77 protein-coding genes, 1 tRNA gene and 1 pseudogene are annotated in these 83,069 nt (G+C 72.6%); 33 read left to right on the forward strand and 46 right to left on the reverse strand.

The annotated features are described in order from the left end of the window. Positions 1-95: 95 nt before the first annotated feature. The 5 genes from ftsL to dinB all read right to left on the reverse strand — a co-directional run bounded on the left by ftsL (position 96) and on the right by dinB (position 4,718). The gene (ftsL, locus tag BV907_RS09740; RefSeq protein ID WP_077489537.1) at positions 96-773 is read right to left on the reverse strand and encodes a cell division protein FtsL; all 678 of its coding nucleotides are present in this window, start codon (positions 771-773) and stop codon (positions 96-98) included. Beyond that, positions 770-1,771 (reverse strand): 16S rRNA (cytosine(1402)-N(4))-methyltransferase RsmH, encoded by a 1,002-nt coding sequence (rsmH, locus tag BV907_RS09745; protein ID WP_077489538.1) that lies wholly within the window; start codon positions 1,769-1,771, stop codon positions 770-772. The genes ftsL and rsmH overlap by 4 nt, the downstream gene beginning before the upstream one ends. Positions 1,772-1,955: 184 nt before the next feature. Continuing rightward, positions 1,956-2,387 (reverse strand): division/cell wall cluster transcriptional repressor MraZ, encoded by a 432-nt coding sequence (mraZ, locus tag BV907_RS09750; RefSeq protein WP_077489605.1) that lies wholly within the window; start codon positions 2,385-2,387, stop codon positions 1,956-1,958. Between the two features lie 520 nt (positions 2,388-2,907). Then, complete coding sequence (locus BV907_RS09755) at positions 2,908-3,273, reverse strand: DUF3040 domain-containing protein (protein ID WP_077489539.1); 366 nt, start codon at positions 3,271-3,273, stop codon at positions 2,908-2,910. 215 nt (positions 3,274-3,488) lie between these two features. Further along, entirely contained in the window at positions 3,489-4,718 is a 1,230-nt protein-coding gene (gene dinB, locus BV907_RS09760) for a DNA polymerase IV (protein ID WP_077489606.1), read from the reverse strand. Positions 4,719-4,840: 122 nt separating this feature from the next. Between dinB and BV907_RS09765 the strand changes: the two genes are divergently transcribed. Together BV907_RS09765 and BV907_RS09770 are read left to right on the forward strand one after the other, a co-directional pair. Continuing rightward, complete coding sequence (locus BV907_RS09765; protein WP_077489540.1) at positions 4,841-5,383, forward strand: hypothetical protein; 543 nt, start codon at positions 4,841-4,843, stop codon at positions 5,381-5,383. A 6-nt stretch (positions 5,384-5,389) separates the two neighbouring features. Further along, a complete protein-coding gene (locus BV907_RS09770) occupies positions 5,390-6,496 on the forward strand; it encodes a polyprenyl synthetase family protein (protein ID WP_245827893.1) in 1,107 nt (368 codons plus the stop codon). A gap of 9 nt (positions 6,497-6,505) precedes the next feature. Here the strand turns inward: BV907_RS09770 and BV907_RS09775 are convergent, their stop codons facing one another. Beyond that, positions 6,506-6,859, reverse strand: a complete 354-nt coding sequence (locus BV907_RS09775; protein ID WP_077489541.1) for an Rv2175c family DNA-binding protein — start codon at positions 6,857-6,859, stop codon at positions 6,506-6,508. A 308-nt stretch (positions 6,860-7,167) separates the two neighbouring features. Here BV907_RS09775 and BV907_RS09780 point away from each other — a divergent pair, with 308 nt between their 5' ends. Then, entirely contained in the window at positions 7,168-8,517 is a 1,350-nt protein-coding gene (locus BV907_RS09780) for a lytic transglycosylase domain-containing protein (protein WP_077489542.1), read from the forward strand. A 55-nt stretch (positions 8,518-8,572) separates the two neighbouring features. Beyond that, positions 8,573-10,645 (forward strand): protein kinase domain-containing protein, encoded by a 2,073-nt coding sequence (locus BV907_RS09785; RefSeq protein ID WP_077489543.1) that lies wholly within the window; start codon positions 8,573-8,575, stop codon positions 10,643-10,645. Positions 10,646-10,731: 86 nt separating this feature from the next. On the opposite strand, the gene BV907_RS09790 is transcribed toward BV907_RS09785, so the two are convergent. Both BV907_RS09790 and BV907_RS09795 read right to left on the reverse strand, forming a co-directional pair. After that, the gene (locus BV907_RS09790; RefSeq protein WP_077489544.1) at positions 10,732-12,129 is read right to left on the reverse strand and encodes a class II 3-deoxy-7-phosphoheptulonate synthase; all 1,398 of its coding nucleotides are present in this window, start codon (positions 12,127-12,129) and stop codon (positions 10,732-10,734) included. 31 nt (positions 12,130-12,160) lie between these two features. Further along, positions 12,161-12,919 carry a lysophospholipid acyltransferase family protein gene (locus BV907_RS09795; protein WP_077489545.1) on the reverse strand — a complete coding sequence of 253 codons (759 nt, stop codon included), beginning with the start codon at positions 12,917-12,919 and terminating at the stop codon, positions 12,161-12,163. 106 nt (positions 12,920-13,025) lie between these two features. On the opposite strand from BV907_RS09795, the gene BV907_RS09800 reads away from it, so the two are divergent. Genes BV907_RS09800 through BV907_RS18345 form a run of 3 tightly spaced genes read left to right on the forward strand, consistent with a single transcriptional unit; the run spans position 13,026 to position 15,102 of the window. After that, positions 13,026-13,787: an alpha/beta hydrolase gene (locus BV907_RS09800; protein WP_077489546.1), complete on the forward strand. Its 762-nt coding sequence runs from the start codon at positions 13,026-13,028 to the stop codon at positions 13,785-13,787. A gap of 8 nt (positions 13,788-13,795) precedes the next feature. Further along, on the forward strand, positions 13,796-14,548 hold the full coding sequence (locus BV907_RS09805; protein WP_245827894.1) for an alpha/beta hydrolase: 753 nt from the start codon (positions 13,796-13,798) through the stop codon (positions 14,546-14,548). Next, a complete protein-coding gene (locus BV907_RS18345) occupies positions 14,545-15,102 on the forward strand; it encodes a hypothetical protein (protein ID WP_139346695.1) in 558 nt (185 codons plus the stop codon). Before BV907_RS09805 ends, BV907_RS18345 begins: the two co-directional genes overlap by 4 nt. A gap of 148 nt (positions 15,103-15,250) precedes the next feature. Here BV907_RS18345 and BV907_RS09815 read toward each other — a convergent pair whose 3' ends face one another. Next, positions 15,251-16,276: an ROK family glucokinase gene (locus BV907_RS09815; protein WP_245827895.1), complete on the reverse strand. Its 1,026-nt coding sequence runs from the start codon at positions 16,274-16,276 to the stop codon at positions 15,251-15,253. 147 nt (positions 16,277-16,423) lie between these two features. Between BV907_RS09815 and BV907_RS09820 the strand changes: the two genes are divergently transcribed. Beyond that, on the forward strand, positions 16,424-18,247 hold the full coding sequence (locus BV907_RS09820; RefSeq protein WP_077489548.1) for an AMP-dependent synthetase/ligase: 1,824 nt from the start codon (positions 16,424-16,426) through the stop codon (positions 18,245-18,247). A 61-nt stretch (positions 18,248-18,308) separates the two neighbouring features. On the opposite strand, the gene BV907_RS09825 is transcribed toward BV907_RS09820, so the two are convergent. Together BV907_RS09825 and BV907_RS09830 are read right to left on the reverse strand one after the other, a co-directional pair. Beyond that, positions 18,309-19,757, reverse strand: a complete 1,449-nt coding sequence (locus BV907_RS09825; protein ID WP_077489549.1) for a MinD/ParA family ATP-binding protein — start codon at positions 19,755-19,757, stop codon at positions 18,309-18,311. A gap of 118 nt (positions 19,758-19,875) precedes the next feature. Then, complete coding sequence (locus tag BV907_RS09830) at positions 19,876-23,277, reverse strand: pyruvate carboxylase (RefSeq protein WP_077489550.1); 3,402 nt, start codon at positions 23,275-23,277, stop codon at positions 19,876-19,878. A 218-nt stretch (positions 23,278-23,495) separates the two neighbouring features. Between BV907_RS09830 and BV907_RS09835 the strand changes: the two genes are divergently transcribed. Next, complete coding sequence (locus BV907_RS09835) at positions 23,496-24,323, forward strand: ParA family protein (RefSeq protein ID WP_077489551.1); 828 nt, start codon at positions 23,496-23,498, stop codon at positions 24,321-24,323. A gap of 113 nt (positions 24,324-24,436) precedes the next feature. Here BV907_RS09835 and BV907_RS09840 read toward each other — a convergent pair whose 3' ends face one another. From BV907_RS09840 to gcvH, 5 genes are all read right to left on the reverse strand, one after another. Then, the gene (locus tag BV907_RS09840; RefSeq protein WP_077489552.1) at positions 24,437-25,030 is read right to left on the reverse strand and encodes a MerR family transcriptional regulator; all 594 of its coding nucleotides are present in this window, start codon (positions 25,028-25,030) and stop codon (positions 24,437-24,439) included. Positions 25,031-25,264: 234 nt separating this feature from the next. After that, the gene (locus BV907_RS09845; protein ID WP_077489553.1) at positions 25,265-25,768 is read right to left on the reverse strand and encodes a bifunctional nuclease family protein; all 504 of its coding nucleotides are present in this window, start codon (positions 25,766-25,768) and stop codon (positions 25,265-25,267) included. Then, positions 25,768-26,493 (reverse strand): transcriptional regulator FtsR, encoded by a 726-nt coding sequence (gene ftsR / locus BV907_RS09850; protein WP_077489554.1) that lies wholly within the window; start codon positions 26,491-26,493, stop codon positions 25,768-25,770. The genes BV907_RS09845 and ftsR overlap by 1 nt, the downstream gene beginning before the upstream one ends. A gap of 9 nt (positions 26,494-26,502) precedes the next feature. Beyond that, positions 26,503-26,988 carry an FHA domain-containing protein gene (locus tag BV907_RS09855; RefSeq protein ID WP_077489555.1) on the reverse strand — a complete coding sequence of 162 codons (486 nt, stop codon included), beginning with the start codon at positions 26,986-26,988 and terminating at the stop codon, positions 26,503-26,505. 34 nt (positions 26,989-27,022) lie between these two features. Then, on the reverse strand, positions 27,023-27,409 hold the full coding sequence (gene gcvH / locus BV907_RS09860; protein ID WP_077489556.1) for a glycine cleavage system protein GcvH: 387 nt from the start codon (positions 27,407-27,409) through the stop codon (positions 27,023-27,025). 229 nt (positions 27,410-27,638) lie between these two features. Between gcvH and BV907_RS09865 the strand changes: the two genes are divergently transcribed. Continuing rightward, a complete protein-coding gene (locus BV907_RS09865; protein WP_077489557.1) occupies positions 27,639-28,553 on the forward strand; it encodes an Fpg/Nei family DNA glycosylase in 915 nt (304 codons plus the stop codon). 46 nt (positions 28,554-28,599) lie between these two features. After that, the gene (locus BV907_RS09870; RefSeq protein WP_139346696.1) at positions 28,600-29,346 is read left to right on the forward strand and encodes a hypothetical protein; all 747 of its coding nucleotides are present in this window, start codon (positions 28,600-28,602) and stop codon (positions 29,344-29,346) included. 35 nt (positions 29,347-29,381) lie between these two features. Here BV907_RS09870 and BV907_RS09875 read toward each other — a convergent pair whose 3' ends face one another. Further along, entirely contained in the window at positions 29,382-30,428 is a 1,047-nt protein-coding gene (locus tag BV907_RS09875) for an LLM class flavin-dependent oxidoreductase (protein WP_077489559.1), read from the reverse strand. An 89-nt stretch (positions 30,429-30,517) separates the two neighbouring features. Between BV907_RS09875 and BV907_RS09880 the strand changes: the two genes are divergently transcribed. From BV907_RS09880 to BV907_RS09905, 7 genes and pseudogenes are all read left to right on the forward strand, one after another. Beyond that, on the forward strand, positions 30,518-31,837 hold the full coding sequence (locus BV907_RS09880; RefSeq protein WP_077489560.1) for an SWIM zinc finger family protein: 1,320 nt from the start codon (positions 30,518-30,520) through the stop codon (positions 31,835-31,837). Further along, the gene (locus tag BV907_RS09885) at positions 31,834-33,315 is read left to right on the forward strand and encodes a DUF5691 domain-containing protein (RefSeq protein ID WP_077489561.1); all 1,482 of its coding nucleotides are present in this window, start codon (positions 31,834-31,836) and stop codon (positions 33,313-33,315) included. The genes BV907_RS09880 and BV907_RS09885 overlap by 4 nt, the downstream gene beginning before the upstream one ends. Positions 33,316-33,335: 20 nt before the next feature. After that, on the forward strand, positions 33,336-34,442 hold the full coding sequence (locus tag BV907_RS09890) for an ATP-binding protein (RefSeq protein WP_077489562.1): 1,107 nt from the start codon (positions 33,336-33,338) through the stop codon (positions 34,440-34,442). A 105-nt stretch (positions 34,443-34,547) separates the two neighbouring features. Continuing rightward, positions 34,548-34,742 (forward strand): annotated as a pseudogene (locus BV907_RS19585) (DUF5682 family protein); the annotation flags it as partial. Between the two features lie 106 nt (positions 34,743-34,848). Further along, positions 34,849-36,771: a DUF5682 family protein gene (locus tag BV907_RS09895; RefSeq protein WP_281250859.1), complete on the forward strand. Its 1,923-nt coding sequence runs from the start codon at positions 34,849-34,851 to the stop codon at positions 36,769-36,771. Beyond that, on the forward strand, positions 36,768-38,018 hold the full coding sequence (locus BV907_RS09900) for a VWA domain-containing protein (RefSeq protein ID WP_077489563.1): 1,251 nt from the start codon (positions 36,768-36,770) through the stop codon (positions 38,016-38,018). Before BV907_RS09895 ends, BV907_RS09900 begins: the two co-directional genes overlap by 4 nt. 47 nt (positions 38,019-38,065) lie before the next feature. Further along, a complete protein-coding gene (locus BV907_RS09905; protein WP_217697911.1) occupies positions 38,066-39,046 on the forward strand; it encodes an NAD(P)-dependent alcohol dehydrogenase in 981 nt (326 codons plus the stop codon). A 78-nt stretch (positions 39,047-39,124) separates the two neighbouring features. Here BV907_RS09905 and BV907_RS09910 read toward each other — a convergent pair. The 9 genes from BV907_RS09910 to BV907_RS09950 all read right to left on the reverse strand — a co-directional run bounded on the left by BV907_RS09910 (position 39,125) and on the right by BV907_RS09950 (position 47,928). Then, a tRNA-Pro gene (locus BV907_RS09910) sits at positions 39,125-39,198 on the reverse strand. Between the two features lie 111 nt (positions 39,199-39,309). Further along, positions 39,310-40,857, reverse strand: a complete 1,548-nt coding sequence (der, locus tag BV907_RS09915; protein ID WP_077489564.1) for a ribosome biogenesis GTPase Der — start codon at positions 40,855-40,857, stop codon at positions 39,310-39,312. A 38-nt stretch (positions 40,858-40,895) separates the two neighbouring features. Beyond that, the gene (cmk, locus tag BV907_RS09920) at positions 40,896-41,687 is read right to left on the reverse strand and encodes a (d)CMP kinase (RefSeq protein WP_245827897.1); all 792 of its coding nucleotides are present in this window, start codon (positions 41,685-41,687) and stop codon (positions 40,896-40,898) included. After that, positions 41,669-42,781: a prephenate dehydrogenase gene (locus tag BV907_RS09925; protein WP_077489566.1), complete on the reverse strand. Its 1,113-nt coding sequence runs from the start codon at positions 42,779-42,781 to the stop codon at positions 41,669-41,671. The genes cmk and BV907_RS09925 overlap by 19 nt, the downstream gene beginning before the upstream one ends. A 15-nt stretch (positions 42,782-42,796) precedes the next feature. After that, positions 42,797-43,849: a pseudouridine synthase gene (locus tag BV907_RS09930; RefSeq protein ID WP_077489567.1), complete on the reverse strand. Its 1,053-nt coding sequence runs from the start codon at positions 43,847-43,849 to the stop codon at positions 42,797-42,799. 93 nt (positions 43,850-43,942) lie between these two features. After that, complete coding sequence (gene scpB, locus BV907_RS09935; RefSeq protein WP_077489568.1) at positions 43,943-44,509, reverse strand: SMC-Scp complex subunit ScpB; 567 nt, start codon at positions 44,507-44,509, stop codon at positions 43,943-43,945. After that, positions 44,499-45,383 (reverse strand): segregation and condensation protein A, encoded by an 885-nt coding sequence (locus BV907_RS09940; RefSeq protein ID WP_217697912.1) that lies wholly within the window; start codon positions 45,381-45,383, stop codon positions 44,499-44,501. The genes scpB and BV907_RS09940 overlap by 11 nt, the downstream gene beginning before the upstream one ends. Continuing rightward, a complete protein-coding gene (locus BV907_RS09945) occupies positions 45,370-46,248 on the reverse strand; it encodes a ParA family protein (RefSeq protein ID WP_425441622.1) in 879 nt (292 codons plus the stop codon). Before BV907_RS09945 ends, BV907_RS09940 begins: the two co-directional genes overlap by 14 nt. A gap of 279 nt (positions 46,249-46,527) precedes the next feature. Beyond that, on the reverse strand, positions 46,528-47,928 hold the full coding sequence (locus BV907_RS09950) for a cation:dicarboxylate symporter family transporter (protein ID WP_077489571.1): 1,401 nt from the start codon (positions 47,926-47,928) through the stop codon (positions 46,528-46,530). A 137-nt stretch (positions 47,929-48,065) separates the two neighbouring features. Here BV907_RS09950 and BV907_RS09955 point away from each other — a divergent pair, with 137 nt between their 5' ends. The 8 genes from BV907_RS09955 (at position 48,066) to aztD (ending at position 55,102) form a co-directional block, all read left to right on the forward strand. Continuing rightward, positions 48,066-49,691 (forward strand): sensor histidine kinase, encoded by a 1,626-nt coding sequence (locus tag BV907_RS09955; RefSeq protein ID WP_077489572.1) that lies wholly within the window; start codon positions 48,066-48,068, stop codon positions 49,689-49,691. After that, entirely contained in the window at positions 49,688-50,383 is a 696-nt protein-coding gene (locus BV907_RS09960; RefSeq protein WP_077489573.1) for a response regulator, read from the forward strand. The genes BV907_RS09955 and BV907_RS09960 overlap by 4 nt, the downstream gene beginning before the upstream one ends. Before the next feature lie 145 nt (positions 50,384-50,528). Next, positions 50,529-50,666, forward strand: a complete 138-nt coding sequence (locus BV907_RS18845; protein WP_175637427.1) for a hypothetical protein — start codon at positions 50,529-50,531, stop codon at positions 50,664-50,666. 68 nt (positions 50,667-50,734) lie between these two features. After that, positions 50,735-50,971 carry a hypothetical protein gene (locus tag BV907_RS09965; RefSeq protein ID WP_077489574.1) on the forward strand — a complete coding sequence of 79 codons (237 nt, stop codon included), beginning with the start codon at positions 50,735-50,737 and terminating at the stop codon, positions 50,969-50,971. Between the two features lie 557 nt (positions 50,972-51,528). Then, positions 51,529-52,659, forward strand: coding sequence for a hypothetical protein (locus BV907_RS09970; protein WP_139346697.1), 1,131 nt, complete (start codon positions 51,529-51,531; stop codon positions 52,657-52,659). A gap of 187 nt (positions 52,660-52,846) precedes the next feature. Then, positions 52,847-53,050, forward strand: a complete 204-nt coding sequence (locus BV907_RS09975) for a cold-shock protein (protein ID WP_077489576.1) — start codon at positions 52,847-52,849, stop codon at positions 53,048-53,050. A 149-nt stretch (positions 53,051-53,199) separates the two neighbouring features. Then, on the forward strand, positions 53,200-53,790 hold the full coding sequence (locus BV907_RS09980) for a nucleotidyltransferase family protein (protein ID WP_245827898.1): 591 nt from the start codon (positions 53,200-53,202) through the stop codon (positions 53,788-53,790). Positions 53,791-53,818: 28 nt separating this feature from the next. Continuing rightward, complete coding sequence (aztD, locus tag BV907_RS09985; protein ID WP_077489577.1) at positions 53,819-55,102, forward strand: zinc metallochaperone AztD; 1,284 nt, start codon at positions 53,819-53,821, stop codon at positions 55,100-55,102. Between the two features lie 78 nt (positions 55,103-55,180). On the opposite strand, the gene BV907_RS09990 is transcribed toward aztD, so the two are convergent. From BV907_RS09990 to BV907_RS10030, 9 genes are all read right to left on the reverse strand, one after another. Further along, positions 55,181-55,903 (reverse strand): maleate cis-trans isomerase family protein, encoded by a 723-nt coding sequence (locus tag BV907_RS09990; RefSeq protein ID WP_245827899.1) that lies wholly within the window; start codon positions 55,901-55,903, stop codon positions 55,181-55,183. A 5-nt stretch (positions 55,904-55,908) separates the two neighbouring features. Next, entirely contained in the window at positions 55,909-57,480 is a 1,572-nt protein-coding gene (locus tag BV907_RS09995) for an amidohydrolase family protein (protein WP_217697913.1), read from the reverse strand. After that, entirely contained in the window at positions 57,477-58,304 is an 828-nt protein-coding gene (locus BV907_RS10000; protein WP_077489578.1) for an aspartate/glutamate racemase family protein, read from the reverse strand. The genes BV907_RS09995 and BV907_RS10000 overlap by 4 nt, the downstream gene beginning before the upstream one ends. Positions 58,305-58,356: 52 nt before the next feature. Next, complete coding sequence (locus BV907_RS10005) at positions 58,357-59,004, reverse strand: GntR family transcriptional regulator (RefSeq protein WP_077489579.1); 648 nt, start codon at positions 59,002-59,004, stop codon at positions 58,357-58,359. A 106-nt stretch (positions 59,005-59,110) separates the two neighbouring features. Continuing rightward, positions 59,111-60,451 (reverse strand): MFS transporter, encoded by a 1,341-nt coding sequence (locus BV907_RS10010; RefSeq protein ID WP_077489580.1) that lies wholly within the window; start codon positions 60,449-60,451, stop codon positions 59,111-59,113. A gap of 317 nt (positions 60,452-60,768) precedes the next feature. Further along, entirely contained in the window at positions 60,769-61,503 is a 735-nt protein-coding gene (locus BV907_RS10015; RefSeq protein ID WP_077489581.1) for an aspartate/glutamate racemase family protein, read from the reverse strand. Further along, positions 61,493-62,986 (reverse strand): MFS transporter, encoded by a 1,494-nt coding sequence (locus BV907_RS10020; RefSeq protein ID WP_077489582.1) that lies wholly within the window; start codon positions 62,984-62,986, stop codon positions 61,493-61,495. Before BV907_RS10020 ends, BV907_RS10015 begins: the two co-directional genes overlap by 11 nt. Positions 62,987-63,126: 140 nt before the next feature. Then, positions 63,127-63,972 (reverse strand): NAD-dependent epimerase/dehydratase family protein, encoded by an 846-nt coding sequence (locus BV907_RS10025; RefSeq protein ID WP_077489583.1) that lies wholly within the window; start codon positions 63,970-63,972, stop codon positions 63,127-63,129. Positions 63,973-64,092: 120 nt separating this feature from the next. Further along, positions 64,093-64,668, reverse strand: coding sequence for an NADPH-dependent FMN reductase (locus BV907_RS10030; RefSeq protein ID WP_077489584.1), 576 nt, complete (start codon positions 64,666-64,668; stop codon positions 64,093-64,095). A 99-nt stretch (positions 64,669-64,767) separates the two neighbouring features. Here BV907_RS10030 and BV907_RS10035 point away from each other — a divergent pair, with 99 nt between their 5' ends. Both BV907_RS10035 and BV907_RS10040 read left to right on the forward strand, forming a co-directional pair. Next, a complete protein-coding gene (locus BV907_RS10035; RefSeq protein ID WP_175637428.1) occupies positions 64,768-65,301 on the forward strand; it encodes a MarR family winged helix-turn-helix transcriptional regulator in 534 nt (177 codons plus the stop codon). Positions 65,302-65,398: 97 nt separating this feature from the next. Beyond that, on the forward strand, positions 65,399-66,811 hold the full coding sequence (locus BV907_RS10040) for a DUF1731 domain-containing protein (RefSeq protein WP_077489586.1): 1,413 nt from the start codon (positions 65,399-65,401) through the stop codon (positions 66,809-66,811). 32 nt (positions 66,812-66,843) lie between these two features. On the opposite strand, the gene BV907_RS10045 is transcribed toward BV907_RS10040, so the two are convergent. After that, entirely contained in the window at positions 66,844-67,386 is a 543-nt protein-coding gene (locus BV907_RS10045; protein WP_077489613.1) for an acyl-CoA thioesterase, read from the reverse strand. A 134-nt stretch (positions 67,387-67,520) separates the two neighbouring features. On the opposite strand from BV907_RS10045, the gene BV907_RS10050 reads away from it, so the two are divergent. The 4 genes from BV907_RS10050 (at position 67,521) to BV907_RS10065 (ending at position 71,853) form a co-directional block, all read left to right on the forward strand. Continuing rightward, positions 67,521-68,192: a GntR family transcriptional regulator gene (locus tag BV907_RS10050; protein ID WP_077489587.1), complete on the forward strand. Its 672-nt coding sequence runs from the start codon at positions 67,521-67,523 to the stop codon at positions 68,190-68,192. After that, positions 68,185-69,705 carry an MmgE/PrpD family protein gene (locus BV907_RS10055; RefSeq protein WP_077489588.1) on the forward strand — a complete coding sequence of 507 codons (1,521 nt, stop codon included), beginning with the start codon at positions 68,185-68,187 and terminating at the stop codon, positions 69,703-69,705. Before BV907_RS10050 ends, BV907_RS10055 begins: the two co-directional genes overlap by 8 nt. A 16-nt stretch (positions 69,706-69,721) precedes the next feature. Next, positions 69,722-70,639, forward strand: coding sequence for a methylisocitrate lyase (gene prpB / locus BV907_RS10060; RefSeq protein WP_077489589.1), 918 nt, complete (start codon positions 69,722-69,724; stop codon positions 70,637-70,639). A gap of 62 nt (positions 70,640-70,701) precedes the next feature. Then, positions 70,702-71,853, forward strand: a complete 1,152-nt coding sequence (locus tag BV907_RS10065) for a bifunctional 2-methylcitrate synthase/citrate synthase (RefSeq protein WP_077489590.1) — start codon at positions 70,702-70,704, stop codon at positions 71,851-71,853. 36 nt (positions 71,854-71,889) lie between these two features. On the opposite strand, the gene BV907_RS10070 is transcribed toward BV907_RS10065, so the two are convergent. The 10 genes from BV907_RS10070 to BV907_RS10110 are packed head-to-tail and all read right to left on the reverse strand — an operon-like array spanning position 71,890 to position 81,655. Continuing rightward, positions 71,890-72,381, reverse strand: coding sequence for an NUDIX domain-containing protein (locus BV907_RS10070; RefSeq protein WP_077489591.1), 492 nt, complete (start codon positions 72,379-72,381; stop codon positions 71,890-71,892). A 34-nt stretch (positions 72,382-72,415) separates the two neighbouring features. After that, positions 72,416-73,384: a site-specific tyrosine recombinase XerD gene (xerD, locus tag BV907_RS10075; RefSeq protein ID WP_077489592.1), complete on the reverse strand. Its 969-nt coding sequence runs from the start codon at positions 73,382-73,384 to the stop codon at positions 72,416-72,418. A gap of 11 nt (positions 73,385-73,395) precedes the next feature. Beyond that, a complete protein-coding gene (locus BV907_RS10080; protein WP_077489593.1) occupies positions 73,396-74,061 on the reverse strand; it encodes an NUDIX domain-containing protein in 666 nt (221 codons plus the stop codon). An 8-nt stretch (positions 74,062-74,069) separates the two neighbouring features. After that, on the reverse strand, positions 74,070-75,863 hold the full coding sequence (locus BV907_RS10085; RefSeq protein ID WP_077489614.1) for a CTP synthase: 1,794 nt from the start codon (positions 75,861-75,863) through the stop codon (positions 74,070-74,072). Further along, positions 75,860-77,662, reverse strand: a complete 1,803-nt coding sequence (recN, locus tag BV907_RS10090; protein WP_077489594.1) for a DNA repair protein RecN — start codon at positions 77,660-77,662, stop codon at positions 75,860-75,862. Before recN ends, BV907_RS10085 begins: the two co-directional genes overlap by 4 nt. Positions 77,663-77,676: 14 nt before the next feature. Beyond that, positions 77,677-78,669, reverse strand: coding sequence for an NAD kinase (locus tag BV907_RS10095; RefSeq protein WP_077489595.1), 993 nt, complete (start codon positions 78,667-78,669; stop codon positions 77,677-77,679). Further along, positions 78,666-79,547, reverse strand: coding sequence for a TlyA family RNA methyltransferase (locus tag BV907_RS10100; protein WP_077489596.1), 882 nt, complete (start codon positions 79,545-79,547; stop codon positions 78,666-78,668). Before BV907_RS10100 ends, BV907_RS10095 begins: the two co-directional genes overlap by 4 nt. A gap of 2 nt (positions 79,548-79,549) precedes the next feature. After that, positions 79,550-79,774, reverse strand: a complete 225-nt coding sequence (locus BV907_RS18350; protein WP_139346701.1) for a hypothetical protein — start codon at positions 79,772-79,774, stop codon at positions 79,550-79,552. A gap of 44 nt (positions 79,775-79,818) precedes the next feature. Beyond that, a complete protein-coding gene (locus BV907_RS10105) occupies positions 79,819-80,799 on the reverse strand; it encodes an HAD-IIA family hydrolase (protein ID WP_077489597.1) in 981 nt (326 codons plus the stop codon). Position 80,800: 1 nt separating this feature from the next. Then, the gene (locus BV907_RS10110) at positions 80,801-81,655 is read right to left on the reverse strand and encodes an ICP22 family protein (protein ID WP_077489598.1); all 855 of its coding nucleotides are present in this window, start codon (positions 81,653-81,655) and stop codon (positions 80,801-80,803) included. A 66-nt stretch (positions 81,656-81,721) separates the two neighbouring features. On the opposite strand from BV907_RS10110, the gene BV907_RS10115 reads away from it, so the two are divergent. Beyond that, positions 81,722-83,069: hypothetical protein (locus BV907_RS10115; protein ID WP_139346702.1), on the forward strand; the 1,348-nt coding region annotated here is incomplete at its 3' end.

Below are 83,069 nucleotides of genomic sequence, written 5' to 3' on the forward strand. Positions count from 1 at the left end.
GCACGCCCCATGCTGCTCACTCCCACATCCGTGTCCTCAGGTTCACTCGTTCCCGCCTGCACGCCGCGCCCGCAGGGATGGGGCGCGGGCGCCGGCTAGTTCCCCGGCGTCCGCTGGGCGGGCGCCGGAATGGAGCCTCCGTGGAGCTCAGCCGGGGCGGGCGGGGCCTGCCCTGCCGCCGGGGCCTGGGCCGCCGCGGCGGTCTCCTGCCCATCAGGCTTGCGGCCAGCCGCCTCCTGAGCGGCCTCGGCCCGCTGCTCGAGCGGATCCTTGGTGGCCGCGGCAGGGACGGCCGCAAGCTGGCCGGGCACAGCCGGCGGAGCGATCGCGACGCCCTGCGAGGCGCCCTTCTCCGCCGCCTTGGCCTTGCCGGTCACCAGGAGCGTCCCCAGATCGATCTGGCCCTTGGACGTCGAGGCGACCATGCCCAATTCTGCCGCGCGCGCGGCGAGATTCTGTGGAGCCTCGTAGTTCTGGGCGCGCTGCGTGAGGTCCTGGTTCTGCTTCTGCAGGCTCAGCTGCTCGTTGCGCAGCTGCACGAGCTCATACTGGCCGGTCGAGACGGAGATGTTGAGTACGAGCACGCCCAGGAGCGCGGCGCCGAGGACCCCGAGGCAGAAGATCGCGAAGGGAGCGCGCCGGCGCGCCGGCAGGGCACGGACCAAGGCCAGTGGCGCCCGGCGCGAGCGCTCGGGCGCCTGCGAGGGTACAGGGGCCGCGACGGCCAAGGCAGAGGTCCCCGCGATGGCGGTGGTGGTCTGTGCTCGGCTCATCGCTGGCTCCTTACCCTGATGCGTTCTGCTGCGCGGAGTCGCGCCGAGGCAGCACGGGGGTTCTCGTCGATCTCCTCGGCCGTGGGGACCTCCGTCCCCTTCGTCAGGACCTTCAGCTCGGGCTTGTGCTCCTCGAGCTCCACCGGGAAGCCCGGCGGCGCCGACGAGCGGCTGCGCTCCTGGAGGGCCCCCTTGACGATCCGGTCCTCGAGTGAGTGGTAGCTCATGACGACGATCCGCCCGCCGAGGCGGAGCGCGTCGACGGCCGCCGGGACGGCGCGCTCGAGGACGTCGAGCTCCTCGTTGACCTCGATCCGCAGGGCCTGGAACGTGCGCTTGGCCGGGTGCCCGCCCGTGCGGGCCGCCGCCGCGGGCACGACCCCGCGGATCACCTCGACGAGGCGGCCCGTGGTCGCGAAGGGCTCCGCCTCGCGGGCCTCGACGATCGCTCGGGCGATCCGGCCGGCGAACTTCTCCTCGCCCCAGGCCCGGATGATCCGCGTGAGGTCCTCGGCGCTGTAGGTGTTCACAACGTCCGCCGCCGTCTGGCCGCGGCTGACGTCCATACGCATGTCGAGCGGCGCGTCGTATGAGTACGCGAAGCCCCGCTCGCGCTCGTCGAGCTGGAGGGAGGAGACGCCGAGGTCCATGAGGATGCCGTCGGCGCCGTCGAGCCCGAGGTCCTCCAGGACGTCGGGGATCTCGTCGTAGACGGCGTGGACGAGGCGTGCGCGGTCGCCGAAGGGCGCGAGCCGTGCGCCGGCGAGGGCGAGCGCCTGTTCGTCGCGGTCGATCCCGACGAGCGTCACGTCCTCGAACCGCTCGAGGACGGCCTCGCTGTGGCCGCCCATGCCGAGGGTCGCGTCGACGACGACCGGCGCCCGGCCCGCGGCCCGCGCGGCTTCGACGCCGCCGCCCAGGAGGGCGACGCAGCGCTCGCGCAGCACGGGGACGTGGCGCTCGGAGGTGGGGCGTGCCTCGTCGTCGTCCTGCGGCATCTCGTCTCCTCCTTCCACTTCCCTGGCTGTAACGTCGGTGCGCCTCTGCAGGCGTGCGCCTTGGGTGGCGCGGATCCGGCGGTGCCCAGATCCCCCTCCGCACCGCGTCTCCGCCTGGCTCCGGGGAAGGTGAGCCAGGTGAGGTCCGCCGGGCGGCTGGAGATCTCGGCCAGCCGGTGTGGGATCAGAGGATCCCGGGGATGGCGTCGTCGTCGGTTTCCGAGAAGGAGGTTTCCTTCTCGGCGAGGTAGTCCTCCCAGGCCTGGGCGTCCCAGATCTCCGCCCGGGTCCCCACGCCGATCACGGCCAGGTCCCGGTCCAGCCCCGCATACTTGCGGAGGTTCTGGGGAATCGTGACGCGCCCCTGCTTGTCAGGCACCTCGTCGGAGGCCCCAGACAGGAAGACCCGGAGGTAGTCACGCGCCTGACGCGAGGAGATTGGGGCCTCCCGCATCTGCTCGTGGACTCTCTCGAACTCCTTCTGGCTGAAGACGTAGAGGCAGCGTTCCTGGCCACGTGTCAGAACCAGCCCTTCGGCCAGTTCGTCGCGGTACTTGGCCGGGAGGATGAGCCGCCCCTTCTCGTCGAGACGCGGTGAGTACGTACCGAGCAGCACCGGCACCACCACCTGTCCCGTTCGAAGAGCCGCACGTCCCCATACCGCCACTTCCCTCCAACTCCCACCACTTTACTCCACTACCCTCCCCCGTCAATGCGACACGGCGTGCCGCGGGCCTCGCCCAAGGGACGGGATCCCCGTTGTTGCGGGGATCTCGCGGTGGGGCCGGCGGTGGAGGGATGCGAGCCGCCCAGGCGGCCGCGGCCTCCAATGGGGCGCGCTGAACGCCCTCCCGCGCGAGCCGCCGGGGCCATCAGGGAGGAAAGTGGAGCACAGGGAGGAAAGTGGAGGAGGAGGTCCACTGCGGAGGCGGCGGAACGACGGGGGGCGGAGCGTGCGCGGGGTGGGGAGCCGGCCTGCAGGGAGGCCGAGCGGAGACGTACGAGAGCCCCGGAACCATGGGTTCCGGGGCTCTCGTCAGGCGGTCAGGTCGCCGTGCTGATGCACGCCAAGGCGGATGGGCTGTCCCAGCGGGTGCCGGCGGGAGCCGTGCGTCCTACCGTCGAGTGCGGGCGGCTCAGTGGTCGTCGCGTCGGCGTTCTTCCCATTGCGCCTCGAGGCGGCTCAGAAACCCGCCACGGGAGCGGTTGGCTGCGCCGGGGCCCGAGGACCGACGACGCCCGGGACGGCGGAGTGTGCCGTAGTAGACGCTCGCCCCCATGGCCAGGAAGCCGAGGACTCCCACGAAGATGTTCTGGATCCCGACTCCGACCAGGAGGATCAGGACGCCGGCGATTACTCCGAGGACGCCCAGGACGATGTGCTTGGTCGAAAAGGTGCGGAGCGCGTCGGCGCCCATGGAGTCCGCGAACTTCGGGTCCTCGTCATGGAGCTGCTTCTCAAGCTGCTCCAGCATCTTCTGTTCATGCTCGGAGAGAGGCATGGCGACTCCTTCATGCGTGCACGTGATGGCTGTCCCATCACACACATCAACGCACTGAACCAGCCCCTGGTTCCCCGGCGCCGGACGAGCCAAGCGGACCCGACCGCACACCGGGAACTTTCAGCCGACTCACTGCACTCAATGTTCGAGGTGTCTTAAGAATAGGCGGTTGGGGATGGTTCCAAAAGGGACTCCCACAACGCCTGAGGCTCGCCTCAGGGCGCCTCGGGCCGCCCCTCGGCGGGCCCCCGCCACTCCCGGAGGAGGCGCGCCGGGCGCAGCGTTCCGGGGCCGAACCGGGCGGCGACCCGGTCGAGTGCCTCCTCGGCCGTTCGCCAGTTGTCGTCGGCCCGGTCCAGGCTCAGCTGTCGGGGCGCCCCATCCGAGCGCTCGAGCCGTTCCCCGCGCAGCCCGATGAGCCTCACGCTGAGCGGCCTCGTGCCCACCGAAGCCAGGAGGCTCTTCGCCGCCGTGTACAGCTGCTGGGCGCTGTCCGTCGGGACGGAGAGGGCGTGCGAGCGGCTCAGGGTCGAGAAGTCCGAGTAGCGGAGCTTGAGCGCGACGGTGCCTGCTGCGAGCTGGGCGGCCCGCAGCCTGCCCGCCACGCGGTGGGCGAGCCGGAGCAGCTCGCGGTGCAGCACGGCGTCGTCCGCCACGTCCACAGGGAAGGTCTCCTCCGCGCCGAGGCTCTTCTCCTCGCGCACGGGGGTGACTGGCCTCGGGTCGATTCCCCAGGCCAGCTGCTTGGCATGGACACCCGAGGAACCCAGGACGCGGCGCAGCGTGGAGTCGGGCGTGTGGGCGAGGTCGGCCACGGTATGGATGCCCAGCCGGGCCAGCGACTCCCGCGCCTTCTGCCCGACGCCCCACAGGGCTCCCACGGGGAGCGCATGGAGGAACGCCACGGTGTCCTCCGGACGCACCACGAGGAGGCCGTCCGGCTTGGACCGGGCGGAGGCGATCTTCGCGACGAACTTGGTGGCCGCGACGCCGACCGAGGCCGTGATCCCGAGCTCTCGGCGGATCCGTGCCTTGGTCTGTGCCGCGATGGCCTCGGGCGGTCCGAGCCGGCGGACGGCACCGGAGACGTCAAGGAACGCCTCGTCGACGCTCAGCGGCTCGACGAGGTGGGTGAAGTCGGCGAAGATCCGCATGAGCTCGCGGGACACCTCGTAGTACAGGCCGTGCCGCGGCGGGACGATGACCGCCCCCGGACACTGGCGCATCGCGACGGCCATGGGCATCGCGCTGCGGATCCCGTACGCCCGCGCCTCGTAGCTCGCCGAGAGCACGACGGAGCGCTCGGCGGGGAAGCCGACGATCACGAGCTGCCCGCGCAGCTCGGGCCGCTCCCGCTGCTCGACGGCGACGAAGAAGGCGTCCATGTCCACGTGCAGGATCCCGCGGGCCCGCAGGGACTGCAGGGACTCGCCGCGCCCGGCCATCCCCGGATGCTCGGTCTCCACCGCTCCATCGTAGGCGCCGGGAGAGAGGCGCGGGCGGGCGCCCCCGCGCCGCCCACTACACTGGACGGGACCTCGACGGGAAGGAAGGGACCACGGTGGGCATGAGCACCGCAGGGATTCGACGGGCGGGTTGGGCCGCACTCTGGGCGGCGGCGGCGCTCGCCGCCGCAGGATGCGGGGGCTCTCCGTCCGCGCCCGCCACGGCCACGACGGCGGCCGCCTCGCCGTCGCCCTCCTCCCCCAGCGCCACGCCAAGCGGGACGGCGAGTGCGGCCGCGACGTCCACCGTGAGCGGCATCGCCCAGGGCTTCCCGAGCACGCTCATCCCCCTGATGCCCGGCGCGACGGCGAAGGCGACAAGCTTCGACGCGTCGACGACGCCCGCGGGGGCGGTCCTCGTCGCGACCACGAATGCCCCGGTGGCGGAGGCGCTCGCCTTCTACTCGGCGTCGTTCACGGGCCAAGGGTTCACCGCTGTCCCCGCCGCGAGCCCGTCCGCTGCACCCGGGACCGGGGCGCCGGCCCAGACGCTTGACTTCGTCCGCGCCGACGGGCAGGAGACGGCGAACGTCTCCGCCGTCACGGCCAACGGCGTGACGACGGTGACGGTGGGCGCCTCCGTGGCCCCCGCGAACTTCAAGTAGGGCCCGGTGCGCGAGCAGCTCACGCCGCCGGCGGTGCACGAGCCGGAGCAGGCCGCCTACCGGGACGCGCTCTCGGGCGAGCTCGAGGCCTTCCTGGCCAAGCAGCGCTCGGCCATGGCGGCCGTCTCGGCCGACGTCGGGCCGCTCATGGATGCCATCTCGGGCCTCGTCGCGGGCGGCAAGCGGCTCCGCGCGCTCCTGTGCTACTGGGGCTGGCGCGGCGCCGGAGGCGCGGCGATGGCCTCCGAGCCGGTCGCGGCGGGCGTGGCGCTCGAGCTGTTCCAGGCCGCCGCTCTCATCCACGACGACATCATCGACCGCTCGGACACGCGCCGTGGGGCACCGAGCGTCCACCGCCGATTCGCGCAGCTGCACGAGGGCTCCGGGTGGGTCCTCGACCGCGAGCGGTTCGGCCACGCCGCGGCGATCCTCACGGGGGACCTGTGCCTGTCCTTCAGCGAGGAGGCATTCACGGCCATCGGCCCGGCCGCGGCGTCTCCCACGCCGGCCCGCCGGATCTTCAACACGATGCGCGCCGAGGTCATGGCCGGGCAGTACCTGGACATCCTCGAGGAGGTCGCGGGCCCGGTCCGCAACTCCGAGTCGGCCGTTGCGCGCGCCCGGAACGTGATCCGCTACAAGTCCGCGAAGTACTCGACCGAGCACCCTCTGGGGATCGGCGGCGCGCTGGCCGGGGCCGACGACGGCCTCCTGCGCGCGTACGCCGAGTTCTCCCTGCCGCTCGGCGAGGCCTTCCAGTTGCGGGACGACGTCCTCGGCGTGTTCGGTGACCCGCAGACCACGGGGAAGCCTGCCGGAGACGACCTGCGCGAGGGCAAGCGCACCGTGCTCGTCGCCCTCGCCCTCGAGACAGCGGACGCCGCGGGGCGCGCGGAGCTCGAGCGCGGGCTCGGCCGCCAGGACCTCGGGATGGACGACGTCGACCGGCTGCGGGCGGTGATCAGCGGCACCGGCGCGCTCGAGCGAACGGAGCGGCTGATCGACGGGCTCGCGTCCGAGTCGTCCGCGGCCCTCGCCCGGCTCGGACTCGACCCGGTGGTCGGGACGGCCCTCGAGTCGCTCGCCGACGCGGCGGTCCGCAGGACGGCCTGAGCCCCCCGCCTACCAGGCGAGGATCTGCGCCCGGCGGCGGATCTCCGTCTTGCGCCCCTCGTGCAGCGCGTCGATCGGGCGGCCCCGCAGCGAGTCGTCCGGGGTGAAGAGCCATGCGACGATCTCGTCGTCGCTGAACCCCGCGTCGCCGAGGACCGCGATCGTGCCCTTGAGGCTGTCCAGGACATGGTCGCCGTCGAGGAAGAGGGCTGGGACGCTCCGGACCTTGCGCTCCCCGATGCGCACTGCCACGAGGGCCCGCTCGTCGAGGAGTCCGTGCACCTTGGTGATCGGGCAGCCGAGCCGCTCCGCGACGTCCGGAAGGGGCAGCCACTCTGACACAAGGTTCTCGATATCGCTCACACGACAAGGTTGCCACGCGGACTGCGCAGCCTCATAGTCGGCCCGCAGCATCGTCTGTTCAGGCTCGGCCGTCGATTTCCCCCGAGCAGATTCCCCGCCCGCCTCCAGCCCCGGCCCCATGCGCCGCGGGCGGCATTCCGTCCGGCGCCTCGCCGGCTCTCCGCCTTGTGTGCTCCGCCGATTCGTGAGAGATTCACATTTGTCACTCGAGTAACAGTGATTAAAGAATTTATCGGGGGCCTCTTGAATAACACTGGTCCCTTCCGTCACGGGAGTGCAGCCACTTTCGTCATCAAGGAGGTCGACCGATGAGCCCGTCCGGCACCACAGGGTCCGCTGCCGCCAAGGCCAGCCTTCCCCTCGTCGCCGCCACCACTGCCGTGCTGCCCGCCGTCGCCCTGTCCTCGCTGGCCCTCGCGGTACCCGCCGAGGCGGCGCCCTCGGCACCGCAGCAGCTTCCCGGGACCCTCGCGGCCGCCATGGAGCGGACGGGGCATCAGGCTGCGGTCGTGCCGGCCTCGGAAATCGCCTCGCTCGTGCCGAGCCGTCTCGCCCCGCTCGAGAACGGCGCGCCGAGCGAGTACACGATCGTCGCCGGCGACACCGTCTGGGCCATCGCGCACCGCTTCGGCCTCAGCGTCTCGGACGTGCTCCGGCTCAATGACCTCCGGCCCGACTCGCTCATCTTCCCCGGCAAGAAGCTCCGCCTCACGGCCGACGGCGCGCCCGCGCCCGCCGCGCCGGCACCCGCCGCCCCGGCGCCGTCGTCCGGCGGGGAGTACGCCATCAAGGCCGGCGACACGCTCTACGGCATCAGCGCGAAGCTCGGTGTGTCCATCGGGGACCTGCTCTCGGCCAACGGGCTGCGCCTCGACAGCGTCATCTACGCTGGCCGCTCCCTCAAGGTGCCCGGCTCCGGGCCCGCGCCCGCGCCGGCGCTCGCTTCCACCTCGGCCCCGGCCCCCTCTGCCCCTGGGGGAACCTATGCGATCAAGCCGGGCGACACGCTGTACGGCATCAGCGCGAAGCTCGGCGTGCCCATGGGCGACCTGCTCGCGGCGAACGGGCTCAGCCTCACGAGTGTCATCTACGCGGGCCGGACCCTCAAGCTCCCGGGCGCACCCGCCCCGGCCTCGGCAGTCTCGCCGGCGACCTCGTCTCCCGTGCAGCCCCTTGTCCCCGACACGTTCCTCGGCTTCACCTACCCCGAGGCCGTCGTGGCCTCGGCGAACGAGAACAAGCAGCGGCTCAATGCCTCGCCGGTGCCGAGCCGGGAGGAGATGAAGCAGATCGTTGCCGACACCGCGCGGAGCATGGGGGTCGACCCCTCGCTCGCCCTCGCCGTCGCCTACCAGGAGTCGGGCTTCAGCCAGCGCGCCGTCTCGCCCGCGAACGCGATCGGCACGATGCAGGTCATCCCCACCTCCGGGCAGTGGGCCTCGGACCTCGTGGGCCGGAAGCTCAATGTCCTGGATCCCTACGACAACGCCACGGCCGGCGTCGCCATCCTCCGGGCGCTCCTGCGCACGAGCAAGGACGAGGACCACGCGATCGCCGGGTACTACCAAGGCCAGTACTCCGTGGACAAGAACGGCATGTACGACGACACGAAGGACTACGTCGCCGCCATCAACGCCCACCGCGCCACCTTCCGCTGACGGCCCGGCTGCGGCGCTCCGCCAGGAACGTCCCAGCCCGAGCCCTTAAGATCGAATGGTGAACACCATGCAGGGCGACGCGCTCGTCGGCTCGCTCGTCGACGGGCGCTACCTTGTGCGGTCGCGCCTCGCGAGCGGTGGGATGGCGACCGTCTACGTCGCCACCGACACCAAGCTCGAGCGGGACGTGGCCCTCAAGGTCCTGCACCCCCACCTGAGCCTCGATCCCAGCTTCACGGAGCGGCTAGAGCGCGAGGCCAAGGCCGCGGCCCGGCTCTCGCACCCGCACGTCGTCTCCGTCCTGGACCGCGGGCACGACGGCTCAGTGTTCTACCTCGTCATGGAGTACGTCCCAGGCCGCAGTCTGCGCCGCCTGCTCGACGAGCACGGCGCGCTCGCGCCGCGGCAGGCCCTCGCCCTCACGGACGCGATCGTCGACGGGCTTGCGGCCGCCCACACGGCGGGGCTGATCCACCGAGACGTCAAGCCGGAGAACGTGCTCCTCGGCGATGCGGGGCAGATCAAGGTCGCCGACTTCGGGCTCGCCCGGGCCGTCACGGCGGCGACGAGCACGGGCGCACTCATAGGGACCGTCGCCTACATCGCGCCCGAGCTCGTCGAGGGACGAGGGGCGGACGCGCGCAGCGACCTCTACGCCGTGGGCATCATGCTGTACGAGCTGCTCACCGGGCTCCAGCCGTTCCGCGGGGACACGCCCATCCAGGTCGCGTACCGCCACGTCACCGGCGATGTCCCGGCCCCGTCGGAAGCCGTCCCCGGCCTCTCCCCCGAGCTCGACGAGCTCGTCCAGTGGGCCTGCGCCCGGGATCCCGAGGCCCGTCCCGTGGACGCCGCCGCCTTCCTCGACGAGCTGCGGCACATCCGCACGCACCTCTCCGACGCCCAGCTCGACCATGGCCTCGCCCTTCGCCCCGACGCCGCCCACCAGGGGCCTCCCGCGGCCGTGCTGGCGGCTGACGTGTCGGACTCCCCCACCGAAGCCCTGCCGGTGGGGGCAGGGGCATTCGGCGGGCAGCACGCGCCCGGGTGGGACCCGCCGTCCTCCGCCCCGACCGAGGTGATCGGTGCCGGCATGTCCCACACCTCCGTCATGCCCCGCCACGACCAGGGCGCCCGGCCCCCCTCGGCACGCGAACTCCGCCGGCGCGGGCGCGAGGCCGCGCGGGCCGCGGCGACGGCGGCCGCGACCCCCACGCGCTCCCTCACCCCCGGACGACGCCGGGCGCGCGGCGCGGTCTGGGCAGTGGTCATCGCGGTGCTCGCCCTCATCGCAGCGGTGGCGGGCTGGTTCTTCGGCGTCGGGCCCGGGGCGGCGGCGACGGTCCCGGACGTCAAAGAGCTCACGGTCGCGCAGGCGACGCCGCTCTTCGAGGAGGCAGGCTTGGCCTTCTCGACCCGGGACGTCTTCGACGACGCCGTGGCCCAGGGGCTCATCGTGGGCAGCACGCCGTCGGGCGGCACGCAGATCCGCCGCTTCCAGGGCGTCGACGTGCTGGTCTCGAAGGGTCCGCAGCTGTTCCCCCTCGTCGATGTGCGGACCAAGATGCTCGAGGCGGCGAAGGCCGAGCTCATGGAGGCCGAGATGGCCGTCGGGACGGTCACGGAGGCCTTCGACGACACCGCAGCGGCGGGGACTGTACTGCGCTCGGACCCCGCTCCTGGCACTCCCCTGCGCCGCGGCAGCGCCGTCGCGCTCACGGTCTCGAAGGGTCCGCGGCCGATCCCTGTCCCCTCCGTCGTGGGGCGCAGCCAGTCCGAGGCGCTCTCCACCCTGAGGGCCGCCGGCCTGAACCCAGTCGTGAGCTCGGAGGAGGTCAACGACCGGACCGTGCCGAAGGGCTCGGTGGCGGCCCAGTCGCCCGCGCCCGGCACGGCACTGACCAAGGGCGGCGAGGTCACCCTGACCATCTCCAAGGGCCCGCGGCTCGTCAAGGTCCCCGACTTCGTGGGGAAGCAAGCGCGCGAGGCCGAGCGGGAGCTGCGCAGGCTCGGCTTCGAGGTGCGGATCGAGAACGTGCTCGGGGGCTTCTTCGGCACGGTGCGCGCCCAGGACCCCGTGGACGAGGAAGTCCCGGAGGGCAGCGTCGTGACGCTCACAGTGGTCTGACCCGCGCCGAGCGACGGAGCCGTCCCTGGAACGCGAAAGCGACCCCGGGAGAGCTGTGGCGCCCGGGGTCGCTCTGGAACGCGGGACTACGAGTGCTTGGAGAGCGCGCCCGCGACGAGGAACGCCATCTCGAGCGACTGCATGTGGTTCAGGCGCGGGTCGCACACCGACTCGTAGCGGTCCGCGAACGCCGCCTCGTCAATCGGGTCGGAGCCGCCGAGGCACTCGGCCACGTCGTCGCCCGTCATTTCCATGTGCAGGCCGCCGGGCACGGTGCCGAGGGCATCGTGGACCTCGAAGAAGCCCCGGACCTCGTCCACGACGTCGTCGAAGCGGCGCGTCTTGTAGCCGTTCTGGCTCGTGACGGTGTTCCCGTGCATGGGGTCGGTGACCCACAGGACCTGGGCGCCCGAGGCCGTGACCTTCTCGATGACCGGCGGGAGCTTCTCGCGGATGTTCTTCGCGCCCATCCGCGAGATGAACGTCAGGCGGCCCGGCTCGCGCTCGGGGTCGAGACGGTCGATGAGCCGCAGCGCGTCGTCGCCCGTCGTGCTCGGGCCGAGCTTGACGCCGATGGGGTTGCGCACCCGCGAGAGGAAGTCGACGTGGGCGTGGTCGATCTCGCGTGTGCGCTCCCCGATCCAGAGGAAGTGGCTCGAGGTGTCGTACGGGAGGCCCGTGCGCGAGTCGATCCGGGTCAGGGCCCGCTCGTAGTCGAGCAGGAGCGCCTCGTGGCTCGAGAAGAACTCGACCCGCTTGAGCGCGTCGAAGTCCGCTCCGCACGAGTCCATGAACTTGATCGCGCGGTCGATCTCGCGCGCGAGGGACTCGTAGCGGGCGTGGGCGGGGTTCTCGGTGAAGCCCTTGTTCCACATGTGCACGAGGCGCAGGTCCGCGAACCCTCCCTGGGTGAAGGCGCGGATGAGGTTCAGGGTCGACGCCGACGTGTGGTAGGCGCGGAGCATGCGCCGCGCGTCGTGGGCGCGGGACTCGGGGGTGAAGTCGTAGCCGTTGACGATGTCGCCCCGGTAGGCCGGGAGCGTGACGCCGTCGCGCGTCTCCTCGTTCGAGGAGCGCGGCTTGGCGAACTGGCCGGCCATGCGACCCATCTTGATGACGGGGAGCTGGGCGCCGTAGGTGAGCACGACAGCCATCTGGAGGATCGTGCGCACGCGGGCGCTGATCCGGTCCGCCGTGGCGGCCTCGAAGGTCTCGGCGCAGTCGCCGCCCTGCAGCAGGAAGGCCTTGCCCTGGGCCGCTGCGGCGAGCCGATCGCGCAGCAGGTCCACCTCTCCGGCGAAGACGAGCGGGGGGAGGATCGAGAGTTCGGAGACGGCGCTCGCGAAGGCCTCCTGGTCGGCCCACGTGGGCTGCTGCGAGGCCGGAAGGGACCGCCAGTTGTCCAATCCCGGGTAGTCCGCGGCGCCGCTCTGGGCGGTGCTCGTGAAGGGGGACGCTGGCGATACGGAGAGTTCAGTCACCATCCAAGGCTAAGCCCTCTCGCACCGGCCGCGCTCATACCCCGTCGCCGGCCCCGTCCCGGCCCGTCGCGGGGCGGTCCTTCTCCGGCCTGCCGGAAGGCGCCGGCAGGACCGCGCCGGCCTGCTGCGCCTTGACCAGGGCAGCGTAGGCGTCCACGTACTCCTGTCCCGAGAGGAGCTGGATCTGGCGCATGACGGCGTTGGTCACCTCGCGCTGGACGTCGCGGTCCTCGGCGCGGTCGTAGTACTCGGAGAAGTCGAGGGGCCGGCCGATGATCATGCCGACGCGGCGGATCGTCGGGAAGCGCTTGCCGATCGGCTGGACCTTGTCCGTGCCGATCATCGCGACGGGGAGGATGGGGACTCTCGTCTCGAGGGCCAGCCGGGCCACGCCGACCTTGCCCCGGTAGAGGCTCCCGTCGGGGCTGCGGGTCCCCTCCGGGTAGATGCCGAGGAGGTCGCCGTGGCGGAGGATCTGCGCCCCGGCCTCAAGGGAAGCGGCGGACGCCTCGCCACCCGAACGGTCCATGGGCAGCTGGTTCGTGTAGCGGAAGAACGCGGCCGTGAGCCGGCCCTTGAGCCCCTTGCCCGTGAAGTACTCCTGCTTGGCCAGGAACACGACGGGCCTGCGGAGCAGGATCGGCAGGAAGATCGAATCGGAGAAGGAGAGGTGGTTCGAGGCCAAGATCGCCGGACCCGACTCGGGGACGTGGGCTCGGCCCTTGACCCATGGCCTGAAGAGGAGCTTGACGATCGGACCGATGAAGATCCGCTTGAGGATCCAGTAGACCACGGCAGGGCCTTCCGCTGAGCGAGCGTGCATGCACGCCCCACTCTAGTGAGCGTGGCCTGGGCAGGGGGTGCGTGCGTCCGGTGCGTCGCGGTGCCACGATAGTCGCATGGACCCGCGGATTCCCGCAGAAGGCATGCGTCTGGGAGTCGCCATGTGCCACGGCTTCTCGGGCACGCGGTCCTCCGTCATGCCCTGGGCCGACGGGCTCGCCGAGGCGGGCTTCGACGTCGAGGTCCCCCTCCTGCCCGGGCACGGGACCGACTGGCGCGACCTCGAGGGCCGCCGCTGGCGCGAGTGGGCCGGCGCCTACGAGGAGGCCTGCGAGCGCCTCGCGGCACGCACCGACCTGCTCTTCGCCGCGGGCCTGTCGATGGGCGGGGCGATCGCCCTGCATGCCGCGGCCCGCCGGCCCGTGGCGGGGATCGCCGTCGTCAATCCCGGGCTCGGGTTCTACGACTGGCGGGTGCGCTACATCGGCGCGTTCCGGCTCGTGCAGCGCACGACGGGCCCGATCGAGGAGGAGGGCGCCCCCGAGCCCGTCGGCGACGAGGGCGACTACTCGCTGACCCCGCTCGCCGCCGTCCACGAGCTCAAGCGGCTCTTCCGCGCGGTGGACAGGTCGCTCCCTCGCGTCACCGCGCCGCTGCTCGCGTTCCGCTCCGACGCCGATCCGGTCGTGCCTCCGTCGTCCCTCGAGCGCATCCTCGCGCGCGTGAGGAGCACCCACGTCGAGGTGGTGCGGCTGCACCGCAGCGCGCACGTCGCAACACGCGGCGCCGAGGGCCCGCTCATCGTCGAGCGCACCGCGGCGTTCTTCGCCCGCTGCGCACAGGATCCTTCGGCCCGCCGCAACGCCATCGGGGCATAATGCATGCCATGGACACCCCATCGCCGAGCATCGGTGTTGTGCTCAGCCACGGATTCACGGGATCGCCGACGGCCGTGGAGCCCTGGGCCGAGGCCCTGCGCGCCGAGGGCTTCACGGTCGTCACGCCCCTCCTGCCGGGCCATGGGACGAGCTGGGAGGACCTTGCCACGCGCTCGTGGCACGAGTGGTACGACGCATACGAGGCGGCGTACCGCGAGCTGTCCCGGGAATGCGGCGCGATCGTGGCGGCGGGGCTGTCGATGGGTGGGACGCTCGCGCTGCGGCTCGCGTCCCGGGAGCCCGTCGTCGGCGTGACTGTCGTCAACCCCCCGCTCGTGGTGGACGACCCCCGCTCGCACGTCTCCGGCGTCCTGCGCCGGGCCGTGCGGACGGTGCCCGGGATCCTCAACGACATCAAGCGCCCCGGCCAGGACGAGAACGCCTACGAGCGTGTCCCCGTCGCGGCCGGGCATGAGCTCAAGCTCCTCACGCGCGACGCCGCCGCGTCCCTGCCCCGGGCCACCGCGCCCCTGCAGGTCTTCCGCTCGACGGTCGACCACGTCGTGACGAGCGGCCGGAGCCTCGCCGCGATCGTGCGCCGCTACGGCGGCACCGACATCCGCATCGTGCGCCTGCCGAACAGCTACCACGTCGCGACGCTCGACTACGACGCAGAGACGATCTTCGCCGAGTCGGCCGCGTTCATCCACGGGCTCAGCCAGGGCGCGGCGGGCCGCGCCGACGCGAGGAGCGGGGCATGAACGCCCGGCCGGATCCGGACCGTCCCGACCACGCGGCAGAGGACGACGCGTGGCGGGACCTCGTCGCCCGCCTCCGCGGCGGAGTCGCGGAACCCGGGGAGGACGGGCCCGCCCCCGCCGAGCCCTCGGCGGCCGAGCGCTCAGCGGGAGTCCAGCGCGGAACCGCCCCCGAGGGCGGCGCCGCGCCGCCGTTCGACGCCTTCGACCCGCTCGGCGTCTCCCGCCGAGACCCCGCGGGGAATGCCGAGCACACCGGCCGCACGGGCCGCGGCGCTGCTTCGGACGACTCTGACGCGGCTGGCGACATGCTCCCGGGGGACTTCGTGCCCGAGGAGCCCGAGCCCGTCCTCGCCGGCGCGGACCCCGCTGTCGTGCTCGCATGGTGCGGCGCGCTCGGCGGGCCCGTCGCGCTCCTGCTGTGCGCGCTCCTGTGGCGGGGCGTGCCCGGCTACGTCGTTGCCTTGCTCATCGCGGCGTTCCTGGCCGGAGTAGGGGTGCTCATCATGCGTTTGCCGCGACACAAGGACGACGGCGACGACGGCGCGCGCGTGTAGGGGCCCGACGGCGACGAACGGCGCACGCTTGTAGGGGCCCGACGGCGACGAACGGCGCACGCTTGTAGGGGCCCGACGGCGACGACGGCGCGCGCGTGTAGCCGCGACTCGCGCCGGGGCGGCACGTGAGGGGCAGCACAGAGGGGACTCAGCGCACGGCGCCGTGGGCGCGCAGGCTCACGCGGGAGAGGTCCGCCGCCCCGATGAGCCCGGCTTCGGGGCCGAGGTGGGCGCGCTCGATCCCGGCCGGCGGGCGGAAGCCGCGGCCGGTGAGGTTGCGCGCGAACGCCCGGCGGGCCGGCTCGAGCAGGAGTTCCCCGGCATCGCACAGGCCGCCTCCGATCACGAAGGTGCCCGGATCGAGGGCGGCGGCGAGGTTGGCGAGGCCGAGGCCGAGCCACTCGCCGACGTCCTCGAGCAGCTCTCTCGAGGCGGCGTCGCCCTCGCGCGCGAGCTCGGTCACGACGGCGCCGGTGATCGCCTCCGGATCGCCGCCCACGGCCCGCAGGAGCTCCTGCGCGACCGGGGAGTTGGCGCGGGCGAGCTCACGGGCCTCGCGGCCGAGCGCGTTCCCGGACGCGTACTGCTCCCAGCACCCGCGGTTGCCGCACTCGCAGCGATGGCCCCCGGGCACGATGATCTGGTGGCCGAACTCCCCGGCCACCCCGTAGCGGCCACGTTCGAGCCGGCCCGAGAGGACCATAGCGCCGCCGATCCCCGTGCCGAGCGTGATGCAGACGAGGCGCGGCTCGCTGCGGCCCGCCCCGAAGCGCCACTCGGCCCATGCGGCGGCGTCGGCGTCGTTCGCGAGGTGCACGCGCCGGCGCAGGAGCCGCTCGAGGTTCTCGCGGAGGGGCTCGTTGCGCCACGCGAGGTGGGGGCTGAAGAGCACCGTGCCGCCGTCGAGGTCCATCCAGCCCGCGGCGCCGATGCCCACGGAGGAGATGCGGTGGTCTGCGCTGAGCTCGTCGACAAGCTCGGCGATGACCCGCTCGACCTCGCGGGGCTGGGTGCCCGGCGTCGCGCGGCGCGCCCGGCGCAGCACGTGGCCCTCGGCGTCGACGACGCCGGCGGCCACCTTGGTGCCGCCGATGTCGATCCCGATGGCGAGGCCTCGGCGCCGCAGGCGGGGCCCTTGGGCACGGAAGGTCGGAGCGAAGCGGGGTCTCGGCACGCAGGCCAGTCTATGGCGCCGCCGAGCCGCCGGCGGTAAAGTTACCGGCCAGTAGAAACATGCTGTGACGTTCAGCACAGCATCCGCAGCTGCTTGGATATGGTTAAGCCATCTCCCGCGCACCCGGGAGATACCGAAGGAGATGCCGTGCGCGAAATCGTTGTCCCGCCCCTCGTCCCCCAGCCCGTCGCCAGGAACATCACCGACTTCGTCATCGAGCAGGCAGAGAAGCCCTCGAACCCGCCGCTCTTCGCCACCCGCGACGCCTCCGGAACGTGGCAGGACGTTTCCGCGAAGGACTTCCTCGCCGACGTCCGGGACATCGCCAAGGGGCTCATCGCCGAGGGGATCGCCCTCGGCGACAGGGTCGGCATCATGGCCCGGACCTGCTACGAATGGACCCTCGTCGACTTCGCGATCTGGTTTGCCGGCGGGGTCAGCGTCCCGATCTACGAGACGTCCTCACCCACGCAGATCGCATGGAACCTCGGCGACTCCAGCGCCGTCGCCGCCTTCGGCGAGGCCGCGCACCACGAGGACGCCATCCGCCAGGCCGTCGACGCCGAGGGACTCGGCTCCGTGCGCCACGTCTGGCAGATGAGCCCGGCCGGGCTGCAGGCCCTTCGGGCCGCCGGCGCCCGCGTGACGGACGAGGAGCTCGAGGCCCGCCGCTCGGCCGCGACCCTCGAGACCCTCGCGACGATCATCTACACGTCCGGCACGCTCGGACGGCCGAAGGGGTGCGAGCTCACCCACGGGAACTTCGTGGCCCTGTCGGAGAACGCGACGGCGGCCCTCTCCGGGGTCGTCCAGCACGGCGCCAAGACGATCATGTTCCTGCCGCTGGCCCACGTCTTCGCGCGGTTCATCTCAGTGCTCGCCGTCGCCGCAGGCTGCCAGGTCGCGCACACGCCAGACGTCAAGAACCTGCTCAAGGACCTCCAGAGCTTCTCGCCGACCTTCATCCTGGCCGTGCCGCGCGTGTTCGAGAAGGTCTACAACTCGGCCCTGACCAAGGCCGAGGACGCCGGCAAGGGCAGGATCTTCCAGGCCGCCGCGGACACGGCCATCGCCTGGTCGACGGCGCACGACGACGGCGGCTCGCCCTCGCTGGGCCTGCGGCTCAAGCACGGCCTCTTCGACGTCCTCGTGTACAAGAAGCTGCGCCATGCGATGGGCGGACAGGTCCGGTATGCGGTCTCGGGCGGCGGACCGCTCGGCACGCGCCTCGGGCACTTCTTCCATGGGATCGGCCTGACGGTCCTCGAGGGCTACGGCCTCACCGAGACCACCGCTCCCATCTCCGTCAACACGCCCTCGCTCATCAAGATCGGCACCGTGGGCGCACCGCTCCCGGGCAACGGCGTCCGGATCGCGGACGACGGCGAGATTCTCGCCAAGGGCCTGTGCGTCATGCGCGGCTACTACAACCTCCCGCAGCTCCAGGCCGAGACGTTCACAGACGGCTGGTTCCACACCGGCGACATCGGCGAACTCGACCCGGACGGCTACCTGCGCATCACGGGCCGCAAGAAGGATCTCATCGTCACGGCAAGCGGCAAGAACGTCGCCCCGGCCCAGCTCGAGGACCAGATCCGCTCGGACGCCCTCGTCTCCCAGGTCGTCGTCGTGGGCGACAACCGTCCGTTCATCGCCGCGCTCGTGACGCTCGACGAGGAGGCTCTCCCCGGCTGGCTCGAGCGGCACGGCCTCAGCTCCGCCCTCACGCCAGCCCAGGCTGCGGCAGAGCACGAGGTCATCGCGCACGTCCAGGGCGTCATCGACCGCGCCAACGCGAGCGTGTCCAAGGCGGAATCGATACGGGCGTTCCGGATCGTGCCGACCGACTTCACCGAGGCCTCGGGGCACCTCACGCCGTCGATGAAGGTCAAGCGCGCCCAGGTGATCGCTGACTTCGGCTCGTACGTCGAGGACATCTACTCCGCGAAGAAGGACGCCGCGCCCGCCTGATCCGAAGGGTGCCGCGCGACCGGCTCGGCGGAAGTACTCCCCCGAGCCGGTCGTGCGGAGACTACTGCGCTGCCAGCTGGTCCACCACGAGGGCCGCGAGCTCGACCGCGGCCTCGCGGGTGGCCGGGCGAAGCTTCCGGAAGTCGATCTGCGAGCCCTCGGCGAGGTGCCGGTCGTGCGGGATGCGGACCACGTGCTGCACTCGGGTGAGGAAGTGGTCCTCGATCTCGTCCACGTCCACGCGGGTCCTTCCGCCTGCCGAGACGTTGATGACGACGATGGCCTTGCGCACGAGATCCTCGCGCCCGTGGGCCTCGAGCCACGACAGCGTCTCGGAGGCGAGCCGCGCCTCGTCGACGCTCCCGCCCGAGACCAGCACGACGGCGTCGGCCTTCTCGAGGGTCCCCTGCATGACCGAATGGACCATCCCCGTGCCCGAGTCGGTCAGCACGATCGAGCAGTAGCGGCCCAGGATGTCCGTGACCGCGCGATAGTCGGAGTCGTCGAACGCGTGCGCGACCATCGGGTCGGCGTCGGAGGCGAGCACGTCGAGGCGCGATCCCTCGCGGGCCGTGTAGGTCGAGAGCTGGGCGAAGGAGCTGACCTCGAACCGGTCTTTGACCAGCTGGCGCGCCGTGTGCGCGGCGCGGCCGGGGTTGCGGTCGGAGAGGGTGCCCCGGTCAGGGTTCGCGTCCATCGCGATGACCCGGTCCTCGCGGAGTTCGGCGAGGGCCATGCCCAGGAGGGTCGTCACAGTCGTCTTCCCGACGCCGCCTTTGCGGGAGAGGATCGGCACGTAGCGGGTCCGCTCGCCGAGGCGCGTCGCAATGCGGTGCTCGAGGGCGCGCTGGAACCGCACGGCGTCCGAGTCCCCGAGGTTCACGTAGCCCAACGTCGCGTAGTAGACGAGACGGCGCCATCCTCCCACGGGCGGGGCCGAGGTCAAGGCCACGAGCCGGTCCGAGGTCAGCGAGGCCGGGAGCTCGGGCCCCTCGGGGCGGGAGCGCCGCTCGCTCGCGGCGGGCGGTGCGGACGCCGCCGAACCCTCCGCATCTGCGGGCTCGTCCTGGGCGCCCGCAGTCGGCGACGGCCCCTCGACGGGCTCTGGGCGCAGCGAATCAGGCCCCGAGGTCACGAGCGGGTGGGAGGCCAGCCAGGCAGCCGACGGCTCGGGGACGGTCTGCGGCCCAGACTGGGGCGGGGCGTCCGAGGCGGGGGTCGACGGGGGCTGCAGCGGCAGGGGCGGCACCACGGCGGGCTCGATCGGGCCCGCGGACATGGCCGCGAGCGGCTCGGCGCCCGTGTGGTCGTCGGCATCCGCGAGGGCTCCCTCCTCGGGGGCCTCCGCATCTGCTCCGGGAGCGTCGCCCTGGGCCGGGTCCCGCTCGTCGGTGGGCTCGGCGTCGTCCCTCAGCTCGGCGTCGTCCCTCAGCTCGGCGGTGCCCTTCGGCCCGGCGTCGTCCCTCGGCCCGGCGCCGTCCTTCGGCTTGGGCGTCGTGTGCTGGCTCATGGGCTCCCGTCCGTCGAGTGTCCAGTCGCGGGCTGTGGCGGCGGCTGAGCCGCCGCCACCGGTCCTGGTCGGGCCCCAGTCTAGCCGCGGGCTGGGGCCCGGCGGGGATCGCTGCGCGCTATTCGGCGCCCACGACGAGCAGGAGGTCGCCGCCCTGGACCTGCTCGACGCCGCTCACGACGACGCGCGCGACCTTGCCAGCGACGGGGCTCGTGATCGAGGCCTCCATCTTCATGGCCTCGATCGTCGCGACGGAATCGCCGGCCTGGATGACGTCGCCCTCCCTGGCCGTGACCGTGACGGCGCCAGCGAACGGGGCGGCGACGTGGCCCGGATTCGTCGCGTCGGCCTTCTCGGCCTGCTTGACGTTGCTCTGGACCGAGCGGTCGCGCACGGCGACGGGGCGGGACTGGCCGTTGAGCGTCGCGATGACCGTGCGCATGCCCTTCTCGTCCGGCTCGGAGACGGCCTCGAGCTGCGCGATGAGGCGCACGCCCTTCTCGAGCTCGATGACGTGCTCGTGGCCGCGCTGGAGGCCGTAGAGGTAGTCGCGCGTGTCGAGGACGGCGAGGTTGCCGTATGTGTCGCGCGTCGTCTGGTAGTCCTTCGTCGGCCCGGGGAAGAGCAGCCGGTTGAGCGTGCCCCGGCGGGTCGCCGAGTCGCCGCGCAGCGCCTGGGAGTCCTCGGCGCTCAGGGCCTCCTCGCGAAGCCTGACGGTGCGGCCCTGGAGCGCCTTCGAGCGGAAGGGCTCGGGCCAGCCGCCGGGCGGGTCGCCGAGCTCGCCGCCCAGGAAGCCGACGACGGAGTCCGGGATGTCGTACTTCTGCGGGTTCTCCTGGAAGTCCGCCGGATCCGCGTTGAGGCCCACAAGGTGCAGGGCGAGGTCGCCGACGACCTTCGAGGACGGCGTGACCTTGACGAGGCGGCCGAGGATGCGGTCGGCGGCCGTGTACATGTCCTCGATCGCCTCGAAGCGCTCGCCGAGGCCGAGGGCCATCGCCTGCTGGCGCAGGTTGGACAGCTGCCCGCCCGGGATCTCGTGCTGGTACACGCGGCCCGTGGGGCCCGGGAGCCCGGACTCGAACGGCGCGTACACGCGGCGCACGGCCTCCCAGTACGGCTCGAGGGCCCCGACGTTGGCGAGCGAGATGCCCGTATCGCGCGGGGTGTGGGCGAGGGCGGCGACGAGCGCGGACGCGCTCGGCTGGCTCGTCGTGCCCGCGAGGGCCGCGGAGGCGACGTCGACGGCGTCGACCCCAGCCTCGACGGCGGCGAGCAGCGTCGCGAGCTGGCCGCCCGCGGTGTCGTGCGTGTGCAGGTGGACCGGGAGGTCGAACCGCTCGCGCAGGGCCGAGACGAGCGTCGCCGCCGCGGCCGGGCGCAGGAGGCCGGCCATGTCCTTGATCGCTAGGATGTGCGCGCCGGCGTCGACGATCTTCTGGGCGAGCTCGAGGTAGTAGTCGAGCGTGTAGAGGTCCTCGTCCGGGTCGAGGAGGTCGCCCGTGTAGCACAGGGCCACCTCGGCCACGGCGGTGCCGGTCTCGCGGACGGCGCGGATGGCCGGGGCCATCTGGTTCACGTCGTTGAGCGCGTCGAAGATGCGGAAGATGTCGATGCCCGTCGCGGCCGCCTCGCGCACGAACGCGTCGGTGACCTCCTCCGGGTACGGGGTGTAGCCGACCGTGTTGCGGCCGCGCAGGAGCATCTGGAGGCACACGTTGGGGATCGCGGCGCGCAGCGACGCGAGGCGCTGCCACGGGTCCTCGCCGAGGAACCGCAGGGCGACGTCGTAGGTCGCTCCGCCCCAGGCCTCGACCGAGAGCAGCTGCGGCGTCAGGACCGAGACGGCCGGGCCCGCCGCCACGAGGTCGCGGGTGCGGACTCGGGTGGCCAGGAGCGACTGGTGTGCGTCGCGGAACGTCGTGTCCGTGACCGCGACGGCGTTCTGCTCGCGCAGCGCCTTGGCGAAGCCCTCGGGCCCGAGCTCGAGGAGCCGCTGCCGGGAGCCTGCCGGGGCGTCGGAGAGGTCGACGGCGGGCAGCTTGGCCCGGGGGTCGGCCTGGACCGTGGGCTCGCCGTTGGGCTTGTTGACGGTGACGTCCGCGAGCCACGTGAGCAGCTTCGTGCCGCGGTCGGCCGAGGAGCGGGCACGGAGCAGCTCGGGGCGCTCGTCGATGAACGAGGTCGCGACGTTGCCGGCGACGAAGTCGTCGTCGTCGAGCACGGCCTGCAGGAAGGGGATGTTGGTCGAGACGCCGCGGATGCGGAACTCGGCCAGGGCGCGGCGGGCGCGCTTGACCGCCGTCGCGTAGTCGCGGCCGCGGCACGTGAGCTTGACGAGCATCGAGTCGAAGTGCGGGCTGATCTCGGCGCCCTGGTAGACCGTGCCGCCGTCGAGGCGCACGCCGGCGCCGCCCGCGGAGCGGTAGCCGGTGATCTTCCCGACGTCGGGGCGGAAGCCGTTGGCCGGGTCCTCGGTCGTGATGCGGCACTGAAGCGCGGCGCCCTTGAGGTGGATCGACTCCTGCGTGAGGCCGAGGTCCGTGAGCGTCTCGCCCGAAGCGATGCGCAGCTGCGCCTGGACGAGGTCGACGTCGGTGACCTCCTCGGTCACGGTGTGCTCGACCTGGATGCGCGGGTTCATCTCGATGAACACGTGCTGGCCGGCGCGCTCGCCCACCGTGTCGACGAGGAACTCGACCGTGCCAGCGTTGACGTAGCCCAGGGCCTTGGCGAACTTGATGGCGTCGGCGTAGAGCGACTGGCGGATCGACTCGTCCAGCTGCGGCGCCGGCGCGATCTCGATGACCTTCTGGTGGCGGCGCTGGAGCGAGCAGTCGCGCTCGAAGAGGTGCACGACGTTGCCCTCGGCGTCGGCGAGCACCTGGACCTCGATGTGGCGGGGCCGCAGGACTGCCTGCTCGAGGAAGACGGTCGGGTCGCCGAACGCGGCGTCGGCCTCGCGCATCGCCGCGCTCAGGGCGTCCGGAAGCGCCTCCCGGGTGTCGACGCGTCGCATGCCGCGCCCGCCGCCGCCGGCGACGGCCTTGACGAAGATCGGGAAGCCGATCGCGTCGGCCTCGGCCAGGAGCCCGTCGATGTCCGAGCTCGGCGCGCTCGACTTCAGGACCGGGATGCCGGCCTTCTTCGCGGCCGCGAGGGCGTGCACCTTGTGGCCTGCGAGCTCGAGGACTTCGGCGGGCGGGCCCACGAACGTGATGCCCGCCGCGGCCGCGGCGCGCGCGAGCTCGGGGTTCTCGGAGAGGAAGCCGTAGCCGGGGTAGATGGCGTCGGCGCCGGCCTCCTTGGCGACGCGGACGATCTCATCGACGTCCAGGTAGGCACGTACGGGGTGGCCCTCCTCGCCGATGAGGTAGGCCTCGTCCGCCTTCTGGCGGTGGATCGAGTTGCGATCCTCGTGAGGGAAGACGGCAACGGTCTTGGCGCCGAGCTCGTAGCCGGCGCGGAACGCGCGGATTGCGATCTCTCCGCGGTTTGCGACCAGAATCTTGGAAAACATGGGGCTCCTGTTTCACGCAACGCAGGATGAACTAGGTGGTGCCTAGTGTGTATGGCCACAAAGTATCAGGACAATCACCTGTGGTCTGAATCACGAGATATGCGTCCACATGACGGGACGATAGGGGGTCAGCGTGCTGCGCTGCGCCGCGCCCGGAGCGCTCCCGGCTCCCACTAAGATGGTCGGAGTCGGCCAGCGGATAGGTAGTGGATTCTCCAGTGCAAACAGTCAGCATCAGCAGCCTCAAGGGCGGAGTCGGGAAGACCTCGGTGACCACCGGACTCGCCTCGGCGGCCCTCGCGGCCGGCATCCCAACCCTCGTGGTCGATCTGGACCCGCACGCTGACGCCTCCACCGCGCTCGGCGTGTCCCCCGACCGCCAGCTCGAGGTGGGCCGCATGCTCAAGGCCCCCCGCCGCGTGTTCCTCGAGGACAACGTCGTGCCGAGCCCCTGGGTGCGCAGGGCGGCAGCCCTCAGCGGCCACCAGAACCGCGTCCTCGACGTCGCCTACGGCGGCTCGCTCAGCAGCATCTACGACCGCCCGGACCTCGGCCGCCGCGACCTGCGCCGGCTCTCGGCCGTCCTCGACGGAATCGACGGCTACGGGCTCGTCCTCATCGACTGCCCGCCCTCGCTCAACGGCCTCACGCGCATGGCGTGGGCCGCGAGCAACGGCGTCCTGCTCGTCGCCGAGCCGGGCCTCTTCTCGGTGGCCGGCACCGAACGCACGATGCGGGCCATCAAGCTCTTCAAGGAGGAGTACGCCCCGCGGCTCGCTCCCGCCGGCATCGTCGCGAACCGTGTACGCCCGTCCTCGGCCGAGCACGGCTACCGGCTCGAGGAGATGCGGCAGATGTTCGGCCCGCTCCTGCTGTCCCCGCACCTGCCCGAGCTCGCGAACTGGCAGCAGATCCAGGGCGCCGCCCACGCCGTGCACCACTGGCCGGGCGAGGCCGCCCGCGGCACCGCCGCGCTCTACGACGAGCTGCTCGGCGCGGTGCTGCGCCAGGGGCGCGAGGTGCGGCCGCGCGTCGCAGCGCGCTGACGGCTGGTCAGGCGCGGTTCCGCGCCTGACGCGGACGACGACGAAGGGGAGCCTCCCGCGGGAGGCTCCCCTTCGTCGTCGTCCGCCTGAGAGGACCGTGGAAGGCCTGGCCGTCAGCCGATCTTGCGGGCCGCGCGGCGCTTGCTCAGCTCATCGCCCGGCATGGCCTGATCCGGGGCGTGCTCGCTCGGAAGCTCGGCGAGGCTGCCCTCGACCTCGCGCCACACGCGGCCGACGGCGATGCCGAAGACGCCTTGGCCGCCCTGGACGAGGTCGATGACCTCGTCGGCCGACGTGCACTCGTAGACCGACGCGCCGTCGCTCATGAGCGTGATCTGCGCGAGGTCCTCGACGCCGCGCTCGCGCAGGTGGCCGACGGCGATGCGGATCTGCTGGAGGGAGACGCCCGTGTCGAGCAGCCGCTTGACGACCTTGAGCACGAGGATGTCCCGGAAGCCGTAGAGGCGCTGGGAGCCGCTGCCCGCGGCGCCGCGCACCGTCGGCTCCACGAGGCCCGTGCGCGCCCAGTAGTCGAGCTGCCGATAGGTGATGCCGGCGGCCTTGCACGCCGTGGGCCCGCGGTAGCCTGCCTCGTCGTCGAGGGCCGGGAGGTCGTCGCTGAACAGGAGGCCCTGCGCGCCGACGGGAACCTCGGTTTCCCGGCCCGCGATGTGCCTGAGATCTCCGGAATCTCCCTTGGGACTCACAAAACCCTCCTTCGCCGCTCCCCTGGGGGGTTGCTTCACCGAGGGCGCGAACAGAAACGCAGCACTGTAATTACACAGCTGCACACACGTCCAGTGTCGCCGGTTGCCGTCGGGGATGCAATGGGAGCTTTCTGTACCGACGTTAGGGGTGGACCGGAGCGATTTCAAAGACCCACGCCGGGCAAACGGATCGTGTCGCAACCGTGACCTGGCTCCGGCGGGGTCGCCGGGGCCTCACTCGTCGAAGTCCTCCGGCTCCACGTCGGCGAGGAACTCGCGGAACCTGCGCAGCTCGCTCTCCTCCTCGACGCTCGGCGCGGCCTCCTCCGTGCCCTCCTCGCTGCCCTCCGCGAGCTGGACCCCGGCCTCCTCGAGGACCGCGTCGGCGCACCAGATGCGGCAGTTGACCCGGAGGGCCACCGCGAGGGCGTCCGAGGCGCGGGACTCGACGGTCGTGCCGTCATCGAAGCCGAGCTGGGCGTAGAACACGCTGTCCTCGACGGCGACGATGGTCGCGGACACGACCTGCCGGCCGAGGCCGTGGACCACGTTCACGAGCAGGTCGTGCGTGAGCGGACGCGGCGGCACGACGTGCTGCTGCGCGAGGGCTATCGCGCTCGCCTCGGCCGTGCCGATCCAGATCGGCAGGTGCCGTTCGCCGTGGGCCTCCTTGAGCAGCACGAGGGGTTGGTTGGACGGCAGCTCGATCCTCACCCCGACGACTTCTACCTCGATCATCAGCCATCCATCCTCGAGATGAGCCCGTGGACCAGGGCCCGGTGCAGGGTCAGGAACACCTCGCTGAGCTCGCGGGCCTCCTCGGCGGCGCGGGCCCTGGACGCCTCCCCACGGCGCGAGGCGGTGGGCGCGACGACGCGCTCGATCAGGCCGACCTCCCGCTCGGCCGAGGCCTGGAACGGGCGGAGGTGCCGGGGCTCGAGGCCGTGGGCTTCGAGCTGGACGCATGCCCGGGCGACTTGGAGGGCGTGCTCGTCGAAGCGTCCGTCGATCCTCTCGATGAGGCCGAAGCCGAGCATGGCCTCGACGAGCCGGGCGCTCGCCCCGGACTCGGCGAGCAGCTGCTCGTCGCCGAGCGAGCGGGGCCGCGTCGTGGCGAGCTGGGCCGAGAGCTCCTCGGACACGGCGCGCGGCGCGATGCTCGCACCGCCCGGCAGGCTGTCCGGCCGCTCGCCCCTGTCGACCGCGTCGAGGTAGTCCTTGATGACCTTGAGCGGGAGGTACTGGTCGCGCTGGAGGGCCAGGACGAAGCGGAGCCGCTCGACGTCCCCCTCGCTGTACTGGCGGTAGCCTGCGGGCGTCCGCTGGGGGCAGATGAGGCCCTTCTCCTCGAGGAAGCGGATCTTCGAGGCCGTCATCGACGGGAAGTCCTCGGCCAGCGTGGCCAGGACCTCTCCGATGTTCAGAGCCCCTGAACCCCTCCGCTCGGACTGCGCAGCTGCCATGAGCCGCCCCTATGAGGGGTGCCGCGCCGAGCTCTGTGCGGGGCTGAGGTAGAACGTGAGCCGGAATTTGCCGATCTGGACCTCCGCACCCGTGCGCAGCGCGACCTGGTCCACCCGGTCGTGGTTGACGTAGGTGCCGTTGAGGCTGCCCGCGTCCACGACCTCGAACCCGGTCCCGGCGCGGCGGAACTCTGCATGCCGGCGCGAGACCGTGACGTCGTCGAGGAAGATGTCGGCGTCCGGATGGCGGCCCGCCGTCGTGACGTCGGAGTCCAGGAGGAATCGGGCGCCCGCGTTGGGGCCACTGTGGGCGATGAGGAGCGCGGAGCCGAACGGGAGGGCCCTGACGGCCTCCCGTTCCTCGTGGCTGAGTGCAGGGGGCATCGGGGTCTCGGCCGCCACCGGGGGAAGGTGGATCGACGTCGTCTCCGATGCTGACTGCTGGCGCTGCGTGACCTCCTCGGCGCCGAGTTCACGGCGCTGGTCGCTCACCATCTGTTCCTCCTCAAACGTCCTTGGCTCCAGAAAACTACCCTACCTGCTGTTCGTACTGGGCGGCACTGAGCAGGCCGTCGGTGTCAGCGCCCTCCGCGAGCTGGACCTCGATGAGCCAGCCCTCGCCGTACGGGTCGGAGTTGACGAGAGCGGGGTCGGAGTCGAGGGCCTCGTTCCGGGCCACGACCTTGCCCGAGACGGGCGCGTAGATGTCGCTCACGCTCTTCGTGGACTCGACCTCGCCGACGACGGCGTCCGCCGTCACCTCGGTGCCGACCTCGGGCATCTGGACGTAGACGACGTCGCCGAGCGCGTCCTGCGCGAAGTCGGTGATCCCGATCCGCACGATGCCGTCGCCCGGCTCCGTCGAGACCCACTCATGCTCGGCCGTGTAGGACAGGTCCGCGGGGACGTTGCTCATGATGCTCGCCTTTCGTCGGGAACCCGGAGAAGACCGGGGGAGCGGCAGCCGGAAGTACCACTGGGACGAGGCCGTGGGGCCGCGTCGCTGAAAGTATAGGCACAGAATTTGCCCTGTTCAGGGGCTCATTCCATGCCTCTTCCTCTGGCACCATGGACGCGTGGCGACTGGGCCCGGCATGCCCGACGGCCCTCGCCACGGGCATCCAGCGATGCGGATGGAGGCGGCCATGCCCGAACTTCCAGAGGTCACGGCGCTCGCGGCGTTCCTCGACCGGCGGCTCGCCGGGGCGCGGGTCGAGAGCGTCTCCTTCGGCTCTGTCCACGCCCTCAAGACGGCGGACCCGCCCTACTCGGCGCTCATCGGCCGGACCGTCGAGTCAGTGGCGCGGCGCGGCAAGTTCGTCGTGGTCGACACGGTGCCAACCGATGGCCCCGCCGCCGACGACGGCGCGCCGCGCCTCGCCGTCGTCGTCCACCTCGCGCTCGGCGGCTGGGTGCGGCTCCTGGACCACCTCCCCACCGCCGCCTCGGCCCGCGGCAAGGGGTACATCGCCGCGCGCTTCGGATTCGTGCGCGGCGAGGGCGAGGCGCGCGAGGAGACTGGCCTGGACCTGACGGAGGCGGGGACGTGGAAGCGGCTCTCGGTGCACATCGTCCGAGCGCCCGAGGAGGTCCCCGGCATCGCGGCCCTCGGACCCGAGCCGCTCGCCGAGGGCTTCTCCCTCGAGGACTTCCGCGCCATCCTTGGTCACCGGCAGCAGATCAAGGGGCTCCTGCGGGACCAGAAGATCATCGCTGGGATCGGCAACGCCTACAGCGACGAGATCCTGCACGCGGCCAAGATCTCGCCCTTCGCCCTTGCGTCGACGCTCGACGACGACACGACCGCGCGCCTGTACGCGGCGATGCGCGAGGTGCTCGCGGAGGCGGTCGAGCACGCCGCTGGGCTTCCGCCGGAGGAGCTCAAGGACGAGAAGCGGGCATCGATGCGCGTGCACCGGCGCACGGGCGAGCCGTGCCCCGTGTGCGGGGACACGATCCTCGAGGTGTCCTTCGCCGACAGCGCGCTGCAATACTGCCCCACGTGCCAGACCGGGGGGAAGCCGCTCGCCGACCGCCGCACGTCGAAGTTCCTCAAGTAGCCGCGGCCTCTCCTGCCGGGCGGCGCCCCAGTGCCATGATGGCCGCATGAGCGAACAGGCAGAGGTTCAAGCCCAGAGGGGCAACTGGGGCGCCAGGATCGTCGTGGTTCTCGTGCTTGCCGTCACCGCGGTCCTCACCTATCTCGTGCTGGCGGCCGACCTGCCCCGATGGTGGGCCGAGACGGTGCGGAGCCAGATCGGCGGCCAGTCCGGGGCCGGCATCCCCTTGGGCATGTTCTACGGGTTCGTCTTCACCCTCGTGCCGCTGCTCGTCGCGTGGCAGGCCACGCACCGGCGCACGGCGTGGCCGATCAGGCTCGCGATCGTCCTCGTCGCGGTGGCCCTGGCCCTGCCCAATCTCCTGACCCTCGCCATCGTCACCGGCACCTCCGAGGGCGCGCACACCGCCCAGCGGATCCTCGGCACGGACGCCCCATGGTTCACGGTGTGGTCCGGGGCCGCTGCGATCGCGGGCGCCGTCGTGTTCCTCGTGCTGCTCCTCGCCTGGACGCTCTGGCGCCGCCGCGGGCGCCGGATCAAGGAGCTCAAGCAGCGCACCGAGCTCGCCCGCCTCGCGGCCGAGCAGTCCGAACGCGACCACGCCGAGGAGCTCAAGGAGGCTCAGCGGCAGAACGTCATCGCCCGCCGGATCGACGCGGACGAAGAGGAACGCCGGCACGATGCCGGATCTGATCAGGCCGCGGAGGCGCCGCCGGAGCCTCCGGCGGAGGAACGTCCACCTGGCCGTCACCGCCGCGACGAGGGGGCGCCCGAGGGCGACACCAGGTCCTGATCCATGGACCGGCATCCCGGAGCGCCGGCGAGGGCTCAGTCGAGCGGCTCGCCGTGGACGGGTCCCTCCGTGTTGGGCCTCCAGCCGAGATCCGGGGCGACGTGCTTCGCGAAGCTTTCGAGGATGTGCAGGTTGTACTCGACCCCGAGCTGATTCGGGATGGTCAGCATGACGGTGTCCGCGGCCATGACCGCCGAATCGGCCCTGAGCTGCTGGACGAGGTCGTCAGGCTCGGCCGCGTACGTCTTGCCGAACGTGGACTGGTAGCCGTCGATGACGCCGATCTGGTCCGCCTCCGAGCGCATCCCGAAGTACATCGCGTCCCGGCTCGTGGTGATCGGGAAGATGCTCCGGCTCACCGACACGCGCGGCGGCCGCGTGTGCCCCGCGGCCCGGTAGGCCTCGCGGTAGAGGTCGATCTGCTCGCGCTGGAGCTCGTGGAACGGCACGCCCGTGGCCTCAGTGAGGAGGGTCGAGCTCATGAGGTTCAGCCCCATCCGCCCGGCCCACTCGGCCGTGGGCCGCGAGCCGCTCCCCCACCAGAGCCGCTCACGCAGCCCGGGCGAGTGCGGCTCGACGCGCAGGAGCGTCCCCGCCGGGGCCTGCCGCGGGTCCGCGGGCGCGATGCCCTCGCCGTCGATGGCTTTGAGGAAGAGCCCGAAGTGCTCCCGCGCCAGGTCCGCGCCGCGGGGGTCAGCGGAGCCGGTGTAGCCGAAGGCCTCGTAGCCGCGCAGGGCCGGCTCGGGCGAGCCGCGGCTCACGCCGATGGCGATGCGGCCGGCGCTGATGATGTCGAGAGCCGCGAGCTCCTCGGCGAGGTAGAGAGGATTCTCGTAGCGCATGTCGATGACGCCGGTCCCGACCTCGATGCGCTTGGTCCGGGCAGCGATCGCGGACAGCAGCGGGACGGGCGCGGCCTGCTGCGGCGCGAAGTGGTGGACGCGGAAGTACGCGCCGTTCACGCCGAGCTCGTCGGCTCCGACGCCGAGGTCCACGGCCTGGCGGATCATGTCCGCCGCGCCGTGGGCCTCCGAGCCGCGCGAGCCGTAGTGGCCGAAGGAGAGGAATCCGAACGCTTTCACGTCAGGGATCAACTCGGGCCGGCTCGCGGGAATTCCAGCGGACCCCACGGAGCAGCCCATGGGGCGGCCCATGGGGCACAATGTGCAGCATGGGGCGGTGGACCGAGGAACGGGTGCTCCAGGCCGCGCCCGACCAGGCCTCGATCGCGGCCGCGCAGAAGCTCGCCCGCCCCGGGCCGTGGTCCGAGACGGGCAGCAACGACGTGCTCGTGTGGGGCAAATGCCAGGGCAGCGGCAAGACCCCGTACCAAGTGAGCATCGACCTCGCGGCTCCGGCGTACCGGTGCTCGTGCCCGAGCCGCAAGTTCCCGTGCAAGCACGCCCTCGCCCTGCTGCTGATGTGGGCGCGCGGCGAGGCCGCCGAGGTTCGGGGGCAGGCGGCCGACTTCGCCGAGGAGTGGGCAGCCACGCGTGCCGGCCGGGCCGAGCGCTCGGCCGCCAGGGGCCGGGGCGAGCCTGGCCAGCAGGCCGACCCGGCAGCGCAGGCCAAGCGGCTCGCCGCCCGGCTCGAGCTCATGGACGCCGGGATGGACGACTTCGCCCGATGGCTGACCGACCTCGCGCGGACCGGCCTCGCGGCCGCCCGCACGCAGCCCTACGCGTGGTGGGACGCGACGGCGGCCCGGCTCGTTGACGCCCAACTCCCTGGCCTCGCGGACCAGGTGCGCGCGATGGGCGCGGCGGTGCACGGCAGGGCGGACTGGGCCGACCACCTGCTGCTCCGGGCGGGCCGGTGGTGGGCCGTGACGCGAGCGTGGGCGATGCGGGAGGGACTCTCCCCTGAGGAGCTCGCCGACCTCCGCGCCCTGCTCGGCTGGGGGACTGCCTCGGCGGACATCCAGGGCACCGAGTCGCTTCCCGGCCCGTGGCTCGTCCTCGGCGCCCACCGCAGCGACGAGGGCCGCCTCCTCGAGCAGCGCACGTGGCTCCGCGGTCCGGACGGGACGGTCGTCGTCGTGCTCGACGTCGCGCCGCAGGGCCAAGCGCTCGCCGTGCCGCAGCTCGCGGGCGCGCTCCTCGACGTCGCCGTCGCCCGCTACCCGGGCAGCGCCCCACGGCGGGCGATGTTCGCGGGCGCGGTCAGGCCCCTCGGGCTGGCCCCCGACCTCGGGCCCGGCACGACCGTCGCCGAGGCGTTCGCGGCCGAGGCCGCCGCGGTCGGCCTCTCGCCGTGGCGCGACCGCCACCCCGTGCTGCTCGCCGGTGTCCGCGTCGTGCCGCCGGCCGAGGGCGAGCGCGGGGGCTGGGTGGCCGACTCGTCCGGGGACGCCCTCCCCCTCGCCGACGCGCCGCTCGCGTCGCTGCTCGCCCTGAGCGGCGGCCATCCCGTGGACATGTTCGGCGAGCTCGAGGAGGGCCGGGTGCGTCCACTCAGCCTCGCTGTCGGCGGGGTGGTGGTCACGCCATGACATGGTTCGAGGACCTGCGGACGACGGCGCTCGTGGGCACCGCTCGCTCCGCGCCGCCCGCCGTGCCCGCCGAGCTCGGGGTCCGGCCGCCCGAGGGCCCTGCCCCCGAGGAACTGCTCCTCGGCGAGGCGGCCCTCGCCGACGCGGCGTCCCGGGCTTCGCGCCGTCCGGGGTCCCCGGCCTCCGCCGCGCCCGATCCCGCACCGGACGACGACGGGCCGCAGGCCGCCGGGGAGGCCGCGCGCCTGCTCGACCTGCTGCTCTCCCAGCCGCCCGTCAGCCAGGGCCTGCAGGTGCGGCTCGTGGCCGACTGGCTGCGGCTCGCCGGGCAGGCGGGGCAGCGCGTCCCGCACCGCCTGCTCCCCGCGCTCCTGGACCTCGCCTCGGCCTCGGAGGACGTCGCCGGGCAGCTCGCCCCCGCCCTCGGAACGCGCGGCCGCTGGCTCCGCGCCGCCCTGGGCCTGGGCGACGGGGGCATGGCGACGCCCGCCGAGCCCCCGTCCGAGGACTGGGCCGAGCTCTCCCCCGCGGCCGCCACCGCGGAGCTCGAGCGGCTCCGCGCCACCGATCCGGCGGCCTCGCGCGAGCTGCTCCGGGCGCACTGGGACGGCCTGGGCGCCCGCGAGCGCGCCGCGCATCTGGCAGCCTTCACGGTGAACCTCGGGCCGGAGGACGAGCCCCTCCTCGAGGCCGCCCTCGACGACGGCGCCAAGGGCGTCCGCACGACCGCCGCCGGGCTGCTCGACCGCCTCCCGGGCAGCGCCCGCGCCGCCCGGATGGCCCAACGCCTCGAGCCCCTCCTGTCCGTGAAGGGCGTCCTGCGTCGGCGCCTCGAGATCGCCCTCCCGCCGGCCCCCGACGCCGCGGCCCTCCGGGACGGGATCGCGCCAGACCCGCGCACGGGAGAGCCCGACCGGCTCGCCCGCCTCGACGCGATCATCCGCGGTGCGCCGCTCGGGGTCTGGACCGGCGCCGCCGGAGGCGGCCCGCCCGCGGCCCTCGCGCTGCTCAAGGGCGAGGACAGGGCCATCGCCGCGATCCTCGCCACGGCGCTCGCGCGCAGGGACGCCGAGTGGGCGCCGGCCCTGCTGGCGGTCAGGCCGGATGCACGCCTCCTCGGCGTCCTCCCCGCCCGCGAGCGCGAGGCGCACGTCCTCGAGGCTCTCCGTCCCGAGGCCAGGCTGTTCGACCTCGTCACCCTGCTGCGCGCCCTGCCCGTCCCCTGGGGCCAGCCCGTCGCCGACGCCGTCCTCGGCCTCATCGCGACCGAGAAGGGCGCCCCGCTCGCGGCGATGCTCGCCGACGTCCTGCCCGCCGCCCTGCCGCCCGACGCCGTCGACCGCTGCCGCCACCTGCTCGAGAAGAGCGACGGCGACGCGGCCCGCCGCCGCGTGCTGCGCGACGTGGTCCAGTACCACTCCTTCAGACTGTCGCTCCAACAGTCGTTCCGACAATCGCTGACGGAGGCCTTCCGATGACCGACGCCCAGACTGAATCAATGGCCGTCAACCCCGGTACCTCGGGGATCCTGCGGGCGCACGCCGAGGACGAGTACGCGCACGAGCTCGCCGCGCTCGCCGCCGTCGACGATCGCCCGCGCCCGCCGAGCTGGCGGCTGTCCCCCTGGGCGGTCGCGACCTACATCCTCGGCGGCGAGCTGCCCGACGGGACGCCCATCAGCCCCAAGTACTTCGGCTCGGCGCGGCTCGTGGAGGTTGCTGTCGCGTCCCTTGCGACGGACCGGGCCCTGCTCCTGCTCGGCGTGCCCGGGACGGCCAAGACGTGGATGGGCGAGCACCTCGCCGCGGCCATCTCCGGCTCGTCCACCCTCGTGGTCCAGGGCACGGCCGGCACCCCGGAGGAGGCGCTGCGGTACGGCTGGAACTACGCGCGGCTGCTCGCCGAGGGCCCATCCCGCGCAGCCCTCGTCGCCGGGCCCGTCATGCGGGCGATGCAGGCGGGAAGCCTCGTGCGGATCGAGGAGCTGACCCGCATCCCCTCCGACGTGCAGGACTCCCTGATCACGATCCTGAGCGAGAAGACCCTGCCGATCCCCGAGCTCAACGAGGAGGTGCAGGCGCGCCGGGGCTTCAACGTCATCGCGACGGCGAACAGCCACGACAAGGGCGTCAACGAGCTCTCCTCGGCGCTGCGCCGCCGGTTCAACACCGTGGTCCTGCCGCTGCCGGACACGCTCGAGCAGGAGGTCGAGATCGTGCAGACCCGCGTGCGCAGCCTCGGCGCGGCTCTGGAGCTCCCCGCGGACCTCGCGGCGCTCTCGGAGATCCGCCGCGTCGTGACGGTCATGCGCGAGCTGCGCGCCGGCATGACGCAGGACGCCCGCACGACCATCAAGTCGCCGTCGGCCACCCTCTCGACGGCCGAGGCGATCTCGGTCATGACCAACGGCCTCGCACTCGCCGCGCACTTCGGCGACGGGAGGGTACGCGCCGAGGATGTCGCCGCGGGCCTCGTCGGCGCCGTCGTCAAGGACCCCGTGCAGGACCGCGTGGTCTGGCAGGAGTACCTCGAGACCGTGGTCCGCAACCGGCCCGACTGGAAGGACCTCTACCGGGCCTGCCGCGACCTCGACGGGGCTCGCTGAGCCGTGGCGGATCTCCACGCTGTCCACGTTCTGGGGGTCCGGCACCACGGGCCGGGCTCGGCGCGCTCGGTCGCCGAGGCGCTCGCGGCGCTGCGGCCGGAGCTGGTGCTCGTCGAGGGCCCGCCCGAGCTCGACGCCGTGCTCCCGCTCGCGGGCGAGGCGGACATGGTCCCGCCCGTCGCGGCGCTCATCTATGCGGCCGACGAGCCCCGGCTCGCGACGTTCTACCCACTCGCGGCGTTCTCTCCGGAGTGGGTCGCGATCCGGTGGGCGCGCTCGACCGGCACCCCCGTGCGCATGATCGACCTCGCGGCGGCGCACACCATCGGGCTGCGGCGCGGTGCGCCCCCGGACGGCGAAGGGCGGGGCCCCGAGGGCGACCGCGTGGGTCCGGGGCCTGAGGGCAGTGGGCCGGTTCCCGGCGGCGAGGAGCTCCCCCTACCGCCCCGACGCGATCGGGATGCTCGCCGACGCGGCGGGGTACGACGACCCCGAGCGCTGGTGGGAGGACGCCGTCGAGCATCGCGAGGCCGACCCCATCGAGCGCTTCGCGGCCATCACCGAGGCCATCGCGGAGATCCGCGCGGTGGACCCCCGGCCCGCGGACCACCCCGACGTCGCCGAGAACGCCCGGCGCGAGGCGGCGATGCGGAAGCTCCTGCGGGCGGCGGTGCGCGAGGGCCACGCGAGCATCGCCGTCGTCTGCGGCGCGTACCACGCGCCCGCGCTCGTGCCCGATTCCTCGGCGAGGCACTCGGCGTCGTCCGACAACGCGCTCCTCGCGGGCCTGCCGAAGGCGAAGGTCGCCGTCACGTGGGTGCCCTGGACGGCCGACCGGCTGAGCCTCACGAGCGGGTACGGCGCAGGCGTCGCGGCTCCCGGCTGGTACCAGCACCTCTTCGCGCACTGGACCGAGCGGGGCACGACGGCGGAGGTCGCCACGAGCTGGCTCGCGCGCGTCGCGCAGGCCCTGCGGGGACAGGGCCTCGACGCGCCGACGGCCTCGCTCGTCGAGGCCGCCCGGATGGCCGAGGCGCTCGCCGCGGTCCGCGGCCGGCCCAGCCCCGGCCTGGGCGAGCTCGACGACGCCGCCCAGGCCGTGCTGTGCGGCGGGTCGCCGCTCCCCCTGACGCTCGTGCACCGGGAACTCGTCGTCGGCCATGCGCTCGGCGCCGTCCCCGACGCCACCCCGACCGTCCCGCTCGCCGCCGACCTCGCCGCCGAGCAGCGGCGGCTCCGGCTGCGGCCCAGCGCGCTCGAGGAGGTCCTCACGCTGGACCTGCGGCGGCCCAACCAGCTGGCCCGCTCGGTGCTCCTCCACCGGCTCGCGCTGCTCGGCGTCCTCTGGGGCACTCCGGCCGAGGCGGGCCGCACGACCGGGACGTTCAAGGAGGCCTGGACCCTGCGCTGGGAGCCGGGCCTCGCCGTCGCGATCGTGGACGCGAGCCGCTACGGGACGACCCTCGCCTCGGCGGCCGCGGCCCGCGTCGCCGAGGCCGCGCAGGCCGCGGACGGCCTCGCCGAGCTCGGCGAGCTGCTCTCGGCCTGCCTCCTCGCCGACCTTCCGGAGGGTATCGGGCGGGTCGTGGCCGTGCTCGCCGAGCGGGCGGCCCTCGCGCAGGACATCCCCGACCTGCTCGCCTCGATCGCTCCGCTGGCCCGGACGTGCCGCTACGGCAACGTGCGCGGTGTCGACGTGGCCCAGGTCCGGAGAATCCTCGAGGCGACGGTCGTGCGGGCGTGCGTGGGCCTGCCGACAGCGTGCGCCGGGCTCGACGACGAGGCCGCGGCGGCGATGCGCCGCGCCGTCGACTCCGCCCAGCACGGCCTCGCCCTCCTGCCGGACCTCCCGCTCGACGACTGGCACCGCGCCCTCGCCGCCGTCGCCGGCTCGGACAGGATCCACGGCGCCGTGGCCGGACGCGCGACGCGGCTCCTGCTCGACGCGGGCCTCGTGGACCGGGACGACGTCGCGGACCGGCTCTCCCGGAGGCTCTCCGTCGCCTCGCCCGCGCCCGACGCCGCCGCGTGGCTCGACGGGCTCGTCTCCGGTGACGCGACGCTGCTCATCCACGACCGGCGGCTGCTGCAGATCGTGGACGGGTGGGTGGCCGGCGTCGGCGACGAGGTGTTCGACGACGTCCTGCCGCTCGTGCGCCGGACGTTCGCCGCGTTCTCGCGCCCCGAGCGGCGGGAGATCGGCGAGCGGGTGAGCGCGCTCGGCGGCCCGGACGCCGCGCGCGGCGAGTCCACGCCACTCGACCTCGCCGGCGCCGGGCCCGCGATCCGCACGATGGCCCGCTACCTCGGATGGGAGGCGAGCGCATGAGCGCGATCGGGAGAAGCGAGATCGCAGCAGGCGCAGCCGAGAACGGCGGCGCCGAGGCCGAGGGGGGTCAGCCGCGGGACCGGCTGTCCCGCTGGCGGCTCGTGCTCGGCGGGCACGACGCCGACGGCGTCACGACGGAGGAGGGGACCGCCGTCGTCCTCTCCGCCGAGGACGCCAGAAGGGACAGGGCCCTCGAGGAGCTGTACGACCCTGCGCCCAGGGGTCCGGGAGGGCTCGGCTCCTCGAGCCCGCGCGTGGCCCGCTGGCTCGGGGACATCCGCGGCTACTTCCCCTCGGGCGTCGTCCAGGTGATGCAGGCGGACGCGATGGACAGGCTCGGCCTGCGCCAGATGCTCCTCGAGCCGGAGATGCTGCGCACGGTCCAGCCGGACATCGGGCTCGTGAGCACGCTCATCGGCCTCGGGCGCGTCATCCCGGCGCATTCGCGCGAGGCCGCACGCGCCGTCGTGCGCCAGGTGACGCGCGAGCTCGAGGAGCGCCTGCGCGCCCGGACCGTCCAAGCGGTGACCGGGGCGCTCAACCGCGCGGCGCGGACCCGCCGGCCGCGGCACCGGGACATCGACTGGAACCGGACCATCGCGGCGAACCTCAGGCACTACCAGCCCGAGTACCGCACGGTCGTGCCCGAGCGGCTCGTCGGGTACGCGCGGCGGACCACCGAGGTGCAGCGGGAGATCATCCTGTGCATCGACCAGTCGGGCTCGATGGCCGAGTCGGTCGTGTACTCGAGCGTCTTCGGGGCAGTGCTCAGCTCGCTGCGCTCGGTGCGGACGCGGCTCGTCGTGTTCGACACCGAGGTCGTCGACCTGACGGAGGAGATGGACGACCCCGTCGACGTGCTCTTCGGGGTCCAGCTCGGCGGCGGGACGGACATCAACCGGGCGCTGGCCTACTGCCAGGAGCGCATCACGAGGCCCACCGAGACCGTCATGGTGCTCATCAGCGACCTCTACGAGGGCGGGATCGCCGAGGAGATGCTGCGGCGGGCGGCGTCGATCGTCGGCTCCGGTGCCACGCTCATCGCGCTGCTCGCGCTGAGCGACAGCGGGCACCCGTCCTACGACGCGGACCACGCCGCGGCCCTCGCGGGCATCGGCGTCCCCTCGTTCGCCTGCACGCCGGACCTCTTCCCCGAGCTCATGGCCGCGGCCATCGAGCGCCGCGACATCGGGGCGTGGGCGGCGTCCCGCGGGATCGCGACGACGCACGGCGAGGGCGGCGATTGATTCACAGACGACGGCGCGCGGCCAGGCGCGCAGACAGGAGGCACACCGTGGGCAGGACCACGATGAAGGCAGCCGTCATCGACAGCTACGGCCCGCCGGACGTCGTCCGGATCGCCGAGGTGCCCCGCCCGGAGCCGAAGCGGGGCCAGGTCCTCGTCCGCGTCGTCGCGACGGCCGTGACCGCGGGCGACGCCCGCATCCGCGGAGCCCGCTTCCCGCGCGGCTTCGCACCCCTCGCGCGGCTCGCGCTCGGCCTGAGGCGTCCGCGCCGCCCGATCCTCGGGGTGGTCCTCTCCGGCGTGGTCGAGGCGGCCGGTCCCGGCGCGCACCGCTTCCGCCCGGGAGACGAGGTCTGCGGAATGACCGGGGCCGCCCTCGGCGCGCACGCGGAGTTCGCCGCCGTCTCCGAGCGGCGCCTCGCGCCCAAGCCCGGCGGGGTCTCGCACGCCGACGCGGCCGCCGCACTGTTCGGCGGGACCACGGCGCTGCACTTCCTCCGCGACCGCGCCGCCCTCACGCCGGGCAGGACGGTCCTGGTCAACGGCGCGTCCGGGGCCGTGGGGACGAGTGCCGTCCAGCTCGCGAAGCATCTGGGCGCGCACGTGACCGCGGTGACGAGCGCGCGGAACGCGGAGCTCGTCGTCGGCCTCGGGGCGGACAGGGTCATCGACTACACGAGTACGCCGCTCGAGCAGCTCGGCGAGCGGTTCGACGTCGTCCTCGACGCCGTCGGCAACCTGCCCCGGGCCTCGGGGATGCGGCTCCTCACCGAGCGGGGCGTGCTGCTCCTCGTCGTCGCGGACCTGTGGGACATGGTGCGCGCCCGCGGCCGGGTCAAGGCTGGGAGGCCGGCGCCCGAGCGGGCCGAGGACATCGAGTACCTCCTCGGGCTCGTGGCCTCCGGCGTGCTCCGGCCAGTAGTCCGGGAACTCGGCGGACTCGGGGCGATCGTGGACGCCTACCGGCTCGTCGACTCGGGGCACAAGGTCGGGAACCTCATCGTGGACGTCGCGCCGTCGGGCACCTGAGCCGGCCGGCCGAGGGTCCGCCATGCGTGGACACGACAAAGCCCCGGCGGGACACACGGTCCCACCGGGGCTTGTTCGTCGGGCTGACAGGATTTGAACCTGCGACCCCTTGACCCCCAGTCAAGTGCGCTACCAAGCTGCGCTACAGCCCGAACATGCTCGCCCGTTCTCGCTTTCGCGCCCGTTCAAGCAACCGCTTCAGCTTAGCCGAACAGCCGGATCTGCGCCAATCGAGCCGAGCCCTGCGTGGCGCCTTGACGGGGCTATTTCTTCTTGCCCCGGCGCTCGCGCACGCGCATGCCGATCTCGATCGGCGTGCCCTCGAAGCCGAACGTCTCGCGCAGCCGGCGGGTGATGAAGCGGCGGTAGCCCGGGTCCAGGAACCCCGTCGTGAACAGGACGAACTTCGGCGGGCGGCTCTGGGCCTGCGTGCCGAAGAGGATGCGCGGCTGCTTGCCGCCCCGGACGGGGTGCGGGTGCGCCGCGACGAGCTCGCCGAGGAACGCGTTGAGCCTTCCCGTCGGGATGCGGGTGTCCCAGCCCTCGAGCGCCTTGTCGAGCGCCGGGACGAGGCGGTCCTTGTGCCAGCCCGTCTTGGCCGAGATGTTCACGCGCGGCGCCCAGTCGACGTGCGCAAGGTCCTTCTCGACCTCGCGCTCGAGCCAGCGGCGCCGCTCGTCGTCCATGAGGTCCCACTTGTTGAACGCGAGCACGAGCGCGCGCCCCGACTCGATCGCGAGGTTGAGGATGCGCACGTCCTGCTCGGAGAGCACCTCGTCCGCGCCGAGGAGCACGACGGCGACCTCCGCCTTCTCTAGCGCGGCCTGCGTGCGCAGGGACGCGTAGTAGTCGGCGCCCTGCGCCATGTGCTGGCGACGGCGGATGCCGGCCGTGTCGACGAACCGCCACGTGCGCCCGCCAAGCTCGATGTACTCGTCGACGGGATCGCGGGTCGTGCCCGCGAGCTCGTTCACGACGGCGCGCTCGGAGCCCGCGAGCCGGTTCAGGAGCGAGGACTTGCCCACGTTCGGGCGGCCGATGAGCGCGATGCGGCGCGGGCCGCCGGAGCGCTCGACGCCGGCGATCGCCGAGAACTCGGGCAGCACCTCGAGCGCGGCGTCGAGCAGGTCCGCGACCCCGCGCCCGTGGAGCGCGGAGACGGGCCAGGGCTGGCCGAAGCCGAGGCCCCACAGCACGGCGGCGTCGGCCTCCTGCGCGAAGTCGTCGACCTTGTTGGCCACGAGCAGGACGGGCTTCTTGGCCTTGCGCAGCATGCGCACGACGGCCTCGTCGGTCGCCGTCGCGCCCACGGCGGAGTCGACGACGAACAGCACGGCGTCGGCCATGCTCACCGCGATCTCGGCCTGCTCGGCGACCGAGGCGTGGATGCCCTTCGCGTCGCGCTCCCACCCGCCGGTGTCCACGAGCGTGAACTTCCGCCCGTTCCACTCGGCCGGGTACGAGACGCGGTCGCGCGTGACGCCCGGGACGTCCTCGACGACGGCCTCGCGGCGGCCGAGGATGCGGTTCACGAGCGTGGACTTGCCGACGTTCGGCCTCCCAATGATGGCCAGGACCGGGTCCATGCGCGTGGGCGCGTCCGGGTCCCAGTCCTCGTCGAGGCCCTCGAGGAGCCGGGCGTCCTCCTCGTCGAGCTCGTAGTCGTCGAGCCCCGCCCGCAGGGCGGCGGCGCGCTGGTCCGCCTCCTCGTCGTCCATCGCGGCGAGGTGCTCGGCGACCTGGTCGCTGCCCTCGGGCGTGTACTCCTCGTTCCCGGCAGCCGTCGTTCCGGTGTCCAGGGAATCGGTCATGTTCTTCTCCTTGAATAAAGTCTGTGCGACGCGTCGGCTCAGGCCTTGCGCGGGTTCACGACGGCGTCGACCACGGCGAGGACAGCCTCTACGGTCTGCTCGAAGTCCAGGTCGGAGGAGTCCACGGTGAACACCCCGTCGGCTGCCATCGTGAAGCTCGCGACCGTGGAATCCTTGGCGTCCCGCCCGACGACCTGCGCCTTGAGCTCCTCGGCGCTCTGCGTCCCGCCGAGCTGCTCGCCGCGGCGGCGCATGCGCGCCTCCTCGGAGGCCGTGAGCAGGAGCCGCACCTCGGCGTCGCGCGCCACCACGGTCGTGATGTCGCGGCCCTCGACGACCATGCGGCGGCCGTGCGCGGCGATGAGCGCGCGCTGGCGGCGGATGAGCTCGTCCCGCACGCCGAGGTTGGTCGCGACGGCGCTCACCGAGGCCGAGATGTGCGGCTCCCGGATCGCCTCCGTGACGTCCTGCCCGCGGACGATGACGCGCTCCCCGTCGGCGCTCGTGCCCAGCTCGAGGTCCAGGACACGCGCGGCGGCCTCGACGAGGGCGCCGTCCTTCAGATCGACCCCGCGGTCGAGGCAGTCCCACGTCACGGCCCGGTACATCGCGCCCGTGTCCAGGTACGCGAGCCGCAGTCGACGCGCGACCTCCTTGGACACGCTCGACTTGCCCGAGCCGGAGGGGCCGTCGATCGCGATGACGAGCGGGCGGCCGACGCGCAGCGGCTCGCCCGCGGGCCCGCCGATCCTCACGCTCGTGCCCCGCTCCGTGCTCTGCGACCAGTTGCCCTGCCGGCTCTCCGAGGTCGTCATTGCAGAACCCGCCATCCGCGCCCCTCCAGTTCCTCAACCAGTGAATCGTGCTTGCTCGGGAGCACGGAGATCTCCACCATGCCCACGTTGCGGCCCGACGAGTGGTCGAGCCGCAGGTCTTCGAGGTTGACGCCGATCTCGCCGATCTCCGTCAGCAGGCGCGCGATCTGCCCCGGCCGGTCGTCGACCAGCACGGTGAGCCACGCGAAGGCCTGCGGCGGGCCGCCGTGCTTGCCCGGGATGCGGGCCTGGCCGGCGTTGCCCTCGCTCATGAGCTGGGCGAGGTCGAGCCGCGCGCCCGGGGCCTCGGGCGCCTCGAGCGTCGCGATGAGCCGCTCGACGTCCTCGCGCACGCCGTACAGGTGCTCCACGAGCCTGGACGCGTTCGCGCCCAGGATCTGCACCCACAGCCCCGGGTCGGACGCGGCAATGCGCGTCGTGTCCCGCAGTCCGTTCCCGGCGAGGGCGAGCAGGCGCAGGTCGGTGCCCTGCAGCCGGCTCGCGAGCAGGGAGGACATGACCTGCGGGAGGTGGCTCACGAGCGCGACGGCCTCGTCGTGCTCGTCGGCGCCGAACTCGAGGACGATTCCGCCGAGGTCGGCGCCGAGCGCCTTGGCCGTGCGCACGGCCTCGGGGCTCGCCCCGGGGTGCGCGCAGACGACCCACGGCATCGAGGTGAAGAGCTCCCCGCGGGCCGCGACCGGACCGGACTTCTCCCGGCCAGCCATGGGGTGGGTACCGACGTAGCGGGACAGGTCGGCCCCGCGCTCGGCGAGCTGCGCGAGAACCCCCGCCTTGACGCTGGCGATGTCGACGACGACGGCGCGCGGCCAGCGCGCGAGCGAGCGCTCGACGACGTCGGCCGTCACGTCCGGCGGCGCGGCGACCACGACCAGCTCCGGCTGGACGGCGCCACGGCCCTCGGGCACTGGGCTCATCTCCGAGACCGGCCGGCCCGCGCCGATGTCGACGGCAATGGCTTGGTTGGTCGGCGAGGGGTCCTCGAGGAAGACGGGCACGCCGCGGTGCTCAAGCCCGAGTCCGATGCTCGTCCCGAGCAGCCCCGTGCCGATGACGACGATCGGCCCGTGCAGATGTGTGATCGACATGCTCCGCTCCCCGGCCTAGAGGCCGACCGCCGCCAGGAGGTGGCCGACCTCCTGCTTGCCGAGCTTGCGGATGGTGCCCTGACGCTGGTCGCCGAGGCCGATCGGGCCGATCTTCGCGCGCACGAGGCGCTGGACGGGGAAGCCCACCGCGTCGAACATGCGCCGCACGATCCGGTTCTTGCCCGAGTGCAGCACGACCTCGACGAGCACGAAGCCCGGGGTCGAGTCGACGAGCCGGAACGAGTCGACCTTCGCGAGGCCGTCCTCGAGCTCGACGCCGCGGCGCAGCTGGTTGCCGATGCCCTGCGGCATCGGGCCGCGGACCTGGACCACGTAGGTCTTGGGCACCTCGTAGGAGGGGTGCGTGAGGCGGTTCGCGAGCTCGCCGTCGTTCGTGAGCAGGAGCAGGCCCTCGGTGTTGGTGTCGAGGCGGCCGACATGGAAGAGCCGCTCGGGCGAGCCGGGGCGCAGGTAGTCCGAGATGCAGGGGCGGCCCTCGGGGTCGTCCATGGTCGAGACGACGCCGCGCGGCTTGTTGAAGGCCATGTAGACGAGGTGCTCGTCGGTCTGGACCCGAACGCCGTCGACGTGGATGACGTCCGTCTCGGGGTTCACGCGGGTGCCGAGCTCGGTCACGATCTGGCCGTTGACCTCCACGCGGCCCTCGATGATGAGTTCCTCGCAGACGCGGCGGGACGCGACGCCCGCGTTCGCCATGGCCTTCTGGAGGCGGACGCCCTCATTGCTCATCTCCTCGCGGGTGCGCGGCCTGTGCTGCGGGAGCGGTGCCGGAGACTTGCGCGGCGTTTCCTTGCGGACCGGGCCGAGGTTCTTGCCGAAGCGCTCGCCCTTGAAGGGGGCCGCGCCCGAGCCCTTGGGCAGGGGCCGCTCGCCCCGCTTGCGGGCGGGCTGCTTGGGGGCGCCCTTCGCGCCGCCGCGGGCGGCGTTGCCGCGCCCTGTACCGGCGCCCTGGGCGCCGCCGGCATTCCTGCCGGCGTTGCCCGCGCCCGGCGCTCCTGCGCGCCGTCCGTTGTTGCGTGGTGAACCCTGGCGTCCCGCCTGTGTCATGACCCGGCCTTTTCGATCTTTTCGATATGCAACGTTCTCAACCGAACGATGTGTCTGGGAAAGGGGCGAATGCCCGCCAACAAGGATACCGGATCAGCCTGCCGGGCCCCCGTAGGCCCCCTCGATGTCCGCGATCGCCTCGAGCCCCGGCAGGTGCGGCGAGATCCGCGGCAGCTCGGCGACGGAGCCGATCCCGAGCCGCTCGAGGAAGTACGACGTCGTGCGGTACAGGATCGCTCCCGACTCCGGGTCCGTGCCGGCCTCCTCGACGAGGCCCCGGGTCACGAGCGTCTTCACGACGGAGTCCACGTTGACGCCGCGGATGGCGGCAATGCGCGCACGGCCCACCGGCTGGCGGTAGGCGATGACGGCGAGGGTCTCGAGGGCGGCCTGGGTGAGCCGCGCCGTCTGCCCCTCGAGCACGTGCCTCGAGACGATGTCCGCGAACTCGGGCCGCGAGTAGAACCTCCACCCGCCGGCGATTCTGCGCAGCTCGAACCCGCGCCCGGCGGCGTCGTACTCCGCGGCGAGCGCGCGCAGGAGGCCCTCGACCTCGGGCTCGGCGAGCTCGAGCGTCGCGGCGAGCTCCGCGGTGCCGATCGGCTCGTCGACCACCATGAGCACCGCCTCGAGCGCCGCCGCCCTGCGGTCATCCTGCATGCTGCTCCTCTCCCGCCAGGGACTGGGCGTCCCCGGACGCTTCGTCCTCGTACTCCTCGCTGAGCCGCTCCGCCGTCCAGCCCTCGCCCGCCGTCCAGCGCACGCTCAGCTCGGCGAGCGGGCCCGCCTGCTCGAACGCGACGGCGCGGTCGCGGAAGAGCTCGAGCAGCGCGAGGAAGCGCGCCACGACGAGCAGCCGCGAGTCGGCGTCGGACGTCAGGGCACGGAAGCTGAGCGGGCCCGAGGCGCGCAGCCGCACGCCGAGGAGCTCCGCCTGCTCGCGCACGCTCACGGGCGGCGCGTGCAGGTGCTCGATCCCGACCTCCGACGGCGGGGCCTCCCTGGGCGCGAAGGCGCCGGCGGCAAGCGCGGCGAACTGCTCGGGCGTGTGCCGCCACACGAGCTCCGGCAGCAGGGCCGCGAACGCCGGCTCGAGGCTCACCGAGCGCGGGTAGCGCCGGCCCTCCGCCTCGAGCGTCTGGCCGAAGATCCCGGCGATCTCCTTGAACGCCTTGTACTGCAGGAGCCGCGCGAAGAGCAGGTCCCGGGCCTCGAGCCGGGCCACGTCCTCCTCGTCCTCGACCTCCCCGGCGGGCAGGAGCCGGGCGGCCTTGAGGTCCAGGAGGGTCGCGGCGATGACGAGGAACTCGCTCGCCTCGTCCAGCGCCCAGTCCTCCCCCTTGGCCCGGAGGGCGCGGATGTAGGCGATGAAGTCGTCCGTGACGGTCGCGAGCGCCACCTCGGTGACGTCGAGGCGGCGCTTCGCGATGAGGCCGAGCAGGAGGTCGAAGGGGCCCGTGAAGTTCTCGAGGCGGACCTCGAAGCCCGGCCGGCCGGGGGCCGGCTCCGGGAGCTCCTCGCTAGGGAGCGCCACCGCGGGCCACGAGCTCGCGCGCGAGCCGGCGGTAGGCCTCGGCACCGGAGTGGTTCGACGCGTACTGCGTGATCGGCTCGGCCGCGACGGTCGCGTCCGCGAACTTGATCGTGCGCTTGATGACCGTGTCAAAGACCTTGTCCCCGAAGGCCTCGACGAGGCGGGCGAGGACCTCGCGGGTGTGGAGGGTCCGCGCGTCGTACATCGTCGCGAGCACGCCGTCGACGACGAGCCGGGGGTTGAGCCGGTCTTGGACCTTCTCGATCGTCTCGACGAGCAGGGCCACGGCCCGCAGGGCGAAGAACTCGCAGATGAGCGGGATGATGACACCGTGCGCCGCCGTGAGCGCGTTGACGGTCAGGAGGCCGAGGGAGGGCTGGCAGTCGATGAGAATGAGATCGTACTCGTCCTCGACGTTGCGCAGCGCCCCCGCGAGGACCTGTTCGCGGGCCACCTCCGTGACGAGCTGGACCTCGGCGGCGGAGAGGTCGATGTTGGCCGGCAGGAGATCGAGGCCCTCGACGTTGGTCCTGCGGATCGCCTCGTGGACGTCGGTGTGCCGGTCCATCATGACGTTGTAGACGGTGGTCTCGAGCTCGTGGGGGTTGATGCCCAGGCCCGCGGAGAGCGCGCCCTGCGGGTCGAAGTCCACGAGGAGTACGCGGCGGCCGTACTCGGCGAGCGCCGCCGCCAGGTTGATGGCCGAGGTCGTCTTGCCGACCCCGCCCTTCTGGTTGACCATCGCGATGATGCGGGCCGGGCCGCGGGAGCCCAGCGGGGTGGGTTCAGGGAACTCGCGCAACGGGCGGCCCGTCGGGCCGAGGGCCGCGTCCCCGAGCTCCTCCGAGATGTCCTCGAGAGTCATTGACCCCTGATCGTTGCTCACGTATCCATCCACACTTTCGGTATCGCTGGCCTGCGGTTCCTTGATGCCAGCGTACACACGCGCGACACGCATTCCGCCGAACCTTGAAGGGATGGCCCCACGGCGAGCCTTACCCTCAACCTGAGCCTCAAGGTTCCCCCGGCTGCGGGTCTGACACGCCCAAGGGCCGCCCCCGAGGAGCCACACTGTGCAGAGTGTGGCTCCAGGGAGGCGGCCCGGGCTACGGCGGAGGACACCGCCGCAGGCTCAGTGGCCGGCTCAGGCGCGGGCGTACTCGCGGTCCGCGGTGGGCTGCTGGGCGTCCGCCGGCTGGCCGGGGATGTCCTCGACCTCGGGCTCGGAACCGTGGCCGTGCCCGGCGAGCATCGTGCTCTCGTCGAACGGGCGGGCCCCGGAGAGCACCTCGCCGACACGCTCGCGGTCGATCTCCTTGGTCCACGTGCCCATGAGGACGGTGGCGACGGCGTTGCCCGTGAAGTTGGTCAGGGCGCGCGCCTCGGACATGAACCGGTCGATGCCGACGATGAAGGACACGCCGCCCACGAGGTGCGGGGCGTGGGCCTGCAGGCCGCCCGCGAGGGTCGCGAGGCCAGCGCCGGTGACGCCCGCTGCGCCCTTCGAGGCGATGATCATGAAGACCAGGAGGCCGATCTGCTCGCCGAGGGCGAGCGGGGTGCCCATCGCCGTCGCGATGAAGAGCGAGGCCATGGTCAGGTAGATCGCCGTGCCGTCGAGGTTGAACGAGTAGCCCGTTGGGACGGTGACGCCGACGACCGGCTTCGAGACGCCGAGGTGCTCCATCTTCGCGATGAGCCGCGGCAGGGCCGCCTCGGAGGACGAGGTCGAGACGATGATGAGGTACTCCCGGCCCAGGTACTTCATGAGCTTGAACAGATTCACGCCGGAGACGAGCTTCAGGAGCGTGCCGAGGACGACCACGATGAACAGGGCGCACGTGATGTAGAAGGCGATCATCAGCGTGGCGAGGCTCATCACGGCCTGCCACCCGGTCGCGCCGACGACGGCGGCGATCGCGCCGAACGCGCCGATGGGGGCGAGCCACATGATCATGATGAGGATGCGGAAGATGAGGGCCTGGGCTTGGCGGATGAACTCGAGGAGCATCGCACCGGTCTTGCCCATGCGCTGGAGCGCGAAGCCGACGAGGAGCGCGATGAAGAGCGTCTGGAGGATCTCGCCCGAGGTCAGCGAGGAGAGCATCGTCTTGGGGATGATGCCGAGCAGGAAGTCGGTCGTGCCCTTCGACTCGCCCGCCTGGTAGGTCGCGTTGGCGAGGTTGAGGCCCTCGCCCGGGTGGACGATGTTGCCGACGACGAGGCCGATGCCGAGCGCGAACGTGCTCATGGCCAGGAAGTAGAGGAGCGCCAGGCCGCCGACGCGCCCGACCGTCCTTGCCTTGGCGATCGAGCCGATGCCCAGGACGATCGTGCAGAAGATGACCGGGGCGATCATCATCTTGATGAGGCCCACGAACGCGTCGCCCACGGGCTTGAGGCTTGCGGCGAAGCCCTCCTTGCCCGGGAACAGGAGGCCGACCGCGACGCCGAGCACGACGGCGACGATGACGGCGATGTAGAGGAAGTGCGTCTTGTCGACCGGCTTCTTGGACCGGGCCGGCGCGGGCGCCGCTGGCGACATTGCCACGGTGATCTCCTTGGTACTTTGTGGGGTGCCCCCCCTGGGGCCGTTTCCACCACTACTGTGGGGCAGGCTGTGACAGGGGTCACCGTTGCGGTCATATTGGTCACAGGTGACGTTCGTGCCGAGGAGGGCCGATGAAGAAGCTGAGCCTCGCGAACAGGCTCCTGGCGATCCTCGTCCTCGCCGTCGCCGCGCTCACTGCGTTCATCGGCACAGCCATGGTGCTCGACGCACGCAACCAAACCCACGAGCAGGCCGGCCGGCGCACGCTCGCCGTCGCCGAAGCCATCGCGGACAGTCCCTTCGTCATCGACGCTGCCGCGCGGTCCGGGACGCAGGACCCAACGCCTGCGCTCCAGCCCTACGCGGCCCAGCTCACGGCGGATGCGGGGCTGGACTTCGTGACGATCATGGCCCCTGACCGGACACGCTGGACCCACGCGAACCCCGAGCAGATCGGCGGCAAGTACATCGGCAGCGTTGACGACGCGCTCGCTGGCCGCCCCCTGACCGAGACGTTCGAGGGGACGCTCGGGCTCTCGGTGCGTTCGATCGTCCCCATCCTCTCCGCCGACGGGAGCGTCCTCGGCATGGTCTCGGCGGGCGTGCGTGTGAGCGCCCTCGACGTCGCCCTGGCTGGCCGCCTCCCCGCGGTCCTCGCGGTGGCCGCCGCGGTGCTCGCGCTCGGCGTCGTCGGCTCGGTCGTCCTCGGCCGGTATCTGGCCTCCGTGACGCGCGGCTACGGCCCCGAGCAGCTCGGCCAGCTCTTCGCCTACTACGAGTCGGTGCTGCATTCGGTGCGCGAGGGGGTGATCCTCGTGGACCGGTCGGGGCGCGTCGTCATCCGCAACGACCAGGCCTCGCGCCTGCTCGGGCTCTCGGACGCGGACGACGCCGGCCCCTCCTCGGCGGCGCCCGTTGCCGCGCGGCTCGACGAGCTCGGCCTCCCGGAGAGCCTCCGGGAGCTGCTCGCGAGCGGCCGGACGGCGCACGACGAGATCCACGTGACCGCGGACAGGGTCCTCGTCGTGAACCAGGAGCCCGCGCTCAGCCACGAGGGCCGGCGGACGAGGGTGCTCGGCGCCGTCGCGACCCTGCGCGACCGGACGGAGATCGAGGCCCTCGGGAGCGAGCTCGAGACGATGCGCACGCTCTCCGACGCGCTTCGGAGCCAGACCCACGAGCACGCCAACCGGCTGCACACGATCGTGTCCCTGCTCGAGCTCGGCCGGACCGAGCAGGCTCTCTCCTTCGCCACCGAGGACCTGCACCTGAGCCAGTCCCTGGCCGACGAGCTCGTCGTCTCGCTGGACGAGCCCGTGCTCGCCGCGCTCGTCATGGGCAAGGCGGCGCAGGCCAACGAGCGCGGCGTCCGGCTCGACGCCGAGGCCACGGACTCGCTCGCCGGGACGGGGGTCGCCGCGCAGGACCTCGTGACCGTCGTCGGGAACCTCGTGGACAACGCGATCGACGCCGCCGCGTCCGGCGAGGCGCCCCGCTGGGTCTCGCTCGAGATCGCGGTGGAGGAGGCCGCCGTCGTCATCGAGGTGGCCGACAGCGGGCCGGGCGTGCCCGAGGAGGAGGCCGAGGCGGTGCTGCGCTACGGATACTCGACCAAGCCGCACAGCGGCCAGGGCAGGGGGCTGGGCCTCGCGCTCGTCTCCCGCACGGTGAACCGGCTGGGCGGAACGCTCACGCTGGGCCGGCGTCAGGGCGCCGTCTTCACCGTCATGCTGCCGACCAAGGAGGCCACACCGTGAGGGACCTGCGGGTTCTCGTCGTCGAGGACGAACTGATCGCCGCGGACGCCCACGCGGCGTACGTGGGCCGGGTGGAGGGGTTCGTGCACGCTGGGACGGCGCACGACGGCGCGTCCGCCCTGCGGCTGGCCGGCGAGCTGGCGGCGGCGGGGACGCCCGTGGATCTCGTGCTCCTGGACATGAACCTCCCGGACCTCCACGGCCTCGACGTCGGCAGGAGGCTGCGGGCGGCGGGCCACGCCGTCGACATCATCGCGATCACGGCGGTGCGCGAGCTGCCGATCGTGCGCCGGGCGATCTCCGTGGGGGTCGTGCAGTACCTCATCAAGCCGTTCACCTTCGCCGCGTTCGCGGAGCGGCTCGAGCACTACCGCCGCTACCACGAGGCGCTCAGCGCCGCCGGGCGCACGGCGTCCCAGAGCGCCGTGGACGAGGCCCTCTCGGCGCTGCGCGCGCCCATCCCGCAGCCGCTGCCCAAGGGCCTGTCCCAGGAGACCCTCGAGTCCATCCGCCAGTACCTGCGCTCGCGCGGGACGGCCGTCTCCGCGGCTGAACTGACGGAGGCCGTGGGCGTCTCCCGGGTCACCGCGCGGCGCTACCTCGAGCATCTGGCGGACGCGGGAGAGCTTACGCGCTCGGCACGCTACGGCACCCCGGGCCGCCCCGAGAAAGAGTATCGCTGGGCTGGCTGACCACCCGGCCCCGAGCACTCGGACGGGCCGCACAGCTACTGCCCTTCGGGGCCGCCCCGCTACTGCCCTTCGGGGCCGCCCGGGCCTACCTTTGAAGCAGGAGGGCCGCCGCCCGGGCGGCCCCCGTCACCGGGAAGGAGCCGCCATGAGCCAGGACACCGAGGGCGCCATCGCCGACGAGGAACCGGAGCGCACCACGCCGGACGTCTCCACGATCCCCGACGGCTCGGGCAACGACCGCGACCCGGACGAGTCCGAGGACGAGCGCTTCGACGCAGGCTGACGGCGGCCCGCGGGGCAGCCGTCAGGCCTCACGGTCGCGATGAGGGGGCCACACAGAGAGGACGAGCCATGACCCACAGCCTCGACTACGGCGACACCGAGGACGACGACCTCACCGAGCCCCTTGACGGGCGGGACAGCCAGGCCCCCGAGGGATCGAGTGACAACCCCGAGACGATGGAGGAGATCGACCCGCTGCACGATCCGCGGCGGCTCATCGAGCTCGACGCCGAAGAGGGGGAAAGCCCCGAGGCCGAGCTCGACGTCGAGGAGGAGAACCCGGACATCGAGCTCGGAATCGACTGACGCCGGACGGCAAAGGGCCGCCGGGGCTTGTGCCCCGGCGGCCCTTTCGTGTGCGCTCCCGGGGGACTGCTGGGGCAACCAAGTAGTCTGCGCCGGAAATTCGGGTACTTGGAAGGGCAGGTCAAGTGGTGCCCCAGGTGGATATCTCAAATACATTGCATTTGGAGGGGATTTTCTCCTCGCCGCGCATGTAGCTATCCATCCAGACGACCCACGAATTTGCTTTCTTTTGGGGGAGCCGCCAGTGAACTACGCCTCACATAGCCCGCCCGGGGCCGCCGCCGGCTAACGCCGGCCCACTGACGGCCCGCTTGGGCAGCAACACCTCGTCCGTACAGGCGGAATGCGCCGCCCTACGGCGATCTCGCGCACCCTCGTGCGCATTATTTCGCTTTCCTCCATCATTCCTTCCTTTATTGCGCCCTAAATTCCCAGGAGGCATCCAAATGAAAAGACAACTGCGGGGGGCAGTCATCGGCCTCCCCCTCCTCGTAGGTCTCATCACCGTCAATGGCCCCGCGTCCCAGGCCGCGGAGGGGGACCCCCCCGAAAGCGGCGTGGTCACTACTGCCGATTCCGGCACCGGAGCGGGGGATCCGCACTCTGACCCTGGGAACGTCACTGCCGATCCTCACACCGGGCCCCTCAACAACAACGGCAACGGCGTCGGCGAGGGCGACCCGCACGGAGGCGGCAGCACCGGCGGCCTCATCCCCACTGACCCCGGCGGCGGGGGCGGGGGCGGCGGCTGGGGCGCCGCGCCGGCCGACCCGGGCACCGGCGGCGGTGGCGGGGGCGCCGCCCCGACCGACCCGGGCAGCGACGGCGGTGGCGGCGGCTGGGGCGCCGCCCCGACCGACCCGGGCACCGGCGGCGGGGGCGGCGGCTGGGGCGCCGCCCCCACCGACCCGGGCAGCAACGGCGGGGGCGGCGCTCCCACCGACCCCGGCAGCAACGGCGGCGGCGGCGCCCCCACCGACCCCGGCAGCAACGGCGGCGGCGGCGCCCCCACCGACCCCGGCAGCAACGGCGGCGGCAACGGCGGCGGCGCCCCCACCGACCCCGGCAGCAACGGCGGCGGCAACGGCGGCGGCGCCCCCACCGACCCCGGCAGCAACGGCGGCGGCAACGGCGGCGGCGCTCCCACCGACCCCGGCAGCAACGGCGGCGGCAACGGCGGCGGCGGAAACGGCAACGGCGGAAACGGCAACGGCGGCAACGGCGGCGGCGGAAACGGCAACGGCACCCCGCCCACCGATCCCGGCAGCAACGGCAACGGCGGCAACAATGGCAACGCCGGCGGGAACGGCAACGGCAACGGCAACGGCCACAACGGCGGCGACACGACCACGGATCCCGGTGACGAGACCGGCACCGGCGGAGACACAGAGACGCCCGGCTCGGACTCGACCGACACGGAGAGCACTGGTACCGACACCAACACTGAGAACACCGAAACCGGCACGAACACCTCGGAGCAGGACGAGACCGAGACTCCGGTGCTGCCGCTCGAGGACGAGTCCACTCCCGTCGTCGTGTCCACGCAGGCCTCGCACAACATCGACGAGCTTCCCGAGACCGGCATCGACCTCGTGTGGCAGCTGGGGGCCGCGACCGGGCTCATCCTGGGCGGGTCGGCTATGACCCTGCGGCCCAAGCCTCGGCGGCAGCCCCGCCACCGGGCATAGCCTCTGCCTACTGGCCCAACCGTGGCGGCTCCTGTAACGTGATGGACGTAGTCGTTGTGTTTCGCATTAAGTCTGTACGCAAGGCCAGCCTCCGCCGGAGGCCGGGTGTGTGTCTGCTGGGCGGTACTGGACACCGCTGCAAGCAGTCCCGAAATACGGGATCCTGCACCCGTCCTAGGAGGACAAAATGGCAACTGGCACCGTCAAGTGGTTCAACAGCGAAAAGGGCTTCGGCTTCATCGCCCCGGACGACAACTCCGCCGACATCTTCGTGCACTTCTCCGCGATCGAGTCCACGGGCTACCGCGAGCTCCAGGAGGGCCAGAAGGTCGAGTTCGAGGCCCAGCAGGGTCCGAAGGGCCTCCAGGCCGCGAAGGTCCGCGCCATCTGACTCCGTTCCGCATTGATTGACTGTCGGCCCGCGTGACCGACGTCGATCCCCGCAAGGGCCGGCAGCCTCAGGCTGCCGGCCCTTCCGCGTCTCCACGATCTGCGTCTCCACGATCTGCGGGTTCCCAGCCCTCGGGTCTCATCGGCATCGTGCTCGCGGCGGGCGCCGGGCGGCGCATGGGCCGCCCCAAGGCGCTGGTCGCGGACGACGCCGGCCCCTGGCTCGAGCGCGCCGTGCGCCTCCTGCTCGGGGCGGGCTGCGGGCGGGTCCTCGCAGTTCTGGGAGCCTCCGCTGCCGAGGCCGCGCGCCTCCTCCCCGACGATCCGCGGGTGAGCGCCGTGGTCGCAACCGAGTGGGCGGAGGGCGTGGGCGCGTCGCTGCGCGCGGGGCTCGAGGCCGCCGCGACCGTCACGGACGGCATCGGGAACGCGCCGTCGGCCGCCCTCGTGACGCTCGTCGACCTGCCCTGGCTCGAGGCCGAGGCCTTCGCCCGGGTCGCCGGGGCGGGGTCGGGGCCAGCGGACCTCCGCCGGGCGATGTACGCCGGCAGGCCGGGGCACCCCGTGCTCATCGGGCGCGACCACTGGGCCCCGCTGGGCGAGTCTCTGGCCGGGGACACCGGCGCGGGCCCCTACCTCGCCGCCCACGGCGCGGTCGCCGTCGACTGCTCGGGCCTCGGCGGCGACCGCGATCAGGACGAACCCCTCCGAGGAAACCCCGCAGGTCGTCCTAAACGCTAACCGTTCTCATTTGTGTTAGCGTACGGGCATGCTCTCACCTGATCTGGGGCGATTCGCCCTGCCCACAGCCACGCTCCGTGGCGGCGTCGTGGCCGCCGCCCTCACCGCCGTCTTCGCCCTGAGCGCGTGCGGCGGGCCCGCCCCCGCGTCCTCGGCCGAGAGCGCGTCCCCCGCCGCCTCGGCGGGTGCCAAGGCGGCAGAGCGCTCCCGCGCGATGCCGCGGCTCGTCCTCACGACGGAGGGCGGGCTCATGACCCTCAACGCCGCGACCCTCGAGCCCGTGGGCGAGACCGTGCCGCTCGATGGCTTCCTCAGGATCAACCCGGCCGGGGACGGGCGGCACGTGCTCGTGTCCACCGAGCGCGGCTTCGAGGTGTTCGACGCCGGCACCTGGGGCGAGCCGCACGGGGACCACGACCACTTCTACACGTGGGCCCCCCGCCTGACCGGCACGGTGTTCGACGCCGACCACCCGGGCCACGCGGTCCACCACGCCGGCAGCACAGCGCTCTTCGCCGACGGCACGGGCGAGGTCACGGTGTTCGACCCCGCGGGGCTCCAGGACGGCGCGCCGGAGGCGAAGGTCTCGCGCACGCCGGAGGCCCACCACGGCGTGGCGGTCCCGCTGCCCGAGGGCGGCCTGCTCACGACCCGCAGCCACGGCGAGAAGCGCGTCGGCATCACGGTGCTGGCGGCGGACGGGACCGAGGCGGCGTCGTCCGAGGACTGCCCCGGGACCCACGGCGAGGCCACCGCGGCAGGCGCCGTCGTCGTCGGCTGCACGGACGGCGCACTCGTCTACAGCGGCGGGCAGATCCGCAAGGTCCAGGCCCCGGACGCCTACGGCCGGATCGGGAACCAGTCCGGCAGCGAGCACTCCCCGATCGTCCTCGGGGACTACAAGGTCGACAAGGACGCGGAGCTCGAGCGGCCCACCCGGATCAGCCTCATCGACACCCGCACCGCGTCCCTGCGGCATGTCGAGCTCGGCACCAGCTACTCGTTCCGCTCGCTCGGGCGCGGACCGGCCGGCGAGGCGCTCCTCCTCGGCACCGACGGCGGCCTTCGGGTCATCGACCCCGAGACGGGCGCCGTGGCGCGCACCATCCCGGTCGTCGCCCCGTGGACCGAGTCCGAGACGTGGCAGGACCCGCGCCCCACGCTGTTCGTCCAGGGCTCGACGGCGTACGTCACCGAGCCGGCGGCGCGGCGGCTGCACGCCGTCGACCTCGCAACGGGAGCGGTGGTCAAGACCGCCGAGCTGCCCGCCGTGCCGAACGAGATCACAGGTGTGACCGGCACGGCCAGCTGAGCAGTATTGCCGGTCATGCGCGAGCGGCCCGGGCCCGGCATTGCCGTACCCGGGCCGCTCGCGTGTTCGCCGGTGCCTCTAGCCGAACAGCTTGCCCCAGCGCGGGTCCAGCAGCGGCGCGCCGGCGAGCTGCAGGCAGCGCCACAGCGTCACGGCGACGGAGTCGAGCACGGGAACGCCGGTGCGCTCCTCGAGCTCGGCCGCGACCGGCGCGCCGTAGAGGTTCGTGCAGAGGAACACGAGCGCGTCCGGGCGGTCCGCGGCGAGCTCGAGCGACCCCGGCACGATCTCGGCCGGGGCCACGCGCCCGAAGGACTCGTTGTCGCTCAGGCCGAGGAACCGGTGCCCGCTCGTGCGAATCCCCTCCTCTGCCCAGCGGGCGATCACCTGCAGGTTCACGTCCTGGGTGTACGGGGTGAAGAGGCCGACCGACCCAATGCCGAACTCGGTGAAGGCGTCGAGGTAGGCGAGGGTCGATGTCGTCGCCGGGATCCCGGTCGCGGCGGTGATCTCGGCGGCGATCGTGCGGTCATGGTCCGCGCCGAGCCACGACCCGGAGGTGCCGTTCCACGCGATGACGTCCACATCGGCGGTCGCGAGGAGCTCGGCTGCGGCGCGCATGCCCTCGACGTCGAACTGCCGGTCGGAGCCGACGTCGAGGGCGATGCGCGTGACCGGGATCCGCGTCGAGTGGACCGTGACGTCCTCGCGGGCGCCGAGGATCCGGTAGCTCTGCGGCTCGAGGCACGTGTTCGACGAAGGGACGATCATCCCGATGCGGGCGGGGCGGGCGGTGGTCACGATGGTCAGGCCTCCTGGTCAGCGGAATCGGCGCGGCCGGCGGCGGCCGGGCGCTCGGCGCCCGCGAACGCGGCGGCGAGGACGGGGGCTGGCGCGGGGGCTGGGCCGGGGCTCGGCGCGGCGGCATTCTCCGCCTCGCGGTAGCCGAGGCGGGCGACGTAGCGGCCCACGGGACCGGGATCGTGGAACCCCTCGTCGTCGAGCACGACGCGCCCGCCGGCGACAACGGCCTGCGGCCAGCCGCGGAGCCTGCGGCCGTGGAACGGCGAGAAATCGGTGCCCATGTGCAGCGCGGCCGCGTCGACGGTGCGGGCCTCGTCCGGGTCGAACACGACGAGGTCGGCGTCGAACCCCGGCGCGATGGCCCCCTTGCCCGGAAGCGCGTTGATCCTGGCCGGGCCGAACGCGAAGAGGTCCACGAAGCGCTCGAGGAGGCGCGCGCCGTCGTCCGCTCCCCCGCCGCCGCCCGTACCGGCCAGGCCGGCCGAAGACGAGGCAGCGGCTTCCGCGAGCGCGGTGAATGCGACGGGCATCCGGGTCTCGACGCCCGGGAGGCCGTGCGGCATCTGCCTGATGTCGTCGGAGCGCTCGCGCTTCTGCGACAGGTCGTAGCTCGAATGGTCGCTCGAGACGGTGTGCACCGAGCCGTCGGCGAACCGCGAGCGCAGGGCAGCGACCGTCTCGGGCGAGCGCATGGGCGGGCAGCACGCGTACCACTCCGGGAAGCGCGAGGAGTAGACGCCGTCGTCGAGCACGAGGTAGTGCGGGCACGTCTCGGAATGCACCGCGAGGCCGCGGGCGCGGGCCTCGGCGACGAGGTCGACCGCGCCGGGAGTCGACTGGTGGACGAAGTACACGGGCGCCCCCGTGTACTCCGCCATCGCGAGGACCTCCCGCACGGAGGCCTCCTCCGCGAGCTCGGGCCGGGTCTCGTGCAGGTGCTCGATCCCGATCCGGCCGGCGTCCGCGTGAGCCTCGGTGCAGTCGGCGACCATCGCGTCGTGCTCGGCGTGGACGTAGGTGAGCCCGTCGAGGCGCACCATCTCGCGCATGACCTTCAGGACCGTGTCGTTCTCGGCCATCGTCGAGCCGCGGTTGGTCATGTACAGCTTCACGGAGCGGATGCCGAGCGCGGCGAGCTCCTCGAGCTGGGCCGGGACGGTCTCGTCCCAGTCGATGACGGACCCGTGGAGGCCGACGTCGCAGCGCGCCTCGCGGGCGAGGGCGAGCTTGGCCTTGGCGGCCTCGAGCGGGGTCTCGGAGGAGTCGCGTGGGATGCCGAAGTCGAGGATCGTCGTCGTGCCGCCCCACAGGGCTGCCGTGGTGGCGGTCGCGTAGTCGTCGAGCGTGCGCCAGCGGCCGGTGACCTGGGCAACGTGGCAGTGGCCGTCGATGCCGCCGGGGATGACGGCGCGGCCGGCAGCGTCGATGGTGCGCGCCGCGGCGGGGACCGGCTCGGAGGCGTCCACGACGGCGGCGATGCGTCCGGCGTCGACCACGACGTGGGCGCGGCGGCTCCCGCCGGCGTTGACGACGAGCCCGTGGGCGACGACAAGGTCGGGCACGGGGGCGCTCACCGGGCACCCGCCGGGAACTCGGATGATGCGGAGGCCACCCGCGATGCCGACGGGGCGGACGAGGCCGTGCGCGCGGCGAGCTGGGCGGCGTCGAGCGCCGCGTCCAGCGCGGGGCTGAGGCCGGCGCGCCGCTTCGCCGGCGGGGCCGCGAAGGAGCCGGCCCGGTGCGGGCCCGAGGCCAGCCCCACGACGGCCTCGGCGAGGCGGATGCCCGCGCCGATCCCGTCGACGACCGGGACCGGGATCTCGTCCGCGACGTCGCGGGCGAGCCCGGCGAGCGGGGCGCCGGCGAGGATGACGACGTCGGCGCCGTCCTCCGCGACGGCGAGCCGCGCGAGCTCGACGAGGGTCGGCCGGAAGTCGTCCTGGACCGAGCCGATGCCGCGCAGGGCCTGCCTGATCGAGCGGATCGACGCGAGGCGGTCCGCGAGGCCGAAGCGCTCGACGCATTCGCGGTACCAGGCGGTGATCCGGTCCGAGATCGCGACGATGGCGAAGCGCTGCCCCTGGAGCGCGGCGGCGCACAGGGCGGCCTCGGTGATGCCGATGACCGGCACGTCCACGAGCTCCTTGAGCGCGGGCATGCCCGGGTCGCCGAAGGCGGCGACGACGACGCCGTCGACCTCGCCCGCGTGCTCGGCGATGAGCTCGGCGACGGCGCCGGCGGCGATGAGCGACTCGAGGCGGGTCTCGATGTACTCGACGCCGTGGCCCGCGGTGCGGACGACGAGCTCGGTGCCCGGGCCTGCCGAGCGCTCGGCCTCGGCCCGGATGAGGTCCGTGACTTCGTCGCTGATGTTCGGATTGATGACCAGAAGTCTCATGGTGTCCCTTGCTTCCCTCCCGGGGCGGCGTGCCGCGCAGGGCGTGCGCGGCTCACGCCGTCCCGGGGAACTGTTCTCTGTACTTCTCGATGTGGTGCACGGACTGCTCTGCCGCCCGGTCCGGGTCCTTCGAGGCGATGGCCTCGTAGAGCTCGCGGTGCTCGCGGACGAGCTCGGGGAGGTCGGAGACGTGCCGGAAGAGCCAGTGCATGCGGCCCTGGAGAGGCTCGAGGGCGCTGCGCAGGAAGCCGTTGTCCGCGATCCGGGTGACCTCGTCGTGGAAACCGCTGTTGGCGCGGTGCGCCTCGGCGACGGCTCCGCGCGCGAGGGCCTCTTCGGCGTCGTCGAGGAGCCGGACGAGGCCCGCGAGGTCCTCGTCGGTGGCCCGCTGGGCCGCGAGCCGGCACGCGAGGACCTCGAGGGAGATGCGCACGTCGAAGAGGTCCGCGACCTCCTTCTCGCTCAGGCTCGCCACGACCATGCCGCGCGAGGCGCGCTCGGCGACGATCCCCTCCTGCCGCAGCATCCGCAGGGCCTCACGGACCGGCAGGCGGGAGACGTTGAACTCGGCCGCGAGGTCCCGCTCGATGAGCCGGGTCCCCGGAGGGTAGTAGCCCTCGAAGATGCGACCCCTGAGGGTGTCGCGGATGTCCTCGCGCAGGGGCCGCTCCCGCTGCGTCTCCTCGGCCGGCTGGGCCATCGTGCGCTCCTCGCTCGCTCGTGGTGGGGCGGTGCCCCGCTGCCTTCGTCCATTCGACCACGCGGGCCCGCGAGGGGGCGGGCGCCGCCCCCTCGCGGCCCAGGGGTCACACGGGCAGGCGCTTGCTGTAGTCGAGCGTCAGCACGGCCGCGCCCATGACGAGCGCGGAGCCGACGAAGTACAGCAGGGCCCACGTGTAGCCGCCGGTCGCGCCGACGATGAAGCCGACGACGATCGGGGTGACGAAGCCGGCGATGTTGCCGCTGAAGTTCATCGCCCCGCCCAGGACGCCCGCGTTGGTGCGCCCGCCGAGGGTCCCGGGGACGGACCAGAACAGGCCCACCCAGCGGAGGAAGAACAGGACGACCGAGAGCAGGACGACGGCGGCGATCGGGTCCGCGACGATCGTCACCCCGACGAGGCCGCCGGCAACGATGACGCTCGAGGCTCCGAGGAGCGAGCGCATGACGACGTTCGCGCCGTAGCCCTTCTCGCGGAGCCTATCCGCAAGGAACCCGCCGAGGATCTCGCCGACGAAGCCGGCCCCGAAGATCACGAACGTGGACCAGCCGATGGTCTTGAGGTCGAAGCCCTTGGCCTGGGACAGGTAGAGCGGGCCCCAGGTCAGGAGGCCGTAGAAGACGCCGTTGAAGCCGAGCCAGCCGAAGCACATGGCCCAGAAGGAGCGGAACTTCAGGTACGGCAGGAGCGCGCGGCGCGCCTCGCCCTTGGTGAGGCCCGCGGCCTCGTCCTCGGCGCGGTGCGAGGCCTCGATGTACTCGGCCTCGGCGTCGTTGACGCCCCTGTGCTCGCGGGGGCTGTCCCGGACGTACCACCAGACGAGGGCGCCGAGCACGACGGTCGCGATGCCCGCGATGATGAAGGCCGTCCGCCAGCCGCCGGCGGCGGCGATGAGCCACGTGATGATGATGCCGCCGAGGCCCGCGCCGAGCGGGGCGCCGGCGTCGAGGATGGTGGCGCCGCGGCCCCGCTCCTTCGAATGCATCCAGAGGGCGTTGAGCTTGCCGCCGGCGGGCATGACGCCGGCCTCGGTCACGCCGATGCCCAGGCGGGCGACGAACATGCTCAGGAAGCCCCCGGCCATGCCCGAGGCCGCGGTCGCGGCGCCCCAGCCGACGCACGACGCCGTGACGACCTTCCGGGGGCCGAAGCGGTCGATGAGCCAGCCGACGGGGACCTGCATGAGCGCGTAGGTCCAGAAGAAGGCCGAGAGCAGCAGGCCGACGAGCTCGGGGCCGAGGTTGAACTCCTTCTGGATGATGGGCAGGGCCACCGAGATGGAGCCGCGGTCGATGTAGTTGACGGCGACGAGCACGAGGAGCAGGAGGAAGAGCTTCCAGCGCACGTTGGTGCGCCGGCCTGCGGCCTTCCCCTCGACGTCCTCGGCAAGGGGTTTGGTTGAAGAGGTTTCTTCTTGAAGGGACACGAGTCCTCCTTCACGACGGGTGGAGACGGTTGGCCTCGGGGAGGCCGTGCCCGGATGGGCGTGCGCAACGTGAGGGACCTCTTTGGGATCCCATAGTGGGATCCCAAAAGGGATCGTAGGGTGTGAGTGGTGCCACAGTCAACCGTTTGGGATCCCAAGTTGGGATCCCTCCTTCCCCGATGCGGGGTCACCTCTCAGCGATGCGGGGTCACCTCCCTGCAATCCGGGGTCACCTCCCTCCACAGCAGGGGCCGGGCCCCCACGGACCCGGCCCCTGCTCGGCTGCGGCGCCCAGCATCATGCTGCTGCGCCCAGCGTCAGGTTGTGGCGGCCTCGCTGATCCGCCCGAGGACGAGCGCGCACGCGCTCGGGATCGGCTCGACGATCTCGGCAATCCCCTCCCCCGCGAGCCGCCGGGCGGTCGCGCTCAGCGGGCCGCCCGCGATCACGACGGCCTCGGCTCCTGCCGCCGCGCATGCCCGCACGGCGTCGGCGAGCTCCATGAACTGCCGCTCGGGGTCCGCGGCGAGCTCGAGTGGCGGCGACGTCGTGAGCTGCACGCCCGTGAACGCGGTTCCCCCGCCGTGCTCGGCCGCGAGGTCGCGGAGCGAGTCGACGAGGAGGCCCGTGCTCGTCGCCATGCCGAACGGCCGCCCGCCGCGGGAGGCCGCGAGCACGGAGGCCTGCCCGATCCCGACGACGGGGATGCCGCGCGGCGCCAGCTCCTCCTCGAGCTCGGCGCGGCCCGGGTCCCCGATCGCGGCGACCACGACGGCGGCGACCTCGCCCGCGTCGGCAGCCACCCGCCGTCGTACGGCGTCCACCACGTGCGGAAGGGAAGCGGCGAGGGCCTCCGGGTCCACGATCATGGCCGGGCCAGAGGCCGCCGTGAGCCCCTCGACGGCGAGGCCCGACGGTGCAAGCTCGGCTTCGGCGAGGGATCGCATCATCTCGGTCGTGCGCTCGTTGGTGTTCGGGTTGACGAGCAGGACGGTGCGCGGCGCACCGTGCCCGGTGCCCGCAGTTCCAGCGGCCGCGGGGTCAGTGCCCATAGATCGCCGCCTCCTCGGACTCCTCCATGGGCTTGCCGAACGTCTCGGGCGGGAACTGGACCACGATCGCCAGCACCAGGAAGAGCGCCGCGAGGGTCGCGAACATGCCCGGGATGCCGGCGACGTCGAAGATCGCGCCGGAGATGAGCGGGAACAGGCCGCCGGAGAGCGAGCCCGCGGCGAGGATGATCGACGTGCCGAAGCCGCGCGTGTGCGTCGGGTAGTGCTCGGGCGCGAAGACCCAGATCGTCGTGTTGAGGATGATGACCGCGAAGTTGAACAGGAAGCCGAAGACGACGATCCAGACGATGTCCGTGGCCAGGAAGGCCATCGACAGGCCGGCGGCGAAGCCGATGGCGGCGGCGGCCGTGAGGACCTTCTTGCGTGGCAGGCGGCTGGCCAGGAATGCCGCGGTCGCGGCACCGACGAGCGAGCCGGACTGCATGACGAGCGTGAACCACAGGCTCGTGTTCACGGCATAGCCGCGGGAGACGAGGATCGTGGGCATGAGGGTCAGCATCGAGATCTGCGCGGCGTAGGACATGCAGACCGCGACGCACAGGAGCGCGGTACGGCTCAGGTACTTCCCGCGCAGGGCGTCCATCCACGTGGCCTGGGGGCCGGTCGGCGCAGTCTCGAGGTGCGGGTGGTGCGTGAGGTACGGCTCGGGGTCCGGGATCGGCCCGGAGAGCTTGCCGCGCGCAAGCCGCGTGATGACGAGGTTGGCCTCCTCGATCCTGCCCTTGGAGGCCAAGAAGCGGGGCGTCTCCGGGACGTAGCGCCGGAACCACATGACGAGGATGGCCGGGATGAACAGGAGGCCGAAGACCCAGCGCCAACGGTCCTCGCCGGTGAAGAGCGTGAACACAAGGATGCCGAAGGCGGGCGCGAGCATGTTGCCAAGGCCGGCGGCGGTGACGTTGATGAGGCCGACGGCGGTGCCGCGGTGCTTCGCTGCGAAGAACTCGGCCATCATGATGACCGCAACCGCGATCTCGCCGCCGAGGCCGAAGCCCACGATGAAGCGTCCGGCCGCGAGGATCGGGTAGTTCGGGGCGACGGCGCACAGGAGCGAGCCCGCCGCGAAGATGATCAGGTTGATGATGAGCATATTGCGGCGTCCAAAGCGGTCCGCGACGAGGCCCGTCAGGATGCGCCCGAGCGCCGTGGCCGTGAACGTCATCGTGTTCAGGAGGCCGATCTCGAGGCCGCCGAGCCCCCAGGCCTCGCGGAGCACGGGGCCCGTGATGCCCACGGCGTTTTGCTCGAGAGCGTCGAAGAAGACGCCGAGCAGGATCATGAGGCCGATGTGGCGGTGCGCGCCGGTGACGCCGATGCGCGAGTAGGCGCCCTCGATCTGGGATGCGAGCGGGCTCGGAGCCTCGTCCGGCTTGGCGTGTCCGCCATGCGCGTGCCCGCTGCTGCCGGCGACACTGCCGACGGCGCTCGAGGCTGGGGGTGGGGAGGGAATCTGCTGGTCCATTGCTGCTCCTCGGAGCTCACAGGGATGGAAATTTTCCGCTTCGCGAAAATCTTGCACTGCGATGCGGAATGTGACCCAGATTACCCCCCATTTGGTATCCCATCAAGGGATACCAAGCGGATCATCCCTTCGGATGAGGCTCAGACCTCCGTCCTCCAGCTGTGCTCGGGCTCATAGCCGAGCATCCGGCGAGCCTTGTCGATCGAGAGGAGCGTCTCGTGTTCGCGGAGCTCCCGCGTGAGGCGCACCCCGGGGAAGACCTCGGCCGCGAGCGCGGCCGAGGGGACGGACATGACCGTGTCCGCCGCCGCGATGATGTAGGCCTCGAAACCGGGGCGGCCGGCCTCGAGGGCGCGGCGCACCGCCTGGGCGCCGTCGCGCGCGTCGATGTATCCCCAGAGGTTCCACTTGCGTCCGCGCGGGTCGGCGTCGAAGGACGGGAACTCCGCGTAGTCCCCCGGGGCCATGACGTTGGAGAAGCGCAGGGCGCTGACGCTCAGCCCGGGGTCCCAGCGGCACAGCTGGACGGCCATCTGCTCCTCGAGATGCTTGACGAGCGAGTACGTGCTCTCGGGGCGCGCCGCGTACTCCTCGTCGACAGGGATGTAGGGCGGCGGCGTGTCGAAGGGCAGGCCGAGCAGGGTCTCGCTCGAGGCGTAGACGATCCGCCCAACCCCCGCGCGGCGCGCAGCCTGGAAGACGTTGTACGTCGCGAGCATGTTGTTGCGGAACGTCGCGGCGTCCGGGGCCAGTCCCGGCGCCGGGATCGCGGCGAGGTGCACGACGGCGTCGACCCCGCCGTGGCGGTCGTCGACGCCCACGAGCGCGTCGGCCACCTGGCCATAGTCCGTGAGGTCGATGCGGATGAATCCGGGCCCGGGCTCCCCCACGGCGTCGAGGTTCCAGACCGTATGGCCCTCCTCGCGCAGGTGCGCGAGCACCGCCCTGCCAAGCTTGCCGCTTCCGCCGGTGAGTGCGATCTCCATGCGACCCATGCTCTGTCACCCCGCCGCAGGTGTCACGGGGCCGCCCGCGCGGAAGAGGCCGCCACGCTGACCGCCGCGCGGCCTCGTGCCTGCGTCCCCGTGCAACGCCTGACGCAAGGGTCAGGCCGCCACGCTGACCGCCGCGCGGACCGGCTCGAGGGCCTTGGCCCAGATCAGGAGCTGGTCGAGCATCGGGTCGACCGAGGCGGCCTGGCGCTCGGTCGGCGCGAACTCCGCGAAGTCCTTGAAGTCGGTGAAGAGGGAGAACATCCCCGTCTTCTGGACGTGGGCGACCTGGAGCTCGGAGAGGATGCCCCGCAGGTGCTCGGCGGCGCGGACACCGAAGGCCGAGCCGTAGGAGACGATGCCCGCGGCCTTGTTGGCGAACTCCGCGTTGAGGTAGGAGAGCGCGTTGGCGAGGGCCGGGGCGATGGAGTGGTTGTACTCGGGGGTGACGAAGACGTAGCCGTCGAACTCGTCGATGCGGGCCGAGAACTCCTTCGTGGCCTCATGGCCGTAGGACTGGTAGGCGGCCGGCATGGCCTCGTTCAGGAGCGGGAGGTTGAAGTCGGCGATGTCGACGAGCTCAAACTCGGCCTCGGTGCGCTGCTGGGCGCGCTCGAGCACCCACTCAGCGACCTGCTGGTTATTGCGGCCGGGGCGGGTGCTGCCTGTGACGATCGCGATCTTGGTCATGTCGGTCTCCTAATTGACGCATCAATCAAAGTTGATGGCTCCACTGAAGCACAGGCATAATTGATGTGTCAAACAAAGAAGCCATGTGGAGGAGGGGTCGTGACCAGGCCTGCGGAGATGCCCGAGGAGCCGCGCTGGCTCGACGAGGACGAGCGCGACGTGTGGCTCGCCCTCCGGCGGCTCCTGTGGGGGCTGCCGCCGGCGATCGACCGGCAGCTCACGCGTGACTCGCGCCTCTCCGCGCCCGAATACTCGGTCCTGGCCACGCTGTCGGGGTGCTCAGACGGCGTCCTGCGCTCGGGCATCGCGGCCCAGGAGCTCGGCTGGGAGCGCAGCCGTCTCTCGCACCTCCTGCGCAGGATGGAGGCCAAGGGGCTCATCTTGCGCACATGCTCGCCAGAGGACGCGCGCGGTCAGGACGTCCACATGACGGATGAGGGGCGGGCCGCGATGATCGAGGCCGCCCCGGGCCACCTCGAGTTCGTCCGCAGCACCGTCTTCGACCCGCTCACTCAGGAGCAGCAGGCCCTGCTCCGGGAGGCCTGCGAACGCATCGTGGATGCGATCAGCCAGGCAGAAGCCGCGGCGGGCGCCGAGCACCTCACCGACCGGGAAGTCCGCGTGGAGGCCTGAGCCGCCCCGAGGTCGTGACGCAGGCCCCCACCTCGACGTCACAGGCCCCCACCCCAGCGACACAGGCCCCCACCTCGCGGCTGGCTAGACTGGCGGCGTGACCTGGCAGCGCAGCGCATCCCAGTGGTTCCGCCTTCCCGCCGATCGCCTGTGGGCGGTCCTGTCCCGGCTCGAGCGGTGGCCCGAATGGAATCCGGCCATCGGTGCGGCCTCCCTCGACGGGGTCCTCCGGGAGGGCGCGCAGGGCAGCTACTCGCCCGCCCACCGGCTGGTGGGCCCGCTGCACCGCCGCACTGCACCCCCGTTCACGGTCACCGGCGTCGAGTCCGGGAGGCGGCTGGCCTTCCGGCAGGGGCAGCCCGGTGGCGGCCAGAACGTCGAATGGACGCTCGAGGAAGGCGACGGCGGGACGGTCTTCACCCAGCGCGTCGCCCTCGAGGGGCCGCTCGCGCAGCCTTTCGGCCTCACGGCCGGCGAGCCGCTTGTGCGGCGCTTCGAGGCGCAATGCGCGCGCCTGTACCGGCTCGCCGCCTCCCCCAGCTCACCCGGAGGGAGCGCGACGGACGACGGCGACGGGCGGGGGAGGCTGTTCGCGATCGCGGGCGGATCGGGATTGCTCGGGACGCTGCTCGCCTCGGACCTCGTGCGCGACGGCCATCGCGTCGCCGTCCTGACCCGCTCCCCCTCGGCGTCACCCTTCGAGCAGATCGCCTGGGACGGCCGCAGCCAGGGGGCCTGGGCAGAGCGCCTCGGTTCCGAGCCGCGCCTCTCGGTCGTCAACCTCGCGGGGACGAGCATGGACCGGCCCGGCACCGAGGAGAACCTGGCCATGCTCACGGCGAGCCGCGTCGAGCCGACCCGCGCCCTCGTCGAGGCCAGCCGCCGATGGGAGCGCCCGGCGGAGCGCTGGCTCCAGCAGAGCGGCACGGGCATCTACGGCGCGACCGACGGGCCGGCCGACGAATCAGCGCCCCTGCCGGTCGTCCCGGGCCTGCCGGCCGTGGCCCGCGACTGGGAGGCATCCGTCGACGGCTCGAACGCCGCTCACCTCAACGTCGTGCGCTCCGGCGTCGTGCTCCACCGCGATGCGCCCTTGATGGCCCGCCTCACGGTCCCGGCCCGCCTCGGGGCCGGCGGACACCAGGGCACGGGCGGGCAGTACATGAGCTGGATCCACGCGACCGACTGGGTGCGCGCCGCCCGCGCGGTCCTCGGCCTCTCCCCCGCGGCCGGCGAGCGCCCCGTCGACGTGCCGGCCGGCGTCGTCAACGCCACGGCGCCCTTCCCGGTCCAGAACAGCGAACTCATGGCGCGCCTGCGCGACCTCGTCGGGGTGCCCGTCGGCATCCCCGCACCGGAGCCGCTCCTGCGCGTCGCCGCGGCCGTGCTGCGGACCAACCCGGACCTCGTCCTCGAGGACATCCGCGCCGTCCCTGCCGTGCTCCAGGCCGCGGGGTTCACCTTCGCCTACCCGCGCCTCGGCGACGCCCTCGCCGAGCTCGGCTCGTAGCGCAGGCCCGGGGCCCACAGGGCGGCCTCCGGCTACCAGGCGTGCGGCGCAGGACGCCGTGCGCCCGGCAGTGCGTTCTCCAGGCGCCAGGCGTGCAGGAACTCAGGCAGGACGAGGTCCGCGGGCGGCTCGCCGATCTCTGCGAAGATCTCCTCGTTGGGCACCGGGCCCGACGGGGAGACGAGGCGCGTGGCGATGTAGGCGCGCGCGTAGACTTCGCCCCCTGCGACCATGCGCTGCTCGAAGAAGATCGCCTTCTCGTCCGTGCCGATGATGCGCGTCTCGATCGAGTAGCGCTGCCACAGCTGGAGCGACCGCCGGAACGCGATGGTCTCGAGGCTCACCACCGGGCTCCAGCCCTTCGCGCGCATCCTGTCCCACGCCCCCGATCGGACCATGAGGTCGAAGCGGCCCAAGTCCATGAGCGAGAGGTACATGCCGTTGTTCACGTGCCAGGCGATATCGATGTCCGTCGGGAGGACGCGCAGCGGCAGCGAGGAGATGCCCCACAGGCTCAGCTGCGGACGGCGGCGGGCGGCGACGAGCAGGCGGAGCGTGCGCAGGAGGAGGTGCATCATCCCATGTTACTCCTAGGTAAGAAGGCGCCAACGGCGGATTTGTATACATTGACCTGGGACAAACCCTTGAGTTCTCCTCTCGAAGCGTGCCAATGTATACATGAATCGGGGAGGGCGAGGGAGGAGAGCGCATGAAGGCCAGCGACCGCGCCTACGCGGCGCTCCGCGACGACATCCTCCAGTGGCGCTTGGTCCCGGGGACGGTCCTCGGAGAAGTCGAGCAGGCCGAGCGGCTCGGGGTCTCGCGCACCCCCCTGCGCGAGGCGCTCGCGCGGCTCACGGCGGATGGCCTCGCCGCCGCCCAGCGGGGCCGCGGCGTCGTCGTGAGCGACATCTCGCTCGAGCACCTCGACGAGCTCTTCGAGCTGCGGGAGGCACTCGAGTCCAAGGCAGCGGCCCTCGCCGCGCAGCGAGGGGACCGCGAGCGCTTCGCCGGCCTGCGCGACGCCTTTGCGGCCGCCGGCGCCCTGGTGACCGATGACGACCCGCAGCGGCACGAGTACTACGCCCTCGCGGCCGAGCTCGATGCGGAAGTCGACGCCGCGATCGCCAACTCCTACCTGAGCCAGGCCCTGGCGAGCCTGCGCGTGCACCTCGCGCGCGTGCGCCGCCTCGCGAAGGACGACGGCGCGCGGCTGCGCCAGGCCGCCGTCGAGCACGCGGCGATCGCCGGCGCGATCGCCGACGGCAACCCGCAGCTCGCCGCGGCGGCCACCGCGGTCCACCTGAGCAGCAGCCTGCAGCACATCAAGGCCACCCACAGCGACACCACCCCACCACCAGGAGAGGCTTCCCATGGTTGAGATGCACCACGTCCGCGTCTACCGCAGCGAGGAGAACCTGCCCCGCGAGGGCCAGCTCGCCTATCGGATCGCACAGGTTGCGGCCGACCCGGTCGAGGTCGCGCCCGAGGTGGCCGAGATGGTCATCAACCGCATCATCGACAACGCCGCCGTCGCGATCGCGTCGCTCAACCGGGCCCCCATCGTCGCGGCCCGCGCGCAGGCGCTGGCCCACGCGCCGTCGTCCGGCGGCCGCGGCGCCCTCGTGTTCGGCATCGACGAGCGAGTCTCGCCCGAGTGGGCGGCGTGGGCCAACGGCGTCGCCGTGCGCGAGCTCGACTACCACGACACCTTCCTCGCCGCCGACTACTCGCACCCCGGCGACAACATCCCCCCGATCCTCGCCGTGGCCCAGCACGTCGGCGCGAGCGGGCGGGACCTCGTCCGCGGGCTCGCGACCGGCTACGAGATCCAGGTCGACCTGGTGAAGGCGATCAGCCTGCACCAGCACAAGATCGACCACGTCGCCCACCTCGGCCCGGCCGCGGCCGCCGGGATCGGCACCCTCCTGGGCTTGGACGTCGAGACGGTCTTCCAGGCCGTGGGGCAGGCCCTGCACACGACGACGGCGACGCGCCAGTCGCGCAAGGGCGAGATCTCGACCTGGAAGGCGCACGCCCCCGCCTTCGCGGGCAAAATGGCCGTCGAGGCCGTGGACCGCGCGATGCGGGGCCAGACCTCCCCCGTCCCGATCTACGAGGGCGAGGACGGCGTCATCGCATGGCTCCTCGACGGCCCGGACGCGTCCTACGAGGTCCCGCTCCCCGCGCCCGGGGAGGCCAAGCGGGCAATCCTGGACACATACACGAAGGAGCACTCGGCCGAGTACCAGGCCCAGGCGTGGATCGACCTGGCCCGGAAGCTCCACGCGGAGCACCCCGAGGCCACGGACCCGGAGAAGGTGGCCGGCATCCTCATCCGGACCAGCCACCACACGCACTACGTCATCGGCTCGGGCGCGAACGACCCGCAGAAGTACGATCCGACGGCCTCGCGCGAGACCCTCGACCACTCGATCCCGTACATCTTCGCCGTCGCCCTGCAGGACGGCGCGTGGCACCACGTGGACTCCTACACGCCCGAGCGGGCCTCCCGCCCGGACACCGTGGCCCTGTGGCACAAGGTCACGACCGAGGAGGACCCCGAGTGGACGCGCCGGTACCACTCGCTCGACATCGAGGAGAAGGCCTTCGGCGGCTCAGTCGTCATCACGATGGCCGACGGGACCGTGATCGAGGACGAGATCGCGGTGGCCGACGCCCACCCGCTCGGCGCCCGCCCCTTCGGCCGCGCGGAGTACATCGCGAAGTTCCGTGCCCTCGCCTCCGACTCGGTCGCCCCAGAGGAGGTCGAGCGGTTCCTCGGCGCCGTCCAGCGCCTCCCCGAGCTCGGCGCCGGTGAGCTCGATGCGCTGAACATCACCGCGAAGGACGGCGTCATCGACCTCGCCGCGGCGCCGAAGGGCCTGTTCTGATGGAGGCTTCCCTCTGATGCTGTACTCGCACGCCACCTCGGAGCAGAAGCGGCTCCGGCTCCGAGAGGCCCTCGCCTCCAGCACCATCCAGCAGTTCCCAGGGGCGTTCAACCCGCTCTCCGCCAGGCTCATCGAGGAGAAGGGCTTCCCCGGCGTCTACATCTCCGGGGCCGTGCTCGCCAACGACCTCGGCCTGCCCGACATCGGCCTCACGACCCTCACCGAGGTCGCGACCCGCGCCGGGCAGATCGCCCGCATGACCGAGCTGCCCGCGATCGTCGACGCCGACACGGGCTTCGGCGAGCCCATGAACGTCGCCCGCACCGTCCAGGAGCTGGAGAACGCCGGGCTCGCCGGCTGCCACATCGAGGACCAGGTCAACCCCAAGCGGTGCGGCCACCTCGACGGGAAGTCCGTCGTCGACCTCGCCACCGCGCTCCAGCGCATCCGGGCCGCCGCCGACGCCCGCCGGGATCCGAACTTCCTCATCATGGCCCGCACCGACGTCCGCGCGACGGAGGACGGCGCGGCGGGGCTCCGCGCCGCCGTCGACCGCGCCAAGGCGCTCGTCGACGCGGGCGCCGACGCGATCTTCCCCGAGGCGATGGGGACGCTCGAGGAGTTCGCGGCCATCCGCGAGGCCGTCGAGGTGCCGATCCTGGCCAACATGACCGAGTTCGGCAAGAGCCGCCTGTTCACGGTCCAGGAGCTCGCCGGCGTGGGCGTGAACCTCGTGATCTACCCGGTCACCCTCCTGCGCATTGCGATGGGCGCTGCAGAACGTACTCTGGAGTCAATCGCCGACGACGGCACGCAGGAGGCCCAGGTCGAGAACATGCTCACACGCTCGAGGCTCTACGAGCTGGTGGACTACGAGGCGTACAACCGCTTCGACACCGGCGTCTTCAACTTCCAGGTCCCCGGCCGCTTCTGAGCCGCCGGGACCACGGACGGCCAGTCCCGCCGACTTGCCTGACCCGACAAAGGAGTCCTCATATGTCACAGGTGCCCAACACCGACGAGATCAAGAAGGGCCTCGCCGGGGTGGTGGTGGACTACACCGCCATCTCCAAGGTCAACCCCGACAGCAACTCGCTGCTGTACCGCGGCTACCCCGTGCAGGAGCTCGCCGCCCGCTGCAGCGTCGAGGAGGTCGCCTATCTCCTCTGGCACGGCGACCTGCCGACGCCCGAACAGCTCGCCGACTTCGAGCGGCGCGAGCGGGCCGGGCGCTCCCTCGATCCTCTGCTCAAGCACGTCGTGGACGAGCTGCCGGCCGGCACCCACCCCATGGACGTGTGCCGCACCGCGGCGAGCGTCCACGGGGCACGCCACCCGAAGGCTGAGGACTCCTCCCGCGAGGCCAACCTCGAGAAGGCCTTGGAGCTCTTCGCCGCGATGCCCGCCGTCGTCGCCTACGACCAGCGCCGCCGCCGCGGCCAAGAGCCGGTCGAGCCCCGCGACGACCTCGGGTACGCCGCGAACTTCCTCTGGATGGCCTTCGGCGAGGAGGCGGCACCGGAGGTCCTCCACGCCTTCGAGGTGTCGATGATCCTCTACGCCGAGCACTCGTTCAACGCCTCCACGTTCACCGCCCGCGTCGTGACCTCGACCCTCTCGGACCTGCACTCCGCCGTCACGGCGGCGATCGGCGCCCTCAAGGGCCCGCTGCACGGCGGGGCGAACGAGGCCGTCATGGAGACCTTCGAGAAGATCGGGATCCGCGCGGACGAGACGCACGAGCAGGCCAAGGCCCGGGCCAAGGCCTGGATGGATGCTGCCCTGGCCGAGAAGAAGAAGATCATGGGGTTCGGCCACCGCGTCTACAAGCACGGCGACTCGCGCGTGCCCACGATGAAGGCCGCGCTCGACGATCTGATCGCCTTCTACGGCCGGCCCGAGATCCTCGGGCTGTACGACGGGCTCGAGCAGGCCATGGACGAGGCCAAGGGCATCAAGCCCAACCTCGACTACCCGACGGGCCCCGCCTACCACCTCATGGGCTTCGACATCCCCACGTTCACGCCGCTCTTCGTCGCGAGCCGGATCGTCGGCTGGACCGCGCACGTGATCGAGCAGCTCGAGAACAACTCGCTCATCCGTCCGCTCAGCGCCTACAACGGCCCGGACGAGCGCCACCTCGACTGAGCCGAACCGCGGAGGGATGGACCGCGGCTGGGGAGGTCAGGGGCCGCCGAGGACGGCGAAGCGCGCCACCGTCTCGTTGTCCTCGGCCATCTCCACCAGGAATGCTGGCAGTCTGCCCACGGACCCGGCCAGGACGATCGGGAGCCAGTGGTCGGCGTCCTGCCACATGTGCGCGACGGGCAGGGCGTCGGCCGGGTACCAGCTCGGCTCGATCTCCTCGGTCTCGCACACCTCGCCGGACCAGCGCGTGCATGTGAACATCGTGCACTGCATGTCCCACTCCGGGCGGGCCGGAAAGCGGAAGTCGACCGTCCCGGCGGGGACGACGTGTGCGGCGTCGAGCTCGACACACGCCTCCTCGGCCAGCTCGCGGCGCGCCGCCTCCGCCGCCGTCTCCCCCGGCTCGATGTGCCCGCCGAGGCCGACGACCTTGCCGCGGCCGAACCCGCGCTTCTTCCGGCCCAGGAGCACCTCGCGCCCGGCCGGCCCCTCGCGCAGGAGGAAGCAGAGGGCGACCGGGGCGCCCATCAGCCGCGCGCCCTGTAGAACACAGCGGCACCCATCAGCCGCGCGCCCTGGGGTGGGCGGCGGCGTAGACCTCCCGCAGCGTGTCCGCGGTGACGTGCGTGTAGACCTGCGTCGTCGTGACCGACGCGTGGCCGAGGAGCTCCTGCACGACGCGCACGTCCGCCCCTCCCTCGAGGAGGTGCGTCGCGAAGGAGTGCCGCAGCGTGTGCGGGGAGACGTCGCGGCCGATCATGGCCTTCTCGGCAACGTCCTTGAGGATGGTCCACGCGCTCTGCCGGCTGATCCGCCCGCCCCGGGCGTTGAGGAACAGGGCCGGCGTCCCCCTCCCCTTGGCCACGAGGGCGGGGCGGCCGCGCACGAGGTACGCCTCGAGCGCGCGGGCGGCGTACGAGCCCAGCGGCACAAGCCGCTCCTTCGAGCCTTTGCCGAAGAGCCGCACGATCGGTGGCCCGGCCTCGCCGGACTCGAGCCGCAGGTCGTCGACGTCGAGCCCCACGGCCTCGCTGATCCGGGCGCCGGTCGCGTAGAGGAACTCGAGCAGGGCGCGGTCGCGCAGCCCCGACGGCGTGTCCGCGGCCGCCGCGTCGAGGATGCGGCCCACCTCGTCGACGCTGATCGCCTTGGGCAGGCGCTGCCCCGCGAGCGGCGGATGGACGTCGGCGGCCGGGTCGCCCGCCGTCGTGCCCTCGAGGGCCCAGAACCGGTGCAGCCCGCGCACGGCGACCACCGTCCGCGCCGCCGAGCGCGCCGTGAGCGGGCTCCCGCCGTCGGCCCCGTCCCGCAGCGCCTCGGCGAACCGGCCCACGTGGCCGCGGTCGACGCCGGACGGCGCGCCGACGCCCTCGCGCGCGAGGTAGGCGGCGTAGCGGGCGAGGTCGCGGCGGTAGGCGGCGAGGGTGTTCGCGGCGAGACCGCGCTCGACGGCGAGGTGGCGCAGGTAGTCCTCGACCGCCCGCGCGAGTGCCGGGGCCGGCGCGGCGTCCGCCGGATCCTGGACGTGCATGGAGGGCCCGCTCAGCGCTGGCCCGGGTGGGCCGGCCAGGGGCTGTCGCCCGGGCGCAGGGAGGTGAAGCCGTCCCGGCGGGCTGCGTCGGCGGCGAGGACGCCGACGACGGCGCTCGGGTTGTGCAGCCGGCCCCCCAGCACGGCCCGGACGGCCTCGTCGAGGTCGACCCAGATGAACTCGATCTCCGACTCCTCGTCGGTGCGCTCGTGCCGCTCGTGGTGGGGGATCTCGCGCAGGCCTCGCGCGAGGTAGATGCGGATGGCCTCGCTCGAGGAGCCGGGCGAGTTGAAGAAGTCAGCGAGGACGTACCAGTGCTCCGCCGCGAGGTCCGCCTCCTCGGCGAGCTCGCGGGCGGCCGCGTCGAGGTTCGACTCGCCCTCGACGTCGAGGAGGCCGGCGGGGATTTCCCACAGGTCCATGCCGACGGGGTGCCTGTACTGGCGCAGCAGGAGCACCCTGCCCTCGCCGTCCATGGGCAGGATGGCGACGGCCCCGGGGTGGTCGATGTAGTCGCGGTGGAGCGTTCCCGCACCCTCGGAGAGCTCGAAGGCGTCGCTGCGCACGTTCCAGATCCGGCCCGTGTAGACCGTCTCGGAGGACAGCACGCGCCGCGGGCTCAGCGCATCCTCGACGTGCGTCGAGCTGCCCTGCGGCCGCGGCGCGTGCGTCGTCATGCCCTGGCCTACTTGCCCTTGCCGGCGGCGGCCGGTGTGGCAGCCGCGTCCTCGGCGGCCAGCGCCGGGGCGTCCGCCGACAGCGCCGGCGCGGCGTTCTCCTCCGCGGAGGCATTAGCGGTCTGGTGCTCGAGTGCGGCCTTGACGAGGCCCACGAAGAGCGGGTGCGGGCGGGTCGGGCGCGAGCCGAGCTCGGGGTGCGCCTGGGTGGCCACGTAGTACGGGTGCTGCTCGCGCGGGAGCTCGACGAACTCGACGAGCTGGCCGTCCGGGGACGTGCCCGAGAAGACGAGGCCCTTGGCCGCGATCTGCTCGCGGTAGGCGTTGTTCACCTCGTAGCGGTGGCGGTGCCGCTCGGCGACCTTGGTCGTGCCGTACGTCTCCGCGACGACGGAGCCCGGCAGGAGCGCGGCGTCGTAGAGGCCCAGGCGCATCGTGCCGCCCATGTCGCCCTTGCCCTCGACGATGTCGAGCTGCTCGGCCATGGTCGCGATGACGGGGTGCTTCGAGTCCGGCTCGAACTCGCTCGAGGACGCTCCCTCGAGTCCGACGACGTTGCGCGCGTACTCGATGACCATGCACTGCAGGCCGAGGCACAGGCCGAGGGTCGGCAGGCCGCTCTCGCGTGCCAGGGTCAGCGCCCCGAGCTTGCCCTCGAGGCCGCGGATGCCGAAGCCGCCGGGGACGAGGATCGCGTCGACGCCCTCGAGGGCCTTCTTCGCCCCGGTCGGGGTCTGGCACTCGTCAGAGGCGACCCAGCGGATCTTGACCTTCGTGTCGTTCGCGAAGCCTCCGGCACGCATGGCCTCGGTCACGGACAGGTAGGCATCCGGGAGGTCGATGTACTTGCCGACGAGGGCGATCTCGACCTCGTGCGCGGGCTCGTGGACGGTCTGCAGGAGACGGTCCCACTTGGTCCAGTCGACGTCCTTGAACGGCAGGTCGAGGGCGCGGACGATGTACGAGTCGAGGCCCTGGGAGTGGATGACCTTGGGGATGTCGTAGATGCTCGGCGCGTCGGGGCAGTTGACGACCGCGTCCGTGTCGACGTCGCACATGCGGCCGATCTTGTCCCGCATCGCGTCGGGGATCTGGCGGTCCGAGCGGATGACGATCGCCTCGGGCTGGATGCCGATCGAGCGCAGGGCGGCCACCGAGTGCTGGGTCGGCTTGGTCTTGAGCTCCTGCGAGGGGCCGATGTAGGGCACGAGCGAGACGTGCAGGAAGAACACGTTCCCGCGGCCCACGTCCTGGCGGACCTGGCGGGCCGCCTCGAGGAACGGCTGCGACTCGATGTCGCCGACCGTCCCGCCGATCTCGGTGATGATCACGTCCGGGGCGTTCTCACCCTCGGAGGGCAGGCGCATGCGGCGCTTGATCTCGTCGGTGATGTGCGGGATGACCTGGACCGTGTCGCCGAGGTACTCGCCGCGGCGCTCCTTGGCGATGACGGTCGAGTAGACCTGGCCCGTGGTCACGTTGGCCGAGCCGTCGAGGGACTCGTCGAGGAAGCGCTCGTAGTGCCCGATGTCCAGGTCGGTCTCGGCGCCGTCTTCGGTGACGAAGACCTCGCCGTGCTGGAACGGGTTCATGGTTCCTGGATCCACATTGAGGTAGGGATCCAGCTTCTGCATGGTCACGGAGAGGCCGCGGGCCCGCAGCAGGTGACCGAGGCTGGACGCCGTCAGGCCTTTCCCGAGCGAGGACGCCACGCCGCCGGTGACGAAGATCTGCTTGGTCGTCTGGGCGGAGTCTGAGAAACGGGAATGAGTTCGCTGCACCACGGAATTCGAGCATATCACCGATCGGGCGTCCACCCCTCCCCGCTCTGGCGTGTCGGCCGCCATGCAGCGGCCGTACATGCGGCGGCCGCCCTCGCCGACGCCGCGTCCTCGAGCAGCTCGAGGGCGTGCGCCTGGGCGCTCGAGGAGTCTTCCTGGCCGGCGAGCATGCGGGCGAGCTCGACGACGCGCTCCTGGTCGCCGAGGACCCGGATGTCGCTCGAGGTCACGCCCTCCACCCCGGCGGCGCTGCGCGAGGAGGCCACCGAGTTCTTGATCACCGTGATGTGCCGGTCGGCGAACGCCGCGACCTGCGGCAGGTGCGTCACGACGAGCACCTGGACATGCCTGGCCAGCATCGCGAGGCGCCGGCCGATCTCGACGGCGGCGCGCCCTCCGACGCCCGAGTCGACCTCGTCGAAGACGAACGTCGGCACCGGGTCGACGGCGGCGAGCACGACCTCGATGGCGAGCATGACGCGGGAGAGCTCACCCCCGGAGGCGCCCTTGCCGAGCGGCCGGGCGGGGGCGCCCGCGTGCGGCTGGAGCTGGATCGCGACCGTGTCGGACCCGTCCGGGCCGAGCTCCCCGGTCGGTTCGACCGTGACGTGCAGGGTCGCGTCCGGCATCGCGAGGGCCGTGAGCTCGGCGCTCACGCGCTCGGCGAGCTCCGCGGCGGCGGCCTGGCGCAGGGAGGTCATCTCGGCGGCGAGCTCCCTGAGCTCGGCCTCGTCGCGCACGAGCTGCTCGGTGAGCGACTCGATCCGGCCGTCGTCGTCCTGGAGCTCGAAGAGCCGCTTCTGGCCCGCCTCCGCCCAGACAAGGACCTCGTCCAGGGTCGGGGCGTACTTGCGGGTCAGGCCCGTGAGGGCGGCCCGCCGCTCCTCGACCTCCGCGAGCCGGGCGGGGTCGGCGTCGAGCGCGGAGGCGTAGCTCGCGAGCGAGGAGGCGACGTCGGCGAGCAGGTAGCCGGCCTCGGCGAGCCGCTCGGCGGCCGCGGAGAGCTCGGGATCGTGCTCCGAGACGTGCTCGAGGGCCCGTCTGGCGCCGTCCACAAGCGTCGTCGCGTCGGAGGCCTCGCCGAAGTCCTCGGCGACGAGCGCCTCGTGCGCCTGCTGGGCCGCCGCGCGCAGGGCCTCGGCGTGCGAGAGGCGCAGCGACTCGGCGCGCAGGGCCTCGTCCTCGCCCCGCTCGGGGCCGACCTCGCCGATCTCGGCGAGCGCCGCCTCGAGGGACTCGGCCTCGCGGAGGCGCTCCCGGGCGCCAGAGGTGAGCTCGTCGAGCTCGCGGCGCGCGGCGACCCACCCCCCGTAGCGCAGCGTGTAGGCGGCCTGCTTCGCGGCGAAGGCCGCGCCCGCGAACTTGTCGAGGGCCTCGCGCTGGGCGGCCGGGCTCTTGAGCCGCAGCTGCTCGGACTGGCCGTGGATCACGACGAGCCGGCTCCCGACCTCGGCGAGCGTACCGACGGGCGCGCTGCGGCCCCCGACGTGGGCTCGGCTGCGTCCGTCCGCGCCGACCGTACGCGCGAGCAGGAGCTCGGCGCCGCCGTCGTGCTCCTCGATCTCGGCGCCCGCCTCCTCGGCGCGCACGACGGCGTCGTGCCCCGGCTCGAGCCGGACGCTCGCCTCCGCGAGGGCGGACTTCGCGCCCGTCCGGACGGCGCCCGCGTCGGAGCGGCCGCCGAGCAGGAGGCCGAGGGCCGTGACGACCATGGTCTTGCCCGCGCCGGTCTCACCGGTCACGACGCTCAGCCCGGGGCCGAGCGGGAGGGACGCCTCGGTGATGACGCCGAGGTCGCGGATCCTGAGTTCCTCGATCATGGGGGCTCCTCGTCTCAGGTCTCGTCGCTGGCGGCGGGCCGGCCTCCCCACGGGACGGGGGGCACCTCGGGCACCACGGGCTCAGGTCCGGCCGTCGCGGCGACCGGGACCGGGCCGCGCCAGCCGTGGATCGGGAGTTCGAACTTGCGCACGAGGCGCGCGGAGAACGGCGTCGCGCTGATCCGCGCGAGCCGCACGGGCAGGGGCGACTTCGTGACCTCGACGCGCGCCCCGGGCGGGAGGTCGATCGAGCGCCGCCCGTCGCACCACAGGACGCCGTGGGCGTCGGTGCGGCCCAGGATCTCGACGGCAAGGCGAGAGTGCGGGGAGACGACGAGCGGCTTCGCGAAGAGCGCGTGCGCGCTGATGGGCGCGATGACGAGGGCCTCGACCTCGGGCCAGACGATGGGGCCGCCGGCGGAGAACGCGTAGGCGGTGCTGCCGGTGGGCGTGGCGAGGACCACGCCGTCGCAGCCGAACGACGTCAGCGGCTTGCCGTCGACCTCGGTCACGACCTCGATCATCCGCTCGCGGCTCGCCTTCTCCACGGCGGCCTCGTTGAGCGCCCACGTGTGGGCGACCTTGCGGCCCTGCTGCCAGACCGTGACGTCGATCGTCATGCGCTCCTCGACCGAGTAGCTGCGCGAGGCGACCCACTCGACCGTCTGGGCGAGGTCCGCGCGCTCGCTCTCGGCGAGGAAGCCGACATGGCCAAGGTTCACGCCGAGCAGGGGGACGTCGACGTCGCGCACGAGCTCGGACGCACGCAGGATCGTCCCGTCGCCGCCGAGGACCATGACGAGCTCGACCTCCTCGAGGCCGACGTCCTTGCCGAGGATCTCCGTGGGGTGGTCGATGCCGTCGAAGCGGGCCTCGAGGTCCGCCCGCTGGCCGGCCTGCATGACGGGCACGAGCCCCGAGCCATAGAGCTGGGCGCAGGCCTCGCGGGCCGCCACCATGGAGTCCTCCCGGCCGGTGTGCGCGAGGACGAGGATACGGCGGGTCATGCGTGGGCCTCCGTTGGGTCGGTGGTGGGCCAGTGCGCCGCGACCCACGCGGCGGCATCCGGCGCGTCGGCACCTGTCACAGCACCCGCAACGGCATCCGCGGTGGCGGACGACGGCGCGGGGCCGACAGGGCGGGCGTCCCCGCCGGGGCGGGACAGCCAGAGGAAGTACTCGAGGTTGCCGTCCTGGCCGGGCAGCGGACTTGGGGCGAGGCCGCGGAGGGCGAGGCCTGCCGTCAGCGCGGCGTCCGCGACCGAGGCGACCGCGCGGCGTCGTTCGCCGTCCGAGCCCACGACGCCGGTGCGGGCCAACCGCTCCCGGCCCACCTCGAACTGCGGCTTGACCATGACGACGAGGTCCCCGCCCGGCTCGGTGCACGCTGCCAGCGGCGCGAGGACGAGGGTGAGCGAGATGAAGGACAGGTCCGCGACGGTGAGTCGCGCGGGGCCGCCGATCATGCCGGGCTCGAGGTCCCGGACGTTGAGGCCCTCGTGGACGTGAACGCGCGGGTCGCTGCGGAGGGCGTCGACGAGCTGCCCGTGGCCGACGTCGACGGCGACGACCTCCGCCGCGCCCGCCTGCAGGAGGACGTCGGTGAACCCGCCGGTCGAGGCGCCCGCGTCGAGGCAGCGTGCCCCGGCCGGGTCGACGGCGGGGAAGCGCTCGAGGGCGCCGGCCAGCTTGTGTCCGGCGCGGCTCACGAAGCGGTCGTGCTCGGTGGCGGCGACAGCGATGGGCGTGGATTCGTCGACCGCGTGGGAGGCGCGCGTGACGGCGCCGTCGGCAACCGTGACGGCGCCGTCCGCGATGAGCTTTGCGGCGTGCGTGCGGGAGCGCGCGAGCCCGCGGCGGACGAGCTCGAGGTCGAGTCGGGCCACGGCTATTCCCCCGCCCCCGGCTCCGTCTCCAGGGCCGCGGTGAGGGCCTCGTGGAACTCCTCGAAGGCCGCCGCACGCTCGGAGAGCGGGAGCCCCTCTGCCTCGGCGAGGGCCTCGAGGGCATCCTCGACGCCGACGCCCGCCGCGGGAACGGACGCGGCGGGGCCCACGGCTCTGCGTAGATCGGCAGGCGTCGGTGCCTGTGCCGGCTGTGGATCCTCGCTCATGTCCCCCAGCTTATCGACCCGCGCCGACCGTTCCCGTTCGCGTCCTACCGCTCCCAGCGCAGCTCCGGCGACGTCGGGCCGTCCGCGTCGGGATGCGCCGACCACCAGGCCGCGCACGCCGCGCGCCACGCGTCGAGGTCGTCGGGGCTGCCGGAGACCTCGACGCCGCCCGCGACGGACCGTGCGGCCGCGCCGCCGACCCGCCACACGCCGTCGTCCGCCACCGTCCCAGGGTAGGGGCGGTAGAAGTCCGCAAGCGTGGCGAGAATGAATCCGGGCCGCTCGGCCGTGCGGGCGGCGAGGATCGTCTCGGGCGTGTCGACGCCGGTCAGGACGGCCGCGGTCGCGAAGCCGGCACGGTTGCCGCCGAGGATGTCGGTGTCGAGCCGGTCGCCGACGACGACGGGGCGGCGCGCGCCGAGGCGCTCGGCGGCGGCGAGGAACAGCGGGGCCTCGGGCTTGCCGGCCACGAGCGGCTCGCGGCCCGTCGCGGCCCGCACCGCGGCCACGAGCGTCCCGTTGCCGGGTGCCTTCCCTCGGGCCTGCGGGATGGACATGTCCGTGTTGGTCGCGACCCACACGGCGCCGGCCGCCACAGCGTAGGCCGCCTCGGCGAGCTGCTTCCAGCCGAGGTCGGGGCTGAAGCCCTGGATCACGGCGTCAGGGGCGTCCTCGGCCGAGGCGACAGGGACGAGCCCGCGCTGCTCGACCTCGTGGGCCAGGAACTGGCTCCCCGTGACGAGGACGCGGGCGCCCTGGGGCACCTGCCCCGCGAGCAGCTCGGCGCCTGCCTGCGCCGAGCTCACGACGTCGTCGTCCGCAGCCGGCGCGCCGAGCTCGCGCAGGTGTGCGGCCACCTCGGCGGGGCTCCGCGAGGCGTTGTTCGTCACGTAGCCCAGCCGCACGCCCCGTCCCTCGAGGGCCTGCAGCGCCTCGACGGCGCCGGGGATGGCGTGCGGCCCCGCGTACACGACGCCGTCGAGATCGGAGAGGACCGCGTCGAACGCGTCGATGAAGTCCGCCATCCTAGGCGTTCTCGTCCCGCGGACCGCCGTCCTGGCCGTCATCCGACGCGGCGGTGTCGACCTCGTGCACCCCGATCTCGTCCTCGGCCAGGGCAGGCCCGGACCCGTTCGGGGCCTCGTCGGCGCCTTCCTCGGCCTTCTCGGGGTTCTCGCTCTCGGGGCCCTCGCCCGCGTCGCGGCGCGGGCCTGCCTCGGCGGCCTCCTCGTCCTCGTCCCAGCCGAGGTCGACGATCTCGGGCTCGGCGAACTCGCCGACGCCGAGCGCGCTCTCGGCCACGCCGATCTGGCGGTACCAGCGGGCGGCCTCCTCGGAGCGGCCGGCCGCGGAGAGCGCGTCGGCGTAGGCCTCGAAGAGGCGCGGGCTGAAGGAGAAGGCCCGGTTGATGTCGAGCTGCGGGATCTCGAGCTCGCGCACGGCGCCGGCGAAGTCGCCCATGTCGGCGCGCGCGCCCGAGGCCACGATCGCGAGCTCGGCCTTGCCGGCGTTGTCGAGCATGTTCCGTTCGTCGGAGGCGGCCAGCTCAAGGGCCTTCTCCGGTCGGCCGAGGCCACGCTCGCAGTCGGCCATGTGCGCCAGGTGGATGCTCGAGCCCGTGATGCGGCGGAACGTGCGGAACTCGCGCAGGGCGTCGTCGTAGCGGCCCGCGGCGTAGGCGGTGATGCCGACGGCCTCGCGGACGGCGCCGATGCGCCCTCCGCGGCGGCTCGCCGCGAGGGCGTGCTGGTAGGCCAGCTCAGCGTCGATGTCGATGAGCCTGCCGGCCATGACGAGGTGCTTCGAGACCCACTCAGCGTTGTTGCCCTCGAGGGTACGCAGCTGGGCAGCCGTCGCGCGGTCGAGCTCCTTGCCCGTCACGTCAGGATCGATCTCCGGCGACTTTTCGCGGTCGGCGCGGTTCGAGACGCGCAGGTCCGCCGCGTTGTGCTGCCGTGGCCGCTCCTCGCGCTCGAACCCACGGGCCTCGTAGCGCCCAGGACGATCGGTCCGCTCGGGCCGGCCGGCCCCGTAGGGGCGGGGACCGCGGTCCTCGCGCGCTCCCGGACGTCCTGCGCCCTCGTCGCGGCGGAAGGGGCGGCGCTCGCCACGGTCGTCGCGCTCGAACTGACGAGGACCACGCTCACCACGGTCACGATCGCCGAACGGACGACGCTCGCCACGGTCACGATCGCCGAACGGACGACGCTCGCCACGCTCCTGGCGCTCGAACTGACGCGGACCACGCTCACCCCGATCACGATCACCGAACGGACGACGTTCACCGCGCTCCTCACGCTCGAACTGACGAGGACCACGCTCACCCCGATCACGATCCCCAAAGGGGCGGCGCTCGCCCCGGCCCTCACGCTCGAACTGACGAGGACCACGCTCACCCCGATCGCGATCGCCATACGGACGACGCTCACCACGCTCGCCCCGCTCCTGGCGCTCGAACTGACGAGGACCACGCTCACCCCGGTCACGATCACCGAACGGACGGCGCTCGCCACGCTCGCCACGCTCCTGGCGCTCGAACTGACGAGGACCACGCTCACCCCGATCGCGATCGCCATACGGACGACGCTCACCACGCTCGCCAAGTTCCTGGCGCTCGAACTGACGAGGACCACGCTCACCCCGGTCACGATCACCGAACGGACGACGCTCACCACGGTCTTCACGGTCGAAGGACCGCGGGGCACGGTCACGATCACCGAACCGACGCTCACCGCCCTCGTCGCGGCGGAACGGTCGGCGCTCACCGCGATCGCGGTCGCCGAAGCGACGCTCACCGCCCTCACGCTCGTAGGGGCGGCGCTCACCGCCGTCCCCACCGCTGCGGTCGCGGTCGCCGAAGCGACGCTCACCGCCCTCGGCGGATCGACCCTGGAATCCCTCGCGGTCTCGGTCCCGGAAGCCGCGGGGGCGGCCCCCCGAATTGCTCGTGCCGCGGAAGGCGCCGCCGAAGCGATCGGAGCCCCGGCCGCTGTCACCGCCCCGTCGGGGGCCGCCGAAGCCCCGTCCGCCTCGGCCGCGTCCGCTGTCCTCTGCCATCTGGCTCCTCTTTCCCACCGCGTGGCCTCCGAGGGCCGCACGTCATCACTATCGATTTTTCTCTCCGGCGATCCTGCTCCGGCACGATTGCCATCAAGTCTACGTGCTGGACCCCTTCCGGGATCCCGGAAGGCCGCTCAGATCCGGGCACGCCGCTCAGCTGTCCCGCTTAAACGCCGGAGGGCCCCCTGGTGTGGGGGCCCTCTACGGGTGGTGTTGTCCGGCGGTGTCCTACTCT

The organism is Sinomonas mesophila (assembly GCF_001999765.1).
Taxonomy (GTDB): Bacteria; Actinomycetota; Actinomycetes; order Actinomycetales; family Micrococcaceae; genus Sinomonas; species Sinomonas mesophila.

Coding starts and splice junctions, on each gene's coding strand:
- ftsL (WP_077489537.1), bottom strand. CDS start 773: ATGAGCCGAGCACAGACCACCACCGCCATCGCGGGGACCTCTGCCTTG.
- rsmH (WP_077489538.1), bottom strand. CDS start 1,771: ATGCCGCAGGACGACGACGAGGCACGCCCCACCTCCGAGCGCCACGTC.
- BV907_RS09755 (WP_077489539.1), bottom strand. CDS start 3,273: ATGCCTCTCTCCGAGCATGAACAGAAGATGCTGGAGCAGCTTGAGAAG.
- dinB (WP_077489606.1), bottom strand. CDS start 4,718: ATGGCCGGGCGCGGCGAGTCCCTGCAGTCCCTGCGGGCCCGCGGGATC.
- BV907_RS09765 (WP_077489540.1), top strand. CDS start 4,841: ATGAGCACCGCAGGGATTCGACGGGCGGGTTGGGCCGCACTCTGGGCG.
- BV907_RS09780 (WP_077489542.1), top strand. CDS start 7,168: ATGAGCCCGTCCGGCACCACAGGGTCCGCTGCCGCCAAGGCCAGCCTT.
- BV907_RS09785 (WP_077489543.1), top strand. CDS start 8,573: ATGGTGAACACCATGCAGGGCGACGCGCTCGTCGGCTCGCTCGTCGAC.
- BV907_RS09790 (WP_077489544.1), bottom strand. CDS start 12,129: ATGGTGACTGAACTCTCCGTATCGCCAGCGTCCCCCTTCACGAGCACC.
- BV907_RS09800 (WP_077489546.1), top strand. CDS start 13,026: ATGGACCCGCGGATTCCCGCAGAAGGCATGCGTCTGGGAGTCGCCATG.
- BV907_RS09805 (WP_245827894.1), top strand. CDS start 13,796: ATGGACACCCCATCGCCGAGCATCGGTGTTGTGCTCAGCCACGGATTC.
- BV907_RS18345 (WP_139346695.1), top strand. CDS start 14,545: ATGAACGCCCGGCCGGATCCGGACCGTCCCGACCACGCGGCAGAGGAC.
- BV907_RS09825 (WP_077489549.1), bottom strand. CDS start 19,757: ATGAGCCAGCACACGACGCCCAAGCCGAAGGACGGCGCCGGGCCGAGG.
- BV907_RS09830 (WP_077489550.1), bottom strand. CDS start 23,277: ATGTTTTCCAAGATTCTGGTCGCAAACCGCGGAGAGATCGCAATCCGC.
- BV907_RS09845 (WP_077489553.1), bottom strand. CDS start 25,768: ATGATCGAGGTAGAAGTCGTCGGGGTGAGGATCGAGCTGCCGTCCAAC.
- ftsR (WP_077489554.1), bottom strand. CDS start 26,493: ATGGCAGCTGCGCAGTCCGAGCGGAGGGGTTCAGGGGCTCTGAACATC.
- BV907_RS09855 (WP_077489555.1), bottom strand. CDS start 26,988: ATGGTGAGCGACCAGCGCCGTGAACTCGGCGCCGAGGAGGTCACGCAG.
- gcvH (WP_077489556.1), bottom strand. CDS start 27,409: ATGAGCAACGTCCCCGCGGACCTGTCCTACACGGCCGAGCATGAGTGG.
- BV907_RS09865 (WP_077489557.1), top strand. CDS start 27,639: ATGCCCGAACTTCCAGAGGTCACGGCGCTCGCGGCGTTCCTCGACCGG.
- BV907_RS09870 (WP_139346696.1), top strand. CDS start 28,600: ATGAGCGAACAGGCAGAGGTTCAAGCCCAGAGGGGCAACTGGGGCGCC.
- BV907_RS09880 (WP_077489560.1), top strand. CDS start 30,518: ATGGGGCGGTGGACCGAGGAACGGGTGCTCCAGGCCGCGCCCGACCAG.
- BV907_RS09885 (WP_077489561.1), top strand. CDS start 31,834: ATGACATGGTTCGAGGACCTGCGGACGACGGCGCTCGTGGGCACCGCT.
- BV907_RS09890 (WP_077489562.1), top strand. CDS start 33,336: ATGGCCGTCAACCCCGGTACCTCGGGGATCCTGCGGGCGCACGCCGAG.
- BV907_RS09900 (WP_077489563.1), top strand. CDS start 36,768: ATGAGCGCGATCGGGAGAAGCGAGATCGCAGCAGGCGCAGCCGAGAAC.
- der (WP_077489564.1), bottom strand. CDS start 40,857: ATGACCGATTCCCTGGACACCGGAACGACGGCTGCCGGGAACGAGGAG.
- cmk (WP_245827897.1), bottom strand. CDS start 41,687: ATGGCGGGTTCTGCAATGACGACCTCGGAGAGCCGGCAGGGCAACTGG.
- BV907_RS09925 (WP_077489566.1), bottom strand. CDS start 42,781: ATGTCGATCACACATCTGCACGGGCCGATCGTCGTCATCGGCACGGGG.
- BV907_RS09930 (WP_077489567.1), bottom strand. CDS start 43,849: ATGACACAGGCGGGACGCCAGGGTTCACCACGCAACAACGGACGGCGC.
- scpB (WP_077489568.1), bottom strand. CDS start 44,509: ATGCAGGATGACCGCAGGGCGGCGGCGCTCGAGGCGGTGCTCATGGTG.
- BV907_RS09945 (WP_425441622.1), bottom strand. CDS start 46,248: ATGACTCTCGAGGACATCTCGGAGGAGCTCGGGGACGCGGCCCTCGGC.
- BV907_RS09950 (WP_077489571.1), bottom strand. CDS start 47,928: ATGTCGCCAGCGGCGCCCGCGCCGGCCCGGTCCAAGAAGCCGGTCGAC.
- BV907_RS09955 (WP_077489572.1), top strand. CDS start 48,066: ATGAAGAAGCTGAGCCTCGCGAACAGGCTCCTGGCGATCCTCGTCCTC.
- BV907_RS18845 (WP_175637427.1), top strand. CDS start 50,529: ATGAGCCAGGACACCGAGGGCGCCATCGCCGACGAGGAACCGGAGCGC.
- BV907_RS09965 (WP_077489574.1), top strand. CDS start 50,735: ATGACCCACAGCCTCGACTACGGCGACACCGAGGACGACGACCTCACC.
- BV907_RS09975 (WP_077489576.1), top strand. CDS start 52,847: ATGGCAACTGGCACCGTCAAGTGGTTCAACAGCGAAAAGGGCTTCGGC.
- aztD (WP_077489577.1), top strand. CDS start 53,819: ATGCTCTCACCTGATCTGGGGCGATTCGCCCTGCCCACAGCCACGCTC.
- BV907_RS10000 (WP_077489578.1), bottom strand. CDS start 58,304: ATGAGACTTCTGGTCATCAATCCGAACATCAGCGACGAAGTCACGGAC.
- BV907_RS10005 (WP_077489579.1), bottom strand. CDS start 59,004: ATGGCCCAGCCGGCCGAGGAGACGCAGCGGGAGCGGCCCCTGCGCGAG.
- BV907_RS10015 (WP_077489581.1), bottom strand. CDS start 61,503: ATGGGCACTGACCCCGCGGCCGCTGGAACTGCGGGCACCGGGCACGGT.
- BV907_RS10020 (WP_077489582.1), bottom strand. CDS start 62,986: ATGGACCAGCAGATTCCCTCCCCACCCCCAGCCTCGAGCGCCGTCGGC.
- BV907_RS10025 (WP_077489583.1), bottom strand. CDS start 63,972: ATGGAGATCGCACTCACCGGCGGAAGCGGCAAGCTTGGCAGGGCGGTG.
- BV907_RS10030 (WP_077489584.1), bottom strand. CDS start 64,668: ATGACCAAGATCGCGATCGTCACAGGCAGCACCCGCCCCGGCCGCAAT.
- BV907_RS10045 (WP_077489613.1), bottom strand. CDS start 67,386: ATGCACCTCCTCCTGCGCACGCTCCGCCTGCTCGTCGCCGCCCGCCGC.
- BV907_RS10050 (WP_077489587.1), top strand. CDS start 67,521: ATGAAGGCCAGCGACCGCGCCTACGCGGCGCTCCGCGACGACATCCTC.
- BV907_RS10055 (WP_077489588.1), top strand. CDS start 68,185: ATGGTTGAGATGCACCACGTCCGCGTCTACCGCAGCGAGGAGAACCTG.
- prpB (WP_077489589.1), top strand. CDS start 69,722: ATGCTGTACTCGCACGCCACCTCGGAGCAGAAGCGGCTCCGGCTCCGA.
- BV907_RS10065 (WP_077489590.1), top strand. CDS start 70,702: ATGTCACAGGTGCCCAACACCGACGAGATCAAGAAGGGCCTCGCCGGG.
- BV907_RS10070 (WP_077489591.1), bottom strand. CDS start 72,381: ATGGGCGCCCCGGTCGCCCTCTGCTTCCTCCTGCGCGAGGGGCCGGCC.
- xerD (WP_077489592.1), bottom strand. CDS start 73,384: ATGCACGTCCAGGATCCGGCGGACGCCGCGCCGGCCCCGGCACTCGCG.
- BV907_RS10080 (WP_077489593.1), bottom strand. CDS start 74,061: ATGACGACGCACGCGCCGCGGCCGCAGGGCAGCTCGACGCACGTCGAG.
- recN (WP_077489594.1), bottom strand. CDS start 77,662: ATGATCGAGGAACTCAGGATCCGCGACCTCGGCGTCATCACCGAGGCG.
- BV907_RS10095 (WP_077489595.1), bottom strand. CDS start 78,669: ATGACCCGCCGTATCCTCGTCCTCGCGCACACCGGCCGGGAGGACTCC.
- BV907_RS18350 (WP_139346701.1), bottom strand. CDS start 79,774: ATGAGCGAGGATCCACAGCCGGCACAGGCACCGACGCCTGCCGATCTA.
- BV907_RS10105 (WP_077489597.1), bottom strand. CDS start 80,799: ATGGCGGACTTCATCGACGCGTTCGACGCGGTCCTCTCCGATCTCGAC.